The organism is Variovorax sp. GW823-FHT02B07 (assembly GCF_058797695.1).
This window is the reverse complement of the sequence record NZ_JBXAJX010000001.1, coordinates 835,937-951,279: the sequence shown is the minus strand read 5'-3', so window position 1 is coordinate 951,279 and position 115,343 is coordinate 835,937. Positions and strand designations below refer to the sequence as shown.

Genomic DNA, 115,343 nt, shown 5'->3' with positions numbered 1-115,343 from the left:
GGTCTTGCCGTCGCAGCGCTGGAGGATCTCGGCCGCCGGCCCGTTGAGCTTGATCATGCCCTCGGGGAACAGCAGCACGTGGCACTGCTGCGCCTCTTCCCACTGCATGCGGTAGATCGAGGTGAGCGCCGGCTGGGCATCGTCGGTCCATGCGGTCATGGTTGCTGGTCTTTCGGAAGGTCGTCGGGATAAGCCTTCTCGATCGCGTCGAGCATGGCCCAGAGGATGTCGAGCTTGAAGCCCAGGATGTGCAGCGCACGCAGCTGCCGCTCGCGCGTGGTGCACCACTGCATCGCCACTTCGAGGCCGTGCTCGACGTCGCGGTCGGCCAGCGGAATGCGGCTGCGAAAGTAGTCCAGGCCCGAGGTGTCGATCCACGGGTAGTGCGTGGGCCATCCCGCGAGCCGGTCCTTGTGGATGCGCGGCGCGAACATCTCGGTGAGCGACGAAATCACCGCCTCCTGCCACGGCGCCGTGCGCGCGAAGTTCACGTACGCATCGACCGCGAAGCGCACGCCGGGCACCACGAGCGCATGCGACTCGAGCACCTCGCGCGCCAGGCCGGTGGCGATGCCCAGGCGGGTCCAGATCTCGATGCCGCCCGCGTTGGCGCCTTCATGGTCGCCATGCCCGTCGTGGTCGAGCATGCGCACCACCCAGCGCCGGCGCGTGGCGCGGTCGTCGCAGTTGGACAGAACGGCGGCGTCCTTCACCGGGATGCGGCACTGGTAGTAGAAGCGGTTCGCCACCCAGCCGCGCACCTGGAAGGGCTGCAGCTCGCCCGCGTTGAGCCGGCGATTGAACGGGTGGTGGCTGTGGTAGCGCGACTCCATGGCGCGCAACCTCGCTTCGAACTCCTGCGGGGACCATGGGCCTTGTGTCTCTTGTGTCACGTGTTCAGATCTCCAGGGCCATGCCGTCGAACGCGACCTCGATGCCGCGACGCACGAGCTGTGCGCGCTGTGGCCCGTCTTCGTCCAGGATGGGGTTGCTGTTGTTGATGTGGATGAGCACCTTGCGTTTTGCAGCGCAGACGTCGAGTGCTTTCAGCATGCCGGGGCCGTGCGGCCCGTCGCACTGCGGCAGGTGGCCCATGTCGGCCGCGTGCTTCTTGCCGAGCCCGGCCGCGACCATTTCGTCCTCGGTCCAGAAGGTGCCGTCGACGAGCACGCAGTCGCAGGCATCGAGGCTGCGGCGCTCGGCCTCGCCGACCTGCGCCAGGCCCGGCGCGTAGAGCACGCGCTTGCCGGTGGTGGGGTCTTCGATGAGCACCGCGGCGTTCTCGCTGCGCGCCTCGGTCTGGCGGCGCGGCGAATACGGCGGCGCCTTGCCGGGCACCGGCACGGCCTGCAGCCGCAGCCCGGCGATGTCGTGCCAGGCACCGCCGCCGGGCTCGAGCGACAACGGGTGCCAGGTCACGCCGCAGTAGCTGTCGAGCGTGCGCAGCAGCGGCAGGCTGCCGGTGAGGTCGTCATGGGCCTCGGGCGTGCAGTACAGCTGCAGCCGCTGCCCTTCGCGCAGGCTCAGCAGGCCTGCGACGTGGTCGATTTGAGAGTCCATCAGCACCACCGCCTCGATCGGCGAATGGCGCAGTCCGTGGCGCGGCCACAGGGCCGGCGAGGCGCGCAGTTGCGCGCCGAGGTCGGGGGAGGCATTCAGCAGAATCCAGCGTTCGCCATCGGCCGACACGGCAATCGAACTCTGCGTGCGGGGCGCGGCCCGCACCTGCCCGCTTCGCTGGCCGGCGCACAGGCGGCAATTGCAATTCCATTGAGGGAAGCCACCGCCCGCTCCCGAACCCAGCACCAGAATCTTCATGGGGGCCCAACAAAAAAACACGGCACCGGCGCAAGGCCGGTGCCGTGGGTCTGCGCGCTCAGCGAGCGGAGATGTACATCGTGATTTCGAAACCGAAACGCATTTCTTCAAACTCAGGCTTGCACCATTTCATCGCATTGCTCCTTCAGTGGTTGGGGTTGAGGACATATCAATAGACGACGATCTTTCCCGTCGGGCGCGGGCTATGGCAGTCGTTGTAAAAGTATTCGCCCGGCGTGTCAAAGGTGTGGGTCTGCGACTGGCCCGGGTTCAGCCTGAAATTGAACCGCCCTTCGAAGAACTGCGTGGCGCAGTGGGTGTTGGCGTTGGCTGCGGGGTTGGTGAAGGTCACGGCGGTGTTGACGGGCACGCGCATGAAGGTCGGCGTCATGGCGTTGACGGCCGTCGATTCGGTCGCGCCCGGCTCGTTCGCCGCCGTCTGCACGCGCGCCAGGAACACGGTGTTCGGGGTCGGCAGTGCCGCGCCCTCCACCGCCGCGCCCGACACGGGCCGACGCACCACGGGCGGTGTCGGCGTAGCGGCCGCAGTCACCGCGCCGCCGACCTTGAAGGCCCACAGCCGGTCGCCGCGCGGGGCCGAGTCGCCGTACGGAATGCTGGTGCCGCCCGAGAACACCGCGATGTACTGCTCGCCGTCGATCTCGTAGGAGACCGGACTCGCGCTGATCGCCGCGCCGGTCTGGAAGCGCCACAGCTCGGTGCCGTCCTGCGCATCGAGCGCCAGCAGGTTGCCGTCGGGCTGCCCGATGAACAGCAGGTCGGAGGCCGTGCTCAGGATGCCGTTGCCGTGCGCCACCGAGTACGGCAGCGGCTTCTTCCACTTGACGAGGTTGGTGCTCGGGTCCACCGCCACGACCGCGCCGGTCATGTAGGTGCCCGGCGGACGCAGGCCGTTGCTCGACTCGCTGAGCGAGTGCGCCGCCGACACGTAGCCCATGCCCGTGTAGACCAGGCCCGTGCGCTGGCTGAAGGACTGGTGGTTCCAGTTGGCACCGCCGCCGTGGCCCGGGATGGAAAGAATCGGCACGTCCCAGTGCGCGTCGTACAGGCAGCCCTTCGTGTAGTTGGGCACCGCGCGATTCGGGTCGCCCGGAATGGCCGTGCCCAGCGGCTGGTCGACGATGCAGGTCTCGGTCCAGGCGCCCTGGCGCGGCAGCGGCTGCGTGGGCCAGCTGGCCTGGCGGGCGTCCTGCTTCACGGGCACTTCGTCGATGCCCAGCGGCGCGCTGCCGTCCTTGCGATCGAGGATGTAGTACATGCCCGTCTTGCTGCCGTAGATGACGACCTTGCGGTCCTTGCCGTCGATCTTCACATCGGCGAGCACGGGCGACATCACGTTGTCCATGTCCCAGATGTCGTGGTGCACCGACTGGAAGTGCCACTTGTATTCGCCGCTCTTCAGGTCGAGCGCGACGATGGAATTGGCGAACAGGTTCTGGCCCGGGCGCGAGGAGCCGTCTTGCGACGAGCCGCCGCGCACGTTGCCGAAGGTCCAGTACACCAGGCCCAGCTCGGGATCGACCGCGGGATGGATCCACGGCGTGGCGCCGGTGCGTGCCGTGTCGGGTGCGCCGCCCCAGGTGTCGTAGCCGAGTTCGCCCGCGCGGGGCACGCCCCAGAAGGTGGTCAGCACCTTGCCGGTGAGCGCGTCGGCCGAGAACGCGGCGCCGCGGTTGCCGTCGTTGGTGCCCAGGTACAGGCGCTTGTCGTGGTAGACCAGCGCGACCTTCTGCAGCGCGCCTTTGTAGTCGGGGTCGGTGCTGCTGGTCGGGTACTGCTTGATCCACTCGACGGCGCCGGTGTCGGTGCGCAGCGCCACGAGGCGGTTGCCGGTGGCCACGGTGAACACCAGGCCCAGGTCTTTGGCGACGGCCACGCCGCGGCGGGTGATGCTGCCGTAGGGCGTGGTCCACTTCCACTTCGTCACACCGGTCTTGCCGTCCACCGCGACCACGTTGCCCAGTGCGGACTCGATGTAGAGCACGCCGTCGACGACGACGGTGGTGCTCTGGTTGTTACCGGTGGTCATGCCGCCTTCGATCTGGTTGACCCAGGCGCCGCCCAGTTGCGTGACGAGGCCCTTGTTGATCTTGCGCAGGCTCGAATAGTTCTGGTTGCCCAGGTTGCCGCCGACCTTCGGAAAGTCCTTGTCGCCGGCGGTGCAGCAGTCCGACAGGTCGGCCGCGGGTGCGGCGGCGGCCGGTGGCGATGCGGGCGGCGGTGTGCCGGCAGACGGCGGCGGCGCGGGGGCCGGCACGACGGGCAGCACGGGCGCGCCGCCACCGCCGCTGGAGCCGCCGCAGGCGGTGATCAGCAACGGCGGTGCGAGCACGCCGCACGAGATCAGCAGCGTGACCAATGATTTTTTCTTCATGGATGTCTCTACTCGGTGAACGTTGGAACAGGGGTGTTCGAAACGACCGGTGGCGCGCACACGACGCCGCACCGGCCCCGGGAGGTCGTGGTTACTCAGTGGTGCAGAAAGGCGTCAGGCCCATCGCCGACTTCACGCCTTGCACGACGAGCTTCTGGAACTCGATGGCGCCCACGCCCGACAGGTCGGCGGTGAACGAGTGCGCGTTGTGCCCGAGGGTCGTGAGCCATGCGCGGCCGCCGTCGTAGTACTGGCACCAGGCGACCGGATGGAAGTCGGCGTGGCCGGGATGCGGCGCGGAGGTGAGCGGCTTCAGCGTCGAGGTGTCGACCTTGGCCAGGAACTTCACCTTCGTCGGGAAGGGCATCAGGTTGTACCACTCGTCCTGGAAGGAGAAGCGCTTGGGCACGTCCTTCGTCGAAGGGTCGTCCGAGACGATCTCGACATCGCCCGCCCGGTTCGGTCCGTGGTTGTAGAAGTTCGCGTTGCCCAGCAGGCCTTCGTAGTAGGGCCAGTTGTATTCGGCGCCGAAGGCGTTGTGCAGGCCGACGAAGCCGCCGCCGCGGCGCATGTAGTTGCGCAGTGCGGTGCGCGCGGCGTCCTGGCTGGTGCTCACCGTGCCGTTCCACAAGGTGTCGCGGTTCGAGCTCGCGAAGATGATCGCCTTGTAGTTGTTGATGCGGCTGCCCAGCACGGCCACGTCCTCGGTCCAGTCGACCGTGATGCCCTCGGCCGACAGCATGCGCACGAGGCCTGCCTGCATCACGTTGTCGGTGTTCATCGTCGGGTTCAGGCCGGCCGCCATCGGCGTGCCGAGCACGGCATGGCGCGGGCCGGCGGTGCGCGAGTAGATCAGCACGCGGTCGGGCGTGCTGGCGAACGCGCCCCAGTCGTTGTAGCACTTGGGGTTGGTGCCGCGGCAGACGTTGTAGTACGCGTCGAAGCTGTCGTCGACCTCGGCCACCGGCTCGGTGGGCGTGGCCGGCACCTCGTCCGTCGGTGCGGGCGGCGGCGCCGATGCAGCGGGCGCGGGCGCCACGGGCAGGAACGGCAAGGCCGTGCCACCTCCGCCGTCGCCTCCGCCGCAGGCAGTCAATGCCAGCGCAAGCGCGGCGGCCGATGCAAGTCCGAAGGGAAAGGATCTGGAATGTTTCAACGGAGTCTCCTCTTGGTGGTCAATGGCGGAATCGGACGGGCGCACGCGCCCAGCACGTGTCGCTGCGCCGCGGGTGGCGGCAGGCGCAGACGTGGGAGTGACGGAAATTGCCGGCGGGAACGAAGAAGGAATTCGTCGTCCGCCGTGGGGGCGCGCTACTTGCGGATGCGTGCGAGCTCGTCGTTGTAGAGCTTGACGATGGCGGGGTCGTACTGGGCGGCGAACTTGTCGACGACGGGCTTGGCGATGTCGCGCATGCGCTTTTGCTCGGCGGCGCTGAGCTCGTTGAACTGCGCGCCCTTGGCCTGCAGGTCGCCCACGGCCTTCTGTGCTGCAGCGCGGCTCACTTGCCGCTGATAGCCGCGCGCCTCGTTGGCCGCGTCGTTCATCATCTTCTGCTCGGCCGGCGTGAGCGAGTCCCAGAACTTCTTGCTCACCAGCACGATGTTGGCGGCGTACACATGGTTGGTGGCGCTGACGAACTTCTGCACTTCGTAGAACTTGTTCGACAGGATCACCGCATAGGGGTTCTCCTGGCCATCGACTGCCTTGGCCTCGAGGGCGCCGTACAGCTCGGCAAAGGGCATCGGCACCGGATTGGCCTTGAAGGCCTTGAAGGTTTCGAGGAACACGGGGTTGGGGATCACGCGGATCTTCAGACCTTCGAGGTCTTCAGGCTTGGCGATGGGGCGCTTGCTGTTGGTGACGTTGCGAAAGCCCAGGTCCCAGTAACCCAGGGCGACGAGGCCCTTCTCGGGGAGCTTGGCGATCAGGGCCTGGCCCAGAGGCCCGTCGAGCAGCGCATCGGCCTGTGCGAAGTTGTTCACCGAGAAGGGGAAGTCGACGAGGCCGAACTCCTTGACGATGCCTGCGAGGGACGTGGTGGCCGGCGCAGACATCTGTTGCACACCACCCTGCAAGGCCGACTGCTGCTGCATCTCGTTGCCCAGCTGGGAGGCGGGGAACTCCTGGACCTTCATCTTGCCGCCGCTCTTGGCCGACAGGAGTTCGGCAAAGCGCTTGACGCCGAAGCTCACGGGGTGGTCGGCGTTGTTCAGGTGGCCGAAGCGGATCACCCGCTCCTGCTGCGCCTGCGCAACAGCAGGAACGACCAGGGCGAGGGCAAGGCCGGCGGTGGCCAGCGAGCGGTAAAGCGTTCTCAAAGTTGTTCTCCAGCGTGCGATGTGAGCGGTCCATGCCGGGGCGCTTCACACGCGCTCCGACTCCTGGCGGCGCGATCTTATCGATTTAGTGGAAAATCTTTCTACTAGTGAAAACACTTGGCAAAATGCTAGAGTCGTCTCATGACAGCCATACTCGAACGCAGCTTCAAGGTGCTCGAACACCTCTCCGGCCACCCCGAGGGCCGTGCGCTTTCCGCGCTTTCTGCCGAGCTGGAAATGCCGTTGAGCGCCACCCACCGCCTGCTGAGCGAACTGGTGCGCTACGGCTATGTGCGGCAGGACCAGAGCCATGGCGACTACATGCTGACCATCAAGCTGGTGTCGCTGGGCCTGAGCTTCTTGAGCAACAGCGGCATCGTCGACGTGGCACAGCCGCTGCTCGACCGACTCGCGGTCGCGTCGGGCGAGCTGGTGCGGCTGGCGGTGGTCGACGGCGACGAGCTCACCTTCGTCGCGAAGGCGCAAGGCGCCACGCGCGGGTTGCGCTACGACCCGGACATGGGCCTGTCGGTGAACCTCTCATGCAGCTCCGCGGGCCACGCCTGGCTCTCGACCATGACGGACGAACAGGCGCTGCAACTCGTCGCGAAGCAGGGCTTCGGCCAGCCGGAAGACTTCGGCCCGAAAGCGCCGACCACCGTGAAGGCGCTGCTCGTGTTCCTGCGCGCCACGCGCAAGCGCGGCTTCTCGATGATCAACGAGGTGTTCGCCCCCGCGATGACCGCCATGGCCGCGCCGGTGCGCGGTGCGCACGGCGGCGTGATCGGCGTCATCACCATCGCGGGGCCGCTGGTGCGGCTCACGGAAGAACGCATGCTCGCGCTGGGCCCGCAGCTGCTGGCCGCGGCGGACGACGTGGCGCGCGCCAGCGGCGCGTCCGCCCTGTTCAAGCGCCGGGCCTGAAGGCCCTGCCAGGTCCTTAGTCGACCTTCACCTGGAACAGCACGAAGCCCGTGCCGCCCGGCTCGACCGTGCCCGTGAAGCGCCAGTCGATCGCGCCCGTGCCCCCTGCGGGTTGAACGGTGGTGCAGGCCACCGCGCCCGCAGGCGGCGCGTTCGCCGGCGTGGTCTTGACGCAGCCCGTGAGCGACGCCGGCGTGGTGCCCGTCGTCGCGCTCACGAAGGTGGTGTAGCCCGGCGTCATGTCGTTCACGACCATGCTGCGGATCGGCGCGTCGCCGTTGTTCGTGTAGGTGATGCGGTACTCGAGCGTCTCGCCCGACTTGGCCTGGTTGTTCACGCCGAAGGTGCCGCTTTGCGTGATGTTGCGCACTTCCTTCTTCAGCTCCAGCGCCACGCCCGACACGGTCGTGAGGTCGTCGAGCGTGAAGCTGCCGCTGAGCGACGGGCTGGCGTTGGTATAGGTGAAGTCGGCGCGGATCGTCGCCTTGTTGTTCGAGCCCAGCGGCGCCGTGGCGGGAATGAACTCCTGCACGATCACGCAGACCTTGCCCGCGAAGGTCACGGGCGTGGCCGCCGCGCTCGGCGGGTACAGCTGCGCGGCCCCGGCCTGCAGGCTGCCGGTGCAACCCACATCCGCGAAGACCTTCGTCGTCCAGCCGGAGATGGCCGGCGTGGCCGTCTCGCTCGCCACGCTGAAGCGCACCTGCCCTGCCGTGCCGGCCGTGAAGGTGTGGGCGTAGGTCACGGTGCTGCCCGGCAGGCCGGTCTTGGTGCCGTCGGTCGCGAAGGCGCTGTTGTCGACGTCGCCGAAGTTCAGGTTGGCGTGGCCCGTGCCGTTCCAGCTGAAGGCGATGCGGTCGGGCGTGCCGGTGCGCGTGTAGGTGTAGGTGCCACCGGCCGCGGCCACCGCCGAGCCCGAGGGCAGCGCGACGTTGCCCACCGAGGCGCCGGTCGACACGCGCGTGCCGGGGTTGGTTTCTTCCACGCACATCGCCGAGCCCGTGGCCGTGCCGGCCGGCACGCTCAGGCTGTAGGCACCCGATGCGTCCGTGAGCGCGCTCGCGTACACGGCGGCGCCGCAGTTGGTCAGCCGCACGCTCACGCCCGACAACGGGCCCTCGCCGCCGTTGACGAGGCCGTCGTTGGCCGTGCCGCCACCCACGCCGTTGTCCAGGAACACGCGGCCGCTCACGATGGCCGCGAGCGTGTTCGTGAAGGTACAGACCACCGCCGTGCCGTTCGTCAGCCCGGCCGCGGGCAACGTGACGGTGCCCGCCACCAGGTCGACGGCAGCCGTCGCCCCGCCCGCCAGACCCGTGCAGGTCGCGCCCGAGAACGCGAAGCCGCCGGGCATCGAGGCCGCGACTTCGGTCAGCACCGTCTGGGTGTTGGCCGTGGTGAGCGTCTTGATCGTGCCCACCACCGTCGAGCCCGCCACCGAGACGTTGATGCTGTCCGAGCCGAAGCCGTTGGTGCCGCTGAACGCGAAGGTGCCCGTGCCGCCCAGCGCCTGCTTGCGGATCTGCACCGTCGGCAAGCGGTTGTTGCTGTAGGTACAGACGATGGCCTTGCCGGCGTCGCCTGCGCCGATCACCAGCGTGTTGCTGGCCTGGCCGTTGGTGCCGCTCAGTGCGTTGGCCGTGGCGCCGCCGTCGGCGGTACACGACAGCACGGTCGTGTAGTTGGCCAGCGTGCCGGTGGGCATCGTTTCCGCCGGGAACGTGATCGTGTTGCCCACGGCCGCCACCACCGCCGCACCGCTGTTGCCGGCCGTGGGCGCGGTCGCGGTGAAAGCGGCCGTGTTGTTGGTCGCACCCGTGGTCGCGCCGATGCTGGCGACGTTGCCCGCTTCGCTGTTCGCGCCCCAGGCCTTGCGCACCTGCAGGGTGACGGTCTTCTTCGCGTTGGTGTAGGTACAGACGATGGCCTTGCCAGCGTCGGCCGCGGCAATCGCCAGCGTGTTGCTCGCCTGGCCGTTGGTGCCGCTCAGCGCGTTGGTGGTGGCGCCGCCGTCGGCGGTACAGGCGAGCACGGTGCTGTAGTTCGCGAGCGAGCCCGTGGTCATCGTCTCGGCCGGCAGCGTGAGCGTGCCGCCGACGACCATCGACACCGCCGTGCCGCTGTTGCCGGCGGTGGGTGCCGTCGCGGTGAATGCCGACGTGTTGCTGCTGCCTCCCGAGGTGGCGCCGATGCTGGCCACGTCGCCGTTCGTGCTGTCCGCGCTCCAGGCCTTGCGCAGCTGCACGGTCACGGTCTTGGGCGTGTTGGTGTAGGTACAGACGATGGCCTTGCCGGCGTCGCCTGCGCCGACCAGCAGCGTGTTGCTGTTCTGCCCGTTGGTGCCGCTGAGCGCGTTGGCCGTGGCGCCGCCGCCTGCCGTACAGGCCAGCACCGTGGTGTAGTTGGCGAGCGTGCCCGGCGCCATCGTCTCGGCCGGCAGCGTGATCGTGTTGCCGGCCTGCACGGTCACGGCCGTGCCGCTGTTGGCGCCCGTGGGCGCCGTCGCGGTGAAGGCCGTGGTGTTGCTCGATCCGCCCGCGCTCGCGCCGATGCTCGCCACGTTGCCGGCGATGCTGTTCGCGCCCCAGGCCTTGGCGATCTGCAGCGTCGCCGTCTTCGGCGTGTTGGTGTAGGTACAGACGATGGCCTTGCCCGCGTCGCCCGCGCCGACCACCAGCGTGTTGCTGGCCTGGCCGTTGGTGCCGCTCAGCGTGTTGGCCGTGGCGCCGGCATCGGCGGTACACGACAGCACGGTGGTGTAGTTCGCCAGCGTGCCCGGCGACATCGTCTCGGCCGGGAAGGTGAGCGTGTCGCCCGCGGCCACCGACACCGCGGTGCCGCTGGTGCCCGCCGTCGGCGCCGTCGCCGTGAACGCGGCGGTGTTGTTCGCGCCGCCCGTGGTCGCGCCGATGCTCGCCACGTTGCCCGCGGTGCTGCCGGCGCTCCAGGCCTTGGCCAGTTGCAGCGTCGCGGTCCTGCGCGTGTTGGTGTAGGCGCAGTTCACCGCGCTGTCCGACGGCATGGTGAAGGTGCGGCTCAGGCCGCTGCCGCTCACCGTCACCGTGCTGCCGTCCGACACCTTGGTACAGGCCAGCGTGGTGGTGTAGTTGGCGGCGTTGCCGGTGGTGAAGGCCTCGGCCAGCGTCACGGTGGCGCCGCTGGCCGCGGTGGCCGTGGCGTTGGTGGTGGTGGCCGGCGCGGTGGACGTGCCGGCGGTCGCGCCCGTCACCTCGGCGGCGCTGCCGCTGACCGTCAGGTTGACCTTGTCGCCGGCGATGGCGCCGCTCCAGCTCTTGGACAGCGTCACCGCCGCCGTCTTGCGCGTGTTGGCGTAGGTACAGACGATGGCCGTGTCGGCCGCGCCCACCGTCAGCGTGTTGCCCGACAGGCCGCTGGTGCCGGTGCAGCTCAGCGCGCTGGTGTAGTTGGCGGCGCTGCCGGTGGTGAAGCTCTCGGCCAGCGTGATGACGCTGCCCACGGGCACGGCCTGCGCGGTGCCGGTGTCGGTCTCGGCGGCCGTGTTGGCCACCGAGGCCAGCGTGGTCAGGCCCGTGCCGGTGACGCTCACGGCGTCGTTGACGATCGCGCCCGACCAGGTCTTGGCCAGCGTGACGGTCGCCGTCTTCGCGGTGTTGGTGATCTCGCAAACGATCGGCAGGCCCGCATCGGCGTTGCCCAGGGTCAGCAGGTTGCCGCTGAGCGAGCCGCCGCCGGTGCAGCTCCAGGCGCTGGCGGTGTACGAGCCGGCGTTGGTGCCGAACGGCGTCTCCGACAGGGTCACGGTGTCGCCCACCGCCACGCGCTGCGCGCCGCCGGTGTCGGTCTCGTTGGGCGTGTTGGCCGTGGCCTGCAGGTTGAAGGCGTAGCCGATGTTGTGGTTCGGGTGCACCGTGCCCGAGGCGGTCAGCGTGAAGGCGTCGTTGACCAGCGCGTTGACCCACTTCTTGCGCAGCTGCACCGTCGGCGCCTTGGCGTTGGTGACGGTACAGACGATGTTCGAGCCCGCCACCGTCGCCGCGGCGTTCAGCGTGAACTGGTTCGTGTTCTGCGCGGTCCCGCGCGTCACCGTGCCGCCGCTGCCCATGCCCGTGCAGCTGACGTCGGTGATCACGTAGTCGGGCACGCCCGTGGCCGGTGTGTAGGTTTCGGTGAAGGTGGTCGCCGTGCCCGTCGCGGTCAGCGTCTGCAGTGGCCCGTTGACGGCCGTGCCAGCCACGGTGGTGGTGATGGTGTGCGCGGCCACGCCGTTGGTACCCGTGAAGTCGAAGCCGGCCACGCCGCCGAGCGAACGCTTGGCGAGGGTCAGGGTCGCGGGTTTGCCGGTGTTGGTGTAGGTACAGACGATGGCCTTGCCGGCGTCGGTCGCACCGATCAGCAGCGTGTTGCTGTTCTGCCCGTTGGTGCCACTCAGCGCGTTGGCCGTGGCGCCGCCCCCTGCCGTACACGACAGCACCGTGTTGTAGCTCGCGAGCGAACCCGTGGGCATCGTCTCGGCGGGCAGCGTGATGGTGTTGCCCGCCACCACGTTCACCGTGCTGCTGTTGCCCGCCGTGGGCGCGGTCGCCGTGAACGCCGTGGTGTTGCTCGCGCCGCCCGTGCTCGCGCCGATGCTCGCGACGTTGCCGCTGATGGCGCCGGCGCCCCAGGACTTGGTGATCTGCAGCGTGGCCGTCTTCGGCGTGTTGGTGTAGGTACACAGGATCGCCTTGCCCGCATCGGCCGGGCCGATCAGCAAGGTGTTGGTGACCTGCCCGTTGGTGCCGCTCAGCACGTTGGCCGTGGCGCCGCCGCCGGCCGTACAGGCCAGCACGGTGTTGTAGTTCGCCAGCGTCCCCGTCGGCATCGTTTCCGCGGGGAAGGTGATGGTGTTGCCGGCGACCACGGTCACGGCCGCGCCGCTGTTCGCGCCCGTGGGCGCCGTCGCCGTGAACGCGGCGGTGTTGTTCGCGCCGCCCGTGCTCGCGCCCAGGCTCGCCACGTTGCCGGCGATGCTGTTCGCGCCCCAGGCCTTGGCGATCTGCAGCGTGGCCGTCTTCGGCGTGTTGGTGTAGGTACAGACGATGGCCTTGCCCGCGTCGCCCGCGCCGACCACCAGCGTGTTGCTGTTCTGTCCGTTGGTGCCACTGAGCGCATTGGCCGTGGCACCGCCACCGGCCGTACACGCCAGCACCGTGTTGTAGTTCGCCAGCGTGCCCGGCGACATCGTCTCGGCCGGCAGCGTGATCGTGTTGCCCGTGGCCACGGTCACGGCGGTGCCGCTGTTCGCACCCGTGGGGGCCGTCGCCGTGAACGCCGCAGTGTTGTTCGTGCCGCCCGACGTCACGCCGATGCTCGCCACGTTGCCCGCGAGGCTGTTGGCGCCCCACGACTTGACCAGCTGCAGCGTGGAGGTCTTCGGCGTGTTGGTGTAGGTACAGACGATGGCCTTGCCCGCGTCGCCCGCGCCGATCACCAGCGTGTTGGTCGCCTGGCCGTTGGTGCCGCTCAGGCTGTTGGCCGTCGCGCCGCCACCGGCGGTACACGACAGCACGGTCGTGTAGTTCGGCAGCACGCCGCCGTTCATGGTTTCCGCGGGGAAGGTGATCGTGTTGCCGGCCGCCACGGTCACGGTCGCGCTGGTGTTGGCCGTCGGCGCCGTCGACGAGAACGCCACGGTGTTGGCCGCGCCGCCCGTGGTGGCGCCGATGTTCGCCACGTTGCCCGTCACGCTGATGGGGTTCCACGACTTGGCCAGCTGCAGGGTCGCGGTCTTGCGCGTGTTGGTGTAGGTACAGACGATGTCCTTGCCGATGTCGCCGAGGGCGATCGTCAGCGTGTTCGATACCTGTCCGTTGGTGCCGCTCAACGTGCTGGCCATCGTGCCGCTGTTCACGGTGCATGACAGCACGGTGTTGTAGTTCGCGAGCGTGCCCGAGGTCAGTGTTTCGGCGGGCAGCGTGATGACGTTGCCGATGTTCACGCCCACGACGGAGCTGGAGGCGGCAGTGGACGCCGTCGAGGTGAAGGCCGAGGTGTTGCTGGCGCCGAAGAAGTTGGTCCCGCCCGTGGAGGCGGCAATGCTCGCCACGTCGCCGGTGTTGCTGCCGGCCGACCAAGCCTTCGCGAGCTGCAGCCTGACCACGTTGAACTGGATGACGACGAGGCCGTTGCCGCCGGTGGAGCCGGTCAGCGAAGCGCGCGCGCCGCCCACGCCGACGCCGCCCTGGTAGAGCGTGTTGCCCTGGTTGGCCGGGTTGGAAGCCGCCGAGTAGCTGCCGTCGGCCCCCGCGGTGATCACGCCGCCGGTCACGCCCGTGCCGATGAAGCCCGAGCCGCCGCCGCCCGGTCCGTTGTAGGAACAGCCGACCGAGACGGGATTGGGCGTGTTGCTGCACTGGGCCATGCCGCCGCCGCCGCCGAACCAGCCGCCGCCGCCGCCGCCACCGCCCTCGTACTGGAGGGGGGTGCCACCGACCGCCGAGCACCCGGTGCCGCCCTGCAAGGCGCTGCCGTCAGTGCCGGCCGGACAGGTGGCCGCGACGGTCCCCGCACTCGGGGTGCCGCGCGCACCGCCAGCGGCCTGGGTACCGCCCCGTCCGCCCGTGCCGGTGGACGAGCCGCCGTTGGTGCCACCGCCGCCGCCTGGCACCGGGCTGCCGACGTCGGTCCAGAAGGCGCTGCCGCCGCCACCGCCTGCGATCAGTCGTGCGGCGGCCGCCGAAAACTCCGTGCCGCCGTTCCACAGCGCACTCATGCCGCCGCCCGACGAACCGGCAACGCCCGCGTTCGCGCCATTGCCGCCGCCGCCCCCGCGGCCGTAGGTCGCGCCGGTGCCCCCGTTCTGCCCGCCCTGCCCCACCGTCACCGCCATGGCGGTGCCGGGCGTGACCGACACGGTGCCATCGGCGAAGCCGCCGGCGCCCCCGTTGGCCGAATTGCCACCGGCCGCCGTGGAGCCGCCGCCGCCGGCGCCCCACATCGTGACGCGCACCGACGACACGCCCGCAGGCACCGTGAAGGTCTGCGCCGAGCCCGAATGGGTGAAGGTCACGCAGCTGTTGTAGCCCGACTGCGGCGTGCACGCAGCGGTTGCAGCCTGCGCACCTGGCATGGCAAACATCCACAAGGCCGTCGCGGCAAGCACGCCCTTCAACACCCCGCCGAGCCGCGCCATCCCGCCCGCTTCGTTTCTCGTTCTGCTTTGCATCATGGTCTCGTTCAGCGGGTTTCTTGCGCGGCCGCGGCGATCACGACCCAGCGGCTCTTGGCGCTGCTGTCATCGCCCGCGACAGGCTGCGTGTCTTCTTTGGTATCGGTGCGCAGGCGCAGCACGTCGACGCCGCGCCCGATCAGGTAGCTGCGCACCGCGTTGGTCCGCTGCGCGACCAGCTGCATGCGGTCGTCAGCGCTGCCTTGCGCGTCCGAGTGGCTGATGTGGATCACCACCTGTGCCTCGGTCGCCTTGATCTGCGCGGCCAGCGTGTTCAGCGTGTCGTGCGCCTGCGGCTTGATGAAGGACTTGGCGGGCTCGAACAGCGCCTCGGCCTGCAGCACGGTGCGCATCGGCAGCGGGGCCACTTCCGGCGCATCCACAGCCACCTTCTCTGCCTTGGCAGCCTTGGCCACGTTCGTCTCCCCTGTCGAAGCGAAGCCCAGATGGGTCTCGTCGAACTTGAAGCGCAGCCGCACATAGGCGCCCTTGCTCGTGTACTCGTTGGCCGTCAGGTCGCGGTCGTTCAGGCCCACGAAGTTGTAGCCCGCCGACACCCACATGTTCTTCTGCACCTGGTAGCCCACCTCGACGCCGAAGGTCTTCTGCAGCGCGCCGCCCTTGCCGTACAGCAGGCCGGCCTGCACGCCGAAGTCCCAGTCCTGGTTGATGTCCTGCGTGTAGCGCGCCTGCACCAGGTGCGCCCAGTATTTGCTGGCCAGCGTGCCGTCGTCGGCGCGGCTGAGCTTGAAGGCGTAGCGCGCCATCACCGCCTTGCCCGGCTCGGGGTTGTAGTTGACGTGCGCCGAGACGATGTCCGCGCTGGTCTTGCCCGGCAGGCTGGCGCCGTTGTCGGCGCCGAAGACGCTGCTGCCCTGCAGCGCGCCGGCCGCATTGCCCGCGCCCACCACGCGCTCGGAGCGGCGCTCATAGCGCGCCAGCGCGTTCCAGGTGTCGTCGTCCACCGGCCGGTAAGCGATGCCGATCTGGTGGCGCTGCAGGTGGCGCTCGTTGCCCGCGTTGGCGCCCTGGCCTTCGCTGTCGCTCACGATGCTGCGCGCCAGCAGGCTCCAGGACGGATCGAGCTTGAAGCCGAAGCCGGCGCTGAACAGGCGCGTGTTCGCGTCGTCGCCGCGGCGCGCTTCATACACGCCGCTGGCCTTGATCCGGTCGGTGATGTATTCGATGCCGCTGGTGATCGCGGTCGATTCGCCCAGCCCACCGGCATAACCCGTGCCGGTGTTCTTGCTGTTGCTGTAGCCGCTCATGTCGCGCGTGTGCTCGATGCCCCCGGTCACGCGGATCTGCTCGTTGATCTTGAAGGTGTTGCGCACCCCGATGGCCGCCTGCACGCCGCGCCCTTCGGCGCCGTCGGCGATGCGGTACTCGTTGTACACGCGACCGCCTTCCATGTAGTTGCTCTCGATGCCGACGATGCCGGTGTTGTTGCGCTGCGTGCTGTCCAGCTCGTAGGGGCCGTTGAGCGTGGAGATCAGCTCGTAGCGGCCGTACACGCGCGTCTTGTCGGTGATGGCGTAGTTGCCGCCCACGGCCAGCACGTGGCGCTTGCCGTCTTTCAGGTCCTGCTCGCCTTCCACGAACACCTGCGCGCCGGCCACGCCGGGCACCTCGGTCGACAGGCGCCCGCGCACGGTCGTCTGGCTCTGCGTGTCCACGCCGGCTGCGGCGGCGGCCGCGCCCAGCGTGGTCACGCTGTTGGCGCCGATGCTGCTGCCCATCTGGCCGTTGTAGGTGGAGATCTGGCCGTAGTCGAAGCCCGAGCTGGAGCCCAGCGCGTTGTTGCTCTGGCCGTGGCGCAGGCCCACTTCGGCAACGGTCTTGTCGCTGAGCTTCTTCTGCACGCTCACCGTGGCGCCCTTGCGCTCGTCGACCTGGGTTGCGTCCTTGCTGTAGAGCACCTCGCCGCGCACGGCCAGGGTCGGGTCGACGCGGTACTCGGCGCGCGCGGAGGCTTCGGTGTGGCCGGCCGAGAAGCTCGCGCCGGGGTTGTCGAAGCCCTTGCTGGTCTTGGCCGCCAGGGCCACCACGGCCAGCTTCTCGTCCTGGTAGCGCGCTTCCACGCGCGCGCCGTGGCCGTTGCCCTTGTCGTCGGAGTCGGTCTTGACCAGCTCGGCCGCCACGCTGGTGTTCTGGCCGATGCGCGCCACGCCCGTGAGCGCCTGCAGGTTGCGCTTGTTCTGCGGGTTCTGGTCGGTGGAAGCCACCACGCCCAGCTGCAGGTTCTCGCTGACCTTGACCTGCACGTCGGTGCCGGCCACGGTGAACTTGGGGCCACCGCTGTCCACTTCGTAGGTCACGCGGATCGACTGCGGATTCAGGTTCGCGTCGATGGAGGCGATGGCGTGCGTGAACAGGATGCGGCGCGTGAGCGGCTCCACCGTGTAGTCCACGAAGCGCGCCACGGCCGTGCGCTGCAGCACGATGTTGGGCTGGTTGCGGTCGCGCACCACGATCTCGATCTGTTCGCTGTTGTCCACGAACTCGCCGTTGCTGGCGCTCAGGTAGTACGGGCCCGAGGTGCCCAGCGCGCGGAACTCCTCCACCTGCTGCGTCTGCGCGGTGCGCGAGACATAGCTGGTGGCGCGCACGTTCTCGTCCTCGTACACGTGCTTCAGGCCCGTGAGCGAACGGTTGCTCTGGCTCAGGTTGCGCACCTCGGTGCTGCTGGCGGTGGTGAAGTCGCCGTACAGCAGGTAGGAGCGGTTCTTGTCGATGCGCACGTAGAGCTTTTGCGTGCTCTGGGCGTCGAAGCCCTTGACCGCGGAGTCGCCGTAGATCGGATAGAACTCGTCGGGGCGGATGTCGCGGAACAGGCGGTCCTTGCGCGTCTTGTCGGAGTCGTAGGCGGCCGTGAGCAGGTACTCGCCCTTGACGGTGCCCTTGAAGAAGAAGGCGGCGCGTCCGCTGGCGCGGCTGTTGCTGCCTTCGTCCTTCAGGCCCGAGAGTTCGGCTTCGAAGGCGGCGCCGGCGGGCATGGCGCCCAGGGGCAGCTTGCCGCGCTTGGTGAAGTCGAGCACGCCTTCGACGATGCCCACGCCGATCATGGGGCGCATCTCGGGCAACAGCGCCAGGCGCACTTCCTTGACGAAGGTGCCGGCGCTCACGCGCAGGCGCGCATCGCCGGGCTCGCCCGGGGGCATCAGCTGGAACTCTGCGGCGCCGCCGTCCATGAAGACCTGGGTGCCCGGTTCGGTGGGGTTCAGGTCTTCGGTCAGCCAGCGGCCGCGGTCGCTCTCCAGCGTGAGTTGCGTGCGGGCGGTGACGGGCACGCCGGCCGCGTCGATCAGGCGCACCTTGACGACGACGGGCGTGCGCAGGTCGGCGCGCGCCACCTCGGGCAGGTCGACCTCGATGGCGCCGAGCTTGTCGGGGGCGACGACGGTGATCTCGTCGGCGCTGCCGCGCACGTTGCCGAAGCCGTCCACGGCCTCGAGCTTGAGGGTGTTGGTGCCGGGGCGCAGGGCCACGCCGATGTATTCCCAGGCGGCGATGTTCTTGGAGGCCAGCTGGGTCTTCTTGCCGACGCGGCGTTCTTCCAATGCACTGCCGTTGACGCTCAGGCGCAGGCTGGTGCCGGCGGTGCCCTTGACGCGCACGTTGATCGACTGGCCGGCGACGGTGTCGCGGTCCTTCAGGCCGATGAAGCCCAGGGTGTTGTTCTCCAGCTGGGGCAGCAGGGTCTCGAGTTCGATGGGACTCGGAACGGCCTGGGGCAGCAGCGGGTTGGCGCGCGGCTCGAGCATCGCGCCGCCGGTGCCGATGGGGCGCATGGCCTGCGCACCGACGCCGGTGGCCGAGCCGCTGGTGGTCGACGACGGCAGGCCCGAGGTGGGCACGCCGTTCAGCGGCGAGAACAGGCTGCCGGTGGGGATCGCAGGCTGCACGCCCAGCGTGCCGCCCATGCTGCCGCCACCGCCGCTGACGAAGCTGCTGGCGTTGGCCGGTGCCACGGGCAGCGCGATCAGCGGCGCCGAGGTGGGTTGCACGGCGCCCGTGCTGCCGCTGGCCAGCGCCTGGCCGGTGGCGGGCAGGCCGCGCACGTCGCCCACGGGCACGACCTTGCCTTCGGGGTCCAGGCGCAGGCGCACCTGCGCTTCGGCCTCGGTGTCGGGGCGCGCGGCAATGGCGGCGCGGCGTGCGGCCACGTCGGCGATGACGCTCTTCTCGTCGCAGTTGGTGATGATGAAGTTGGCCTTGTGGAACTCGCCCTTCTTCAGGTCGACGAAGCGGCTCTCGGGGGTGCCCGAGTTGCGGTTGTCGAGCACTTCGAGCTTGGCGCCCAGCGGCAGCGTGGTCTGGTCCAGGCGCAGCACGTGGGTCACGGGCTTGAGGCCGTACAGGCTCCACTTGCCTTCGATGTCGGTGACGACGTGGGTGCCGTCTTCCATGTACAGGCGCACGCCGGGCACGCCGATCTCGTCGGCGCCCTCTTGCCTGCCGTCGCGTTGGCCATCGCGCTTGCAATCGAGGTACACCTTGCCGAAGGCGAAGGCGTCGTCGGAGAACACGCCGCCCGTCACGCGCACGGTCCAGTTGGCCAGGTTCGACTGGATGGGGCCCGAGGTGGCGCGCGCGCGGTTGATGGCGTCGCCGTTGGTGGGCGCGCCCACGCCGATGCGCACGCGGTAGCGCACCATGGCCGACTGGTCGGGGGCCACCACCAGCGTGGGGTAGTGGAAGATCAGGCCCGGGCCGGCGCCGCCGGCGGGGTTGGGCACCACTTGCCCATTGAGGCGCACGCTGTTGGCCACGTACGCGAAGCCCGGGGGCAGCGTGTCGTTGAAGGTGACGCCGGTGACGGGGAAGCCGGTCTTGTTGGTGACGGTGAGCGCGTAGTCGATGAAGTCGCCGAACTCGACCTGGCGCTTGCTGCCGTCCTTGCGCAGCACCAGGCCCAGGATGTTGCCCGGGTCGAGCGGGATGTGGTTGTGCACGGCATCGCACGGCGTGCCGTCGGGCTTGGCGCCGGCCTGCACCTGGAAGTAGTAGCTGGTCGGGTCGGCATCCTTCGGGGGCACGGCACTGGGCACGACGGCGCCGCAGCTGGCGAACGAGCCACCGGTGACGGGGATCAGTTGCGAGGGGTAGACGTAGCCACTGCCGGCCGGGGGCGTGACCGAGAGTGCGTACGTGCACAGGCCCGTCACGGGCGGCGTCTGCAGGTAGAACTGGTAGGCGCCGTCGGCACCCGTGGTCATGGAGACGCTGCCGTTGGGGTTGAGCGTGTAGGTGCCCGAGTCGGCGCCGTAGATCTCGGCCGCGGTGATGGGGCCGGCCGTGCCGCTGCTGCACGACTGGCGCGTGTAGGTGACCAGCGCGCCGGCCACAGGTTGACGGGTCAGTGCGTTGTAGACCGTGCCTTGCGGATCGACCAGCAGCGCCTGCACCGAGGTGGCGGTGGCCGCCAGCAGCATGGTGGGCGTGACGTTGACGGTGTTCTGCTCGAAGGCGGCGGCCCAGGCCTTGTTGGTGAGCGACACGCGCCCGCCGATGGCCGATGCCTTCTCGGTGATGCGCACGCTCAGGCGGATCTGCTCGCTCTGGCCGGGAGCCAGGGCGCGGGCGCCGTCGGTCAGGCTCAGCGCCACTTCGGTGGGCAGCTGGAAGGGGTCGGCGCTGTCTTGCGTGCTGCGGTTGCAGGTGGCGCGGCCGGTGAAGCCGGTGGCGGCGTTGAGGTTGCCGTTGGCGGCCTTGGGCGGGCCCAGCAGTTCCCACGAGGCGACCTGACCGCTCGACTTGTCCATGTCGAAGGTGCAGTTCAGGTTGTCGATCACGCGCACGTTGGGTGCGGCGACGGCGCCGGTGTTGGTGACCTTGAAGGTGTAGTCCAGCTCGTAGACGCCGGGCGACACGCGACGCGCGATGGAGGCCTGCTTGGTCAGCGTGAGCGTGGGCAGCTGGGTCGACACCGGCGTGGGCGAGGTGTCGTTGTTGGGGTTGCCGTCGCCGTCGGCGTCGGGGTTGTCGCCGTTGACGGAGTCGTCCAGGGCCACCGCCGGGCCGCCGGCATTGAGGGCACCCGAGGCCTTGACGGTGTTCAGCAAGGTGCCGGTGCGGCCGGTGAAGTTGATGCGGGCATCGAACTGCACGGTCAGTTGTGCGCCCACGGGCAGCACGGCGCCGTCGGCCAGCAGGTTCGAGGCGGCGGCGGTTCCCTTGAAGGCGGGGTTGGGGGCGGCGACGGTGCCGCCGCTGGGTGCGGGCGCGATCACGATCGAGCCGGGCACGATGGTGTACTGGTTCGCGCCAGGCACGGCGGCTGCCGTGTAGCTGCCGAACTGCGTGGCGCCCGCGCCTTCCATCACGTCGGCGGCCTGCACGCCGTACAGCCATGACGTGCCGTAGTTGCGCACGTTGACGCTGAAGCGCACGGTGGCGGTGCCGTCGGTCTTGCCGTCGGCGCCGCGGTTCACGCGCGGAGTGGACGCGGCCTTGGCCACGCCGATGCGCGCCTGGCTGGAGCTGATGACGATGGTGTTCGAGGGCACGGTGGCCGGGCCGGTGCCGTCGTTGTAGGCACTGTGCGCGGTGTTGCGGATCTCGCCCACCTGGTCGGCGTTGACCTTGACGGCGAACTGCATCGCGATGGACACGTTGCGCGCCACGGGCGTGGAGATGCCGATGGCCACTTCGACGGCCGAGGCGTCTTCGGCGGTGCGGTAGCTGAACGCCGGATCGTTGGCCAGTCGGTACAGCTTGACGGCGTTGGCGGCGGTGGTGCGCAAGGTGCCGGGCACGTACTGGGTGCCGGCGGGCACGGGGTCGCGCACGAGGACCAAGGCGGAAGGGGCACCGTTGACGAGCAGCGGCGTGTTGGTCGGGGCGATGACGTTGGACGGCTGCGCGTCCTGCGCGCCGATGTTGGTGCCCGAGACCGAGAAGTCGATGCGCGTCTGGCCGGGGATCACGTTGCCGGGGTAGCTGGCCGACTTGACCAGCTGCAGCGCGGCGGCGTTGCCGACGGTGACGGTGTCGCGGTTGATCGCGGTGAGGCCTTGCAGCGCGGTGGTGGCCGTGAGGCCCACGCAGGCCACGCCCGTGGCTGCCGTGGGGATCGTGCCCTGCACCAGCAGCGCGGCGGTCTCGCCGGGCTTGAGCGCGATGGCGCCCGCGGCGTTGAGTTGCACCACCGGATCGGCCGGATCGACCACGCCGTTGTTGTTGCTGTCCCGCACCACGCGCAAGGCGGACAGATCGAGCGTGTCGGCCGCGCAGCCGCCGGCGTTGTTGGCCAGCGCCAGCGTGTAGGTGGAGGCGACGTTGCCGGTGTTGGTGAGCAGGTGGCTCAGCGTGACGATGCTCGCGGGCGGGCGCGACAGCGACTGGTCCTGCGTGAGCACCAGCGCCTCCACCGGCAGCACCGTGGCGATCACTTCGTTGGACGAGATGGTCTCGGTCTGCGCCAGGCCGTTGGGGACGTACGTGCCCGTGGCGATGCTACGGATCACGATGCCGGCCGGGGCCGGTGCGGCGTTCACCTGGGCGGCACCACCCAGCAGCAGCGCTGCGCCAGCGGCGAGCGCGGCAGCCCATCCGCGCCACGATGGCCGGTGTGTGCTCCTGGGATTGAAAGTGAACAGCATGCCGCGAACCCTTGATCGATCACCGCGTGGGGATCAGAAGAAACGAAAGAACTTTTTCGTTTGCGCCCTCGCCTTCGACAGAGGAAGAGAGGGAAGGCGCAAAGGAAAAACGCACAGGCTTTGGTGCGCCCTGTGCGAGGGAGCCGACGGGCTTGCGCTCGTCGGCTCCGCTTCACTCAGGTGAAGCTCAGTTGTTGACCTTCACGGAGAACAGCAGCGTGGCGGTGCCGCCAGGAGCCACGGTGTTGCTTGCGCTGCCGCAGGCCACGGTGGTGGCGGTGCTGCTGTAGGCCAGGGCCGTGCCGGTCACGCCGGTGGACGTGCACTGGTTGGCGGCCGGAGGCTGCGTCGCACCGGTGAAGGAGGTGTAGGCCGGCACCGCGTCGTTGATCGACATGTTGGTGACCGGTGCCGCGCCTTCGTTGGTGGCAACGACGCGGTACACGATGCACTCACCGGGCTTGGCGACCAGCGGAGCCGACGAGGACGGGACCTCGGTGCCATCGCAGTTCGTGTCCAGTGCCTGCGTCTTCACGAGGCGCATCTGGCCCGTGATGACCGTGGTCACGTCGGTGGCCGAGGGCGTGCCGCACGAGGTGGCGCCTGCCGGGAAGGTCACCGTGACGGTGGCCGTGTCCACGGCACCTGCCGAAGCGCCGCCCGGTGCGAACACCTTGACGAGCAGCTTCTGCGTGCCGTTGGCCGCCAGCGGGCCCGGGATCGTGCCGGTCACCAGCGTGTCGCCGCTGCCGATCTGGCCGTCGCCGTCCACGTCGATGTACAGCGCGGTGGTCCAGCCAGCCGTCACGTCTGCCGCCGGCAGCGTGGCCGACACCGTGTACGGGCCTGCGCAGCTTTGCGTGCCGGTGTTGGTCAGCGTGTGGGCGTACACGACCGAGCCGCCGGGGGCGATCTGGCCGTTGTTGTTCGGCGTCAGCGTCGCACCGTAGGTCACGGCCTGGGTCACGGTCACGGCATCGGTCTTCGTGTCGATCGCCACGGCGCCCGTCGAAGTCACGATGGTGGAACGCACCTGGAAGTACACCAGCTGGCCGGTGACGGGCGTCTGCGAAGCAGGCGGCGTCACGCAGGCATCGACCGGCGTCTGCGCGTTGGCTGCAACGTCCACCGTGGTGATCGCCGCACCCGTGCAGGTGCCACCCGCCGCCACGAACTTGACGGTCCAGCCCGCGGGCAGGCTGCCCGGGAAGCTGTTGGTCTGGCTCGCCGCCAGGCTGTAGGTGTTGGCCACCGTGTCGTTGTTCTTGACGAACAGCGTGAAGATCGCGCCGGTGCCGGCAGCGGTCGTCTTCGTGGTGGTCGGCTGCGGGCTCGGGCCCGTGCCCACGTCGCCGTTGCCGGTGTTGCCTGCAGTGCCGTTACCGGTGGCCGTGTTGGTCAGGTCGACCAGCACGCCGATCATGGCGTTCAGGGTGTCGCGGGTGGATTCCGTCTTCGTGCTGTCGCCCGTCGAGGTACCCGTCACGATCGCGCTGAACGGACCGGTGGGCAGCGTGCCGGGAGACGGCAGCGTGGCGGCGAGCACGAACTGCACGCTGCCGTTGGCCGCGACCGGACCGGTGTCGGGAATGCCGTCGCTGTTGTTGTCGATCAACGGCGTGACGCCGTCGGCGGCAAAGAACTTGAAGGTCGTTCCGGCCGGGAAGGTGCCCAGGGCGGCCGTGAGGTTCACGACGTCCGTGGCATTGCCCGTGTTGAACACCGTCTGCGTGAACTTCACCGTGGCGCCCATGGCCGCGCTGGCGACAGTCGTCGTGTCGGCTGCGGTCGTGTTGGGGTTGCCCACCGCCGTGTCCAGCGAGGTGGTCGGGCTGCCGGAAGCAGAACCGAGCACGATGCCGAAGGTGCCGATGACGTTGTAGCTCGCCGGGTTGGTCGGCGAGCCCGTCGTGCCCGGGTTGTCCGACGTGACCGTCGTCGGCACAGTCACGGGGTTGTACTTGGCCGTGTTGGTCGTGGTCGACGTGCCGATGGCCGCCGTGTTGTTGACCATCACGACGAAGCTCACCGTCTGCGTGACGTTCGGCGGCAGCGAGGCCACCACGAAGGCCAGCGTGTTGCCGGTCGCGGTGAAGTCGATGGCGTTACCAGCCACATCACCCTGCGGTGCGTCCGTGAGCGCCGTGCCCGGTGCATTGCTCCAGACGGCCGAACCCGGCACGTACGTGAAGCCCGCGGGCAACGTGTCGGTCATGACGAACCGGCCAGCCGCACCACCCGTGTTGTTGAACTTCAACGTGTAGGTGGTGTAGACGCAGCCTGCTGCGGGTGCGCCAGCTGCCGTGGTGGTAGCCGCGCAACCTGCGACCGAGCGCGGACCGCTCACCGATGCCGCGGGCCAGGTGCCGCCATTGGCCGACCAGGCGACCGACGGAACGCTCAGGCTCTTGGTGGCGTTGAAGGCCGCCTGATCCGTGAGGTTCACGTTGTCGACGTCGGCCGCTTGCGTGTTACCCGCCGCGTACAGCGCCGGCGTGCCTGCGGTGGCCGTGATGGTCGCGGCCACCGGCGAGGTGAACGTGCCGGACGAAGCGGTGCTCGGGATCGAGTACGCCACGACGAACGGGAACGTGCCGTTGCCACCCGCCACGGTCTGGGCCGGGACGTTACAGACCGCACCCGGAACGACCGAGCACAGCGCGGTCGTGCTGTCCGGCACGCCGTCGGCATTCGCGTCGGCGAACACTTCGACCTTGGTGAAGCCGTTCGGGCTGGCCGGTGCGGCCACGCTCAGCGTGAACGTGTCGGTGCCGTTACCCGTGTTGGTCAGCACGTGCGGTGCGTACACGGTCGTGCCCGCGGCGCCGGTCTTGGTGTTGACCACGTTGGTCGTCACGGTGGTGTAGGTGTCCAGGTTGAACGAGCCGACCTGCTGCACCGTCGTCTGCACGAGGTTGGAGGTGGCCAGTTGGCTGGCGCCGTTCGGGTCCAGGTAGGTGGCCGAAGCCTGGTTACCGATGATGGTGTTGGCGGGTGGAGCCGCAGCGAGTGCGCCGGAACTTCCAAAAAGGAAGCTCAGCGTCAGGGCTGCTGCGCCCGCCCAGAGCGCGCGCGGCGCGGGGCCGGTGCGACGGGCAGACAAGGTAGGGATCACTTGGGTTTCTCCTCGGGGGTTGGGGTCAAAAAAGGTCAAAAAAAGGACGAACTCACCCCGGCCGGGGATTTCCGCGAACGGAAACCGGCAATGGAAAAACCAGCGGGGTTTTGAAGAAAAGAGAGAACCGGCCGTCAGCGCGGCTCAGTGCCGCCGACGGTCGTCGTCAGCGCGGGAAGCTCAGGGCGTGCTGCGCGCAACCTTCTGCGCGTCGGCACCAGCGGCCACCGGCGCGGGCGGCACCACCGTCTCGACCTTGGCGCGCGCGGTCACCGCGGCCGAGCCGTTCGCGGGCAGCTGGCCCAGCGTCCAGCGCAGCGAGCGGTACTCGTTGTACGGAACCGGCTCCGACTTGCCGTTGACGACGCGCGCCAGCGGCTCGGCGGCAAAGGCGCCGTCCTTGGTCGCGGCCTTGACCAGCGTCGCGCCGGGCTTGGCGGTCTTGGGCAGGTACTCCAGGCCTTCGGGGATCGGCAGGTTGGCCACCAGGCCGGTGACGGCCTTGCCCGTGTGGTTGGTGTAGGTGGCCGTGTACTCGAGCACGTCGCCCGGCTTGACCGAATCGGCCGCCAGCAGCTGCTCCTTGCCTTGCGCGTCCTTGACCACCTTGGCCTGCGTCAGCACGACCGCGACGGTCTTCTTCTGCGCGGCCTCGGTGGGCGCGGGCGCGGCCTTCGTGCCCTGCGCGGCGGCCATGCCGCCCAGCCCCAGGGTCATGGCCACGCCGAGCCCCAGGCCGAGGCGAACGGTCAGCCGGACCACCGGCGACATGAATGAATTCACTTGAGACGAACTTCCGATAGACATAGACAACTCCTAAAAAACAACTTCAAAGCCAGACCGAGGCAACACGAAGATCAAACCGACTTGACCTGTGGCCTCGCGAATTGGCGTCGAAGCCATTTCCCAGCCACTTGCAGCACACCACTGACACACCGGCATCGGCGACGACCGCCTCCGATGCCCACTCTCGGCCTCACGCAAGCCTGCCCTTTTCGAGCCACTTCCATGAGCCATTTACCACGTTCATATTATTTTCTGAATGTTTACAAAAACAATCGAACGTCCGCGATCCGCCACTTGCAATGGCCGAGGGTTCCGTGAAAATGTCACGAGAGGCCCTCCAAAGTTAACAACTGTGAATACAGATGTAATCTGGACGTCTGCTCAGATTGTGAATAAACCTGCAATTGGAGTGTGATCAATTTCACAAGCGGATCGCCTCCAAGTTGTTGATGCATTTGAATAATTTCACTTCCACACCAACCCGCCGCCTCACGACCCCCCAATGTTTCAAGGGAGAAACGAGGCCCTTCGGGCGGCCTCTGTCCGGCCCTCTGAGGCCACTTCGAAACTAAATTTACAAATTCACAGACTGTGTAATCAGGCGCCGTGAATTTCAGGGACGGCATGCGCGCCCTGTCCCCCAATGGTTTCAATCACGGTCAGCGCGAAATACGGCCTGATGGATTTTTCAAAATCCAATTTCATTCAAACAGGCACGGCTGCGCCATTGGCATGAATTCAATTCAAGCCAATCCCGGCCGGCTCACTTCGCCGGAATTCATTCGTTGGTCTGTCGACGCCCGGCCTCAATTCGGAGGCGAATGGGCGAGCGTCTTTTTTCAAGGTGACCTTGCGTCACCCCTTCGGATGCCGCGGGCGCTGCCCGCGAAAACTCACTTGCCGTGCCGGTTGTGCGCGCGCTCCAGCGTGTAGCCCACGCCGTAGAGCGAGCGCACGCGGAATTCGCCCGCCACGATCGATGCCAGCTTCTTGCGCACGCGCGACACCAGCGCATCGAGCGACCGGCTGGCGCCCAGCTCGCCATTGCATCGGGGCCCCTGGGGCAGTTGCTGCCGCGACACGGGCGTGTCGAGGTGGCGCACCAGCACCCGGGCGATCTCGAATTCGCTCGGCGTCATGATGGCTTCGCGGCTCGCGTACTCGACCGCGAGGCGGCTGCGCACGAGCTGGAAACCGTAGAGGCCGTGCGGCTTCGCGTTTCGGCGCAGCGATTTCCTGCCGCACAGCGTCGACACGCGCGCCACGACCTCTTCCGCGTTCCAGGGGCTCACCAGGAAATCATCGACGTCGAACACCGACACGCGGGGCGTTTCCAGCACGCCGCGCGACCGGGTCAGCACGACCACCGGCGCCGTGGCCGCACGGCTGGCGCCGATGCCGAACAGGATTTCCGGCAGCGCGCCCTCCATCGCCTCGCCCATCAGCAGGAAGAGCCCGACGCCGGGCATCGACGCGGCCTCCAGCAGGTCTTCCTCGTTGACCACACACAAGGGGCTGAAGCCGGCGTCCTTCAACCGGCCTCGCAGCCAGTCGATCTCTTCGCCGGAGTCCGTCAGCACCACCACACGACCGTTTTTCTGTTCCACCCTGTCCACCATCGCTTCCCTTTTCATCGCTCCCCGCATGCCTCTCACAATGGAGTGGAATGTATTAACGTTTATGTACAGTCGATAGGGAAAAGTGCCGATATTGACCAACGGAAACAGGTAGCCCTGTTCTTTTGTCATCGTGTGCAAACAAACTCACACTAATGGGGCGTCACCCCCTCGACACGGGCGGATGGAATCCCGGATCAGCCTTCCATTCCGCGAAGGCCGATCGCTCATGAACCCCTCTGGGAAGTGGCCTCGGACGCAGGGGCCGCCTTGCGCGCGGACAGCCTTTCGAGCAGCCCGACGAGCCAGCACATCGGGCAGCCGCGCAGCAGCAGCAAGGCGCCGACGAGGGCGAACGGCGCGGTCCAGGGATGGGCGGACGACAGCAGCACAGCCAGCGCGATGAGAACAAGCGCTCCCGCGCCGCGAAGCAGATGCCAGGTGATGGAAACGGGACACATATGCAGGGCTCCTTGAAGAGGGACACCTGCAAGAGAGGCGGCGAAACGCCGAAACGGTTCGCGGCCTCCTCCTCACGTCCCAGTCGGCTCGAGCACGAACGCGAAGTCCAGCGTGTGGAACGGCCCGGCCTGCACGCTGCCGTCGGGTGCGCGGCCCGGGGCGTGCACCGCGAAGTCGCCGATGAGCGAGCTGCGCACGCCGAACACCGCATCGCTGTCGAGGTACGGATCGCCTTCGCGGAAGACGTGCGTGATCAGCGTCTCGTAGCCCGGCGCCTGCACCATGAAGTGCACATGCGCGGGCCGCCACGGATGGCGGCGGGTCGCGCGCAGCATGGCGCCCACCGGCCCGTCGGTGGGAATCGGATAGGCCACCGGCGCCACGCCGCGAAACCACAGCCGCCCCTGCGCGTCGGTGCGCAGCACCGCCCGCCCCTGCATGGGGTTGCCGGGCCGCTGCACGTCGTAAAAGCCTTCGGCATCGGCCTCCCACACGTCGACCACCGCACCGGCCACGGGCTCGCCGTCGCGCCCGCGCACGGTGGCCTGCACGAACAGCGGCTCGCCCACGGCGCCCGCCGCGATGTCGCTGCCCAGCGGGAGCTGCGGCGCGCCGGCCACGTGGAAGGGGCCGAACACGGTGGCCTCGGTGGCCTGCGGGCTCTTGGCGTGGTTCATGGCCACGGTGAGCATCGACAGGCCCAGCGTGTCCGACAGCAGGATGAACTCCTGGCGCTGCGCGTCGCACTTCTGGCCCGTGGCGGTGAGGAAGTCGATGCCCGCGGCCCACTCGGCCTCGGTGAGCCTCACTTCGCGCGCGAAGTCGTGCAGGTGGCGCACCAGCGCCGACATCACTTCCTTCAGCCGCGTGTCTTCGCAGCCGGCCATGCGCTCGAGCACGGCGGCGGTGATGGTGTGTTCATCGATGTTGCGCATGGGCGTCGGGCTCCAGGGGGGAAGAAGGCGCGTGCGCCGCCGCCAGGCGCCGCTGCGTCGGGAACAGGGACCAGGCCCAGCGCTGCTGCGCCCAGCCCCACAGCCCCTGCTTGAAGAAGATCGTGGCCACGATGGCCAGCAGCCCGAGGCCGAGCAGGTACCAGGTGCCGTAGTCGCTCAGGAACTTGTTCAGCGCCCAGAACACGAGCGCGCCCACCAGCGGCCCCTCGATGCGGCCGATGCCGCCGATCACGACCATGAAGATCGCGAAGGCGGTCCAGTTCGGCGCGAAGGCCGCGTCGGGACTGATGCGCAGGTTGCCCACGAAGTACAGCGCGCCCGCCAGCCCGGCGCCGAAGGCCGCCACCACGTACACCGCGAGCTTCATGCGCGCCACCGGGATGCCCTGCGATTCGGCGGCCATCTCGTTGTCGCGGATCGCCAGCAGCGCCAGCCCGAAGCGGCTGCGCAGGAACAGGTAGACCAGCGACACCGCCGCCACCACGCAGCCCAGCGCCATCCAGTAGGTGACGCTCTCGCGCGTGGCGCGCTCGATGCCGCGCAGCGCCGTGAGCGTGGTGCCCGAGCCGCCGCCCACCGCCGACACGTTGGCGAAGCTGAGCCGGAACACCTCGGCGATCACCCAGGTGCCGATGGCGAAGTAGCCGCCCGACAGCCGGAACGCCACGAAGGACACCGGCACCGCGATCAGCGCCGCGGCCAGTGCCCCCAGCGGAATCGCCACGAACGGATTCACGCCCGCGAAGTTGCCCAGCATCAGCATCACGTAGCCGCCGAAGCCGAAGAAGGCCTGCTGCCCGATGCTGACCATGCCGCCATAGCCGGCCAGCAGGTTCCACATCATCGCGAAGATGAAGTAGCAGGCGATCTCGACGAACTCGCGCATCCAGCTGGGCTCGCCCCAGAAAGGCAGCGTGGCGGCCACCGCCACCAGCGCGGCGGCGCTCCAGCCCGCGCGGCGGCTGCTGCCGGTGTCGATGGTGACGACGACGGGGGTCATCGCGCTCAGTCCAGCTGCAGTTGCACGCGCGCGGCCACCTGGCCCCAGCGCTGGTGTTCGGCGCGCAGGCGGCGTGCCGCTTCTTCGGGCGTGTTGGCCACCACCTCGAGGTCCATGGTGGCCAGCCGCTCGCGCAGCTCGGGCGCGGCCAGCGCCTTCGCCACCTCGGCCTGCAGCCGCGCCACCACGGCCGGCGGCGTGGCGCGCGGCATCGCCATCATCTCGGCGAAGCTGGCGTCGTAGCCCTTCACGCCCGCCTGCGCCACGGTCGGCACCGTGGGCTGGCTGCCCAGGCGCTTGCTGCCCGACACGGCGATGGCCACCAGCTTGCCGTCGCGGATGATCGGGCCGACCGTCGGCGAGGCCAGGAAGCCGCAGGGCACCATGCCGCCCATCACGTCCTGCATGGCCGGGCTCGGGCCGCGGTAGGGCACGTGCTGCATCTGCACGCCGGCGTCGGCCAGCAGCATCTCCATGGCCATGTGGCCGGGCACGCCGGGGCCGCCCGAGGCGTAGCTCATGGGCTTGGCTTTGGCCGCGGCCAGCAGCTCGGGCAGGGTCTTGATGCCGGCGCCGGGAAAGCACACCAGCTCCTGGCTGAACGCGGCCAGCTGGGTCACGGGCACCAGGTCTTCCATCGGGCGGATGGCGAGCTTGCGGTACAGGTGCGGGTTGATGGTCAGCATGGTGTCGGGCCCGACCAGCACGGTGTGGCCGTCGGTGGCGCGCGCCACCTCCTGCATGCCGATGTTGCCGCCCGCCCCCGGCTTGTTGTCGACCACCACGGGCTGGCCCAGCGCCTTCTGCAGGGCCGGCTGCATCAGCCGCGAGACGATGTCACCGGGCGCCCCGGCCGGGAAGGCCACCACCAGCCGCACGGGCTTGCTGGGCCAGGTGTCGGCGGCGTGGCTGGGCGCGAGGGTGGCGAGCACGGCGGCTGCTGTCAGGCAGGCCGCGAGAGGTCGGCGGAAAGCGTTCATGGGAAGTCTCCTTTTTTTGAAATGGGGTGCGCGGATCGGCCGGCGTGGCCTACCAGGCGCCGATGAGGATGCCGGCCGCCAGTTCGCGTTCGTTCCAGCGCGCGATGTCCTCGGGCGCCACCGTGGGAAAGCGCCGCCGCTGGCGCAGCCAGTCGAACAGCAGGCCCAGCATCTGCTCGCGCACCGCGGCAAAGGCCGGGTCGCGGCCCAGGTCGACCAGCTCGTCGGGGTCGGCCTGCATGTCGAACAACTGTGGCGGCAGGTCTTCGAAGTGCACGAACTTCCAGCGGCGCGTACGCAGCATCGTCATGTGGCAGCGCTCGACGGGCTGGGCCAGCGGCAGGCGCACCTCGTCACGGAAGGCGAAGCTGTTCTCGCACACCACCAGGTCCTTGCCGGCCGCGCCGGCGTGGCCGTGCAGCAGCGGGCGCAGCGACTGGCCTTCGAGCCATTCGGCCGGCTGCGGCAGGCCCAGCGCGTCGAGCATCGTCGGCACGAGGTCGATGCACTCGACCAGCGCGTCGCTCACCGTGCCGCGGCGCGCATCGGCCTCGGCGCGCGGATCGACCACGATCAGCGGCACCTTCACGATCGGGTCGTGGAACAGCTCCTTCTCGCCCAGCCAGTGGTCGCCCAGGTAGTCGCCGTGGTCGCTGGTGAAGACCACCAGCGTGTCGCGGTCCAGCCCCTGTTCGGCCATGAAGGCGAAGAGCCGGCCGAGCTCGTCGTCGACCTGCTTCACGAGCCCCATGTAGGTCGGCACCACGACGCGGCGCACCTCGTCGCGGCTGAAGTTGCGGCTCACGGTTTCGCGCCGGAAGCCGTCGACGACCGGGTGGGCGTCGATGCGCTCGGCCTCGCTGCGCACCACGGGCAGCATGTCGTCGGGCCCGTACATCGCGTGGTACGGCGCGGGCGCCACGTAGGGCCAGTGCGGCTTGATGTACGACAGGTGCAGCACCCAGGGCGCGTCGCCGGCCTCGCGCATGAAGTCGATGGCGCGCTCGGTCGTGTAGGGCGTCTCGCTGTGCGCGCCGGCGATGTGCGCGGGCCGGTCGGCCCAGCGCATCTGCCAGCCGCTCAGGATCTCGCCGTCGGGGCCGCGGCCCGAATTGGCGAAGTCGTGCCAGGGGTTGTCCGATTCGTAGCCCTGCGCGCGCAGCCAGTCGCAGTACGCATTGCCCGTGACCTTGAAGCCCGGCGGCCAGATGCCGTCGTCGCGCGCATAGGGCTCGAAGCCGCCTTCCATCGCGAGCCGGCCCGCGCCCTGCGTCGGGTCGATGCCCAGGCGGCGCGCGCCCTCGGTGTCGGCCTCGACGTGCGTCTTGCCGACCAGCGCGCAGCGCACGCCGTGCGGGCGCAGGTGGTCGCCCAGCGTCTTCTGCCCCACCGACAGCGGCACGAAGTTCCACATCGTGCCGTGGCTGCTGACATAGCGCCCGGTGTAGGTCGACATGCGCGAGGCGCCGCAGACCGCGCCCTGCGCATAGGCATGGCTGAAGCGCACGCCGCGCGCGGCCAGCGCGTCGATGTGCGGGGTCTGCAGACGCGGGTGGCCGTAGCACGAGAGGTGGTCGGCGCGCAGCTGGTCGCACATGATGAACAGCACGTGCCTGAGCGGCGCGGGGGAGGTCTTGTCGGTCATGTCAGGGGGGTCAGCGTGTCTTGGGGAACAGTCCCTGCGGCCGCAGCACCAGCACCGCGAGGAACACGAGATGGCCGAACCAGATGCCCCAGCCCGGATCGATGCGAAAGCCGATCTGCTGCGCGATGCCCAGGATCATGGCGCCGGCCAGCGTGCCCCAGAACGAGCCCATGCCGCCGATGATCACGGCCTCGAAGGCAAACAGCAGCAGCAGCGGACCGTCCGACGGCGACACCGTGGTGCGCATACCCTGCAGCGCGCCCGCGATGGCGATCAGCACGAAGGCGATGCCCGTGGCCAGCGCATACACCTGCTTGGCCTTGAGGCCCATCAGCTCGGCGATCTCGCGGTCATCGGACACCGCGCGGAAGGTGCGGCCCAGCGGCGTGCGCGTGAACATCCACTGCATCGCGCCCGTGGCCGCGACCGCGACCGCCAGGATCACCAGCGGCAGCGCCCCCAGCGCCAGCGTGTCGCCCAGCGGCACCGAGGCGGTGGCCAGCGCGCCGACCTCGATGGCGCGCGGGTCGGCCGAGAACAGCTCCAGCAGCAGGTTTTGGATCACGATCGACAGGCCGAAGGTCACGACCAGCGAGGGCAGCGGGTCCTTGCCCAGCGTGCCGTTGAGCACGTGGCGCTGCAGCAGGTAGCCGAAGCCGAAGGCCAGCGGCAGCACCGCGAGCACCACCAGCCATGGCACAGATGCGCCGGTCATCGAGACGCCGGCGATCACCGCGAAGGCGCCCAGGATGATGAAGTCGCCCTGCGCCGTGTTGGTCAGCCGCATGACGCCGAACATCAGCGACTGGCCGAGCGCGAACAGCGTGTAGAGGCCGCCGAGCAGCACGCCCTGGAGCAGGGTTTCAAGCATGGTGCTCCTCGATGCCGAAATAGGCTTGCGAGATCTGCTCCGGCGTGAGTTCGTCCGAGCGCCCCGTGAGCGACACGCGCCCGTCCTGGAAGCAGTACACGCGCTGCGACACCTGCCGCGCCATGCGCACGTCCTGCTCCACGATCACGACCGTCATGCCCTCCCCCGTGATGGCCGGCATGGCCGCATAGATCTCGCGGATGACGACCGGCGCCAGGCCGAGCGAGAGCTCGTCGCACAGCAGCAGCTCGGGGTTGCTCATGAGCGCGCGGCCCAGCGCCACCATCTGCTGCTGCCCGCCCGACAGCGAGGTGGCAGGCTGGCGCCGCTTCTCGGCCAGGATGGGGAACAGGCCGTACAGGCGCTGCAGGTTCCACGGCCCCGCGCGGCGCGGCGTGGCGCCCATCAGCAGGTTCTCTTCCACGCTGAGACTCGGGAACAGGCGCCGGCCTTCCGGCACCATCGCCAGGCCGCGCCGCACGATCTCGCCGGGCGGCAGGCCGCCGATGGGGTCGCCCTTGAAGCGGATCGCGTCGGACGGCGCGCGCAGCAGCCCCGTGAGGCTTTTCAGAAAGGTCGACTTGCCCGCGCCGTTGGCGCCGATGACCGCCACCAGCTCGCCCGCCGACAGCGTGAAGTCGATGCCGAACAGCGCCTGCGCATCGCCGTAGAAAGCCTGCAGGCCGTGGGTGTCGAGCAGCGCGTTCATGCCTCGATCCCCATGTACACGCGCCGCACCTCGGGGTCGTTCATCACCGCGCGCGGCGCGCCTTCCGCCAGCTGCTGCCCGAAGTTGATGACGAACAGCCGGTCGGCCAGCGACAGCAGCGCATGCACCACGTGCTCGATCCAGATCATGGTCACGCCGCGCGCCTTGATGCGTTTCAGTTCCGCCACCAGCACCGCCGCCTCGGGCTCGGTGAGCCCGCCCGCGATCTCGTCGAGCAGCAGCAGGCGCGGCTTGGTCGCGAGCGCGCGCGCCAGCTCCAGCCGCTTGCGGTCGAGCAGCGTGAGTCCGCCGGCCGGCTTGTTGGCGTGCGGCGCCAGGCCGGTCTGGGCCAGCACCTCGTGCGCCGTCTCCCAGGCTTCGCGCTCGGCCTGCTGGCCGCCGAAGCAAGCGGCGGTGACGAGGTTCTCGAACACGCTCATGTGGCCGAAAGGCTGCGGCACCTGGTAGCTGCGGCCGATGCCGGCGCGGCAGCGCTGGTGCGGGCGCAGCCGCGTCACGTCGCGGCCCGCGTACTCCACGCGGCCGGCGTCGACGCGCGCGTCGCCCGAGATCAGGTTGAACAGCGTGGTCTTGCCCGCGCCGTTGGGCCCGAGGATGCCCAGCGTCTCGCCCTCGGCCACCGCCAGCGTGATGCCGTCGGTGACCTTGAGCGCCCCGTAGGACTTGCTCACGCCGTGCAAGGCCAGCAGCGTCATGGCAGCCGTCACTCAGAGCAGACGCAGCGCGCCGCCGGTGGGAATCGCCTTCGCGGCCTCGTTGTTCACCAGCGTCAGCTCCACCTTGCGCTGCTTGCCCTTGCCCCACTGGCCGAGCACCAGCGGCGTCTTGCTGACGTTCTTGAACGGGCCCTGCCCGCCCCACTTCACGGGGCCGACCACGGAGTTGATCGAGGTCGCGGCCACGGCATCGCGCACGTCGCCGGCCTTGAGCGACTTCGATCGCGACAGCGCATTTGCCGCCACCTCGAACAGCGCATGCGCAAAGCCGATGGGCTGCGTCCACTGCTTCTTGGTGCCGGCCTCGTAGGCCTCGGCCAGCGCCTTGGCGCTTTGCTGCGTGAGGCTGGAGCTGAAGGGATGCGAGGGGCTCCACCACACCTCGGTCGACAGGCCCTCGCCGAGGTCGCCCAGCGCCTCGATGGCCCCCGGGAACAGCAGCGCCTTGCCGAGCGTGATCACCTTGGGCCTGAAACCCTGCTGGCGCGCCTGCGTGAGGAAGGTCTTGGCGTCGGGCGGGATCACCACGCCGGTGACGATCTCGACGTTGTCGCGCTTGAAGGCCGCGATCTGCGCGCTGAAATCCTGCGTGCCGTTCTGGAAGCGGCCGGGGTCGGTGAGCGTGAAGCCCATCTGCGCGAGCGGCTTGGGAAAGCCCAGTTCCTTGTCGCCCCAGGCGTTGCCGTCGCCGTCGTTGGGGAACAGGCCGCCGACCTTCTTGTTGGTGGCCACGGTCTTCCAGCCGTTGGTGAAGGTGGCGATGACGTCCTCCAAGCCCCAGAACAGGTGGTAGGTCCAGTTGAAGCCCTTGGCCGGATCGCCCTTGCGGCCGAAGAACCACGGCTGCCACGGCACCACGCTGGAGATGCAGGGCACCTCGTTGAGCTCGCAGGCGTCGCTCACCGGGTTGGCGGTCTCGGGCGTGCCGGCGGTGAGCACCAGCGCGACCTTGTCCTTCAGGATCAGGTCGTTGGCCACCTCGCCCGCGCGGTTGGGGTTCGACTGGCTGTCCTTGAGCACGATCTGCACGGCGTACTTCTTGCCGCCCACGCTGAGGCCGTCCTTGAAGGCGGCCTTCATCTGCTCGATCACCCACTTGTCGGCCTCGCCGAAGGGCGCGAGCGGCCCGGTCTGCGGCGACACGTAGCCGATCTTGAGCGTGTCGGCGGCGAACACCCACGGCGCGGCGCCCGTGGCGGCGAGCGCGGCGGCGGCCTGTGTGAACTGTCTGCGGTTGAATGTCATGGCTGTCTCCTTCGTTGTTCGTGTCTGTCTTCGATGCCCGCGCCGTGGCCTAGCCCGGCGGCTCGCCGTCGAAGGCGCGTTGCAGCAGCGCGCGGATCGCGTCGCGCTCGGCCGGGCCGAAGGGCCGCGGATTCCAGTACGGGTTGGCGACGGCGATGTCGGCCGCACGGTCGAGGTCGGCGGCGCGCATGCCGATGTCCTTCAGCGCCACCGGCGCGCCGTTGTCGCGCGCCAGCGCAAACACCGCCTCCGGCGCCGACACGCCGCCGAGCGCGCGCGCGATGCGCGCCATGGCACGCGGCGCGGCCTGCGCGTTGAACGCGAGCGCATGCGGCAGCACCACCGTGTGTACCTCGGCGTGCGGCAGGTTGAAGCTGCCGCCCAGCGTGTGGCACAGCTTGTGGTGCAGGGCCATGCCCACCGCGCCGAGCACGCCGCCGCAGAGCCAGGCGCCGTACAGCGCATCGGAGCGCGCGGCCAGGTCGTCGGGCTGCACGCGGATGGCCGGCAGCGCGCGTGCGAGCGCGGCGATGCCCTCCTCGGCCATCAGGTCCATCACCGGGTTGCTGTCCTGCGCGTACAGGCCTTCGGCCGCGTGCGCGATGGCGTTGATGCCGCTGGTCACGCTCAGGCCCACGGGCAGCGTGCGCGACAGCTCGGGGTCGTAGATCACGGTGCGCGGCAGCACGCGCGGGTCCTTGCCGGTCTTCTTCAGGCCGTTCTCGGTGAGGCCGTAGATCGGCGTCATCTCGCTGCCCGCGTAGGTGGTGGGAATGGCGACGATTGGCAGCCCGGACTCCAGCGCGATGGCCTTGCCCAGCCCCGTGGTGGAGCCGCCGCCCAGCGCCACGGCGCAGTCGGCACCGAGCCGGCGCGCCAGGTCGCGGGCCTCGCGCGCCGTTTCCACAGGCACGTGCATCACGGCGCGGTCGAACAGGCCGGCCGCCTGCGCACCGAGCGAGGCCGCCACGCGCTCGGCCTGCGGGCGCTGCTCGGGCGTGCACAGCACCAGCGCTTTTTTCGCGCCCAGCGCATCGATCTCGCGCGCCAGGTGGCGCAGCGAACCGGCGCCGAACACCACGCGCTGCGGATGGGTGGTGTGGATGAAGTCGTGCATGGCGCGCTCCTTTTCTTTCCGGCTATTCGAGGCTCAGGCGGCGCTCGCGCACCAGCCGGGCCCACTTGTCCTGCTCGGTGCGCAGCACGGCGGCGAACTGCTCGGGCGTGTTGGCGATGCCCGTCAGGCCCTGTTCGCGCAGCCGCTGCTGGAACGCGGGCTCGGTCACGATCTTGCGTACCTCGGCCTGCAGCCGGTCGACCACGGCGCGCGGCGTGCCGGCCGGAGCCAGCAGGCCGACCCAGGAGTTCACCTCGAAGCTGGGGTAGCCGCTCTCGGCCACAGTCGGCACGTCGGCATAGGCGGCCACGCGCTGCGCGCCGGTCTGGGCCAGGGCGCGCAGCCGGCCCGCGTTGACATGCGGCTGGGCCAGCACGGCCGAGAGGAACATCATCTCGACCTGCCCGCCCAGCAGGTCCTGCTGGGCCGGACCGCCGCCGCGGTAAGGGATGTGCGTGACGAAGGTGCCGCTCACGGCCTTGAAGTACTCGGCCGTGAGGTGGTTGCTCGAGCCCGGCCCGACGCTGGCGTAGTTCAGGCGCCCCGGCTGCGCCTTGAGCAGGCCGACGAAGCGCACGAAGTCCTTCGCCTCGACCTTCGGGTTGACCACCAGCACCAGCGGGTTGCTCGCCACCTGGGTCACGGGCTGCAGGTCTTTGGCGATGTCGAAGCTCAGCTTCGGATAGACCAGCGGGTAGGTCGCGTAGCTGTCGAACACCATCAGCAGCGTGTGGCCGTCCGGCGCCGCGCGGGCCACCTCGGCGCCCGCCAGCGTGCCGCCGGCGCCGCTGCGGTTGTCCACGATCACGGTCTGGCCGAGCGCGGCCTGCAGGCGCGGCTGCAACTGGCGCGCGACGGTGTCGACGATGCCGCCCGGCGGAAAGCCCACGACCAGCCGCACCGGCTTGGTCGGCCAGGCCGGTGCCTGGGCCTGCGCGGCCATGCCGCACAGCAGCGTGCAGGCGACCAGGGCCCGGGAAAGGATCGAGAAAGACATCGTGTGCGTCCGTCGGGTTGAAAAGAAAAAGGAAAACGTCAGCGCACGAAGTGCGGCGGAATCTGCGCGTCGACGTTGACCCACACGCTTTTCACCTGCGTGTACTCGCGCATCGCATCGAAGCCCATCTCGCGGCCGTAGCCGCTCTGGCCCACGCCGCCGAAGGGCGAGCCGGGGTTCACGCGCTTGTAGCTGTTGATCCAGACCATGCCGGCGTGCAGGTCGCGCGCCACCTTGTGGGCGCGCTGCAGGTCGCGGGTCCACAGGCCGCTGCCCAGGCCGTAGTCGGTGCCGTTGGCGATCTGCATCGCCTCTTCGTCGCTCTTGAAGGTGAGCACGGTGACGAAGGGGCCGAACACCTCTTCCTGCGCCACGCGGTCCTGGTACGAGCGGGCACGCACCACGGTCGGCTGCACATAGCAGCCCTGCGCCAGGTCGCCGCCGGGCGCGCCGCCGCCCGCCAGCACCTCGCCGCCCTGCGCCTGCGCCACCTCGACATAGCTCAGCACGCGGTCGCGGTGCTGGGCGCTGGTGAGCGGGCCCATCTCGGTGGCCTCGTCGAGCGGATTGCCCAGGCGGATGGATTGGGCCAACGGAATGAACTGCTCGAGGAAGGCGTCGGCGATCTTCTCGTGCAGCATCAGCCGCGAGCCTGCGATGCAGGCCTGGCCCTGGTTGTGGAAGATGGCCCAGGCGCTGCCGTTGACGGCGGCCTGCAGGTTGGCGTCCTCGAACACGATGTTGGGGCCCTTGCCGCCGAGCTCGAGCTGCACCTTCTTCAGGTTGCCCGCGCTGGCCTGCACGATGCGCCGGCCGGTGGCGGTGCTGCCGGTGAAGGCGATCTTGGCGATCTCGGGATGCTCGGCAATGTACTGGCCCGCCACGCTGCCCAGGCCGGGCAGCATGTTGACCACGCCGGGCGGCACGCCGGCCTCGGCCATCAGCTCGGCGATGCGCAGCGAGGTGAGCGGCGTGATCTCGGCCGGCTTCATCACGATGCAGTTGCCGGCCGCCAGCGCGGGCGCCATCTTCCAGCTCGTGAACATGAGCGGGAAGTTCCACGGCACCACCTGCCCGACGATGCCCACGGGCTCGCGCAGCGTGTAGTTGAGAAAGCCCTCTTCCACCGGAATGGTCTCGCCCTGGAACTTGTCGGCCATGCCGCCGAAGTAGCGAAAGCACGCGGCGGTGCGCGGCACGTCGAGCCGGCGCGAGTCGCGGATCGGGTGGCCGGTGTCCAGAGATTCGAGCCGCGCGAGTTCTTCGCCGTTGGCCTCGATGAGGTCGGCCAGCTTCAGCAGGATGCGCCCGCGGTCGGCGGCGGCCATGCGGCTCCACTTGGGGAACGCGCGCTTCGCGGCGGCCACGGCCTTGTCGACGTCGGCCTTGCCGGCCAGCGCGACCTGGGCGATGGGCGTGTTGTCGTGCGGGTTCAGCGTGGCGAGCGTCTCGCCGGATTCGGCGTCGACGAAACGGCCGTCGATGAAAAGCTGGTGGCGGATGGAAAGAGCAGGCATGGGTTCTCCTCGCCCTCCCCGCGCGGGGAGGACTGGATGGATGAATGGCGGGAAGAAGGAAGCGCCGGCGCGCCGGCCGGTCAGAACTCGACCGGGATCTCGGGCGACTCGCCCTTCTGGATCTCGTAGACCAGGCTGGGCGAGCCGTTCTCCCACACCAGCAGCATCGAGCGCTTGGGGCTGAAGCCCTGGTGGCGGCAGTAGGCGGGCATGGCGGCCATGTCGCCGGCCTTCATGATCACGCGGGCCATGGGCTTGCCGGTGTTCTTGTCGCCGCAGTCCCAGTGGATCTCGTCGGTCATCTGGAAGAACCACTCGACGCGGTCGTTGCCGTGGATGATCGGCAGGATGTGCTCCTCGGTCGTCGGGCACATGTAGCTGTGCTTCACGACCGAGGTGAAGCTCGGGTTCCACGTGACCTGCGAGCGGCTCAAAAAGCCGAAGAGGTTGAAGGCATGCACCTCGTTCTCGAAGCCGGGCTCGGGGTGCAGCTCGGGCTGGCCCTGCGGCACGTCGGCGAAGGCGCGGTTGACGGGCGCGCCGCGTGCGTCGCTGCGCAGGTCGAGGTCGCCCTTCAGGCCCACGCAGCGCTTGGCCAGCTCGCGCGCCCGGGTGATCTTGGCGGTGTTGTTGCCGCTCTTGCGGCCGTAGGGCGAGCCGGTTTCCTGCGGCGCGGCGAAGGGGTCGAAGGCCTCGTTGGTCCAGTCGTCGAGCATGGCCTCGAAGGTGGCGCGGATCTGCGCCGTGGGGAAGTTCTCGAGCAGGTCGATGCCCGCGTCCTTCATGGTGCCGTTGAAGCTGCCGGCGTACAGGTCGACCGAGTCGTAGTGGTTGATGGTGCCGAACACGTTGTCGAAATTGACCCAGCCGTAGAAGAAGCCCCAGGCCACGTCGCGCATCAGCGCACGCAGGTAGTTGCCGGCGTCCATGGTGTGGCTCATGGGACGCCCGTCGCGGGTCTTCCAGGTGATGTGGGCGAAGTACTCGTCCCGGCGGAAGCCGAAGCTGCCGAGCGAGAAATCCTTGTAGCCGAGCGTGGCATCGGGCTGCGATGCGATGACCTTGGCGAGTTCTGCGGGTGCGTTCATGGTGTGGCTCCTGGATGGCGGGTTCAGTGCGTCTGGCAGATGTCGGCCCACTTTTCGACCGAGAGGTCGCCCTTGCAGGTCTGCAGAACGATCACGCCCGGGTCGCCGGCGACCCTGAACTGATAGGCGGTGTTCTTCGGCAGCAGGCCCTGGTGGCCGCGCGAGAGCTTCATCCAGCCCATCTTCTTGCCCTGGGGTTCGCCCTTCACGCGCACGGCGCCATTCTTCTCGGTGTCGGCCACGGTCTGGGCCGCATCGAGCTGCACGAGGTGCACCTCGACGTCGCCATCCATCACCAGCGCGAACTCGTCGTGGGCGCAGGTGAACCAGGGCGAGGTGCCTTCGGCGCGCAGCGTTTCCAGCACGTAGATCTGGTTCTGGCCGAACACGACCTTCTCGTAGGGCTGGCTGATGCTGGCGATCTCGAAGCAGTTGGAGAACGCGTAGTGGCGCACGTCGTCGTCGATGGGCTCGACGTGGCCTTTCTCGAAGTGCTTGAGGGACCCGAAGCGGGTCTGGTATGCGACGGTCATGGGTGTCTCCTGAGGTGCCGGACGATGCAGCGTGGTGACTGCGATGTGTGCACTGTAGGAAACGGGGGGCGCGAGCGGTAGGCCCGAAACGCGGGCCGCATTGTTCGGCAAATCCGTTCAATGCACAGGGTTTACCCCGGAACCGACCGCGCTCGCGTCAGGCGTCCCAGATCAGGCCCGGCGGCAGCAGGCCGCGTTCGATCATGGCGGCGTCCCACGGCGGCACCTTCGAGAACGCCTGGGTCAGGTGTTCGATGAACAGGCGCAGCTTGAAGGCATTGCGCGAGGTGCCCGCGTACACCGCGCTGAGCGAGAACGACGACAGCTGGTGCGCCGGCAGCACCACCTCCAGGTCGCCGCGCAGGATCGCCTCGCCGGCCACCAGCGTCGGCAGGCAGACGATGCCAGCATGCTCCATGGCGTACTCGCGCAGCAGGTGGACGCTGTTGGTGAGCAGCGCCGCGCTCATGTACAGCGTGACCTGCTCGCCGGCGTGATGGAAGGTCCAGCGGTCGCGCGTGGGGTAGCCCGAGTACAGGCCGAGCGTGTGCTTGTGCAGCTCGCGCGGGCTCGCGGGCCGGCCGTGCGCGCGCAGGTACTCGGGTGTTGCGCAGAACACGCGGCGCACCGGGAACAGCGGACGCGACACCAGCTCGGTCGACGCCGCCGGAAAGATCTGCAGCGCGCAATCGACGCCCGCCTTCACCGGGTCGACCACCGCGTCGCTCACGATGAGCTCCAGGTGGATGTCCGGAAAGCTCACCTGGAAAGCGCGCAGCAGCGTCGCGAAATGCCCCAGCACGAAACCCGTGAGCGCATGCACGCGCAGCGTGCCGGTGGGCCCGTCCTTGGCGTCGCGCATCTGGTCCATGATGTCGTTGGCCCGCCCGACCAGCTCGACGCAGTCGCGCAGGAAGGCCTGCCCCACGTCGCTGAGCCGGACCACCCGCGTGCTGCGGTGGAACAGCGGCGCGCCGACGTGGTCCTCGAGCTGCTTCACGCGGCTGGTCACCACCGATTTCGATACCCGCAGCTGGCGCGCGGCCTCGGCGAAGCTCTGGGTCTGTGCGACCCGCACGAAGGTCTCTATGTTCTCGAGGCGGTCCATGGGGCATGCAATGTAGCGGTTGCGCGGCGGCGGCCGGTCGGCCGCACGGGTGTGAAGTACTGCGCAATCCCGCACGGAGATTGACCGCACCCTTCTCAATTCGCCCACAAATGTGAGCATTTCCCTGTGAGATTGTTAATACGGCAACTATTGTCCTGCTCCGAAGCACCCCGGGTGCACAAGAAATCGAAGCAGGGAGTTCCCATGACCAAATCCACGATCACCGTGATGCTCGCGCTGGCGGCATCCGTTCTCATGAGCGCGTGCGCGCACCACCAGGCGCCGCCGCCGCGCGCCGAGCCCGCGCCGGCCCACAAGGGCGGCAACTTCTGCCCGCCGGGCCAGGCCAAGAAGGGCAACTGCTGATCGCCCGCCATGCTGAACCCGTTCCTGCGTGACATGACGCCCGACGAACTGCCGACCGGCACCGCGCGGCCGGCCTACATCGCCCTGCTGCCCGTGCTGGCCTATGTGCTCGTCGCCATCGCCTTCCTGAGCATGTCGGTGGTCGTGCCGAGCCTGCTCGTGGCCTGCCTGTTCGCGACCGCGGCGGCCATGTCGCTCGGCGCGGGCGTGGTGCTCGGCATGAGCATCTGGATCTTTCCGCAGCTGTCGAGCTGAGGGCCGCACGCCATGACTACTTCCAACGCTTCCGTCTTCCGCGTCCAGAGCTGGCGCACGACCCTGCTTGCGGCCTCCGTGGTGCTGCTGATCGTGATGGCGCTGCTCATGAAGTGGCTGGTCGAGCTGCAGGTGGAAACCGCGCAGGAGCGCCAGCTGCGCGAAGCCGTCGCGCGCGAGGCCGACGCCCGCTGCTTCGTGCTGCCCACGCGCCAGGAGGTCGACACCTGCCGGGCCGTCAACGCGGCGGGCCTCACGCCCTGACCGGGGCGCCGCTCACCCGAAGGTGAACGCGTAGGCCTGCGCGCCGGCGTCGAGAAACTCGATCTCGAACAGCCGTTCCCTGCCGCTGCCCGCCGACTGCCGCACCAGCTGGTACAGCTTCTGCGCATCGACCACGCCGTGGCCCTGGGCATCGGTGTCGGCGCCGTGGTCCGCCAGCGGCGGCTGGCCGTCGACCCGCACCGTGAAACGCACCGGCTTGCCGTCGGCCATCGGCCCGAGCACCAGGTGCAGGTCGCGCGCCTTGAAGCGGTAGGCGATGCGGCCATTGGCCTGGTTCAGCACGGCCCGCTCGCCCTCCACCGTCCAGTCGCCGCCCAGCGACCACTGGTTGGTGCGCAATGAGGAAGCCATGGGTTCGTAGGCCTTCGCACGGTCGCGCGCGATGCCGCCGGGCGACGCGAAACCGTGCGCCCGCGCATGGCCCAGGTAGGTTTCGCCGGACTGCGCCGGCTCGGCGCCGGGCGCGGCCTGGGTGCCCTGCCCCAGCGGCGCCACCAGCCCGTCTGCGACCTGGGCCTGCCCGGCCTCGGCCAGCAGCTGCTGGATCACCTGCTCGGCCTTGTCGTAGCGGTTCTCGCCGAACTGGTGATGGCGGATGCGCCCCTGCGCATCGACGAAATAGAACGCCGGCCAGGCCTGGTTGTCGAAGCCGCGCCAGATCGAAAAGTCGTTGTCCAGCGCCACCGGGAACCCGATGCCCAGGTCTTTCACGGCCTTGCGCACGTTGGCCGGGTTCTTCTCGAACGCGAACTCCGGCGCGTGCACGCCGAGGACGACCAGGCCCGCGTCCCTGTACTTGTCGGCCCAGGCGCGAACATAGGGCAGCGTGCGCAGGCAGTTGATGCACGAGTAGGTCCAGAAGTCGACCAGCACCACCTTGCCGCGCAAGGCCTCGGGCGTGAGCGGTGCCGAGTTGATCCACTCGGTCGCGCCGGCCAGCGACGGCAGCCGGCCTTCGACACGGAGCTCGCGCGCGGGCACCGGGCGGGTGTCCGCGACGCGCACGAAGCCGGCGTCTGCGCGCTGCGCCTGCGGCGCGTCTTGGCGCAGCGTGTCCACCAGCGCCTGCTCCAGCGCCGACGTGGTGCCCAGCGACAGGCGAGCGAGCCAGCCGGTGTCCAGCCCCAGCGCGATGGCGCCCACGCCGGCCAGCACCGCGGCGCCGGCGAGGCGCCGCACGCCGTCGCCGGTCGGCAGCGTGCGCTTCAGCGCCGACAGCAACCGGCCGCCGGACAGCAGCGCCACCGCGAGCGAGGTGCACGCGCCGGCGGCGTAGGCGAGCAGCAGCAGCGAGGTGCCGACGCTCGCGCCGTTGAGCGCCGCGCCCGTCAGGATCAGCCCAAGGATCGGCCCCGCGCACGGCGCCCAGAGCAGGCCCGTGCCCACGCCGAGCCACAGCGGCGAGAACACCGAGGCCTGTGGCGCATCGGACAGGCGCAGGCCCAGCGCCACCAGCGGCCGGCTCAGGCGCTCGGCCACGCGCGGGAACAGCAGCGTCGCGCCGAACAGCGCGAGCAAGGCCATCGCGGCATAGCGCCCGTATTCGTTGAGCGTGACGATCCAGCCGCCGCCCACCGCCGCCAGCGTGGCGACCACGGCGAAGGCCAGCGCCATGCCCACGAGCATCGGCAGGCCGTGCGAGCGGAAGGGCCGGTCGGCGCGCGCGAACACGAAGGGCAGCACCGGCAGGATGCAGGGGCTCAGGATCGTGAGCACCCCGCCCAGGTAGGCGATGAAGAGGATGAGCATGGGGATGTGAAAGATGGGGGGTCGGGTTCAGCGAGCGGGCGCGGCGGCCAAGGCCAGCCGCGCTTCGAGCCCGCCTTCGGGGCGGTTGTGCAGCGTGAGTTCGGCGCCCATGGCCATGGCCAGCTGGTGCGCGATGGCCAGGCCCAGGCCAGTGCCGCCGGTGCTGCGGTTGCGCGAGCTTTCGACGCGGTAGAAGGGCTTGAGCACCGCGTCGAGTTCGTCGGGGGGAATGCCCGGGCCGTTGTCGAGCACGCTCACCACGAGGCGGCCGCCTTCGCCTTCAGCCTGCACGCGCAGCGTCACGTCGGAGCCGAACTTCAGCGCGTTGTCGATCAGGTTCATCAGGATGCGGCGCAGCGCGTTCGGGCGGCTCACGATCGGCGCACCGGCCCGGCCGTCGAGCCGCACCTGCTGGCCCACGTCTTCGTAGTCGGCCACCATGCTCTCGAACAGCGCGTCGGCGTCGATGCGCAGCGGCGGCTCGGTGGCGCCGTGCAGCGTGCGCGCATAGGTCACGCCTTCGCGCACCAGCGCGTTCATGGCGTCCAGGTCCTGGCGGAATTTCTCGCGGTCGTGCGTGTCGTCCATCAGGTCGGTGCGCAGGCGCATCCGCGTGATGGGCGTCTGCAGGTCGTGCGAGATGGCCGCCAGGATTTCGACGCGCTCCGCCATGTAGCCCGCGATGCGCTGCTGCATGGCGTTGAAGGCGCGCGCCGCGTGCGCCACTTCGGTCGGGCCCTCTTCCGCCAGCGTGCGGCCCTTCAGATCAGGCCCGAGCTGGTCGGCCGCCGCGGACAGCTGCGCGAGCGGCCGCGTCACCAGCCGCACCGCGACCCAGGCGCACACGGCCAGCACCAGCAGCTGGCCCGCCAGCAGCCACATCACCCAGCCCGACACCGGCATGCCCACGCGCATGGCGTGCACGACCACGGACGAGCCGTCGCCCAGCCGCACCTCGATCTGCAGGCCCTCGGGCGGCCAGGCCACCTCGCCGACCTTGACGACCGGGAACGGGCGCATCGCATCGACGATGGCCGCGGCAAACTGCCGCGAAGCCTCCGAAGCAGGCGCGCTGCCCTGCGCGCTGCCGCCCAGCACGAAGCGGTAGTTGCGCCGTTCCAGCCGGTCGAGCCAGCCGGCGCGCTCCGCCGCGGGGAGCCGGTCGAGGATGGCGACCGAGCTCGCGATGTCGCGCTCGATGCCGATCATCATCAGCTCGCGAAGCGCCATGTTCCGCTCGTAGCGGATCGCCGCGAAAGTGAGTAGCTGCGCGATCGCCAGGCCCACCACGATGATCAGCGTCACGCGGGAGAACAGCGAGCCGGGCAGCAGCCGGCGCCAGCGCGGCGCCGTACCGGTCGGAGTCGCAACGGGGTTCGCGGAAGTGGACATGAACAGCTTCTTCAGTCAGGCGGCGTGGCGACGCGTCATCAGCGCAGCGGGCTCACACCAGGTGGATGGCAACGTCGATGTTGCCTCGGGTCGCCTTGGAATAGGGGCAGGTCTGGTGCGCGGCCTCGGTGAGGGCCTGCGCCACCTCGTGGTCCAGGCCCGGCAGGCTCACGTTCAGGCGCGCCTGCAAAAAGTATTCGCCGCCGGCGGTGCCCAGGTCGACCTCGGCATCGACGGCCAGGTCGGGCGGCAGCGCGACCTTCATCTTGCCGGCCGCCTTGCCCATCGCGCCGATGAAGCAGGCCGACCAGCCGGCCGCGAACAGCTGCTCGGGGTTGGTGCCGGTGCCGGCGCTGCCGGGCGACGAGAGCTTGATGTCCAGGCGTCCATCGGAACTGCGCGCCTCGCCGTCGCGGCCTCCCGAGGAGGTGCGGGTCTTGCCGGTGTAGAGGACTTTGTCGATGCGGGTCATGAGGGTTCCTTGAATGCAGGGTGGTTGGAAAACGCACGGATTGTTGGGCCGCCCGCCGCCTGCCGGATCGCCTTCTGTATGCCTGTGTATCTGGCCCGTACATCCACACATTACGTTTCCACGGCCGTGGCCCACGGGCCGCCGGAACGCTACATTGCGGCTGCGGCGCCGTGCCGCCAATGCCTCCCCTGCCATGACGCCCAAGACCTCCGACCACATCCTCATCGTCGACGACGACCGGGACATCCGCGAACTGCTCACCACCTACCTGGTGAAGAACGGCTTGCGCGTGGTCGCGGTGCCCACGGGGCGCCACATGCGCGCCGCGCTCGAGGCGTCGGGGCCCTTCGACCTGATCATCCTGGACCTGATGCTGCCGGGCGAAGACGGGCTCACGCTGTGCCGCGACCTGCGCACCGGCAAGTACAAGGCCACGCCCATCCTCATGCTGACCGCGCGCAGCGAGGAAGCCGACCGCATCCTGGGCCTGGAGATGGGCGCCGACGACTACCTGGCCAAACCCTTTTCCGCGCGCGAGCTGCTGGCGCGCATCCGCGCCGTGATGCGGCGCACGCGCATGCTGCCGCCCAACATGGGCACCGTCGAGCCTTCGCAGAAGCTGGGATTCGGCGAGTGGCAGGTCGACACGGTGGCGCGCCACCTGATCGACGACGCCGGCGTGATGGTGGCGCTCAGCGGCGCCGAGTACCGGCTGCTGCGCGTGTTCCTGGACCACCCGCAGAAGGTGCTCAGCCGCGACCAGCTGCTCAGCCTGACGCAGGGGCGCGAAGCCGAGCTCTTCGAGCGCTCCATCGACCTGCTCGTGAGCCGGCTGCGCCAGCGCCTGCGCGACGACGCGCGCGAGCCGCGCTACATCAAGACCGTACGCAGCGAAGGCTACGTGCTCGCTTCGGCGGTCGAAGCGAGAGACTGACCGACGCCACGCTCTGGCACTGGGTCGGGTGGCGCAGCTCGTGCGCCAGCCCGCCCGCGAAGAACAGCAGCGCGAACCAGAGCTTCTTGAATCCGCGAGGGCACGTCATGGGGATTTCCTTCGGGCGATGAGTGGATGACGGGCGGATTGTTGGCCGCCCGCTCGCCGCGCAACGGGCATTGCGTATGCCTGTGTATCCCGGCCCGACATCGACACACCACGTTTCGTTGAAGCGGTCTTGCGCGCCTGCGTTTGAAATTTAGTGTGGCCGGAACCGGCGCGGATACAGAGGCATACACAAGCCGATCAGCAGGTGGGTTTCCCCCCGAACAATCGCGCCGTCCCCCCTTCGCATCCCAGGAGATTTCCATGACCGCCTCCCCCTCGCTGCCACGCCGTGCGTTCCTCGGCAAGGCCGCACTCGGCCTCGCCGCCACGCAGCTGACATCGATCGTTCCCGCTTTCGCCCAGTCCGCCAGCGCAGGCGGCGCCCGTCGCCTCGAACCCCTCAGGAGCATCGACGCCGGCAGCCTGCGCATCGGGTATTACGAAGCCGGCCCGGCCGACGGCGCGCCGGTGATTCTTCTGCACGGCTGGCCCTACGACATCCACATGTTCGTCGACGTCGCGCCGCAGCTGGCCGCCGCGGGCTTTCGCGTGATCGTGCCGTACCTGCGCGGCTACGGCACCACCCGCTTCCTGTCGGCCGACACGCCGCGCAACGGGCAGCAGTCGGCGGTGGCCGTCGACATCATTGCGCTGATGGATGCGCTGAAGATCCCCGTCGCCACCGTGGCCGGCTGCGACTGGGGCGCGCGCACCGCGTGCATCATGGCCGCGCTGTGGCCCGAGCGCGTGAAGGCGCTGGTGTCGGTCAGCGGCTACCTCATCGGCAGCCAGGAGGCCGGCAAGGCGCCGCTGCCGCCGCAGGCCGAACTGCAGTGGTGGTACCAGTACTACTTCGCGACCGAACGCGGCCGCGCGGGCTACGAGAAGAACCGCCACGACTTCGCCAAACTCATCTGGCAGCTCGCCTCGCCGAAGTGGAACTTCGACGCCGCCACCTTCGAACGCAGCGCCGTCGCCTTCGAGAACCCCGACCACGTGGCGATCACGGTGCACAACTACCGCTGGCGCCTCGGCCTGGCCGAGGGCGAGGCGAAGTACCAGGCGCTGGAGAACCGGCTCGCCCAGGCGCCGGTGATCGGCGTGCCGACCATCACGCTCGAAGGCGACGCCAACGGCGCGCCGCACCCGGAGCCCAGCGCGTATGCGAAGAAATTCTCGGGGCGCTACGAGCACCGGCTGGTCAGCGGCGGCATCGGCCACAACCTGCCGCAGGAGGCGCCCGAGGCGTTCGCGAAGGCGGTGATCGACGTCACGCGCGGGTAAGGCTCGGGTAGCCGCGCAGCCCCTCAGTCGGCGACGAGCGCCTGCGCCAGCGGCTCGGCGTCGAAGCGCTCGAACCCGCAGTAGCACAGGAAGTGGCGGTTGGCCGCGCGGCCGAACAGCGTCATGCCGAGCTTCGTGGCCAGCTCGTGCCCCATCGCGGTGACGCCGTTGCGCGAGACGACGATCGGCACGCCCATGTGGGCCGACTTCATCACCATCTCGCTCGTCAGGCGGCCCGTGGTGTAGAAGACCTTGTCGCCGCCGTCGATGCCATGCACCGCCATCCAGCCGGCGATGGTGTCGATGGCGTTGTGCCGTCCGACGTCTTCCGCGAACACCAGCATCTCGGTGCCACGGAACAGCGCGCACCCGTGCACCGACCCGGCATGCCGGTGCACGCTGTTGCGCGATTTCATCTGTTCGAGGATGCGCGCCAGCGTGCCCTGCGCGATGCGTGCCGACTGCGCGGCCGGCAGCCGCACGGCGCCGATCTGCGCCATGGCGTCGCCGAAGACGGTGCCTTGTCCGCAGCCCGTGGTCACGACCCGGTGCGCGGTTTTTTCGGCGAGGTTCGCGATGCCGCGGTGGGTCTTCACGGCGGCCGCCTCCACGCTCCAGTCGACGTCGATGCTCTCGACCTCGTCGGCGCGCCGCACCAGGTCCTGGTTGAGCAGGTAGCCCAGCACCAGCAGTTCGGGCGCGGCGCCCAGGGTCATCAGCGTCACGAGTTCGCGCTTGTCGACGAAGACGGTCAACGGCCGCTCCGCCGGGATGTCGATGTCGCGGCGCTCGCCGTGCTGGTCGACGATCTCGATGCGGCGCAGCAGCGGGCCGCGCGCCGGGTTCAGGCGCGGCGCGCCGGCGCGCCGGGGCAGCGGGACCGCATCGAAAGCCAGCGGTGTCTCGTCTTCTGCGTCGTCTTCACGTGGGGCCATGCGGAATCCTACGCCACCGCTGCGAGCGGAGCGCGAAGGGGTACTGCTCGCAGACGGGCGCGCCATCGGCTATGGTTCGTTCATGCCTTCTTCGGACACTCCCGCGACCGCGCCCACCGGCCGCCCGACGCTCGACGTCGCGGTGGTCATGCGCCGCGAACGCCTGCACGGCCCCTCGAGCCACTGGCAGCCCTGGCGCTGGACGCTCGACAGCGTGCTGCCCGACGAGCCTGGCTTCGGCACCGAGCCGCGCCTCCTGCGCGACGACGACGGCGAGCAGCACTGGCTGCACCCCGGCTTCCAGGTCGAGCTGTACCGCGACGAGGCCGAGGGCTACCACCTCAACGCGATCACGCCGACTCCGTGCTGGTTCGTGCTGTGGCGCATGGACGAAGAGCCCACGCTCGCGCCGCTGCCCATTCCGCGCCCGGTGGTGGTCACGCTCAGCTACTACGAGGCCGGCCGCTGGCTCGATGCGCAGGAAACCGTGGAACAGGTGCCGGCGCCCGCGGAGGTGGTCGACTGGGTGCGCGCCTTCGTCGACGAACACTACGTGGTCGAGCCCAAGCGCCGCCGCCGGCCCGAGAGCTTCCGCTCGCTGGTCGACCGCTTCGGCAACGCCGCGAGCGTGACGACCGAGAAGAAACGCGGACGGGGCGCGGGCGATGTCTGAAGGTTTCCTGGGACGCTGGTCGCGCCGCAAGCAGGAGGTGCGCGCGGCCGAGGCCGCCGTGGAAGAAAAGACCCTGCCGGCCGTGGAGCCCGTTGCGGCGCCGGTGCCGGTGCCAGCACCCGCCGCGCTCGCCGAGCCCCCCGCCGCCGAAGGCGAGCAGGAAGCCGCGCCGCCGCTGACGCTCGCGGACGTGGATGCACTGGACATCGGGTCCGACTTCAAGCCCTTCCTCACGAAGGAGGTCGCGCCCGAGGTCAAGAACGCGGCCTTCCGCAAGCTCTTTGCCGATCCGCATTTCAATGTGATGGACGGCCTGGACACCTACGTCGACGACTACTCCCAGTCCACCCCCGTGCCCGAGAGCGTGCTGCGCCAGATGGCCAGCGCCAAGTTCCTCAAGCTCTTCGACGAAGACCCCGAAGACATTCCCCCGGAAACCCCCGACGACGCCGAAACGTCGGACGTGGCACAGTCCCAGGGTTCCGAAACGCTTCCCAGCCCGCCGGTTGCCGCGATGCAACCCGCCAGCCAAGAAACCGATGACCACCACGCTGATTTGCGACTGCAACCAGACGATGCCGCTCGAGCCGAAGACGCTCGGCGCGGCACTGGCTGAAACCCTCCCGCTGCATTCGTCGCTGTGCCGCCGCGAGGCGACCTCCTTCCAGCGCGCCATCCAGTCCGGCGACGACGTCGTGGTCGCCTGCACCCAGGAAAAACGGCTGTTCGGCGAACTCGCCACGCAGACGCCCAACGCCACCTCGCCGATCCGCTTCATCAACATCCGCGAGACGGGCGGCTGGAGCCGCGACGCGAAAAGCGCGATGCCGAAGATCGCCGCGCTGCTGGCCGCCGCCAGCCTGCCCGAGCCCGACCCCGTCTCGACCGTGAGCTACACCAGCCAGGGCCGGCTGCTGATCATCGGCGCGCTCGACGCGGCCGAACGCGCCGCGGCGCTGGTCGGCGACACGCTCGACGTCACCCTGCTCGCGCAGGGCCCCGGTGCAGACGGTGGCGCCCAGGCGCGCCGCTGGCCGGTGATCGCCGGGCGCATCGATTCCCTCACCGGCTGGCTCGGCGCCTTCACGCTGCGCTGGACGCGCGACAACGCGATCGACCTCGACCTGTGCACCCGCTGCAACGCCTGCGTGGTCGCCTGCCCCGAGCAGGCCATCGGGCTGGACTACCAGATCGACAGCGCGCGCTGCACCTCGCACCGCGACTGCGAGCGCGCCTGCAGCGTGGCCGGCGCCATCAATTTCAGCCGCGCGCCGCAGGCGCTCGACGCGGCCTTCGACCTCGTGCTCGACCTCGGCACCGCGCCACAGATCGACTGGCACGCGCCGCCGCAGGGCTACTTCCACCTGCCCGGCGGCGTCGCGCAGGCCGAGGGCCTGCAGACGCTGCTGCGCCTGCGCGAGCTGGTGGGCGAATTCGAGAAGCCCAAGTTCTTCGACTACAAGCAGAAGCTGTGCGCGCACAGCCGCAACGAGGTGGTCGGCTGCAACGCCTGCGTCGAGGTGTGCTCGGCCCATGCCGTGAGCAGCGACCCGCAACGCCAGCGCATCGTGGTCAACCCGAACCTGTGCGTCGGCTGCGGCGCCTGCACCACGGTGTGCCCGACGGGCGCGCTGGGCTACACCTACCCGCGCGCGCCCGACCAGGGGCTGAAGCTGCGCAAGCTGCTCAGCACCTATGCCGCAGCGGGCGGGCGCGATGCGGCGCTGCTGCTGCACAGCCAGGAAGGCGGCCAGGCGCTGCTCGAACAGCTCGGGCGGCAGGCGCAGCTGGGCAAGGCGCAGGGCGTGCCGGCGCGCGTGATGCCGCTCGACCTCTTTCATGCGGCGAGCACCGGCATCGACCTGTGGCTGAGCGCCGTCGCCTTCGGCGCCTCGCAGGTCGCGGTGCTGTGCACCGGCGAAGAGGCGCCGCAGTACCTCGCGGCGCTCAAGCAACAGAGGGACGTCGCGCAGGCGCTGCTGCTCGGCCTGGGCTACACCGGCACGCACTTCCACGTGATCGAGGCCGATTCGCCCGCTGTTCTGGACGCCGCGCTGGCCGGCCTGCGCACGACCACGCAGCGCGTGCCGGCCACGGCCGCCCGCTTCGCCGTCGGCGCCGACAAACGCGACCGGCTCGAGATGGCGCTGGACCACCTGATGGGCGCGGCCCCGGCCCTGCAGGCACCCGCCGAGGCCCCGCTGGCGTTCGCGCTGCCGGCCGGATCGCCGCTGGGCGCCGTCGCGGTCGACAAGGACAAGTGCACGCTGTGCCTGGCCTGCGTCAGCGCCTGCCCGTCGGGCGCGCTGCTGGACAGCCAGAGCGCGCCGCAGCTGCGCTTCATCGAGAAGAACTGCGTGCAGTGCGGCCTGTGCGAAACCACCTGCCCCGAGGACGCCGTCTCGCTCGTGCCGCGCCTGCTGGCCGCGCCCGAGCGCAAGCAGCAGGTGCTGCTGAACGAGGCCAAGCCCTGGGCCTGCATCCGCTGCAGCAAGCCCTTCGGCACGCAAAAAGCCATCGAGGCCATGCTCGGCAAGCTGGCCGGGCATGCCATGTTCCAGGGCGAAGCGCTGGAGCGCCTCAAGATGTGCAGCGACTGCCGCGTCATCGACCTGTACAGCGCCACCAACGAAGTGAAGATCGCCCCGCTATGAGCCAGACCTTTCCCGCCACGTCCGCGCTCGACGAGGAGGTGGCCCGGGCCGAGCTCTATGGCCTGCTCGCGCGACTCTGGTACGCCGCCCCCGACGCCGAGCTGCTGGCAGCCTTCCAGGTCGCGCCCACCGAGGCGCCGGCCGCGGGCGCCTTCCTGGAAGAGCCGTGGCGCCAGCTGGTCGGTATCGCGCGCGACACCGACGCGGCCGCCGCGCACGAGGAATACGACGCGCTCTTCGGCGGCATCGGCAAGCCCGAGGTCTTCCTGTTCGGCTCGCACTACCTGAGCGGCTTTCTCAACGACAAGCCGCTCGTGCAGCTGCGCCACGACCTCGACAAGCTGGGCCTGGCGCGCACCGAGACCACCTACGAAACCGAGGACCACATCGCCTGCCTGTTCGAGGTCATGCGCTACCTGATCGCCGGCGAGGACGTGGCCGTGGCCAACCTCACGCAGCAGCAGGCGATGTTCTCCAGACACGTCCAGCCGTGGCTACCCGCCTTGTGCGATGCTGTGTTGCAGCATCCGAAGGCGCGGTTCTATGCGGCGCTCGCCGCCTTCACCCGCGCATTCGGCGACGTCGAGGCGCAGGCCTTCGACATGCTGGACTGAGAAGGTGTGAACGAATGCGAGGGGTATTCAGGTTGCTCACACCTTGTTGCTGGTCTAGTATCCACAAGGCCGACCGGGTTTCCCCTCTCTCGTCGCGCCCAGCCACTCCTGGAGTCAATATGCAGGACAGCCAAAACACCGGCATCAAGCCGGCCTCCCGCCGCGGATTCTTCATCGGTGCCGCCACCGCCGGCGCCGCCGCGGTGGCCGTCACGTCGCTGCCAAACATGGCCGAGACACCCGTCGCCGCCGTCGCCCCCTCTTTGCCGCCCCCGCCCGAAAACGGCGGCGGCTATTCCCTGAGCGAACACGTCAAGCGTTACTACGCCACCACGTCAGCCTGAGGAGACCCCGTGCTTCTGACCAGAAAATCCCCAGGCACCGCGAGCCCGCGGGCCTCCGACGCATCGCCCTTCGTTCACAGTCTGCGGCGCGGCCTCGCGAACGCCCTGCCGACCATGGACCGGCGCGCCTTCCTACGGCGCTCCGGCCTCGGCGTCGGCGTGGGCCTGGCGGCCAGCCAGCTCACGCTGATCCAGAAGGCCAAGGCCGCCGACGGCCGGCCCACGGCCATCGGCGCCGGCAAGATCGAGGTGAAGCGCACCGTGTGCTCGCACTGCTCGGTCGGCTGCGCGTCCGACGCGGTGGTCGAGAACGGCGTGTGGGTGCGCCAGGAACCGGTGTTCGACTCGCCCATCAACCTGGGCGCGCACTGCGCCAAGGGCGCGGCGCTGCGCGAGCACGGCCACGGCGAGTACCGCCTGCGCTATCCGATGAAGCTCGTGAACGGCAAGTACGAGCGCATCAGCTGGGACACCGCGCTCGACGAGATCACCGCCAAGCTGAAGGAACTCACCAAGGCCAGCGGCCCCGACGCCATCTACTGGATCGGCTCGAGCAAGCACAGCAACGAGCAGGCCTACCTGCTGCGCAAGTTCGTGAGCTTCTTCGGCAGCAACAACTGCGACCACCAGGCGCGCATCTGCCACTCGACCACGGTCGCGGGCGTGGCGAACACATGGGGCTACGGCGCCATGACCAATTCGTACAACGACATGCGCAACGCGAAGATCGCGATGTACATCGGCTCGAACGCGGCCGAGGCGCACCCCGTGAGCATGCTGCACATGCTGCATGCCAAGGAAAACGGCTGCAAGATGATCGTCGTCGACCCGCGCTTCACGCGCACGGCGGCCAAGGCCCACGAGTACGTGCGCATCCGCTCGGGCTCGGACATCGCGTTCCTGTTCGGCATCCTGCACCACATCTTCAAGAACGGCTGGGAAGACAAGCGCTACCTCAACGACCGCGTCTACGGCATGGAAGAAGTGCGCGCGGAAGTCATGAGCAAGTGGACGCCCGACAAGGTCGAGGAGGCCTGCGGCGTGAACGAGGCGCAGGTGCTGAAGGTCGCGACCATGCTGCACGAGCACCGCCCCGGCACCGTGGTGTGGTGCATGGGCCAGACGCAGCACAGCATCGGCAACGCCATCGTGCGGGCCTCGTGCATCCTGCAGCTGGCGCTGGGCAACGTGGGCACCTCGGGCGGCGGCACCAACATCTTCCGCGGCCACGACAACGTGCAGGGCGCGACCGACGTCGGCCCCAACCCCGATTCGCTGCCGGGCTACTACGGCCTGGTCGAAGGCTCGTGGAAGCACTTCGCCGCCACCTGGGGCGTGGACTTCGAATGGATCAAGGGCCGCTTCGCCTCGCCCGCGATGATGAGCAAGCCCGGCATCACGGTGTCGCGCTGGATCGACGGCGTGCTCGAGAAGAACGAGCTCATCGACCAGGACTCGAACCTGCGCGGCGTCTTCTACTGGGGCCACGCGCCCAACTCGCAGACGCGCGGCCTCGAGATGAAGCGGGCCATGGACAAGCTCGACCTGCTGGTCGTGGTCGACCCGTACCCCTCGGCCACGGCCGCCATGGCCGCGATGCCGGGCCGGCCCGAGGACGCCAACGCGAACCGCGCGGTGTACCTGCTGCCCGCGTGCACGCAGTTCGAGACCAGCGGCTCGGTGACGGCGTCGAACCGCTCGATCCAGTGGCGCGAGAAGGTCATCGAGCCGCTGTGGGAAAGCCGCACCGACCACATGATCATGCAGCAGTTCGCCGACCGCCTGGGCTTCGGCAAGGAGCTGAGCAAGAACTACAAGATGCAGAAGGTCAAGGGCATGGACGAGCCCGTGCCCGACGACATCCTGCGCGAGATCAACAAGTGCTGCTGGGCCGTCGGCTACTCGGGCCAGAGTCCCGAGCGGCTGCAGGCGCACATGCGCAACATGGCCGCCTTCGACGTGCGCACGCTGCGGGCCAAGGGGGCGGTCAAGGACAAGGTCAACGGCTACGACATCTCGGGCGACTACTTCGGCCTGCCCTGGCCCTGCTACGGCACGCCCGAGCTCAAGCACCCCGGCTCGCCGAACCTGTACGACCCGTCCAAGCACGTGATGGACGGCGGCGGCAACTTCCGCGCGAACTTCGGCGTGGAGCGCAACGGCAAGAACCTGCTGGCCGAGGACGGCTCCCACTCGCTGGGCGCCGACATCACCACCGGTTACCCCGAGCTCGACCACCTGCTGCTCAAGAAGCTGGGCTGGTGGGACGAACTCACGGAGGCCGAGAAGCCCAAGGCCGAGGGCAAGAACTGGAAGACCGACAGCTCGGGCGGCATGATCCGCGTGTTCATGAAGAACCACGGCTGCCACCCCTTCGGCAACGCCAAGGCGCGCGCGGTGGTGTGGAACTTCCCCGACGCGATCCCGCAGCACCGCGAGCCGATCTACGGCACGCGCCCCGACCTCGTCGCCAAGTACCCGACGCACGACGACAAGATGGCCTTCTGGCGCATGCCCACGCTCTACAAGACGGTGCAGCAGAAGAACATCGCCGACAAGATCGCCGAGAAGTTCCCCTACATCATGACCTCGGGACGGCTCGTGGAGTACGAGGGCGGCGGCGAGGAAACCCGCTCCAACCCCTGGCTGGCCGAGCTGCAGCAGGAGATGTTCATCGAGATCAACCCGAAGGTGGCGGCCGAGAAGAACATCCGCAACGGCGAGCGCGCCTGGGTGCACACGCCCACGGGCGCCAAGCTCAACGTGCAGGCCCTGGTGACCGAGCGCGTGGGGCCCGACACGGTGTTCATGCCCTTCCACTTCTCGGGCCGCTGGCAGGGCGAAGACCTGCTGGCCTACTACCCGAAGGGCGCGGCGCCCATCGTGCGCGGCGAGGCCATCAACACCGCCACCACCTACGGCTACGACAGCGTCACCATGATGCAAGAGACCAAGACCACGGTCTGCAACATCGAGAAAGCATAAGGAATCACCATGGCAAGAATGAAGTTCGTCTGCGATTCCGAGCGCTGCATCGAGTGCAACGGCTGCGTCACGGCCTGCAAGAACGAGAACGAGGTGCCCTGGGGCGTGAACCGCCGCCGCGTGGTCACGCTCAATGACGGCCTGCCGGGCGAGAAGTCGATCTCGGTGGCCTGCATGCACTGCTCCGACGCGCCCTGCATGGCGGTGTGCCCCGTGCAATGCTTCTACCGCACCGACGAAGGCGTGGTGCTGCACGACAAGGACGTGTGCATCGGCTGCGGCTACTGCTCGTACGCCTGCCCCTTCGGCGCGCCGCAGTTCCCCTCGCAGGGCACCTTCGGTGCGCGCGGCAAGATGGACAAGTGCACCTTCTGCGCCGGTGGCCCCGAAGCCAACGGCTCCGAAGCCGAGTTCGAGAAGTACGGCCGCAACCGCCTGGCCGAAGGCAAGCTGCCGGCCTGCGCCGAGATGTGCTCGACCAAGGCCCTGCTGGCCGGCGACGGCGACGTGGTGGCCGACATCTTCCGCACCCGCGTCGTGCACCGCGGCACGGGCGCCGAGGTCTGGGGCTGGGGTACGGCCTACGGCTCGCAGCAGGCCGGCACGCCGCCCACCGGAGGTACCAAGTGAAGCGCGCGGTCGTGATGCTCGTCGCGCTCGCCTCGGGCGCGATGCTGCTGGCGGCCTGCAGCGAGAAGCCGCAGACGAATGCCGAGGGCGTCAAGCACGACGCGGTGCCCTGGAGCGGCACGGGCACGCAGGCCAACACCGGCACTGCCTTCACCGCGCCCGGCTGGAAGGTGGGCGACAAGACGGCGTGGGAGCAGCAGATCAAGACGCGCTCCAACGGCCAGAACGAGTACACCCGAGAAAACTGAACCGGAGGCCGCATGAGCGTCACCATTCGCACCAGGCACGCGCTCCACGCGCTGCTGGCGACCGCGCTCCTGGGCTGGGCGGCGGTGGCGCCGGCCCAGGAGGCCAAACCGGCCGCGAGCGGCGCCGTGACCGCATCGCCCGCCCCTGCTTCGCCTGCCGCAGCCGCGGCTGCGGCACCGAAGGCCGAGGGCGGCATCCGCAGCCAGAACATCTTCGACGTCAAGCCCGAGGCCAGCGCCGACCCCAACTACCTCAACCAGACCAACGGCGAGCGCAACAAGGTGCAGCCCGGCAACAACGCGCCGATGTGGCGCCAGGTGAGCGGCGGCGTCACCGGCTACAGCAGCCTGCCGGTGAGCCAGGCGCCCGAGGCCGGCAACCTGATCCAGCGCTTCGTGCAGTACCCGGGTTCGCGCTTCACCAACGCGGGTGAGGCCTGGCGGCAGGTGCGCAACGACTGGATCATTCCGTACGGCGCGGCGCTGCTCTTCGTGACGCTGCTGGCGCTGGCCATCTTCTATTTCACGCGCGGGCCGATCCGCCTGCACGGCACCGAAACCGGCCGCAAGATCGAGCGCTTCACGCCCTTCGAGCGCGCCACGCACTGGTCGAACGCGCTGGCCTTCGTCACGCTCGCGATCTCGGGCATCGTGATGGCCTTCGGCAAGTTCTTCCTGCTGCCGGTGCTGGGCAGCACGCTGTTCGGCTGGCTCGCCTACGTGCTCAAGACGGTGCACAACTTCGTGGGGCCGCTGTTCGTGGTGACCACGCTGTTCATGATCTTCACCTTCATCCGCAGCAACTGGCCGAGCAAGGACGACTTCACCTGGCTGCGGCACGGCGGCGGCCTGTTCGGCGGCAAGGAGCCCGCGTCGCACCGCTTCAACGCCGGCGAGAAGGCGGTGTTCTGGGGCGGCGTGCTGTTCCTGGGCAGCATCGTCATCGCCTCGGGCCTGTTCCTGGACAAGTTGCTGCCCGGCTTCGTCTACACGCGCGGCGAGATGCAGATCGCGCACATGGTGCACGCGGTGGCCACGCTGCTCATGATGGCGATGATCATGGGCCACATCTACATCGGCACGCTGGGCATGGACGGCGCCTACAAGGCGATGCGCGAAGGCTATGTCGACGAGGCTTGGGCGCGCGAGCACCACAAGCTCTGGTACGACGACATCCAGGCCGGCAAGATCCCCGCGCAGCGCTCGCAACCCGCCGGCGTACCCGAGCCCGCACGGCCGGTGACGGCGCAGCAAGGAACCTCCGCATGAAGCACACGCTGACCCTTCTTCTGTGCGCACTCGCTGCGACCTCCGCTGTCGCCAAACTCCCCCCGCCCACGCCGGAAGCGCAGGCCAAGGCCGCTGAGACCGCGGCCCGCACCGCGTGGAGCGCCAAGACCGACGGCTACCTGCTGTGCAAGTCACAGGACCAGGTCGCCGCCAAGTACCGCGCCAGCGCACAGGCCGCCGGCAAGCCGGCACCGGCCGCGGTGGCCACGCCGCCCTGCGTGGACCCGGGGCCTTACGCCGCCGCCCCCAAGGTTGAAACCAAGCCCATCGAGGCATCGGGCGCCCACTCCCCGGCCCCCACGGCCGCGTCGCCGCCGAGTTCGAACCAGACCTCGGCGCAGACGAATCCTGCACCCAAGAAGTAAGCCGGCGACGCACCGCGCGTGCGCGGACGCGGCTGAAGAAAAAGCGACCGCAAATGGCCAGCCGGCAAGGTCCGGCACGCCCGCTCTTGTGCATGGCTGTCGGGTGCCATGCCCGACCACGCCGGCGACCTCCAACTTCTATACTGGCCCCGATGCCCACACCCGAACGAACTGCCTCGACCGATGTGCGTATGCGCGGCTTCACGCAGCGCGCCGAGGTGCCCACCGCCCTCGCCTGGATCGACGCCCACACGCCCTTGCTGCCCGGTGAATCCGTGGCCGTCGACGAGGCCACGGGGCGGGTGCTGCTGCAGGAGGTGATCGCGCCCATCGCGGTGCCCGAGTTCGACCGCGCGGCCATGGACGGCTATGCGCTGCGCGGCGGCGAGACCACGGGGGCCGGCGAATACAACCCGCTCGAATTTCCGATCGCGGGCCACGCCTGGCCCGGCCGCCCCTTCGAAGGCGAGGTGCCCGCGGGCACCGCCATCCGCATCATGACCGGCGCCCCGGTGCCGCGCGGGCTCGATGCCGTGGTGCCCGCCGAGTACGCGAGCGAGCAGGACGGACGCCTGGCCATCACGCGCGCCGTCGCGCCGGGCCAGCATGTGGGCCACGTCGGCGAAGACATCGCGCGCGGCAGCACCGCGCTGGCCGCCGGCCGCCGCCTGCGCCCGCAGGACGCGGGACTGGCGGCTTCACTGGGCCTGGCGCAGTTGCAGGTGGTGCGCCGGCCGCGCGTGCGGCTGCTCGTCACCGGCAACGAGGTGCGCGCACCCGGCACGCCCAAGGGCCCGAGCGAAATCTACGACGCCAACTCCGTGACCTTGCGCGGCCTCGTGGCGCGCGACGGCGGCCTGCTCGAGTCGCACCAGCGCCTGGGCGACGACCCGCAAATCATCGCGCAGGCCCTGGCCGCTCCCGGCGCCGATGTGGTGCTCATCTCCGGCGGCTCCAGCGTGGGCGCCGAGGACCACGCGCCGCGCCTGCTGGCCGAGCTCGGCGAGCTGGCGATCCACGGCATCGCGATGCGGCCCTCCAGCCCGGCGGGCATGGGGCGCATCGGCGACACGCTGGTGTTCCTGCTGCCGGGCAACCCGGTCTCCTGCCTGTGCGCCTACGACTTCTTTGCCGGGCGCGCGATCCGTCTGCTCGGCGGCCGGCCCGCCGACTGGCCCTACCCGCGCACGCGCGCCACCGTGGCGCGCAAGATCGTCTCGCAGGTGGGGCGCGTCGACTACGTGCGCGTGAAGATCGGCGCCGACGGCGTGGAGCCGCTCGCGCTCTCGGGCGCCTCGGTGCTGAGCTCGACCACGCGCGCCGACGGCTTCGTGATCGCCCCCGCCGAAAGCGAAGGCTTCGGGCCCGGGACCGACGTCACTGTTCATCTGTACGAGTGCCTGTGAAAGCCCAATCGCAATTTCTCGATGTCGTCACGCGGGACGAGGCCGAGCGCCGCTTCCGCGAACACCTGCGCCTCGCGCCGCTGGGCCGCGAGACCGTTCCCCTGCACGCGGCGCTGGGCCGGGTGCTTGCCGACGACGCGGTCGCCGCCATCGACGTGCCCGGCTTCGACCGCTCCAACGTCGACGGCTTTGCCGTGCAGACCGCCGACACCTGGGGCGCGATGGAAGAACAGGTCCGCGCGCTGGCCCTCGTGGGCGAGACGCTCGCACCGGGCATCGTGCCGCAGCGCGAAGTGACGCCCGGGTGCGCCACGGCGATCGCCACCGGCGGCATGCTGCCGCGCGGCGCCGACGCGGTGGTGATGGTGGAACACACCGACCTCGACGGCGGCAACGTGCAGGTGCGCCGCGCCGCCACGGCCGGCGAGAACGTCAGCTACGCCGGCACCGACATCGCGCGCGGCGAAACCGTGCTGCGCGCCGGCCAGGTGCTGAGCTCGCGCGAGATCGGCGTGCTCGCGGCACTGGGCCTGGCCGAGGTCGCCGTGTGGCGCAAGCCGCGCGTCGCCATCTTCTCCACCGGCAACGAGATCGTCGCGCCCGGCGCGCCGCTGCCCACGGGCGCGGTGTACGACTCCAACGCCGCCATCATCGGCGCCGCGGTCGAGGAACTGGGCGGCGAGCCGGTGCGCCTGGGCGTGATCCCCGACGACGAGGCGCTGCTGTCGGCCGCGCTCGCGCGGGGCCTCGCATGCGATGCGGTGGTCTTCTCGGGCGGCACGTCCAAGGGCGAAGGCGACCTGTCGTACCGCGTGGTGGCCGCCCTCGGCGACCCGGGCGTGGTGGCGCACGGCGTGGCGCTCAAGCCCGGCAAGCCGGTGTGCCTGGCGGTCACGGGCGGCAAGCCGGTCGTGATCCTGCCGGGCTTTCCGACCTCGGCGGTCTTCACCTTCCACGAGTTCCTGGCGCCCGTGATCCGCGCCTTCGCGGGCCGGCCGCCGCAGCGGCACGCGCACGTGGCAGCCACACTACCGATGCGCGTGAACTCCGAGCGCGGCCGCACCGAGTACCTGCTGGTGGGCCTGGTGCCCACCGACGACGGCGTGGCCGCCTACCCGATGGGCAAGGGCTCGGGCTCGGTCACCACCTTCAGCAGCGCCGACGGCTTCATCACCATCGGCCAGCACACCGAGATCGTCGATGCCGGCGCCCCCGTGCAGGTGCAGTTGCTGGGCCAGGGGCTGGACGCCGCCGACCTGATCTTCATCGGCAGCCATTGCGTGGGCCTGGACTGGCTGGCCGGCGAGCTGATGCGCCAGGGCATCCGCATCAAGGCCATGAACGTGGGCAGCACGGGCGGGCTGATGGCCGCCAAGCGCGGCGAATGCGACGTGGCCGGCATCCACCTGATGGACCCGGCGACGGGCGTCTACAACCGGCCGCTGCTCACGCCGGGCCTCGAACTGGTGACGGGCTACGGCCGCATGCAGGGCGTGGTCCATCGCCCCGGCGACACGCGCTTCGAGGGCCTGGACGCCGCCGCGGCCATTGCCGCCGCGACCGCGCAGCCCGGCTGCACCATGGTCAACCGCAACGCCGGCAGCGGCACGCGCATCCTCATCGACCGCCTGCTCGGCGGCGCGCAACCGCCCGGCTACGGCGTGCAGACCAAGTCGCACAACGCGGTGGCGGTGGCCGTGGCGCAGCAGCGCGCCGACTGGGGCCTGGCCATCGACACGGTCGCGCGGCAGTACGGGCTGGGCTTCATTCCCGTGCAGGAGGAACGCTACGACTTCGTGGTGCCCCAGGCACGGCTTGGGCGCGCGCCAGTGCAGGCCTTCATTGCGTTGCTGCAATCGGCCGCGGCGCGCGAAGCGCTGGGCCGGCTCGGCTTTCGCGTCGACGCCGCAGCCTGATGGCCGAACCGCTTCTTTCTTTCACTCTCGAGGACTGACACGATGACGATGGCTTCGCGCAGACGCTTCACCCTTCTCGCCCTCGCCGGCGCACTTGCTGGTGCGCTGCTCGCGCCGATGGCGCACGCCCAGGACAAGTTCATCGTGCTGGCCTCGACCACCTCGACGGAACAGTCGGGCCTGTTCAAGCACCTGCTGCCGCAGTTCACCAAGGCATCGGGCACCGAGGTGCGCGTGGTGGCGGTGGGCACGGGCCAGGCGCTGGACATGGCGCGCCGCGGCGATGCCGACGCGCTGTTCGTGCACGACCAGCCCGCCGAAGAGAAGTTCGTTGCCGAAGGCTTCGGCCTGCCGCGCCGCCCGGTCATGTACAACGACTTCGTGCTGATCGGGCCCAAGTCCGACCCGGCCGGCGTGCGCGGCAACGACATCGCGGCGGCGCTCAAGCGGCTGGGCACCACGGGCGGCGCCTTCGTCTCGCGCGGCGACAAGAGCGGCACGCATGCGGCCGAGCTGCGCCAGTGGAAGCTGGCCGGCATCGACCTCGCCGCCGCCAAGCCGGCCGGCTACAAGGAATGCGGCTGCGGCATGGGCCAGGCGCTCAACATCGCGGCGTCGACCAACGCCTACGTGCTGTCCGACCGCGGCACCTGGCTCAACTTCAAGAACCGCGCCGACCTGGGCATCGTGGTCGAGGGCGACAAGCAGCTGTTCAACCAGTACGGCGTGATCGTCGTGAACCCGGCCAGGCACCCGCACGTGAAGAAGGACCTGGCGCAAGGCTTCTCCGACTGGGTCGTGTCGCGCGACGGGCAGGCCGCCATTGCCGCGTACAAGATCGGCGGCGAGCAGCTCTTCTTCCCGAACGCGGGCCAGTGAACGGCGCGCCGGTCGATGACGGTGCCAGGCTGTGCAATGCGCACGGCCTCGCGTCGGCGATGAAAGCCGTCTCTCGATGAACACCGTGACCGAAGGCTGGGCGCTGGCCTGGCACCTCATCACCAGCGCCGACCCCGAACTCGTGCGCATCACGGCGCTCTCGCTGCAGGTGAGCGCCACGGCCTGCCTGGTCGGCGCGCTGTTCGGCCTGCTGCTGGGCGCCTGGCTCGCGGTGGCGCGGTTCCCGGGGCATGTGCTGGCCGTGTGGCTGGTGAACACGCTGCTGGCCCTGCCCGCCGTGGTCGTGGGCCTGCTGGTGTACCTGCTGCTCTCGCGCTCGGGGCCGCTGGGCGAACTGGGCATTCTTTTCACGCCGTCGGCGATGGTGGTGGCGCAGAGCGTGCTCGTCACGCCGCTGATCGCCGCGCTGTCGCGCCGGCTCGTGATGGCGGCGCTGGCCGACGGCGGCGACCAGCTGCGCTCGCTGGGCGGCGGGCCGCTCGCCACCGCCCTGCTGATGCTGGTGCACGACCGGATGGGCGTGGCCACCGTGCTGCTCACGGCCTTCGCGCGGGCCATCGCCGAGGTGGGGGCCGTGATGATCGTCGGCGGCAACATCGCCGGCGTCACGCGCGTGATGACCACCACCATCGCGCTGGAGACCAGCAAGGGCGACCTCGCGCTGGCCCTGGCGCTGGGCATCGTGCTGCTGGCGGTGGTCGGCGCGGTCAACGGCGCCATCGGGCTGCTGCAATGGCTGGCCACGCGCCCGCTGAACGCTGCCCCGCCGGCGAAGCCGCGCGCGATGCGCCGCGCGCTCGCCCCGCACACGCCGGCCGTGGCCGGCACGGTGCCGCTGATCCGGCTCGAGCGCGCCACGGTGCGCTTCGGTGCGCTGGTCGCGCTGGACGAGGCCTCGCTGACCCTGCACCGGGGCGACCGGCTCGTGCTCGTGGGCGCCAACGGCTCGGGCAAGACCACGCTGCTGCGGCTGCTGCACGGCCTGCTGCCCTGCGAAGGGCGCTGCGAGCGCCTGCCGCTGCGGCCCGAAGGCCGCCTGCCGCGCGCGGCCATGCTGTTCCAGCGCCCCTTTTTGCTGAGCCTCTCGGTGTGGCGCAACGTGTGGGTGGGCCTGTGGCTGGCGGGCGTGCCGGCCGCCGAGCGCAGCGAGCGTTGCGGCCTGGCGCTGGCGCGCGTGGGCCTGCTCGAACATGCCGAGCGCTCGGCGCGTTCGCTGTCGGGCGGCCAGCAACAGCGCCTGGGCCTGGCGCGCGCCTGGGCGCTGCAGCCGGACATCCTGTTCCTGGACGAGCCCACGGCCAGCCTGGACCCTGGCGCCAAGAACGAGATCGAGGCCCTCATCGAAGAGGTCGCCCACAGCGGCGTGACGATCGTGATGAGCACGCACAACCTCGGGCAGGCCAAGCGCCTGGCCACGCGCGTGGCGTATCTTCAAGCGGGGCACATCGTGGTCGAGCGGCCCGTGGCGAGCTTCTTCGATTCGGACGATCTGCCGCCCGAGGCGGCCCAGTTCCTGCAGGGCGAGCTGGGCTGGTACCTTCAGCCCTAGCGCCGGCGGGCGGGTCGGCGGTTCCGCGCCCCTCGCCTTCGCTTACACGGCATCCCGATCCAGCGAGGCAAAATACCGCGATGGAAATCACTGTCGCGGTCTCGCTGCCGACACGCCTTCCTTCCGGGTCTGGGCGCGGCCATTTCTTTCGCCTGCACAGAGACCTCACCGACCGGCTGCGAACGCACGACCGCCCCCCGATAACCGAATACGCAGAGCCCTCATGAAAATAGCCACCTGGAACGTCAACTCCCTCACCGCGCGCCTGCAGCATGTGCTCGACTGGCTCATCGCCAACCCGGTCGATGTGCTGTGCCTGCAGGAGCTCAAGATGACCGACGACAAGTTTCCGCTCGAGGTGCTGAAGTCGGCCGGCTACGAGGCGGCGGTGTTCGGGCAGAAGACCTACAACGGCGTCGCCATCCTCAGCCTGGCGCCGATGCGCGACGTGGTGAAGAACATCGAGAACTTCGCCGACGAGCAGTCGCGCGTGATCGCCGCCACCATCGAGACGCCCTCGGGCCCGCTGCGCGTGGTGAACGGCTACTTCGTGAACGGCCAGGAACCGGGCAGCGAGAAATTCGCCTACAAGATGAAGTGGCTCGACGCGCTGCACGACTACATCGCGCGTGAACTCGCGGCGCACCCGAACCTCGTGCTGCTGGGCGACTTCAACGTCACGCCCGAAGACCGCGACAGCTTCGACCCCGTGGGCCTGAAGGAAACGATCCACCACACGACCGAAGAGCGCGACCACTTCAAGGCGCTGCTCGGCCTGGGCCTGACCGACAGCTTCCGCATGTTCGAGCAGCCCGAAAAAAGCTTCTCGTGGTGGGACTACCGCATGCTGGGCTACCAGAAGAACCGCGGCCTGCGCATCGACCACATCCTCGTGAGCGAGCCGCTGCGGCCGCTGGTGAAAGGCTGCGTCATCGACCGCGTGCCGCGCAAGTGGGAAAAGCCGAGCGACCACGCCCCGGTGGTGCTCGAACTCGGCGCGGGCGCCTGACGGCCATGACGACGCCGATCGCCGCACGCGTTGCCCGTTCTGCCGCGATCGCCGCCGCGGCGCTCGCGCTGGCCGCCTGCTCGGTGCTCAAGCCGGGCGGCGGATCGGAAAGCGGCACGGGCAGCACATCGCCCGGCGGTGCAACCACCACCGAAGGCAGCCGCGACGTGCCGACCGTGCGGCTGATCACCGCGCAGACGCCCGCGATCCGCACCTACCGCAAGACCGGCGCGCGCCACATCTACAAGGCGTATGCCAGCCGCATCTACAAGGGCAAGATCCCGCCGCTGGTGTACGCCGTGGTGGTGGTCGAGACGGAGATCGATGCGAACGGCAAGGTCACCAACGTCACCTTCAGCCGCGTGCCCAGCCATGCGCCCGAAGTGCCGCCGATGATCGCGGAGCTGGTCAAGGCGACCTCGCCCTTGCCGAGCCCCGGCAAGCTGGGCGGTCACACGTACGTCGACACCTGGCTCTGGGACAAGAGCGGCAATTTCCAGCTCGACTCGCTCACCTTGGGCCAACGCAGCCGATAATAAAAAAGGCCCTGGGAGGGCCTTTTCATTCGATACCGAGTTCCTGGATTTTCCGGGTGATGGTGTTGCGCCCGATGCCCAGCTTCTGGGCCGCCTCGATGCGCCGGCCGCGCGTGTTGGCCAACGCGGTGAGGATCAGCCGCGATTCGAAGCGGCGCGTGAGCACGTCCCACACGTCGGTGCGGCCTGCGGCCAGCAGCGCCTGAGCCTCGGCTTCGAGGCCACTCTCCCAGGCGCTGGGGCCGGCGGGAGCGCCTGACACCGCCTCGGGGGCCGCGACCACCGGTGCGGACGCGTCGCGCTCGACGGCCAACGGCACTGCAGCCTGCACGGGCGCCGCCACCTCGGCCACCGCCACATGCACGTCCGCCCCGCTGCCCGCCATCACTTCGGGCGGCAGGTCTTTCGACTCGATCAGCTGCGCGGGCGCCATCACGGTGAGCCAGTGGCAGATGTTCTCGAGCTGACGCACGTTGCCCGGGAAATTGAAGGCCGCGAGCCTGGCGAGTGCCGCATCGGAGATGCGCTTGGGCTCGACGCCCAGCTGGCGCGCGCTCTGCTGCAGGAAGTGGCGCGTGAGCGCGGGCACGTCCTCGCCGCGTTCGCGCAGCGCGGGCAGGCGCAGGCGGATCACGTTGAGGCGGTGGAACAGGTCTTCGCGGAAACCGCCGAGCTTCACGCGCTGCTCGAGGTCCTGGTGGGTGGCCGCGATGACGCGCACGTTGGCCTTGACCGAGTTGTGGCCGCCCACGCGGTAGAAGTGGCCGTCGCTGAGCACGCGCAAGAGGCGCGTCTGCAGGTCGAAGGGCATGTCGCCGATTTCGTCGAGGAACAGCGTGCCGCCTTCGGCCTGCTCGAAGCGGCCGCGGCGCATGGTCTGCGCGCCGGTGAAGGCGCCGCGCTCGTGGCCGAAGAGTTCGCTCTCGAGCAGGTCCTTGGGAATGGCGGCGGTATTGATCGCCACGAAGGGGCCGTTGGCGCGCGGCGAGTGCTTGTGCAGCGCGCGCGCCACCAGCTCCTTGCCCGAGCCCGATTCGCCGGTGATGAGCACCGTGACGTTGCTCTGCGACAGCCGGCCGATGGCGCGGAACACGTCCTGCATCGCGGGCGCCTGGCCGAGCATCTCGGGCGCGGCGACCATGCGCTCTTCGGACACTTCTTCGCGCTGGCTTTCGTCGACGGCGCGGCGGATGAGTTCGACGGCGCGCGGCAGGTCGAAGGGCTTGGGCAGGTACTCGAAGGCGCCGCCCTGGAAGGCCGAGACCGCGCTGTCGAGGTCGGAGAAGGCGGTCATGATGATGACCGGCAGGCCGGGGTGCTTGGCCTTGATCTTGTCGAGCAGGTCGAGCCCCGAGCCGCCCGGCATGCGGATGTCGCTCACCAGGACCTGCGGGCCCTGCTGCTCGTCGCCTTCGGCCTGTTCGAGCGCGGCCAGCACTTCGCGTGTGTTCGTGAAGCTGCGCGTGGGCAGGTCTTCGCGCAGCAGTGCCTTCTCGAGCACGAAGCGTATCGATTGGTCGTCATCAACTATCCAGATCGGCTTCATGCATCTCCTCTGTTGCCGGGGCTGCGCTAGGGCAGCGGAATCAATATCTTGAAATCGGTTCGGCCCGGGACGCTGTCGCACTCGATCACGCCGTGATGCTGTTGCACAAAAGTTTGCGCAAGCGTCAGTCCCAGCCCGGTCCCGCCTTCCCTGCCTGAAACGAGCGGATAGAAGATGCGGTCCTTGATCGTGTCCGGCACACCCGGTCCATTGTCGATGACATGCAATTCCAGTGCCAATCGATACCACTGCTTGTTGAAGATCACCTGTCGGGCCACGCGGGTCTTGAAAGTGATCTGCGCATCGCCCGCCGCGCGGCGCTCGGCCAGGGCCTGCGCCGCGTTGTGCGCGATGTTGAGCGTGGCCTGAATGAGCTGCTCGCGGTCGCCGCGGAACTCGGGAATGGAGACGTCGAAGTCGCGCTCGATGTGCAGGTCGCGCGGAAACTCGGCCAGGATCACCGAGCGCACGCGCTCGCACACCTCGTGGATGTTCACGTCGCCCACCACGTGCGGGCGCCGGTGCGGCGCCAGCAGCCGGTCGACCAGCGTCTGCAGCCGGTCGGCCTCGTGAATGATGACCTGGGTGTACTCGATGAGGTCGCGCGACTCGACCTCCATCTGCAGCAGTTGCGCCGCGCCGCGGATGCCGCCCAGCGGGTTCTTGATCTCGTGCGCGAGGTTGCGGATGAGTTCCTTGTTGGCCTGCGCCTGGTCGATGAGGCGCTCCTCGCGGTCCTGGCGCACCTGCTGCTCCAGCGGCGACATCTCGATGATGAGTTCGCCCTTCTTGTCGCCGTGCGCGAGCGTGACCTGCACGGGCATCAGCTCGTGATTCACGCGCCGCAAAAAGGCCTCGTAGCGCAGCGTGGCGAAGTCGTTGCTGCTGGCGCCGTCGAGCGCGGTGCGCAGCACCTGCGGCTCATGGAAACAGGCGCCGAACTGCGAGCCCTCGAGCGTGCGCCGCGAGGTACCCAGCGCGTCTTCGAGGCCTGCATTGGCGAACAGCACCGAGCCGTCGCTGTTGACCACCGCGATCAGCGTGGACAAGAGGTCGAAGGCGCGAAAGCGCGGATTGGCGCCAGTCGCCTTCTTGCCGAACACCATGGACTGCGCGCCGCTTACTGCGCTTGCGGCTTGCCGGGCAGGCGGCCGATTTCGCGGCGGATGCCGGCGATGTCGCTCTCGTTGCGCGCGAGTTCGGCCTTCATTTCAGCCACGCGGTCGAGGTACTTCTGGTAGTTGCGGCCTTCGCTGCCCTGCTTCTCGGGCTCGCCGTTGTTGTATTCCTTCTTGAGCTCGGTCTGGCGGGCCTCGGCCTTGCGCAGCTCGGCCTCGAGCACCGAGCGTGCCTCGCCGTCGCGGGCGCGCTGGTCGACGCCTTCGACACGCGGGCTGCCCGCCGGGGCGCGCGCGGCGGATGAACCGCCCGACGACGACGCGCTGCCACCACCGCCGCCCGAAGGCTTCGTGCCCTGCACGACGGTGACGTTGCCGCCTTCCATGATCTTGCAGCCCTTTTGCTGGGCCACGGTCGCGTTGTTGGTGTACTCGTTGCCGCAGCGCCAGACGCGCTCTTGCGCGAGCGCCGCCGTGGCGGTGGCGAACGAGGCGGCGGCCAGGAAAATCAGGGAAGCAGTCTTCATTTGGATCCGGAGAGGGCGCGACAAACGCGCATTTTGATGCAATTCGGGCCCGCTCACGACAGGGTGTTCCGCACCAAGGAAAAAGGACGGCCGGGGCCGTCCTTTTGTCTTACTCATCAGGCTCGCGCCCTTCGCGAAACACCGCGGAACCGGCTTTGCCGGGCCGCAGGTGTTGCCCCCGGTAGGGGGTTGGCGAAGCGACACGAAGTGCGCGCAGCCTGGGGGCGAGCCGCTTACAGCGAGTAGTACATGTCGAATTCGACCGGGTGCGTCGCCATGCGGAAGCGCGTGACTTCCTGCATCTTGAGGTCGATGTACGCGTCGATGTACGAGTCGGTGAACACGCCACCCTTGGTCAGGAACGCACGGTCCTTGTCCAGGTGCTCCAGGGCCTGGTCCAGGCTGTGGCAGACGGTCGGGATCAGCGCGTCTTCTTCCGGCGGCAGGTGGTACAGGTCCTTGCTGGCGGCTTCGCCCGGATGGATCTTGTTTTCCACGCCGTCCAGGCCGGCCATCAGCAGCGCGGCAAAGCCCAGGTACGGGTTCATCAGCGGATCGGGGAAGCGCGCTTCGACGCGGCGGCCCTTCGGGTTGGCCACGAACGGGATGCGGATCGAGGCCGAGCGGTTCTTGGCCGAGTAGGCCAGCTTCACCGGGGCTTCGAAGCCGGGCACCAGGCGCTTGTAGCTGTTGGTGCCGGGGTTCGTGATGGCGTTCAGGGCACGGGCGTGCTTGATGATGCCGCCGATGTAGTGCAGCGCGAAGTCCGACAGGCCTGCGTAGCCGTCGCCGGCGAACAGGTTCTTGCCGTCCTTCCAGACCGACTGGTGCACGTGCATGCCGGAGCCGTTGTCGCCGACGATGGGCTTGGGCATGAAGGTGGCGGTCTTGCCGTAGGCGTGGGCCACGTTGTGGATCACGTACTTCTGCAGCTGGACCCAGTCCGCGCGCTGCACCAGCGTGCTGAAGCGGGTGCCGATTTCGAGCTGGCCGGCGTTGGCCACTTCATGGTGATGCACTTCGACCGGGATGCCCAGCGATTCGAGCACCAGGCTCATTTCCGAGCGCATGTCCTGGAAGCTGTCGACCGGAGGCACCGGGAAGTAGCCGCCCTTGACTGCGGGACGGTGGCCGCTGTTGCCGTGCTCGAACTCCTTGTCGGTGTTCCACGAGGCTTCTTCGGACTCGATCTTCACGAAGCAGCCCGACATGTCGTTCTTCCAGCGCACGCCGTCGAACACGAAGAATTCGGGTTCCGGTCCGAAGTAGGCGGTGTCGCCCAGGCCGGAAGCCTTCATGTACGCCTCGGCGCGCTTGGCGAGCGAACGCGGGTCGCGCTCGTAGGCCTTGCCGTCGGCCGGGTCGATCACGTCGCAGGTCAGGATCAGCGTCGTTTCTTCGAAGAACGGGTCGATGTTGGCGGTGTTCGGGTCGGGCATGAGCTGCATGTCCGAGGCTTCGATGCCCTTCCAACCGGCGATGGACGAACCGTCGAACGCGTGGCCCGAGGTGAATTTGTCTTCATCGAAGTGCGACACGGGCACGGTCACGTGCTGCTCTTTGCCGCGGGTGTCGGTGAAGCGCAAGTCGACGAACTTGACCTCGTTTTCCTTGACGAGCTTGAGTACATCGGCGACGGTCTTTGCCATCAGTTTCTCCTGAGTTGGATGGTGGTTAGGAATACAGGGACGGGAGGATGCAGTTTCTGTGCCATTGTCACCCCGCCGGATGAGGCCCGGGTGACGGCCCAGGGGCTGCCGGAAAAGGAAAATATCCCCAAATTGGTGCAATGCAGATTAACGCACCAATTCGGGTCCAAGCTTCGCATCGAAAGTGTGCAGACCTTCGACGAGCTGGCCATAGGCGGCATCGAGCTTCGCGGGGTCGCCCTTGACGCCCAGCTCGATGTGGCGCCCGTACTGCGGGTGATCCACGCTGGGGAGGCTGAACACCTTGATGCCGGCGTGGGCCTGCTCGATGGCCTGCATCAGCGGCGTGAGGGTGGCTTCCATCGCACCGAAAACGATCACGGACTTCTCGGCGATGGCGTTGCGGGTGAACAGATCGGCATAGCGGCTGTCGAGCACCGACTCGATCATGGGCCAGGCCATGACCGGGAAGCCCGGCACGAAATGCACGTGCTCGACGCTGAAACCCGGGATCTTGTTGTACGGGTTGCGGATGATCGACGCGCCCTGCGGAAACACGCCCATGTTCAGGCGGTGGATGTTGTCGGGCCGGTCGGGCTCGTAGGGCACGCCCTGCTCCAGGGCCGTGTCCTGCATGCGCTCGCGGATCAGCGCCTCGGCCTCGGGGTGCAGCGCCAGCGGCACGCGCAGGGCCTGGGCGGCGCACTGGCGGGTGTGGTCGTCGGGCGTGGCGCCGATGCCGCCGGTCGAGAACACGATGTCGCCCGAGGCGAAGGCGCGCATCAGGGCCGCGGTGATCCGAGTGGGCTCGTCGCCCACGTACTCGGCCCAGCCCAGCTGCAGGCCGCGCGCGGCCAGCAGCTCGATGACCTTGGCCATGTGCTTGTCGGCCCGCTTGCCGGAAAGGATCTCGTCGCCGACGACGATGAGACCGAATGCGCGTGTCATGGAGAACTCCATTGAGAAAGAGCGGCCTTGTTGGCCTCGGTGGCTTCGGCCGCCTCGATCGCCTGCTGCTGCGCGTCGCCGCTGCCGGCCGCGGGCTGCTGCGCCGCGCGCTGGGCGCGCAGCTGGGTCAGGGCGTCGAGGCAGTAGTGCGCGAACCAGAGCGCGGAGAAAGCGAAGACCAGCGTGTAGATCCAGATGGCGATCGGCACCAGCACGAAGAAGGCGGCGGCGAACAAGAGGCCCGAGGCCCAGACGATGCTCGGCGCGGCGCCCAGGTAGCCGCACAGCACGCCGATGCACAGCAGCGGCAACCGGTGGGCGCGCAGCAACGCGGCGCGTTCCTCGGGGCTGGCGTGCTCGGCCAGCGCGTCGAAGCTCATCACCCGGTAGGTCAGCCAGCCCCAGATCAGCGGCGGCAGGATCAGCACCAGCGGCGGAATGAGCCACAGCGGCATCGACACCACCAGCGCGATCAGCGCCAGCACGGTGGCGCCGAGCGAGCGGAGCACGCTGCCGAAGAAGGAGGCGCCCTTCTTCTGTTCGAGCGTGGGAAAGCGCCGTTCGGCCACGAGCTTGGTGAGCGCCGGCGCCATGAAGCCGGCCACGATGAGCAGCGACAGCACGACGATCAGCGGCGTGACGCCGAACACCACCACCAGCGGCGCCAGCGCGGCCGTGACGTCGCTCGAGAACAGGCGCCCGATCCAGGCCCAGAAGCTGGACAGCAGCGGCCAGGCGTCGAGGGCCTCGCGCGTCCAGGCGACGGCCGCGTCCCAGTAGAAGTAGCCGAGCCCCGCGGCCAGCAGCACCATGAGCGCCAATGGCAGGAGCGACAGCACGATCACGCGCGGGAGCATGCAATAGGCCACCGCGCGCCAGAAGGAGTCGAGGAGCAGGCGCATGAGGTTCGAGGATAGCGCAAGGCCCCGGCCCGCCCGCCGCCGGGCCTGCGGGTGAATCAGGCGCGGCCGAACAGCCGCTTCAGCCCCAGCCACTGCTGCGACCAGAAGCCCTGGCCGTAGTCGCGCGGGCGGCCGTCGGCGCCGGGCTCGACCTGGTCGCGGATGCCGGTCGGGTCGTAGCGGTTCTCGAAGTTGGCGGTGCGAAAGAGCATGTCCCACCAGGGCAGCAGCACGCCGAAGTTGTGGCCACCCAGCGTGCTCCGGCCGTGCGATTCGTGGCCCAGCCCGATGCTGTGGTGCAGCCGGTGAAAGCGCGGGCTGACCCACAGCCGCTCGCCGATGGCGCCGAAGCTCAGCCGCAGGTTGGCGTGCTGCAGGCTTTCGCTGAGCTGGGTGAAGGCCACGACGGCGATGAACTGGCCCGGCGCCACGCCGATCAGCTGCGCCACGATGACGATGAGCGTGTCGTGGATGACGTCGTCCAGCAGGTGGTTGCGGTCGTCGCTCCACATCGTCATCTGGCGCTGCGAGTGGTGCAGCGAATGCAGGCTCCACCACCAGTTGAACTGGTGCTGGCCGCGGTGAATCCAGTAGCCGACGAAGTCGAGCACCACGAGGTAGATGGCAAAAGCCACCCACGGCACGTCGGTCACGCCGGGCCATGCCTCGTCCAGGTGGAAGGTGCCCCACCCGGCCATGCGCAGGCTGCCGAGCAGGTCGTCGAACAGCGGCTGCAGCGTGAAGAACAGCGCCAGCCGGAACAGGCCCAGCCGGTGGATCAGTGTGTAGAGCACGTCGATGCGGATGGCGCGGCGGTCGGTCACGGGCTCGACCGCGCGCCAGCGCTGCAGCGGGCCGATCACGGCCAGCAGCACGAGGATCTGGACCACGCCGACCAGCAGCCAGCCGGTGGCGTCGAAGGCGTCCTCGGCCCAGCCGCCCAGGCCGATGGCGTACACCAGCGGCTGCACGGCGGCCTCGAAGAGCCAGCCCTGCATGGCGGAAAAAACGTCGGTCAACCAGTCGATCACGGCGAAAACTCAGGATTCAAGGGTGGGAGGCGATCCAGGCGCGGTAGTCCGGGTGCTGGCGCAGGGTGCGGAAGCAGAAGCCCTTGGCCTTCAGGCCGACGATGAGCGGCTCCAGGTTGGCGGGCGCCCACGGGTCCTTGCGCGACCAGATGCCCAGGTGCGCCAGCAGGATGTCGCCGGGACGGATGCCCGCGAGCGCCTGGGCCAGCAGCTTCTGGTTGCTGAACGCCTCGCTGGGCAGCTCGTCGCCCAGGAAGCCGGCGGGCGACCAGCCCACGTGCGCGTAGCCGCAGTCCCTGGCGGCCGCCAACAAAGCGGGCGAGGTCTTGCCGCCCGGCGCGCGGTACAGCGGCAGCGGCTTCTTGCCGGTGATGGCGGCCAGCCGGTCGGACGACTTGCGGATGTCGGCGCAGTAGTCGGCCGCGCTCCAGACCGACTCCTTGCCGGTCTGCGGGCCGGCCGACGGCTTGATGCGAAAGCTGGGCGGCGTGCCCTTGACGTCGCCGCGCCAGTAGGCGTGGTCGTAGGTGTGCGAGCCGAACTCGTGGCCCTCGGCCGCCCTCGCCTTCCACCACGGGGCCCACTGGTCGTCCAGGCTGTCGCCGTCGGTCTGGGTGCGCTCGGCGGCGGCGAAGAAGGTGACGCGCACGTCCTGGCGCTTGAGCACGTCGGCCACCAACGGGGCGATGCCCATGTGGCCGGTGTCCAGCGTCAGGTAGACCGGCTTGTCGCAGGCGGCGGCGTCCTGGGCTCCGGCCGCCGGCACGGTGGCGCAGGCCAGCGCCGCGACGGCGAAGGCCACGCCGGCGGTGCGCACACCGCGCACGCGCTCAGATGCGCTTGGCATGGTCGAGGGTCCAGACGCCGTGCGGCGAGCGGCCGACGTTGATCTGCCGCACGACCTTCTGGCTCGCGAGATCGACCACCGTGAGCTTCTTGGCCCAGCGCGAGGTCACGTACAGCGTCTTGCCATCGGCCGACACGTCCATGCAGTCGGGGCCGCCGGGCACGTTGTAGTTGGCGACGACCTTCAGCGTGGTCAGGTCGATGCGGCTGATGGTGTTGGCGACCCGGTTGCTCACGAACACGGTCTTGCCGTCACCGGCCGAGCGGAAGGCATGGGCGCCCTTGCCGGTGGGGATCTTGCCGACCAGCTTGGGCTGGGCGCCGGCCACGTCGAACACCTGCACGCCGTCGCTGCCGGTGAGGCCCACGAGCAGCGTCTTGTCGTTGTGGGCGCCGAAGATGTCGGCCGGCATGGCGCCGGTGGCCATGCGCCAGCGGATGGTCTGCGTCGGCAGGTCGACCGCGATCAGCTCGTCGCTGTCCTGCATGGTGACGTAGGCCACGGTGCTGGTGTTGTCGATCCAGATGTGGCTGGGCGTCTTGCCGGTGGCGATGCGCTTGACCAGCTTCAGGTCCTTGCCGTCCCAGCGGTACACGTCGACGTGGTTCAGGCGGTTGGCCGCCGTGACGAACCACTTCATGTCGCGCGAGAACTGCAGCTGGTACGGATCGATGATGCCGTACACCACGCGCTGCACCTCGGCCGTGCGCGGGTCCAGGAAGGTGAGCGAATCGCCCGCCGAATTGGCCACGATGACCGACTTCTCGTCGGGTGTCATGTAGATGTGGTGCGGCTCCTTGCCGGTGGGAATGCGCTGCTTCTCGGTCCAGTCGACCGGGTTGATCACGCTCACGCTGGCGTCCAGCGAATTGAGCACAAAAACCGGTGGAGGGGCCGGCGGCGCCGCCGCGGCGGGGAGGGTCACCAGGGCTGTCAGGCACAGGCAGGACAGCAGGAAGGCCGCGATGCGGCCGTTCGGGCGGGCAGGGAGTCGCAAGGGAAGGTTCCGGGAGAGGGTTAACAATCTTAACGGTCGAACCCGACAAACAGCTGACCGCCGGCGCCCCCTCACCCGCTGTTGCGCGCGGCGCCTTGACCTATGTCAAGCGGCCCGGGGCACCGGCGCCCGCAGCTGGGCCACCTGTTCGGCCGTGAGCCAGCGCCATTGCCCCGGCGCGAGGTCGTCCGGCAGCGCCAGGCCGCCGATGCGCGAGCGGTGCAGCCCTTCGACCCGGTTGCCGACCGCGGCCAGCATGCGCTTGACCTGGTGGTACTTGCCCTCGGTGAGCGTGAGCCGCAGGTGCAGCGGGCTGTCGGACTCGCAGGCGGCCGCGCGCACGGGCTTCGGATCGTCGTCGAGCACCACGCCGGCCAGCAGCTTGGCGATCTGCGCCTCGTCGATCGGGTGCTTGGCCGTCACCTCGTAGACCTTGGGCACGTGGTGCTTGGGCGAGCCCATCTTGTGGATGAACTGGCCGTCGTCGGTCAGGAGCAGCAGGCCGGTCGTGTCCTGGTCGAGCCGGCCGATGGCCTGCACGCCCTGCACCGCGCCCTTGTTGGGCCGCAGCCGCAGCGGCGACGGCAGCAGCGTGTAGATGCTCGGGTAGGTCGAGGGCTTCTGAGAGCACTCGGTGCCGGCCGGCTTGTGCAGCATCAGGTAGGCCTTCTCGTGGCAGGCCCACTCGGTGCCCTGCACGGTGAACAGCAGGCCTTCGGGGTCGAGGTCGGCGAAGGGGTCGGTCACGGCCGCGCCGGCAATGCTCACGTGGCCTTGCTGGACCAGGCCCGCGCACACGCGGCGGGTGCCGAAGCCCTGGGTATAGAGGATGTCTTGCAGGTGCATGAAAAATGAAAAAAGCGGTCGTGCCGACAGGGGCACGACCGCCTTCAAGTGTGCCGCAGGTTCAGTAGCCTGCCGCCAGGCCCGTGTTGCGGCGCGGGTCGTTGGCGCCGTAGAAGCGGTTCGCGCCCACCGGCTTGCCGCCCAGCGAGGGCGCGCCGACGATGATCGCCGCCAGGTGGTTGGCCGGCTGCGGCACACCCAGGTTGTGGCCCATGTCGGTCAGGATCTTGCGGGTGTCGGGGCTGATCGCGAAGGTCTCGACGTTGGTCACGTCGGGCAGCCATTGCTGGTGGAAGCGCGGCGCATCGACAGCTTCCTGCACGTTCATGCCGTAGTCGACCACGTTCAGGATGGTGTGCAGCACGGCCGTGATGATGCGGCTGCCGCCGGGCGTGCCGACCACGAACACCGGCTTGCCGTCCTTGGAGACGATGGTCGGGCTCATCGAGCTCAGCGGGCGCTTGCCCGGGGCGATGGCGTTGGCCTCGCCCTGCACCAGGCCGTACATGTTGGGCACGCCGATCTTGGAGGTGAAGTCGTCCATCTCGTTGTTCAGCAGCACGCCGGTCTTGTCGGCCGTGACCTTGGCGCCGAACCAGTCGTTCAGCGTGTAGGTGACCGACACCGCATTGCCCCACTTGTCGGTGATCGAGTAGTGGGTGGTGTTGCTGCCTTCATGCGGCGCCACGCCGGGCTTGATGTCCTTGGACACGCCGGCCTTCTTGGGGTCGATGGCGGCGCGGATCTTGGCGGCGTAGCCCTTGTCGAGCAGGCGATCGAGCGGGTTCTTCACGAAGTCGGGGTCGCCCAGGTAGCTGTTGCGGTCCACGTAGGCGTGGCGCATGGCTTCGATCTGGTAGTGCACCGACTCCGCCGAACGGAAGCCCAGGTCCTTGAGCGGATAGCCCTCGAGGATGTTGAGCATCTCGCAGATGATCACGCCGCCCGAGCTCGGCGGCGGTGCCGACACCACGCGGTAGCCGCGGTAGTCGCACTCGACCGGCGCGAGTTCGCGCGTCTTGTACTGGTCGAGGTCGGCCTGCGTGATGATGCCCTTGCCGGCCTGGCTCGATGCCACGATGGCCTTGCCGACCCAGCCCTTGTAGAAGCCGTCGGTGCCCTTGGCGCTGATTTCCTTCAGCGTCTTGGCGAGGTCTTTCTGCACCAGCTTCTGGCCGACCGCGAAGGGCTCGCCCTTGTTCAGGAAGATGGCGCCGGAGACCGGGTCCTTCTTGAAGTCGTTGGTGGCGGTGAGCAGCATGTCGATGTCGCCCTGCTCCAGCGCGAAGCCCTTGTCGGCCAGTTGGACCGACGGGGCGATGAGGTCGGCGCGCTTCATCGTGCCGTACTTTTCGCGCGCGTATTCCATGCCCGACACCGAGCCCGGCACGCCGACGGCGAGGTGGCCGTGGGTGCTCAGACCCTTGACGACGTTGCCATCTTTGTCGAGGTACATGTTGGCCGTGGCGGCCAGCGGGGCCTTCTCGCGGAAGTCGAGGAAGGTCTTGCGGCCGTCGGCCAGCTGCACGGTCATGAAGCCGCCGCCGCCCAGGTTGCCCGCGGCCGGGTACACCACCGCCAGCGCATAGCCCACGGCCACGGCCGCATCGACCGCGTTGCCGCCGCGCTTGAGCACATCGACGCCGACCTTGCTGGCCAGGTGCTGCGCGCTCACGACCATGCCGTGTTCGGCCGCCACCGGCGCCTGCGACGCGGCCTGCGAGCCGCCGGCCGCCGCCAAAGTGAGCGCGGCCGCGACGGCGGCGCGCAGGGTGGGGGTCCACTTGAAGTGCTGCATGGAAAAGTCTCCTCTGTGCGTTGGATGAAGAATGAGGGAGGGGTGAATGGATAGTGGCCCGTCAGGCCGTGAGCAGCGCCTTGCGCCGCAGGCTTTGCAGCGCCTGCGCAACCTGCTCCTGCGCGAAGGCGTGCAGCGCCGACGGGTCGGTCAGCGGCTGGTCGTCCTTGAGGAAGCGCAGGCGTTCGGCGCGCACCTCGTCGAGCAGGAAGGCGGCCAGCGCCTCGTGCGTGTGCGCCCCGTCGAGCAGCGGCAGCAGGCTGCGTTCGAGCACCGTGAGCGACACCGGCTCGTGCCACTGGTTGCAGAGCACGGCCGTCGCCTGCGACGCGGGCACACCGGCCAGCGCGCGGCGCACCGGCGCCAGCACCTGCGGCAGCGCGGACACCGAAGCAGCCGCCGACACGGGCGTGCGCCGGATGCGCAGCGCGCCGAGGATCAGCAGTTCCTCGAGCATGGCGAGCACGATGGGTTCGACGGCCGCGCGCGGCTCGCCGGTGAGCGTCACCACCGCGGCCAGCAGCGCCTCGGTCGACATCGAGCACGGATAGCTCGCATCGAGCGCCTGCGCCACCGCCTTGTGCGCCGGCAGCCGCAACGTGACCTTCAGGTCGCGCAGCGCGGTGCAGGGCTGCTCACGAGCGTCGATGGTCAGCGCCTCACCACCGTCGACGCGAAAGATGCCTGCGAATTCGAGCGCGCGCAGACGGGGCACTTCGAGGCGGTAGCGGATGTTCGCGGCGTTGCCCTGCTTCACCAGAAGCGTCTGGCGGAAGGTGCGGTTGACGAGGAAGTCGAGGTACTGCTCCATCATCACCTGGCTGCCGCCGCACTCGCGCAGCAGCGGGTCGCGCACCTTCTCGCCGTAGTTCTGCACGAACATGGTCGAGGGCTCGGCGTCGCACAGGTAAGCCAGCCCGCGCGCCTCGGCACGCGCGACGAACTCCTTGAAGTAGCAGGGCTCGTTGCAGGGCTCGAGGAACTCGTGCAGCAGGTAGTAATTGCCGGAGTTGCGCACGATCGGCATCGTCTCTTCGAGCGTCTTGCGCAGCACGCTGTCGGGCCGGGCCGACTGCTCGAGGAACTCGAGCATGCCGCGCGCGTACGAGAGCTTTTCTTCGGGCGTGTCGCGCGGGCCGCCGCGCAAAATCATCGCGTCGCGCACGATCTCGCGCGCCTTCCAGCCCGGGTACACGTTGTAGCTCACGTACACCACGCCATTGGGCGCCAGGTTCTCGGCGCACACGCGCAGGATGGCGTCCTGCACCGGCCCCGGCACCCAGCTGTAGACGCCGTGGCAGACGATGTAGTCGAACAGGCCGAACGAGGCGTCGATGTCGGCGATGTTGAAGGCCTTGAGCTCGATGTTCGACAGCCCCGCCTGATCGAGCGCCGCGGCGCCCTGGGCCACCTGCACGCGCGACAGGTCGACCCCGACCGCTTGGGCTTGCGGGTGACGCGCCGCGAAGGGAATCAGGTTGCCGCCGGCGGCGCAGCCCAGCTCGAGCACGCGCGCCTTGTGCGGCGGCGGCGCCTCAAGCCCGAACAGGAAGGCCAGGGCTTCCAGGTGCTCCACGGCGGACTGGGGAAACGGGTGCGAGTCGTAGGGCACCGCATCGTAGTAACTGGTGAGCGTGGAAGTCAGAGAGTCCGGCACGAACGTCCTTTGGGGATCGGAAGGGGCTGCAGCAGTGCTCGCAGACTATAGCCCCGTGCCCTCGCAAAAAGAAGCCGGCGCGGGCCGACCCGCCCCGCCCTGGCCGCAGGCTCATGCGCTTGCACGACCTCTTTAGAATGGCCCGATGAACTGGCGCATCACACTGTTTCCCCTGGCTTTGGTCATTGCCGGCTGCTCGACGCCGCCCAACCAGATCGTTCCCTTCCGCGACGGTGTGCTGCGTGCCATGACCTACACCCAGGCCTCGGACTACTGCAGCGCCAAGGGGCAGGACCCGAAATGGCTCGGCAAGGCGCCCGCCGAATCCGGCGTGCTGTTCCAGTGCCAGTGAGTCACTGCACCACCCACCTCATCACGCAGGGCTGACGCCCGGCCGCACCGCTCAGGCGTCGATGTCGATGAGCGCGTCCCGCTCTCGCGGTCGCAGGTCTTGCGCAGGTAGCCCGGCGACTCGACCATTTCATGGCGAGGCGTGTTCTTCCGTTCAAGGCGTCATCGTGGGGAGTTCTGCCTGCAGTCCTCAGCGGTGCCCCGGCAGTCGTCCTGGCGCGAGGGCGCGCCGGGGTCGTCCACGCGGGGCTTGTCCTCGCCAGCCGGCTTCGCGTCCGCCGGTGGCTTTTTCACCATGCCGGGGTCGCGGTCGGGCGGCGCGGGCTTCACCAGCCGCGGATGGCCATGGGGCGGCGGCTTCACGAGGAGTTCGGGATCGGGCCCGGGTTGCGCTTGCGGCTTGACCGGCGGTGGCTTGTCGGCCGGCTGCGCGGCAGCCGGCCCGGCGAGGAGCGCCGCGACGCTGATGACCCCGACAGCGAGGCTTCCGGCAAACATCGATTTCGTTGGATTGCGCATGGCGTTCACCCATGGCCCGAAGGTTTCACCGGGGCACTCCCGGTGGTGTAGGCCTCTTTCGCCAATGGCCGCAAGTCGGCGTCGCGGTGCCTGCGACGCTGGCGCAGCCGCCGGGCGATGGCCGCAGGGATGGGGCGCGCTCAGCCCGCCAGGCTGACGCGCACCACGCACGCCGGCGGCACCAGAATCTCGTCGCAGTTCGGCCCGGCCCCGCCGCGGTCGATCACCACGAAGCTGGCCGGCTGCTGCGTGACCACCAGCGGGTGGTGCCAGACGCCGCGCGCATAGTTCACGCCCTGCCGCCCGTCGGTGACGAAGGCGCGGATGTCTTCCACGCGCACCGTGTCGCCCGCCGGCGCCACCACCACGAGAAAGCGGCTGCCGTCCATCGGCACGAAGGCCTGGCTGCCCAGCGGGTGGCGCTCCAGCATGCCCACCTGCAGCGGCATCGCGTAGGGCTGCGTTTCGAAGATGTTCACCAGCACGCGGCTGTCGCCGGGGCCCGGGTCCACGCGCGCCAGGTCGTGAAAGCGCGTGGTCATGCCCGCATTGATCGACATCGACCGGGCGTGCGCGCTCTCGATGACGTCGCCGAACGCGGCGAACGCCTCGCGCGTCAGCGGCTGCGCAACGAGCGCGAGCGCCGCGGGCGTGCCCGGCGCCGGGGGCAGGAAGGTGGGGCTGGCAATCGTCAACAGAAACTCCTCGGCTTTTGGTCCAACTGGTATTACCAGTATCCTTGCGATACATCCACTCAGTCAATCTCCCGGCGTCAGGGAAATCGCTAGTGCCCAATGGCGCATGAGGCCTTAAGGTCTCGGTCGCGTTAAATCATACCGGTAATACCAGTTAATCCACCCCATCGACGCCTTCGAGGACCGCCATGTCAACCACCACCCTTCATGCGCCGCTGCAGCCGGCCACCACCTCTGCTGCAGCGGAGAACGCGCTCTACAAGAAAGTGGCATGGCGACTCATGCCGTTCCTGATGCTCTGCTACGTGGCCGCCTACCTGGACCGCGTCAACGTCGGCTTCGCCAAGCTGAACATGCTCAGCGACCTGCAGTTCAGCGAAGCGATGTACGGGCTGGGCGCGGGCCTGTTCTTCATCGGCTACTTCTTCTTCGAGGTGCCGAGCAACCTGCTGATGCACCGCATCGGCGCCAAGGCCACCATCTCGCGCATCATGATCACGTGGAGCCTGATCTCGGCCGCGATGATGTTCGTGACCACGCCCACGCAGTTCTACGTGCTGCGCTTCCTGCTGGGGGCGGCCGAGGCCGGCTTCTACCCGGGGATGATCCTGTACCTCACCTACTGGTTTCCCTCGCACCGCCGCGCCAAGATGGTGGCGGTGTTCATGTGCGCCATTCCGGTGTCGGGCGTGCTGGGCGGACCGCTGTCGGGCCTGATCATGGACGCCATGCACGGCATGGGCGGGCTGCGCGGCTGGCAGTGGCTGTTCCTCATCGAGGCGCTGCCCTCACTGGTGATCGGCCTGCTCGTCATCGTGTACCTGGACAACAGCATCCAGGGCGCACGCTGGCTCACCGCCGAAGAAAAGGCCGTGCTCGCACGCAACATCGCCGCCGAGAACGCCACCAAGGGCGGCACCAGCCACATGACGCTGCGCGCGCTGTTCGCCGACCGCCGCATCGTGAAGATGGCGCTGATCTGCTTTTGCACGGTGATGGGCCAGTACGGCCTGACCTTCTGGCTGCCCACGCTGGTGCGCCAGTCGGGCGTGTCGGGCGCGTTCAACATCGGGCTGCTCACGGCGATTCCGTTTGCCGTGGCCATCGTCTCGATGCTGCTGGTGAGCCGCAGCTCCGACCGCATGCGCGAACGTCGCTGGCACCTGATCGTGCCCTTCTGCTGCGGCGCGCTGGGCCTGACGCTGAGCGCCATCTTCAGCAACAACGTGTACCTCTCGCTGGCCGCATTGGCCCTGGCCGCGGGCGGTAGCCTGGCGACGTCGCCGCTGTTCTGGAGCCTGCCGACGGCCATCCTGTCGAGCGCGGGCGCAGCAGCCGGCATTGCGCTCATCAACTCCTTCGCCAACCTGGCGGGCTTCGTGAGCCCCTACATGATCGGTCTGATCAAGGACGCCACGAAGAGCACCGACATCGCCCTGTTCGTGCTGGCCGGCGTGCTGCTGTTCGGCGCCTTCCTCACCTGGACGGTGCCGGCCAAGCTGGTCAACAAGTAGGGAAGGCCCGGGGTGCGGCCACAGTAAGATTTCCAGCTCCCGCCACTGCCGCACTTCGCACCGAAAACCGCCCATGCTCGCCTCCCCCGCCGTCGCCGCCACCGCCGCCCGCCTGATCCAGCAGCGGATCGCGGACGGCACCTATGCGGCCGGCGGGCTGCTGCCTTCGCAGCGCGACCTGGCTGAGCAGCTCGGCATCAGCCGCACCTCGCTGCGCGAGGCGCTGTCGACGCTGCAGGGCACGGGCCTGGTCATTCCGCGCCCCGGCAAGGGCATGTACGTGGCCGAGGACGGCGGACAACAGGCGCCGACCGCCTCCCCGGCCTGGAAGTTCGCCACCTCGCATTCGCTGCAGGACGTGTATCAACTGCGCTTCGCGGTCGAGAATTTCACCGCGCGGCTGGCCTGCCTGGTCATCGAAGCGGACGACCTGGCGGCGCTGCGCGCCAATGCGCAAGCCATGCGCGCATGCATCGACGCCGGCGACTTCACGCAGGCCACGCAGCTCGACTTCGATTTCCACATGCAGATCATCGGCATCGCCGGCAACCAGGCCATCGCCGAGATCCTGCGCAACAGCGCCGAGGTGATGCAGGAGAGCCAGCGCCTGCCCTTCTACAAGCGCGGCGCGCGCCATGCCACCTACGACGAGCACATGGCGATCATCGAAGCGCTCGCGCAAGGCAACCCGGCGCTGGCGCAGCAGGCGATGACGCAGCACATCGTGCAGGCCGCGCAGCGCGCGGGCGTGCACTTTCCGACGGGGCTCGAGGCAGGTTCGGCGGCCTGACGCTTCAGGTCCACGTGTCGACGACGATGCGCAGCACCTCGACGCGCTCGGGCAGCTCGATCAGGAACTCCGCATCGCGCGGCAGGTGATGCACCCCATTCGGGTCGCCGCCGGTGAACGCGCTCATCGCGGCCACGTCGGGCCAGTAGGAGGTCGTGACGAACTCGGTCTCGGTGGCGCGGTCTTCCCGGAACAACTGCACCGCGACCGCCGTCTTGCGCAACGGCGGAATGCCTTCAGCCAGCAGGTAGCGTTCGTAGGCATCGGCGCGATCGGGCGTGACGCGGCCGCGCCAGATGCGCGCGATGGTGGCGACGCTCATACCGGCACGCCTTCGATCGTCCGGGTGGATGCAGACGCCGGCACCGGCAGGTGCCGCCCCAGGAAATCGCGCAGCGGCGGCAGCACCTCGGCCAGGTGCGTCTCGAGCAGCCAGTGGCCCCCGTCGTCGAACGCGTGGAACTGGGCGTCGGGCAGGTCCCGCAGGTAGGCACGGCCGGCCTCGATCGGCATGTAGCCGTCCTGCGGCCCCCACAGGATCAGCGTGGGCGGGCGGTACGTGCGCAGGTAGTCCTGGTAGCGCGGGAACCACCGCAGGTTCTCCTTCAGCCCCTTCATGAGACCGAGCGCAATGCCACGCCGCGCGGGCGTGTCCATCAGCGGCCAGTGAAGGCGCCAGAGATCGGGTGCGAGCCGCGGGGCCACGCGCGACGACACCTCGCCGATGAACTCGTCGCGAAAGCCTTCTTCGCTCACGGCGCGCTCCAGCACCGCGAGATGGGCCTCGCTCGGGTCGTTCCAGTACGCCCGGATCGCCGCGTACTTCGGCCCCAGCGTGTCTTCGTAGATGTCGCCGTTCTGGATGATCAGCGCCGTCACCCGCCCGGCCCGCCGCATCGCATGGCGCAGGCCGATCTGCGAACCGTAGTCGTGCAGGTACAGCGCGTAGCGGCGCAGCGCGAGCGCGGCGGTGAAGCGGTCGAGGAAGTGCGCGTAGCCATCGAAATCGAACACGAAGTTCTCCTCGGGCGTGCCGCTGTAGCCGAAGCCCGGGAAATCGGGCGCCACCACGCGCCAGCGGTCCGCCAGCGCCGGCATCAGCGCGCGGTACTGGAACGAAGAACACGGATAGCCGTGCAGCAACAACAGCACCGGGGCACCCACCGGACCGGCCGCGCGATAGAAGACCTCGACGCCATCGATCTGCACCGTGCGGTGCGTGACGGCGGTCGTGCCGGCCGCGTCGTTCTTTCGGGGGTTCGCATTGGCCATCTCGGCTCCTTGAGACATGCAAAGAAACAGAGGTGTCTTTGTCGCCTCCGGCGCGGGGCCCGCATGTGGGAAAGGGCCGACCCTGGGTGTCGTCCAGGCCGCGCGCGCCCTGCGGCGGGCACGCTGCAGGGCGACATAGGCAACCTGGCCATCCCGTCGGCCGATCGGCCTTGGCAGCACCGGCCGGACGGTCGCCCCCGCGCCTGAACATGAAACTTTGGCTCACTGGCCGTCAAACCGCAGTCCAAAGCTTTCACTGCAGCGCGGTGCGCAGGACAATGGGGCGTTGATGGTGGTCGGGGCGCCGCCTCCGATCCTGTCGGCATCGCACTTTCAGGACTACACACGTCGCGTCATGGAACAACGGCTGGAATGGGCCCTCGCGGCCTGCTCACGCATCCTTCGACCCGTGGTGAAGCTCGCCCTCGCGATGGGGGTCAAGCACCCCCACCTGGAGGAGTTGCTGCGCGACCTGCTGATCGAGGAGGCGCAGCACTCCTGGCGCAGCCAGGGCGTTCCCAAGCCCAACCTGAGCCAGCTGTCCGTCACCACCGGCCTGAACCGCAAGGCCGTGACCGCCAAGGTCCGCTCCACCGTCGACCCCCTGCCCCACACCGAACTGTCGGCCGCGGCCAAGACCTTCACGCTGTGGCTGCAGATGCTGACCGAAGACGCTTCGTTCCGGCGCCTGCCCGTCACATCGGGCCACACGGCGCCCTCGTTCGAGGCGGTCGCCCGCCTGAGCAGCCGCGGTAACGTCCATCACCGCACCATCCTCGACGAGCTGATCCGGTTGAACATGGTGACCGAGAACGAAGGCATGGCCGAACTCACCGCCGACGGTTTCGTGCCCGTGCAGGACCTTCAATCGATGCTGGCCTTCCTGGGCGACAACGGCCGGGATCACCTGCTGGCGGCCGTCGCCAACACGCTCGGCGAGCAGCCCCGCATGCTCGAGCGCGCGGTGTACGCGCGCGGGCTGTCGCTGAACGATTGCGAACAGATCCACCGCCTGGTGCGCGACCGCTGGTCCACCCTGCACCACGAGCTCGCGCAGGAAATGGCACAGGCGGTCAGCCGCGCGCCGGCCCGCGCCAATGGACGAATCCGTGTCGGCATCTACACGTACTACGAGGACGAGGGCACGCCGCCCCCGCCCGCGTCCTCTGAAAGCGAGCGCCCCTCATGAGCACGATCCAAACACCCCGCCGCCTCCTGCTGGGCCTGTTCTGCGCCGGCCTCATGGCCCTGTTGATGTCCTGCGGAGGCGGCGGTGGTGCCTCGACCGGGAACCTGGGCCTGGGCACCGGCACCGCGATCGGCGGTGACAGCCCCGGCGGCGCGGGCACGGGCACAGGCGGGGATGGGACCGGGTCCGGCTCGGGCAACGCCGGCACGGGCGGCTCCGGCGACACCGCCAGCAACGGCAACACCGACGGCTCCGGTGTCGGCTCGGGCGGCACCGGCGTGACCGCGGACGCCGCCGGCATCGGCGCCGCGGACGGCCTGGGCAGCATCATCCTGAACGGCCTGCGCTACACCACGGACACGGCCACCATCACCGTCGAGGACGCCACCGAACTCCAGATCGGCATGAGCGCGCGGGTCGCCGGCAAGGTCGACCCCGACTTCACCCGCGGCATCGCGACGCAGGTCGTGTCGGCGGCCGAACTGCGCGGCGCCGTCTCGCGCATCGACGTGGGCGCCGGCAGCTTCGTCGTCATGGGCATCAACGTGACCATCGATGCGGCCACGGTCTGGGCCGACGCGAACGGGCTTGCCAACGTGGCCGACGGCAGCCTCGTCCAGGTGTGGGGCCTGCCCGGTGCGCCGGGCACGCTGCGCGCCACCCGCGTGCAGACGGCGCCCACGCTGACCGCCCCGCTGGTGACGGGCGCCATCCAGGGCCTCAACACGGCGAACCAGACCTTCATGCTCGGCCAGCTGACGGTCAGCTATGGCGGCGCCGCCTTCTCGGGCATCGACGCCTCGTCGCTGGCCAACGGGGTCATCGTGCGCGCCCGCGGCACGGCCGCGCCGGTCGGCAACGCGTTCACGGCGACCCAGGTGCAGGGGTGGTACGCGATACCGACGAGCAACGGCATCGCACTGCAACTGGCGGGGGACATCACCGATTTCGTCTCGCGCGGTGCCTTCAAGGTGCTGGGCACGCCGGTGGACGCCACCAACGCGCAGATCACGGGTGGCCCCGTCGGTTCGCTCGGCAACGGCGTGAAGGTCGAGGTCGACGGCTTCATGTCCGGCGGGGTGCTGGTCGTCAAGAAGCTGCGCATCCGCCATGTGCCCGGCACAGGCGGGCCGGCCTCGTTCACCCTCATCGGCGCCATCGGCGGCTACCAGTCTTCGGCCTATTTCCGGGTGCAGGGCCAGCCGGTGGACGCCAGCGGACCGGGTACCACCTTCGAGAACGGTACCGCCGCGAACCTGGCCAACGGCCAGCGCGTGACCGTCGTGGGAGACCGGGTGGTCGACGGCGTTCTCATCGCCCAGCGGGTGACATTCAACCCCTGACCTGAAGCGGCGGCGCAGCGCCCCGTCGTCCGGTTGCATCGCCCGCCCTTCTGGCGGCAGGCGAAGCCGGGCTTTCGCACACATCCAGCTCGATATCGCCGCATCGCGGCGGGCCTGCGCGCACGCGGGCCGGATAGCACCTTCGGCCATCTATCTCCAAACCCGTGGCGAAAGTACGAAAAAGGGACTAAAGTGAAAAAATCACATTTCTTACATTGGTGGCTTCCGTGTCTGTTCCCGCGAGTTCAGTGCGACCGTTGCTCCCCGTTGGCATCGCAGGCCCGCGCCTGACGGATGCCTCCCTGTGCGGGGCTGCGCATCGGGTGCCTGTTCGTCGCCGGACCAGCCGGCACCGCTGACATTGCGAGGAGTACCGCATGCCGCTCGTCCTTCTTCTTCGGCTCATGAACAAGCGTTTTCCGGTCATGCTCACGGCGGACGCGGACATCCGGCATGCCTCGGTGCTGGTCGCCACCGGACTCATCGAAGCCGAGTTCCATGTCGACAACTTCGGCTACCAGCGGTACGAAAGCGCCCAGGTCTTTGCCATCACGGACGAGGGGCACGCGGAGATCGCCACGCTCTGCGGCAACGGCGCCTCGGTGCATGAAGAACGCCCCCAATGGAGCGTGATGCCGCTCGATTACCTGCGCAGGATCGGCAACTCGACCTTTCCCCTGCACACCGAGGACCCGTCGGAGATCAACTCCGTGGCGGTTCTTGAAGCCGCCGGCATGGTGGAGGCCACCCTCCCCCCGATCTGCCGCGCACGGCAGAAGTTGCGCCAGGCCACCGTCCTGCGGGTCACGCCCCTGGGACGGACGGCGCTGGTGCCACGGCGGGGCTGAATCCGGGTTCGGGTCGAACGCCCGGCGTGCCAGCCCTGGCGCGCCGGGATGGGTGCGTCCGGCGCGCACGAACACCGCCCCTCGCGTTCCCTTTGCCCCACACCTCCATGAATCGGGTACCCGTTTGCCATGCGGCAGCCCCCGGCCCAGCGAAAGCGCCTCGTACAGCGATGAAAAAAGCCTGCCCACGACACAATTGAAACCAAGCGCAACAGACGTCACAGATCGCCCACAAGGTTCCTTTCGAGTACCAAAGAAGTAATGTGAAACCTTCACATACACCGCGTTATTGGCACTAAGAAATGAACGCCAGGCTGTTACCACCGAACGTCGGCCCCTGCCGTGCATGAAACAGTTCATGCGAAGGATGTCTTGCCATGCGCGCCCCCGTCTCCGCCCCGAGCCTCGACAGCAGCCTGTCGACGGATGCGCTCATGGCCGCCCGCATGCGGCTGGTGCTGTCGATCTCGGCGGTGCTGGCCATGGCGGTCGATGCGGGGCCCACGCGGCAACCGGTGGCCAGCGCGGTCTGGCTGGCCTTTTGCGGATACCTCCTGCACAGCGTGCTGGTGCACGCCTGCACGCAGGGGGGCTGGCGCCATGTCCAGGGCAAGGCGGTCCACTGGTCCGACGTGATGTGGTTCACGCTGATCGTCTTCGTGACGGGCGGCGTGCACAGCCTCTTCTTCCTGTTCTATTTCTTCGCCATCCTGACCTCCTCGTTCCGCTGGGGCTTCGAGGAAGGCGCCCGCGTGACGATCGTCTCGGTCGCGTCGTTCGCCGCCTGCGGGCTCGGCACGAGCACGGGCGACGACGCGCCGCAGCTGCTGATGCGCACGACCTTCCTGCTGGCGCTGGGGCACATGATCGTGCACTGGGGCGGCTCCAAGCTCATCCTGCAGCGGCGCCTGGCCCTGCTGGGTGACATCAGCCAGCTGTCGAACCCGCGCTTCGGCGCGGGCCGCACCATCGCCCGCACGATGGAAAAGACGCTGGCCTTCTTCAAGGCCAGCCATTGCATCCTCATGACGCGGGACACCGCCACCGGCAACTGGACGCTGCGCACGCTGCGCAAGGACGACACCTGCGAGCACGTCGGCGTCGAGACGCTCGGCGGCATCGCCGAGTCGCCGCTGATGGCGCTGGAGCATCCGCACACCGTGCTGAGCAACCGCCTGCCCTGGCCCCTGAACCACTTCTTTGCGCGCAGCCACATGCACGGCCCCGGCGCGATCGGCTGGCGCCCCGAGGGCCGCGACGGCGCCAAGCGCAGTGCCGCCGTGGCCGCCATGCTCGAGGCCCGCGCGTTCATCAGCGCCGCGCTGCCGCTGCGCCTGGGCGAGGGGCGCGTGTTCATCTCGTCGCGCAACGGCCACTTCAGCAAGTCCGACGCGCTGTTCCTCGCGCACCTCATGGAACAGATCTTCCCGGTCATCGAGACCATCGAAGTGCTCGACCGCATGGCCTCGGAAGCGGCCGCGACCGAGCGCCTGAAGATCTCGCTGGACCTGCACGACACCGCCGTGCAGCCCTACATCGGGCTGCGCATGGGCCTGTGTGCCCTGCGCAAGAAGGCCGCCGCGGACAACCCGCTGCTCGAGGACCTGGACAAGCTCGCCGAGGTAGCGAGCGGCGTGATCGCCGACCTGCGGCGCTTCGCGGGCGCGGTCAAGGCCGGCCCGGAAAGTTCGTGCGGCCTCGTGCTGCACCAGCTGTACAGCCAGGCCGCCCGCATCCAGGGGCTCTACGGCATCGAGATTTCGGTGAACGTCGAAGGCCACGTGCGTCTTGACGACCGCATGACCGCGGAGGTCCTGCAGATGGTGGGCGAAGGCCTGAACAACATCTGCAAGCACACGCAGGCCCGCCGCGGCAGCGTGCGCATCGGCTGCCGCAATGGCTGCCTGCACCTGCGCATCGAGAACGAAGGCGGCGAAGAGAACTTCGCGCCCTTCCGGCCACGCTCCCTCAGCGACCGCGCAGCGGCGCTCGGAGGCCGCGCGCAGGTCAGCCGGTGCCGGGGCGGCGGCACCGAGGTGCTGATCGAAATCCCCATCTGAGCCCCCAAAAGCACGACAACAGTCCGAGGAGCCCCTCATGCAAACCGAAGCCCATCCCATCGGCGTCCTGCTGGTGGACGATCACCAGACCATGCTGTGGGGCCTGTCCCGGCTGATCGACGGCGAACAGCCGCGCATGAAGGTCGTCGCCACCGCCAGCTGCTGCGAAGAAGCCGTGGCGCACACGCAGAGCCTGGCCCCCGACGTCATCGTGCTCGACCTCGACCTGGACGGCCATTGCGCCCTGGACATCCTGCCGCAGCTGCTGTCGAACGAGGTCTCGCGCGTCGTTGTGCTGACCGGCGAACGCGAGCAGCGCACGCTGGACCTCGCGGTGCTGCGCGGCGCGCGCGGCGTGATGCGCAAGGACGCCTCGGCCGAGCAGGTGCTCGATGCCATCGAACGCGTGCACCACGGCGAGCTCTGCGTCGACGCCCCGACCATGGGCCGCGTGCTCTCGGAACTCACCTCGGTGAAGAAGCCGCCGAAAGCCGACCCCGAGTCCGTCAGGCAGGCCAGCCTGACCCAGAAGGAGCGCGACATCGTCCGCACCGTGGTGCACGGCAGCGGCGCCTCCAACAAGACGCTGGCCGGGCAGGCCTTCGTCACCGAACACACGCTGCGCAACCACCTCACGTCGATCTACCAGAAGCTCGGCGTAACGAACCGGCTCGAGCTGTACATCTACGCCGTCAAGCACCACCTCGACGCCATGGCGCACTGACAGCGCCCTGCCCGCCCCCGTCCTTCGGGACGCCCACTGCGGGCCGCTCAGCGTCGGCATGCCCCTCCGGGACCCGCCATTTCCCCGCTTTTCCGATCCCCGCCTGCTGCGATCAGCTGGCGTGCGGGAGCGCACCGCACTGGCAGAGGAGGAAAAGATCCGGCACCGTATTTCGTGCCACCTCAAAGAAACTGAATTTCAATTGAATTGAAAAATCATGATCAAGCGAGAGAATAAATTCCAAAAATAAAAATCGAATAGCAGACAGCTTGGTTAATAGAAGATTTCATTCAATTCAAATATCATCGGAATTTCAATAATCAAATTATTTCCTCGGTTTCAATTGGTTTTTTGACTATTTTATTTCACCAAGCACCAAATACCCAATCAGAAATGAATTTCATATTTGATTAATTTCATTATTTTCAAAATTTCCTCGCATAAATAAACCAATTTCACTTCTCAACCAGCATTGCTCACTTGGCAAACAATGCGTCGTTTTTCACGATCCGCCTGAAAAACATAGAAATTAGGTATATCGAACGTCATGGTTCAGGTAGTTCCATTTTGAAACACTCATGTCTTTCCACAAACAGGAGCAAAAGACCCGCGCAACCGTCCCGTCAAGTTCATAGGATTGCGCAAGCCTCGGGCCGAATTGAATTTCAATTAAAACTCACAGAAAACATTCAATTCGGCACTTGCCTTTCATTTTTCTCTTGAAAATGTATGAAACCCCAAACTGCTTTGCCGCCGATGGGGAAAGTGGCCCCGGAGCGCTCGACGGACGACCTTTGCGTCTCCCCGCCCACGCTCGCAACGACCGGCCTGCGTCGCTCACGCCAACCGGGGCAGGCACATGCTTGATCACAGGCTCATCAGCTCTGGCGAGAAGGCCTCCGTCGGCGTCTGCGCGCCCGCCGCGAGGCTGTGGCCGGACTTCCTGATCGGCCAGGAAAAATCGCCGGTGCGCGTGCTGCTCGTCGACGACGACGAGTACATGCGCCGGGTGATCGCCCAGGAGTTGCTGTCGGACCTGCGCATCCAGCTCGAAGGCCAGGCCGACAGCGTTCGCGAGGGACGCCGGCTGCTGACCACGCACACCTTCGACGTGCTGATGCTCGAGCTGCAGCTGGGCGACGAGATGGGTTTCGAGCTGATCACCGAGGCACGCCGCCTGCACCGCAGCAGCGAGGTCATCGTGATCTCTTCGCTCGAGGACGACGCCCACGTGCTGCGCGCCTTCGAACTGGGTGCCATGGGGTACCTCCTGAAGAACGCCTGGTTGCAGAGCTTTGCCGATGCCGTGCTGCACGTGGTGAACGGCGGGGCCGCGATCACGCCCCGACTCACGCGGCGCCTGCTGCACCGCCTGGACTACCACCCCCGCGAGCCCGTCGCCGACAAGGCGCCATCGCCGCCGAGGCCGCCGTCGCGCGACATGACACTGACGCCGCGAGAGAGCGAGGTCCTGCGTTGCGTGGCCTCGGGTTACGTCTCCGCGGAGATCGGCGCCAAGCTCGGCATCACGGGCCAGACCGTCAATGTGCACATCAAGAGCATCTACAAGAAGCTGCATGTGCATTCGCGCGCCCAGGCGGTGAACTTCGCCGTTCACACGGGCCTGATCTGAAGGGCAGCGACCCCATGACTTCGATCGATTGCCCCTTCGCCGCCGGATCGTGCCCTCGCCGCGCGCTCAACAAGCGGCCCTTCGTCCAGGCCATGCTTGTCGCGACCTGGGCCACGCAGGTCATGTGCGCCGACCTGGCGATCGCGACCGAAGCGACGTCGGCCGCCGTTGCTGCGCACGAGAACCCGGATGGCGGCGTTGCGGACGGCGAAGTCGCAAACGAAGCGGCCGTGGCGACGGCCTCTCCCGACGATCCGGCGGCCACCACAGGAAGCGGCGACCCGGAGCGTCCCGGCTCCGCCGTCTACAGCCCCTTCGCGAGCCCGCCACACGGCAATGAACGCCCTCCCGCTTTCGCTGCGGCGTCCCAAAAAAGCAATGGCGGCCATGCGGAAATGGCGCTGATCGCCCTGATTTCGGCCGGTGTCGCCGCGGTCGCTGTTTTTTTTTGGCTCTGGCGCGCGTAGTCAGGTTCTCGTCAGTTAATTTGTATGTGAGAAAGTTGCATTCCTGAAGATGGCCTCTCATAATTAGCACCTTCGTTTTCGAAGACAACCAATCGACCACCGGTTGCCGTCCGCTTACAAGCGGCAACGACTTTCGGCGCGCCGACCTAGATTCTTTTTGACAGGATCCATGGTGGGGGTATCGCATGAACAAGTGTCGAATCAAGGTCCGCATGAAATGCGGGCTTCATCTCCATGCCGGCATCGCGCCTGACCGGCATCGCGCAATGGATATTTGCTGCACCGCCCCGCTGCGGTGCCTGAGCGGCCGACGACGACCCTAGCCGCTCCCCAGGCGTGACCGCCACCGGGTCACGCGCTGCATCACTTCCTCGAAAAACCCGCGGCTGGCAATTCCAGGCGCGCGGTCACTCCTGAGCCACGCTACATGAGCCTTTTCGCCATGTAGGCGGGACCGGGGCTGCATTGAAAGTCGTTCGTCTTGAGGAGAATAGAAATGGCCACGCTGATCAGGTCCGATCTCGAATTCATTCTTCAACAAATTCTCATTGCGGAAGCACAAGCAGCGGGAGCAGACCCCGCCAGCCTGGTCCCGAACGCCTTTGCGCCCTTCGGCCTCCGGACGGTCGACGGGTCCTACAACAACCTGATGCCGGGCCAGAGCGACTACGGCTCCGCAGACAACCCGTTCCCGCAGCTGGTGCCGCAGACCTACAGCAACGAGCAGGACGACGCCTTCGCAGGGATCACCAACACGGACTACGGCAGCGCCGGGAACGTGGTCGATGCCGACCCGCGGCTGATCAGCAACCTGGTCGCCGACATGACCAGCAACAACCCCGCGGCGGTGAGCGCCTTCGTGGCCGCGGGCCTCGGAACGCTCGACGCAGCCGGCGTCCTGTACGACCTCCAGGGCGTCGTCATTCCCCCCGGCACGCTGCTGGAGATTCCGAACACCAGCCCCGACGAAGGCCTCTCGGCGCCCTTCAATTCATGGTTCACCTTCTTCGGCCAGTTCTTCGACCACGGACTCGACCTGGTCAACAAGAGCAGCACCGAGATGATCTTCATGCCGCTGCAGCCGGACGATCCGCTGTTCAGTACGGCCCCCGGCGCCCCGAATTTCATGATCCTTTCGCGCGCCACACGCGACGCGAACGGCGACCAGACCAACCAGACGACGCCCTTCGTCGACCAGAACCAGACCTACACCTCGCATCCCTCGCACCAGGTGTTCCTGCGCGAGTACGTGCTCGACGCCAACGGCCGTCCGGTGGCCACGGGCAGCCTGCTCGATGGCGCCGACGGCGGCCTTGCCAACTGGGCCCAGGTCAAGGCGCAGGCGCTGATGCTCGGCATCCAGCTCGACGACGCCGACGTGCTGGACCTGCCCCTCCTGGCGACGGACCAGTTCGGCAAGTTCATCCCCGATCCCGTGACCGGCTTCGCGCAGATCGTGCTGCGAGCCGCCGACGTCGGCGGGCCGCTGGACCCGGACGGCAACGGGCTCGCCTCGGGCACGCCCGGCGCGCCCCTCGACGCCAGCGTGGGCGTTCGCACCGGCCATGCCTTCCTGAACGACATCGCGCATGCCGCGGCGCCCGTGTTCGTGGGCGGCGTGCTGGCGCCCGACAGCGACTCGGCCGTCGGCCTCTCGGAACCCGGCACCTATGACAACGAGCTGCTGGACCGTCACTTCATCACCGGCGACGGCCGCGGCAACGAGAACATCGCCCTGACCTCCGTCCACCACGTCTTCCACTCCGAGCACAACCGGCAGGCCGAAGAGATCAAGGCCACCGTCCTGGCCACGGGCGACGCTGCGTTCATCGCCTCATGGCAGCTGCCCGACGGCTCATGGAACGGCGAGCGCATCTTCCAGGCCGCGCGCTTCGCGACGGAGATGCAGTACCAGCACCTGGTGTTCGAAGAGTTCGCGCGCAAGATGCAGCCGGCCGTCGACGAGTTCCTGGCCGAAACCAACTACCAGACGACGATCAACCCGGCGATCGTCGCCGAGTTCGCACACGCGGTCTTCCGCGTCGGGCACACGATGCTGACCGAGACCGTGGACCGGCTGGACCCCAATTTCCTGTCGAGCGATCTCGCGCTGGTCGATGCCTTCCTCAACCCGATCGGGTTCAACAACGACGGCGCACTGACACCGGAGCAGGCGGCCGGCGCCATCGTGCGCGGCATGACCCGGCAGGTGGGCAACGAGATCGACGAGTTCGTCACCGACGCGGTGCGCAACCAGCTCCTGGGCCTGCCGCTGGACCTCGCCGCCATCAACATCGCGCGCGGCCGGGACACCGGCATTCCCACGCTCAACGAAGCGCGCCGGGAGTTCTACACCTCGACCGCGGACCCGCAGCTCAAGCCCTATACGAGCTGGGTCGACCTCACGCAGCACCTCAAGCACGAGGCCTCCGTCATCAACTTCATTGCGGCGTACGGCACGCATGGTGCGCTGACCGCCGCGGACGTCGACACGATGGCCGAGAAGCGGGCCGTGGCGGCCGCACTCGTCTTCGGCGGCACCGTGGTTCTCAACGCCGGCACGGCCGCGGAGCGCAGCTTCGTTGCAGACGACGCAGACAGGCTCGCCTTCCTGAACAGCACGGGCATCTACGCGATGGTCGGCGGTGTCACCACCACGGGCGTGGACGACATCGACCTGTGGATCGGCGGCCTGGCCGAAGAGCAGATGCCCTTCGGCGGCCTGCTGGGCTCGACCTTCAACTTCGTCTTCGAGTCGCAGATGGAGGCGCTGCAGAACGGCGACCGCTTCTACTACCTCTCCCGCCTGGCCGGCCTCAACTTCCTCACCGAGCTGGAGAACAACACCTTCGCCAAGCTGGTGATGCTCAACACCGACGCCACGCACCTGCCGGCCGACATCTTCTCGACCCCGGGCCTGATCCTCGAAGTCGACCCGCTGCGCCAGTTCACCGGCATCGGCGTGGACGGCCACGGCGACCCGACCGAGGGCGGCACCGAACTCACCCCGCTGGTGATCCGTGACGATCCCACGACCGCGGCCGTGGAGACCACCTACCTGCGCTACACGGGCGACGAACACGTGGTGCTCGGCGGCACCGCCGGCAACGACACCCTGATCGCCAGCATCGGCGACGACACCATCTACGGCGACGGCGGCAACGACCGCATCGAGTCCGGCGACGGCAACGACCAGGTCGAGGGCGGCGCGGGCGACGACATCATCACGGACCGCGGCGGCGACGACGTTCTCAAGGGCAACGAGGGCAACGACGTCATCCACGGCGGCAACGGCGCGAACCTCATCATCGGCGGGGACGGCAGCGACTTCATCATCACCGGCGAGGACGTTTCCGAAGTCTTTGCCGGCCAGGGCAACGACTTCGTCCTGGGCAGCAAGGGCAACCTGCCGACATTCGGCAACGAGGGCCACGACTGGATCGAGCTGGGAACCCAGGACGGCACCACGGGCGACAGCTTCGACCCGCTCGTGCAAGACAGCGTCATCGGCAACGACGTCCTGATCTCCGGCGGCGGTTTCGACGAGCTGATCGGTGAAGGCGGTGACGACATCTTCACCGGCTCCGACGGCGAAGACCACTTCGACGGCGGCTCCGGTTTCGACTGGGCCAGCTACAAGTTCGACAAGTACGGCGTGACCGCCGACATGATCGTCAACGACTTCGTGGTGCCCCCGGTGGTCAACTCGAACGCCGCGATGATGGACCGCTTCGCCTTCACCGAAGGCCTGTCGGGATCGGCTTTCGCCGACTTCCTGCGCGGCGACGACGCCGACGCCGTCGAGATCCTGCAGGCCGGCTGGACCGGCAGCGTGCTCACCAACATCGCGCTGATCGACGGCCTGCAAGGCCTGCTGCCCGCGGGCATGACCTCGTTCGGCGAAGGCAACATCATCCTGGGCGGCGACGGCAGCGACCTCATCGAGGGCCGCGGCGGCAACGACATCATCGACGGCGACGCCTGGCTCAACGTGCGCATCGCCGTCTCGGGCGTGCCCGGCCTCACCAGCGTCGACAGCCTGAAGGAACTGGTGCCGCGCATGCTCTCGGGCGAGATCAACCCGGGCCAGCTCAGCATCGTGCGCGAGATCCTGATGTCCGACAGCGCCGACTACGACACTGCGATGTTCTCCGGGCTGCGCGCCAACTACACCGTCACCACCGGCGCCGATGGCCGCACCACCGTCACCGACAACGTCGGCACGGACGGCACCGACATCCTGCGCAACATCGAGCGGCTGCAGTTCTCCGACACCGTCCAGCTGCTGTCCGGCAGCAACAACGCACCGGGCGGCTCGGTCACGATCAGCGACGACACGCCGCAGATCAACCAGCTCCTGAGCGTGTCGGCCGCCCTCACCGATGCAGACAATCCTGGCGGCACGGTCACCGGGCCGATCAGCTACACGTGGCAGTACGAGGCAGACCCGGTGCGCGCGCCGGGCGTGTTCCGCGACATCATCGACCTGGGCGGCGGCCAGCCCGCCACGGTGAACGGCACGACCTTCCGGGTCACCGCGCCCTTCGACGGCCTGGCCATCCGGGTGCGGGCCGTCTACCGCGATGCCGACGGCGTGCTGGAAACCGTGTACTCCACGCCCACCGCGGCGGTCACCGGCGTGGCGGCCGTCGTGCCGCCGGCGCCGGCGCCCTCCTCCGCGCTGGTCGACAGCGCGGGCGTGCGCTTCCTGCAGTCCGACCTGCAGTTCATCCTGGAGCAGATCAAGATCTCGGAGCGGCATGCGAGCGGCGAGGCGCTGACCGACATCCTGGACAACGCGCGCGCACCGCTGGGCCTGCGCACGGTGGACGGCTCCTACAACAACCTGGTGCAGGGCCAGTCCGGCTTTGGCGCCGCGGACCAGGTGTTCCCGCGTCTGGTCGATCCGGTGTTCCGCAACGACCAGGACGGTGACAGCATCAACCTCGGCCCGGGGGGCACGCTCACCAACACGGACTACGGCCCCAGCGGCAATGTGGTGGACGCCGACCCGCGCATCATCAGCAACCTGATCGTCGACATGACGAGCAACAACCCGGCGGCGGTGAGCGCATTCGTCGACGCGGGCCTGGGCACGCTGGTGGACGGTGTCCTGTACGACCTGGACGGCGTGGCGATTCCCGTCGGCACCCTGCTGGTCATTCCGAACACCGCGCCAGACGAGGGCCTGTCGGCGCCGTTCAACGCCTTCATGACCTTCTTCGGCCAGTTCTTCGACCACGGCCTGGACCTCGTGGCCAAGGGCGGCAACGGCACCATCTTCGTCCCGCTGCAGCCCGACGATCCGCTCTATGTGTCGGGCAGCAACAGCAACTTCCTGGTGCTGACGCGCGCCACCCAGGTTGCAGGACCCGGCGCCGACGGCGTCATGGGCACCGCGGACGACACCACGCACGAGGCCACGAACCTCACGACGCCGTTCATCGACCAGAACCAGACCTACACGTCGCACCCCTCGCACCAAGTCTTCCTGCGCGCCTATGAGCTCAACGCCGACGGCAAGCCGGTCGCCACCGGGCGGCTGATCACCAACCGCGACCTCGGTGCCGACGGCATCTTCGGCACCGGCGACGACATCGAACTCGGCGGCATGGCCACCTGGGCGGTGGTCAAGGCGCAGGCGCGCGACCTGCTGGGCATCGCGCTGGACAATGCCGACGCGCTCAACCTGCCGCTGCTGGCGGCCGACGAGTACGGCAACTTCATTCCCGACCCGGTGACCGGCTTCGCGCAGATCGTGCTGCAGGCCGGCGGCACGCTGGCCTCGGGCTCGCCGGGCGCACCGATCGATGCAAGCCTGGCCGTGCGCACGGGCCACGTGTTCCTGGCCGACATCGCCCACACCGCCAACCCGGTGAACAGCCAGGGCGTCGCGTTGACGGCCGATGCCGACGACCAGATCGGCGGCACGCCGGCCGCGGGCTTCTACGACGACGAACTGCTCGATGCGCACTACATCGCCGGCGACGGCCGGGTCAACGAGAACATCGCGCTGACCAGCATTCACCATGTGTTCCACGCCGAGCACAACCGGCTGGTCGAACACACCAAGGCGGTGATCATGGCGTCGGGCGACGCGGCCTTCATTGCCGAATGGCACCTGCCCGATGGCTCGTGGGACGGCGAGCGCCTGTTCCAGGCGGCCCGCTTCGGCACCGAGATGCAGTACCAGCACCTGGTGTTCGAGGAGTTCGCGCGCAAGGTGCAGCCGCAGATCGACATCTTCTTTGCCGCCACCCAGGTCTACGACACCGAGATCGATCCATCGATCGTCGCCGAGTTCGCCCACACCGTGTACCGCTTCGGCCACTCTATGCTGACGGAGACGGTGGACCGCTTCGACGCCGACTTCAACGTGATCGGCGGCACGGCCGACCCCACGCAGCAGCTCGGGCTGATCGAGGCCTTCCTCAATCCGCTCGCGTTCGCAGCCAGCGGCATCACGGCGGATGAAGCGGCCGGCGCGCTCGCGCGCGGCCTCACGCGGCAACAGGGCAACGAGATCGACGAGTTCGTGACCGAGGCCCTGCGCAACAACCTGCTCGGCCTGCCGCTCGACCTGGCGACGATCAACATCGTGCGCGGGCGCGACACCGGCGTGCCGACACTCAACGCCGCGCGGCGCGACTTCTACAGCGTGACCGGTGACAGCCAGCTCAAGCCCTACGCGAACTGGGTCGACTTCATGCAGCACATCAAGCATGAGGCCTCGGTGGTCAACTTCATTGCGGCCTACGGCGTGCACGCCAGCCTGGCCGCCGCCGACACCCTGATCGAGAAGCGCGCGGCGGCGGTGGCGCTGGTCTACGGCGGCATCGGTGCGCCGGAGGACCGGCTCGACTTCCTGTACGGACGCAATGCCTACGCGGACGAGGCCGGCATCACGACCACCGGCGTCGACGACATCGACCTGTGGATCGGCGGCCTGGCCGAAAAGCAGATGCCGTTCGGCGGCCTGCTGGGCTCGACCTTCAATTTCGTCTTCGAGGAGCAGATGGAGAAGCTGCAGGACGGCGACCGCTTCTACTACCTGGAGCGCACGCAGGGCCTGAACTTCCTCACCGAGCTGGAGAACAACTCCTTCGCCCGGCTGGTGATGGCCAACACCGATGTCGAGCACCTGCCTGGCGACATCTTCACGACGCCGGGGTTCACGCTGGAGGTGGACCCGTCCCGGCAGTTCACGGGCCTGGGGCTCGACGGGCGCGACGATCCGACGGCCGAAGGCAGCCTGACGCCACTGGTGCTGCGCAACAACCCCGGCACCGAAGCGGCCGATCCGAACTACCTGCAGTACAGCGGTGAGGACCACGTCGTTCTGGGCGGTACCGCAGGCAACGACACCATCATTTCCAGCATCGGCGACGACACGCTCTGGGGCGACGCCGGCAATGACCGGCTCGAAGGCGGGGACGGCAACGACTTCGTCTTCGGCGGGGCCGGCGACGACATCATGACGGACCTGGGTGGCGACGACAACATGCAGGGCGGCGACGGCAACGACGCCATCCACGGCGGCAACGGCATCAACCTGATCCTGGGCGGCCACGGCAACGACTTCATCGTCACCGGCGAAGACCCGTCCGAGGCGTTCGGCGGTACGGGCAACGACTTCATCCTCGGCGCCCGCGGCAACGAGTTCGTGTTCGGCAACGAAGGCGACGACTGGATCGAGAAAGGCATGGCCGACGGCAGCGCCGGCGAGAACTTCGACGCCTTCGCCCGCGACCAGGTGGTGGGCCACGACGTCTTCATCGGCAACTCGATCTCCGACCGGATGGACGGCGAAGGCGGCGACGACATCATGTTCGGCAACGGCGGCCAGGTGGACCGCTACGAAGGCGGCTCCGGCTTCGACTGGGCCGGGTTCAAGGACGATGCCTTCGGCGTCACGGCCGACCTGTTCCTTCGTGCCTTCGACGAAACGCCCGTGCCGATCTCGAACGCGACCGTGCTGGCGCGGTTCACTTCGGTCGAGGGCATGTCGGGCTCGGCGCACGCCGACGTCCTGCGCGGCGACGACAACGATGCGGCCGCGATGGCGCTGTCGGGCACCACGGGCAGCGTGCTGACCCACATCGAACTCATCGACGGCCTGCAGGGGCTCCTGGACCAGGTGCTCGGTGTCGGCATGGAGATGGACGGACCGGTGACTTCGTTCGCCGGCAACATCATCCTGGGCGGCGGCGGCAGCGACCTGCTGGAGGGCCGCGGCGGCAACGACATCATCGACGGCGATGCCTGGCTGAACGTGCGCATCAGCGTGCGGGAGAACGCCGACGGAACGGGCGCCGAGATCGCGAGCTATGACACCATGACCGACCTCGAGCTGCAGGGGCGCGTCTTCGACGGCACCTACAACCCGGGTCAACTCACCATTGCCCGCGAGATCCTGATGTCGGATGCGCCGGACTTCGACACGGCCGTCTTCTCGGACGTCTTCGGCAACTACGAGATCACCTTCCTCGAAAACGATGTCTGGCGCATCAGCCATGTCGTGGACGGCGTGGCTGGCGCCGACGGCATCGACGTGGTGCGCAACATCGAGCGCCTGCAGTTCTCCGATGGCGCGGCGTTCATTGCGGAAGAAGGCTTCAACCTCGATCCCGAAGGCCAGCTGACCCTCAGCGACACCACGCCCACCCTGGGCGCGACCCTCACCGTGTCGGCCCTGGGCGTGACCGATCCGGACAACGTCAGCGCGACCAACCCCGACGGTGCGATCACCGGCCCCATCGCCTACTTCTGGCAGGCCGAGGTCCGCCCCGGCATCTTCGAAGACATCCTGATCGAGAACGCCGGCGGCGAAGTGGCGCGGGCCACGGGCACGAGCTTCACGCCGCGGACCTTCGAGCTCGGCCTGGCGCTGCGCGTGCGGGCGGTCTACAAGGATGCCAACGACGTGCTGGAGAACGTGTACTCCGCCACGACCGCGCCGCTGGCCCTCAACGCCGCGGCCACCGGGCAGCCGACGATCAGCGACACCACGCCGACCGAAGGCCAGCTGCTGACGGCATCGACCCTCGGCATCAGCGACGTGGACGGGCTGACGGGCGCCGTCTTCAGCTACCAGTGGGAACAGGCCGTCAACACGGGCGTCGGCGGCGGCGGCGCCGGGTTCACGCCCATCGCGGGCGCCACCCTGGCGACCTTCACGCCGGGCGCCGACCAGGTCAACCGCGAACTGCGCCTGACGGTGAGCTTCACGGACGATGCGGGCGCGCTCGAGACAGTGCGCTCCGCGGCCACCGTGGTCACGGGCGACTTCATCGCGGCCAACAACGCCGCCCAGGTCCTCACGGGCACTGAAGGCCAGGACGTGATCTTCGGCGGCGGCGGCGCGGACGCCATCAACGGCCTCGGCCAGGACGACCTCATCGACGGCGGCGCGGGCAGCGACAGCATCGCCGGCGGCGCCGGCAACGACACCATCAACTACACGATGGGCGAAGGCACGGACACCGTCGACGGCGGCGCGGGGCTGGACACCCTGAACGTCATCGGAACGGCGGCGGCCGACGCGCTCGCGGTGAGCTACAACGGCACCGCGCTCACGGTGGTGGCCGGCGGCACGGTGAGCAATGTCGAATCGGTCACGGCCGACCTGCTGGCCGGCGTGGACACGCTGACCTACACCAGCGCCGCGGCCATCTCGGTGAACCTCACGGCCGGAACGGCCTCGGGCTTCACCTCGATCGCCGGCATCGAGAACGTGACGACAGGCGATGGCGCCGACGTGCTCGTGGGCAATGCGCTGGCCAACGTGCTCAACGGCGGCGGCGGCAACGACCGCTTCGTCGCGACGGTGAACGACGGCAACGACAGCTACACCGGCGGCGGCGGCACCGATACGCTGGACCTGTCCGCGGTTTCCGCGGGCGTGACGATCACCCCGACGACCGCCACGGGCGCGCAGACGGGCACCGATGCGCTCTCTGCCATCGAGAACTTCATCGGCAGCCAGGGCGCTGACAGCATCGTCGTCAATGGCGGCGCGAACGTGATCGACGGCCAGGGCGGCAACGACGTCATCGACGCCGGCGGCGGCAACGACACCGTGACGGGTGGCGAGGGCAACGACACGCTCACCGGCGGCGCCGGCAACGACACGGTCGACGGCGGCGCGGGAGACGACCTCTTCCACTACCTCGTCGGCGACGGCGCCGACACGATCAACGGCGGCGCGGGTGCCAACGACCGGCTGAACATCGCCGGCACGGCGCTGGGCCAGACGCTCGCGGTGGTGCTGACGGGAACGGCGATCGCGTCCCTGGCGGGCGGCACCGTCACCGGCATCGAGGCGGTCACGGCCGACCTCCAGGGCGGCGTCGACACCCTGAGCTACGGTGCCACGACCACGGCCGTCACGGTGAACCTGGCCACCGGCACGGCCACGGGCTTCGAATCGGTGGCGAACATCGAGAACGTGACCGGTGGCGCCGGCAACGACACGCTGACCGGCAACACCGGTACCAACGCACTGAACGGCGGCGGCGGCGACGACCGCTTCGTCGCGACGATCGGCGACGGCAACGACAGCTATGTCGGCGGGGCCGGCGTGGACACCTACGACCTGTCGGCCACCACGGCCGGCGCGACGGTGACGGTCAACCTCGCGACCAGCGCGCAGATCGGCACCGACACGCTCAACACGATGGAGAACATCATCGGCAGCCAGGGCAACGACATCATCGTCGTCAATGGCGGCGCGAACTTCATCGACGGCCAGGGCGGCAACGACACCATCAGTGCCGGTGCCGGCGACGACATCGTGCTGGGTGGCTCGGGCAACGACACCATCAACGGCCAGGCGGGCGACGACAGGCTCACCGGCGGGCTGGACAGCGACACGGTGGACGGCGATGCGGGCGCAGACACCTTCATCGCCACGGTGGGCGACGGCAACGACAGCTACGCCGGCGGCATCGGCAACGACACCTACGACCTGTCCGCCACCTCGGCCGGTGCCACGGTCACGCCGACCTCCGCCACCAGCGCCGAGATCGGCACCGACACGCTGAGCTCGGTGGAGAACGTGATCGGCAGCCAGGGCAACGACAACATCAGCTTCGCGCCCGTGGCTCTCCTGAATGCCGCGAACGTGGTGGATGGCGGTGGCGGCAACGACACCCTCAGCACCGGGGCGGGCGCGGACCGGCTGACCGGCGGCACGGGCAACGACACCATGGACGGTGGAACGGGAGACGACGTCTTCGTGTTCGCGCCGGGGTTCGGCAACGACACGATCCTCGGCTTCGATGCCAGCGGGAACCTGCTCAACGGGCAGGACCGGCTGAACATCTCCGCGATGGGGATCAACGCCGGCAACTTTGCCGCCAACGTGTCCATCACCGACCTGGGCGCCGACACGCTGGTCGAGTTCGACGGCCTGGAAAGCATCCTGCTGATGGGCGTGAACGGGGTGGGAACGAACACCATCACGCAGGCCGATTTCGTGCTGTCGACATGAGCACCGCCAACGTTTCAACGACCTTGACCACGGAGAAAGACATGGACGAGAAAAACAACGCAAGCCCGCAGCAGGCCCCTCGTTCCATCTCCGACCCGCGCGAGGTGGCGACGTTGATCATGTCGCGCATCGGCATGGTCAACGCGAAGAAGGACGAGCTGAGCGTCGCCATCCAGGGCCTGTGCGACGCGACCCAACAGCTGTCGCGCGCCTACTCGGCGCAGATGGTGACCATCGACCGGCTGGTGCGGCGGGTGAAGTCGCTGGAAGCCGCGGCGCAGGCCGCGGCCCAAGACCAGCAGGTCAACTGAGCAACGCCCCACAGAACCACAGGAGACGCACATGAAAACCCTGTGGATGGAACTGCGACCGCTGCTGCTGTACATCGCGGCGTTCTCCTTCTTCATCAACCTGCTGTTCCTGGTGCCCGCGTTCTTCACCCTGCAGGTGTTCGACCGGGTCATCTCGACCAGCAGCCATGAAACGCTGCTGGTGCTGCTCGCCGGGACCGGCGTGGCGCTGTTCATCCTGCTGCTGCTGGACTACCTGCGAACCCGGCTGCAGAACGTGGTGGGCATCATGGTGGACGAGCGACTCTCCCCACCGGTGGTGAACGCCATCGTGGAGCGCGCCGCACGCGCCCCGAGCGGCGTGAGGACAGAAGGAATCCGCGACGTGGCCGCGCTTCGCGCCGTGTTTTCCGCCAATGGCCTGATCGCGGTGTTCGATGCGCCCTGGGTGTTCGTGTACGTGTTCGTGATCTGGATGTTCCACCCCGCGCTCGGCGTGGGCGCTGCGTTCTCCGCGCTCCTCATGCTCGGCCTGGCCTGGCTCAACGACCGCATCAGCCGCCGGTCGCTCGAAACCCTGCAGAACGAAGGGCGACGCGCCGCGCAATACGTCGAGAGTTCCTTGCGCAACGCCGAAGTGCTGCAGGCCCTGGGAATGACACAGCGCCTGCTGGTGCGCTGGCGGGCGCTGCAGGACCAGATCGCGACCATGCAGACCAGCGCCAGCCGCAGCACCGTGGCGTTCACCGCCGGGACCAAGGCCGCGCGCCAGGCCATCCAGATTCTCATGCTGGCCCTGGGCGCATACCTGGTGCTGAGCCAGCAGGCCTCCGCCGGCGTGATGATCGCCACCAGCATCCTGCTGGGCCGCGCGGTGCAGCCGGTGGAGCAGCTCGTGGGCAGCTGGCGCACGCTGATCGAGGCGCGGGCGGCCTACGGGCGCCTGCAGGAACTGTCGAAGGACTTCGAGCGCACCGAGCCGCATGTCGCCATGCCGCGCCCCGAAGGACGCCTGAGCGCGGAGAACATCTCGTACCGCGCGGCCGGCTCGGAGACCCTGGTGCTCTCGAACATCGTCTTCGCGCTGGCGCCGGGCGAGGCCCTGGCCATCGTCGGCCCGAGCGCGGCCGGCAAGTCGACCCTCGCGCGCGTGCTCACGGGCGTGTGGCGCCCCAGCAGCGGCAAGGTCCGCCTCGACGGTGCCGACGTGTCGTACTGGCCGCGCGAAGAGCTGGGCCCCTACATCGGCTACGTGCCCCAGGACGTCGAGCTCTTCGACGGCAGCGTGGCGGACAACATCGCGCGCCTGGACAAGGTGGACTCCGAAGCGGTGGTTGCCGCCGCCGTGCGCGCCAATGCGCACGACATGATCCTGACCCTCCCGAAAGGCTACGACACGCCGGTGGGCGAACACGGCTCGCGGTTGTCTCCGGGCCAGCGCCAGCGCATCGCGCTCGCCCGTGCGCTGTACGGCAACCCGCAGCTGGTGATCCTGGACGAGCCGAACTCCAACCTCGACGGCGCAGGAGAAGTCGCACTCGCCCAGGCGATGAGCGGCCTGCGCCAAGCGGGCGTGACCTCGGTCGTCGTCACCCACCGCCCGTCGCTGATCGCCCACGTCGACAAGATCCTGGTGCTCGCCGCAGGCCGCATCCAGCAGTTCGGCCCGGCGAGCGAGGTGATGCGCGACATGCAGCGCCAGGCCCAGGCGATCGTGGACCAGAAGGCCGCCTGAGCGCCGCGCCGCCGTTGCGAACAAGGACCCCGCACCATGAGCACCGCCACACTCCCGATGCCTCCCGTTGCCGCCCCACGCAGCAGCCGGGAGCACGCACGACGCCTCGCGCGAAGCGGATGCTGGGTCATCCTCGGCGCGATCCTGCCCCTGGGCCTGTGGATGGGCCTCGCCCCGCTCTCGATGGCGGTGGTGGCCCCCGCGTTCGTCAAGGTGGACCTCAACCGCCGTCCGGTGCAGCACCTGGAAGGCGGCACCGTGCGCGAAGTCATGGTGCGCGACGGCCAGCATGTGAACGCCGGCGATCCGATCCTGGTCCTGGGCGACGTGCGCGTGGACGCCGACCGCAACCGCCTGAGCTACCGCGTCCATCTGGAGCGCGCCATGCTGGTGCGCCTGGAGGCCGAGCAGGCCGTCGCCAAGACGCTCGCCTTCCCCGAAGACCTGCTGCGCGCGGCCCGGCAGGACGATCGCATCGGCCAGGCCCTGCTCAAGGAGACGGCGCTGTTCCAGGCCCAGCGCCATTCGCTGGACAGCGCGGCCTCGCTCATGAGAACGCAGCGCGATCGCGTGCAGCAGGAAATCGTCGCCGTGCACGCGCAGATCGCGCAGGCGCAGAACTCGCTCGTCCTGCAGCGGCAGGACCTGGAGGCCAACCGCGGCCTGATCCAGGAAGGCTTCATTTCGTCGAGCCGGATTTCCCAGCTCGAGTCGGTGGTGATGGAGTACGCGGCCAAGCTCGAAGAGCGGCGCACGGAACTGGCGCGCGCCGCCCAGCGCCTGGTGGAGATCGACCTGAAGATCCAGTCGATCCGCAACGACTACGTGAAGGCCGCGAGCGACCAGCTCAAGGCCACCACCCAGCGCCTGGGCGAGATCGAGCAGGAGCAGCGCAAGTCGAACGACGCGGCGCAGCGGCAGGTCGTCGTGGCCCCGGCCAGCGGCGAAGTGATCGACCTGAAGTTCACCTCGCCCGGCGCGGTGGTCGGGCCCGGAGAAGCGATCGCGGACATCGTGCCCAGCGACGCCCAGCTGATGATCGAGGCGCGCATCCGTCCGGAAGACATCAGCAACGTGCACCTCAACCAGCGCGCGCGGGTGAAGTTCACCGCCTTCAAGTACCGCAACACCTCGATGGTCACGGGCAAGGTGACCTATGTCGCCGGCGACCGGTTGATCGAGCGCCAGACCAACCTGCCCTACTACAGCGTGATGATCCTGGCCGACGCCGAGTCGCTCAGGGCCATCGGCGACTTCAAGCTCCAGGCGGGCATGCCCGCCGAGGTCTACATCGCGGGCGTCTCGCAGACCGCGCTGCAGTACGTCATCGAGCCCATCACCTCCACCATCCGCCGATCGGGACGGCAGATGTAGCGGGGCTGTTCTCTGTCAACGAGGGGAATACATCATGCGCAAGGATTCCAACCACCACGACCCCGTGACGCCTGTCGCCCACAGCAAGAGACGCACGTTCCTGAAGGCCTCGCTGGCAGCCACGGCCGCCCCCCTGGTCCTGACACCGGGCAAGACCCGCGCACAACCCACGCCCCTGCCGCCCAGCCCGCCGACGACGCCGTGGGTCGAGGACCTGCCCAACCAGGTCACGCCGCTCACACCGCTGGCCACGCTGACCCCGGCCCCGACCCTCAACGCGAACATCGCAGGCGGCGAGTGCGGGCGTGCACCGCACCAGCGCTACGCGGAACTGACCGTGCCCGGCAAGGCCGGCACGCCGCTGCTGTACCAGCTGACGGCCAAGGAGAACCCGGCCTGGCTGTTCAACGGCAACAACCCCTACTACCCCCCGCAGCCCATCTGGGGCTACGAAGGCAACACGCCGGGGGTGACCACGCCGGGCCCCACGATCCACGCGCGCTACGGGCAGTCGGTCATCTGCCGCATCCGCAACCAGCTGCCGCAGAACCACACGGGATTCGGCTCGCCCGAGATCAGCACGCACCTGCACAACATGCACACGCCGTCGGAGAGCGACGGCTTCGCGAGCGACTTCTACAGCGCCGTCCAGGGCGGCGTGACGCTGACCGCGCCGGGGACCTTCAACGACCACTTCTACCCCAACCTCTACGCCGGCTTCGACGAGTTCGGCGGCCTCGGCGATTCGCGCGAAGCCCTGGGCTCGCTCTTCTATCACGACCACACGGAAGGCGTGACGGCGCCGAACGTGCTCAAGGGCATGTTCGGGCGCTACATGGTCTTCGACACGCTCGACACCGGCGACGAGACCACGGGGCTGCGGCTGCCCAGCGGCGCGTACGACTACCCCCTGAGCTTCTCGGACAAGCGGTTCGACTCGGGCGGCCGGCTGACCTTCGACGAGCTCAACCCCGAGGGCGTGCTGGGCGACAAGATCGTGGTCAACGGCAAGATCGAGCCGGTGCTGCGCGTCGCACGCCGCAAGTACCGGCTGCGGCTGCTGAACGTCGGCCCGTCGCGCTTCTACGAGTTCGTGCTGCAGAACACGGGCGGCACCATCGTGTACCCGTACACCCAGATCGCCAGCGACGGCAACCTGCTGCCGGCACCGATCGTGAACCAGCTGAGGGTGCGGATCGCACCGGCCGAGCGCGCGGACATCGTGGTGGACTTCTCGCGATTCCCGCTGAACACCACGCTGTACCTCGTCAACCAGCTCACGCAGGTCGACACCCGCAAACCCGGCGTGGTGCAGTCGCCGGGCACGCGCGTGCTCAAGTTCATCGTCGATCGCCAGCCCCCGACGCCCGACCTGAGCGTGGTGCCGAGCGTGCTGCGCCCGCTGCGCGACCTGCCCAGTGCCAGTGAACTCGCGGCCCTGCCGGTTCGCACCTGGGTGTTCGCGCGCAACAGCGGCATGTGGAACGTCAACGGGCTGTTCTTCGATTCGCTCACGGCCAGAGCCAGGATCACCCGGGGCACCGCCGAGATCTGGGAGTTCATCAATCCCGACAACGGCTGGCAGCACCCGATCCACGTGCACTTCGAAGAAGGACGGATTCTCAGCAAGAGCGTCAACGGCGTGAGCCTGACCATTCCCGTGAACGAGCGCGGACGCAAGGACGTCTTCGTCGTCGGCGAACTCATGACCGTGAGGGTGCTCGTGCGCTTCCGCGATTTCTCGGGCAAGTACCTGATGCACTGCCACAACCTCACCCACGAGGACCACGCAATGATGGTTCGCTTCGACATCGTGTGAAGAACGCCGATGACTTTCAGGAGATTCTCATGAACCACCGCAGACACTTGATCGCCGGACTGGGCGTCGCGTCCTTGTACGCGTTCGGCCTGCCCGCCTCCGCCGAGGCGCCGGCAACGGCTGCACGCCCGGGGCGTCGCATGCCGAACGTCGAACTGAAGACCCACACCGGGGCGAAGGTGAACTTCTACGACGACCTGGTCCGTGGAAAGATCGTCGCCATCAACATGATGTATGCGGACTGCGAAGGCATCTGTCCGCTCATGACCAACAACCTCCTGCGCGTGCAGGAGCGTCTGGCCTCTCGGGTGGGCCGGGACATCTTCATGTACTCGATCACCATCCGCCCGGAGATCGACACCGTGGAGCACCTGGCCGACTACGCCGAGATGCACAGCGTGAACCCGGGCTGGCTTTTCCTGACCGGGAGCCGGAGCAACATCGACCTCGTGCGCTTTGCCCTGGGCTTCTACGACCCGGACCCGAAGGTCGACAAGGAGATCAATCGCCACACCGGCATGGTGCGCATCGGCAACGACGTCTATGACCGCTGGTCGATGGCGCCGGCGCTGGCGGCGCCCGAGCAGATCGTGGCCGCCATCCTGCATGTCGATCGCAGCCCGGCCGCGGTTCGCCGCGCGGGCGGCGCCATCTTGCAGGCCGACCCTCGGAGCACGGTCTGAACCAGCGCCTGCGCCGACCCCCACCCGGTGGACAGGGCTCACGGGCCCCCGCCACCGGGAAGCGTCTCGTCCCGGCATGGGGCGCTGTGCTCGCAGCGAGCTTCGCGTGGCCCGTCCATGGCCAGAGCCTGGTCGAGATCTACACATCGGCGCGCGGCTACGACGCCACCTACCAGGGCGCGCGGGCCCAGTACGAGGCCACGCTGGCGCGGGCGGCGCAGTCCAGGGCCGGCATCCTGCCCACCGTCGGCCTGTCGGCCGGCGCCTCGCACACCCGGCAGGACCTCTCGACGGAAGGCAGCGCGACGACGCGCGGGTTCAACACCCAGAGTGTCGGCATCAACGCCACGCAGCCGCTGTACCGCCCCGCCAACTGGGCCGCCTACGAGCAGGGCCAGCGCCAGGCCGAGGTGGCGCAGATGGTGCTCACCATCGCCGAGCAGGACCTCATCGTGCGCGTGAGCCAGGCCTACTTCGACGTGCTCGCCAGCCAGGACAGCCTGGCCCTGGTGCGCGCGCAGAAGGTGGCCGTGGCCGAGCAGCTGGCCTCGGCCAAGCGCAACTTCGAAGTCGGCACCACCACCATCACCGACGCGCGCGAAGCGCAGGCCCGCTACGACCTGGTGATCGCCCAGGAGATCGCCGCCGAGAACGACCTGCAGGTGAAGAAGATCGTGCTCGACCAGCTCGTCGGCAGCACCGGCAGCGTGCCCGTGCCGCTGGCGGCGCCCGTGGTGCTGCCTCCGCTCGCGCCCGCCGACATCGAGGTCTGGACCTCGCACGCGGATGCCGGGCACCCTGCGATCCAGCAGGCCCGGCTGGGCCTGGACGTGGCCGGGCTCGAGGTGCAGAAGGCGCAGGCCGGCCACCTGCCCACGCTCGATGCGACCCTGGGCTACAACGTCACGAACAACCCCCAGGGCACCAACACCACGCCGGGCCGCTCGCGGGTCAAGGCCCTCACCGTGGGCGTCTCCCTCAATCTGCCCTTGTTTGCCGGCTACGCGATCGAGAACCGCGTCAGGGAAACGCTGGCGCTCGAAGACCAGTCGCGCTCGCTGCTCGAGGCCACGCGCCGCGGCGTCGCGCAGGCCACCCGCGCCACCTACCTGGGGCTGGTGTCGGCCGCCGGCCAGGTGAAGGCGCTCGAAGCCGCCGAGGTCTCCAGCCAGATCGCGCTGGAGGCCAATCGCATGGGCTACCAGGTGGGCGTGCGCATCAACATCGACGTGCTCAACGCGCAGAGCCAGCTGTTCCAGACCAAGCGCGACCTGGCGGTGGCGCGCTATTCGGTACTGCTCGGCAATCTCAAGCTGCGGCAGGCCAACGGCACGCTGGTGCCCGAGGACCTGAACGCCATCGATGCCGCGCTTGCAACCCACGGCCGCACCCCGGTCGACAGCGCGGCGCCCGTCTCCGTGTCCAGGAGAACGCCGGCTCGCCAATGACGAGGCATGCCATGGCACGTACCGACAGCACCAGCGACTGCTCGCGGCCATGACGGCGCTGAACATGCAGGTGACGCCATGCGACTGCTTCTGCTTCAGGATCGCGCGCGGGTCGACGACGGCCTGTTCACGCACTTGCGCAAGAACGGGTTCCTGATCGACAGCGTCGAGCGGCTCGGCGACATCGACGTGCTGGAGAACGAGTCCTACGACGTGCTGCTCGTCAGCTCGCAGTTGCCCGACGGATCGGGGCTCGACTGGGTCCGGTTGTTGCGGGTGCAGCACATCACCACGCCGGTCCTGATGCTGATGGTGGGAGCGCCCGGCCCGATCGCGCAGGCCGAGGTCCTCGACGCAGGCGCGGACGACTTCGTGGTGATGCCGTGCCGCCCCGAGCTGGTGGCCGAGCGGGTGCGGGCACTGCGTTGCCGGGCCGCGGGCCTGGCAACGCCGCGCGTGCGGTGCGGCGACGTCGAGTTCGACCTGGGCAGCCGGACGACGGTCCGCTGCGGCATGCCTGTCGCGCTGACCGAGCGGGAATGGAACCTGGTGGAAGCGCTCGCGCTGCGCTTCGATCACACGGTCCCCAAGGCCCAGGTGGAACTGCTGGTGCAGGGGATTCACGGCGCCCCCACGAGCAACGCCCTGGAAGTGCATCTGTCCAACGTGCGGCGCAAGCTCGGGCGGCAGATCATCCGCACGATTCGCGGGGTCGGCTACCGCCTGAATACCTGAGCCCGTCGTCTTCAGACTCGTAAGCGTGCCGCACACAAGATAGCAACCTTAAGACGTGCGACTGGCCAGAATCGCACCACTCGCAGAGCCCCATCACTCACCGATGGCGCCACCACTGTCGCAGCGTCCCCCCGGGGCATGAATGGCGACACCTTCTCACGCAGGTACCACCGAACCATGTTCAAGCCCTCTCCCGCTCTCGTTTTCGCCAATTTCATGCAGCTGCCGACCATCGTGCCGAAGGCGGTGTGGCGCGCGCTGCGCGTGGTGAGCATCGCCTCGGCCCTGGCCCTGGCCGTCATGCTGGCGCTGCGGCCCGCCACCGCGATGCCGCTGTTCTGGGGGCTGATCGTGCCGTCGCTCCCGCTCGTGTTCATGCTGGCACCCGGGCTGTGGCGCAACGTCTGCCCGCTGGCCGCCATCAACCAGATCCCCCGCAGGCTCGGCATCACGCGCGCCCTCACGAGCCGCCGCCTGTCGCAGGGTGCGGCATTTCCGATCGGCATCGGCCTGCTGATCTGCGCGGTCGTCGCGCGCAAGCTGCTGTTCAACGGCAACGGCATGGCCACCGCCGGCCTGCTGGCGGCAGCCATGGGGGCGGCGCTCATCGGCGGCCTGCTGTTCAAGGGCAAGAGCGGCTGGTGCAGCAGCATCTGCCCCCTGCTGCCGGTGCAGCGGCTGTACGGCCAGACGCCGTTCATCCGCATCGCCAACACGCACTGCGAACCGTGCGTGGGCTGCGCCAAGAACTGCTACGACCTCAACCCCGGCGCGGCCTACCTGGCCGACCAGTACGACCCGAACCCGGCCTACCGCAACTTCCGCAGCTTCTTCGCGGGGGTCTTTCCGGGCCTGATCCTCGGCTAC

General features: G+C 68.7%; 88 protein-coding genes (2 of these 88 running past the window's edge). 41 read left to right on the top strand and 47 right to left on the bottom strand.

The annotated features are described in order from the left end of the window. The 7 genes from pqqD to AC1RGU_RS04370 all read right to left on the bottom strand — a co-directional run. Window positions 1-159: the 5' portion of a pyrroloquinoline quinone biosynthesis peptide chaperone PqqD gene (pqqD, locus tag AC1RGU_RS04400; protein ID WP_070059765.1), read on the bottom strand. The gene continues 111 nt to the left of window position 1, outside the view; 159 of the gene's 270 nt are visible here — the first part of the coding sequence; the start codon lies at window positions 157-159; the stop codon falls past the left edge of the window. Further along, the gene (gene pqqC, locus AC1RGU_RS04395; protein WP_492695001.1) at window positions 156-893 is read right to left on the bottom strand and encodes a pyrroloquinoline-quinone synthase PqqC; all 738 of its coding nucleotides are present in this window, start codon (window positions 891-893) and stop codon (window positions 156-158) included. The genes pqqD and pqqC overlap by 4 nt, the downstream gene beginning before the upstream one ends. 4 nt (window positions 894-897) lie before the next feature. Beyond that, window positions 898-1,818 carry a pyrroloquinoline quinone biosynthesis protein PqqB gene (gene pqqB / locus AC1RGU_RS04390; protein WP_492694999.1) on the bottom strand — a complete coding sequence of 307 codons (921 nt, stop codon included), beginning with the start codon at window positions 1,816-1,818 and terminating at the stop codon, window positions 898-900. Window positions 1,819-1,876: 58 nt separating this feature from the next. Further along, on the bottom strand, window positions 1,877-1,951 hold the full coding sequence (gene pqqA, locus AC1RGU_RS04385) for a pyrroloquinoline quinone precursor peptide PqqA (protein ID WP_013539171.1): 75 nt from the start codon (window positions 1,949-1,951) through the stop codon (window positions 1,877-1,879). A gap of 36 nt (window positions 1,952-1,987) precedes the next feature. Continuing rightward, window positions 1,988-4,213, bottom strand: a complete 2,226-nt coding sequence (locus AC1RGU_RS04380; RefSeq protein ID WP_492694997.1) for an outer membrane protein assembly factor BamB family protein — start codon at window positions 4,211-4,213, stop codon at window positions 1,988-1,990. Between the two features lie 91 nt (window positions 4,214-4,304). Beyond that, a complete protein-coding gene (locus tag AC1RGU_RS04375; RefSeq protein WP_492694995.1) occupies window positions 4,305-5,369 on the bottom strand; it encodes a ThuA domain-containing protein in 1,065 nt (354 codons plus the stop codon). A 155-nt stretch (window positions 5,370-5,524) separates the two neighbouring features. Beyond that, window positions 5,525-6,532 carry a TRAP transporter substrate-binding protein gene (locus AC1RGU_RS04370; RefSeq protein WP_492694993.1) on the bottom strand — a complete coding sequence of 336 codons (1,008 nt, stop codon included), beginning with the start codon at window positions 6,530-6,532 and terminating at the stop codon, window positions 5,525-5,527. Between the two features lie 141 nt (window positions 6,533-6,673). On the opposite strand from AC1RGU_RS04370, the gene AC1RGU_RS04365 reads away from it, so the two are divergent. Then, a complete protein-coding gene (locus AC1RGU_RS04365) occupies window positions 6,674-7,456 on the top strand; it encodes an IclR family transcriptional regulator (RefSeq protein WP_062481672.1) in 783 nt (260 codons plus the stop codon). Window positions 7,457-7,472: 16 nt separating this feature from the next. On the opposite strand, the gene AC1RGU_RS04360 is transcribed toward AC1RGU_RS04365, so the two are convergent. From AC1RGU_RS04360 to AC1RGU_RS04265, 20 genes are all read right to left on the bottom strand, one after another. Further along, entirely contained in the window at window positions 7,473-14,555 is a 7,083-nt protein-coding gene (locus tag AC1RGU_RS04360; RefSeq protein ID WP_492740791.1) for a prealbumin-like fold domain-containing protein, read from the bottom strand. A gap of 98 nt (window positions 14,556-14,653) precedes the next feature. Continuing rightward, a complete protein-coding gene (locus AC1RGU_RS04355) occupies window positions 14,654-22,249 on the bottom strand; it encodes an OmpA family protein (protein WP_492694989.1) in 7,596 nt (2,531 codons plus the stop codon). Between the two features lie 187 nt (window positions 22,250-22,436). Beyond that, window positions 22,437-25,364: a beta strand repeat-containing protein gene (locus AC1RGU_RS04350; RefSeq protein WP_492694987.1), complete on the bottom strand. Its 2,928-nt coding sequence runs from the start codon at window positions 25,362-25,364 to the stop codon at window positions 22,437-22,439. Between the two features lie 180 nt (window positions 25,365-25,544). Next, window positions 25,545-26,147: a hypothetical protein gene (locus AC1RGU_RS04345; protein WP_492694985.1), complete on the bottom strand. Its 603-nt coding sequence runs from the start codon at window positions 26,145-26,147 to the stop codon at window positions 25,545-25,547. 896 nt (window positions 26,148-27,043) lie between these two features. Then, window positions 27,044-27,757 (bottom strand): response regulator transcription factor, encoded by a 714-nt coding sequence (locus AC1RGU_RS04340; RefSeq protein WP_157754996.1) that lies wholly within the window; start codon window positions 27,755-27,757, stop codon window positions 27,044-27,046. A 236-nt stretch (window positions 27,758-27,993) separates the two neighbouring features. Beyond that, the gene (locus tag AC1RGU_RS04335) at window positions 27,994-28,227 is read right to left on the bottom strand and encodes a hypothetical protein (protein WP_492694983.1); all 234 of its coding nucleotides are present in this window, start codon (window positions 28,225-28,227) and stop codon (window positions 27,994-27,996) included. Window positions 28,228-28,299: 72 nt separating this feature from the next. After that, window positions 28,300-29,163, bottom strand: coding sequence for an intradiol ring-cleavage dioxygenase (locus AC1RGU_RS04330; RefSeq protein WP_492694981.1), 864 nt, complete (start codon window positions 29,161-29,163; stop codon window positions 28,300-28,302). Further along, window positions 29,147-30,184 (bottom strand): branched-chain amino acid ABC transporter permease, encoded by a 1,038-nt coding sequence (locus AC1RGU_RS04325; protein WP_492694979.1) that lies wholly within the window; start codon window positions 30,182-30,184, stop codon window positions 29,147-29,149. The genes AC1RGU_RS04330 and AC1RGU_RS04325 overlap by 17 nt, the downstream gene beginning before the upstream one ends. 5 nt (window positions 30,185-30,189) lie before the next feature. Beyond that, entirely contained in the window at window positions 30,190-31,164 is a 975-nt protein-coding gene (locus tag AC1RGU_RS04320) for a Bug family tripartite tricarboxylate transporter substrate binding protein (protein ID WP_492694977.1), read from the bottom strand. A 49-nt stretch (window positions 31,165-31,213) separates the two neighbouring features. After that, complete coding sequence (locus AC1RGU_RS04315; RefSeq protein WP_492694975.1) at window positions 31,214-32,809, bottom strand: sulfatase-like hydrolase/transferase; 1,596 nt, start codon at window positions 32,807-32,809, stop codon at window positions 31,214-31,216. A gap of 10 nt (window positions 32,810-32,819) precedes the next feature. Beyond that, window positions 32,820-33,680 (bottom strand): branched-chain amino acid ABC transporter permease, encoded by an 861-nt coding sequence (locus AC1RGU_RS04310; RefSeq protein ID WP_070059778.1) that lies wholly within the window; start codon window positions 33,678-33,680, stop codon window positions 32,820-32,822. After that, complete coding sequence (locus tag AC1RGU_RS04305; protein WP_492694973.1) at window positions 33,673-34,389, bottom strand: ABC transporter ATP-binding protein; 717 nt, start codon at window positions 34,387-34,389, stop codon at window positions 33,673-33,675. Before AC1RGU_RS04305 ends, AC1RGU_RS04310 begins: the two co-directional genes overlap by 8 nt. After that, the gene (locus AC1RGU_RS04300; protein ID WP_062479592.1) at window positions 34,386-35,105 is read right to left on the bottom strand and encodes an ABC transporter ATP-binding protein; all 720 of its coding nucleotides are present in this window, start codon (window positions 35,103-35,105) and stop codon (window positions 34,386-34,388) included. Before AC1RGU_RS04300 ends, AC1RGU_RS04305 begins: the two co-directional genes overlap by 4 nt. A 12-nt stretch (window positions 35,106-35,117) precedes the next feature. Next, entirely contained in the window at window positions 35,118-36,371 is a 1,254-nt protein-coding gene (locus AC1RGU_RS04295; protein WP_492694971.1) for an ABC transporter substrate-binding protein, read from the bottom strand. Between the two features lie 49 nt (window positions 36,372-36,420). Beyond that, window positions 36,421-37,488: a maleylacetate reductase gene (locus AC1RGU_RS04290; protein ID WP_492694969.1), complete on the bottom strand. Its 1,068-nt coding sequence runs from the start codon at window positions 37,486-37,488 to the stop codon at window positions 36,421-36,423. Between the two features lie 22 nt (window positions 37,489-37,510). Continuing rightward, entirely contained in the window at window positions 37,511-38,485 is a 975-nt protein-coding gene (locus AC1RGU_RS04285; RefSeq protein ID WP_492694967.1) for a tripartite tricarboxylate transporter substrate binding protein, read from the bottom strand. A gap of 38 nt (window positions 38,486-38,523) precedes the next feature. Beyond that, window positions 38,524-39,987, bottom strand: a complete 1,464-nt coding sequence (locus AC1RGU_RS04280) for an aldehyde dehydrogenase family protein (RefSeq protein ID WP_062479615.1) — start codon at window positions 39,985-39,987, stop codon at window positions 38,524-38,526. 95 nt (window positions 39,988-40,082) lie between these two features. Beyond that, complete coding sequence (locus AC1RGU_RS04275) at window positions 40,083-41,090, bottom strand: hydroxyquinol 1,2-dioxygenase (protein WP_070059783.1); 1,008 nt, start codon at window positions 41,088-41,090, stop codon at window positions 40,083-40,085. A gap of 23 nt (window positions 41,091-41,113) precedes the next feature. Further along, window positions 41,114-41,623: a cupin domain-containing protein gene (locus AC1RGU_RS04270; protein ID WP_492694965.1), complete on the bottom strand. Its 510-nt coding sequence runs from the start codon at window positions 41,621-41,623 to the stop codon at window positions 41,114-41,116. A gap of 157 nt (window positions 41,624-41,780) precedes the next feature. Beyond that, entirely contained in the window at window positions 41,781-42,731 is a 951-nt protein-coding gene (locus tag AC1RGU_RS04265) for a LysR family transcriptional regulator (RefSeq protein ID WP_062479604.1), read from the bottom strand. A gap of 204 nt (window positions 42,732-42,935) precedes the next feature. Here AC1RGU_RS04265 and AC1RGU_RS04260 point away from each other — a divergent pair, with 204 nt between their 5' ends. From AC1RGU_RS04260 to AC1RGU_RS04250, 3 genes are read left to right on the top strand one after another with little or no spacing between them, the layout of a single operon-like run. Then, entirely contained in the window at window positions 42,936-43,097 is a 162-nt protein-coding gene (locus tag AC1RGU_RS04260; RefSeq protein ID WP_492694963.1) for a hypothetical protein, read from the top strand. Between the two features lie 9 nt (window positions 43,098-43,106). Then, window positions 43,107-43,352, top strand: a complete 246-nt coding sequence (locus tag AC1RGU_RS04255; RefSeq protein WP_062479607.1) for a hypothetical protein — start codon at window positions 43,107-43,109, stop codon at window positions 43,350-43,352. A gap of 12 nt (window positions 43,353-43,364) precedes the next feature. After that, a complete protein-coding gene (locus tag AC1RGU_RS04250) occupies window positions 43,365-43,616 on the top strand; it encodes a general secretion pathway protein GspL (RefSeq protein WP_095949983.1) in 252 nt (83 codons plus the stop codon). 12 nt (window positions 43,617-43,628) lie between these two features. Here AC1RGU_RS04250 and AC1RGU_RS04245 read toward each other — a convergent pair whose 3' ends face one another. The 3 genes from AC1RGU_RS04245 to AC1RGU_RS04235 are packed head-to-tail and all read right to left on the bottom strand — an operon-like array spanning window position 43,629 to window position 47,250. After that, the gene (locus AC1RGU_RS04245; protein ID WP_492694960.1) at window positions 43,629-45,386 is read right to left on the bottom strand and encodes a cytochrome c biogenesis protein DipZ; all 1,758 of its coding nucleotides are present in this window, start codon (window positions 45,384-45,386) and stop codon (window positions 43,629-43,631) included. Between the two features lie 27 nt (window positions 45,387-45,413). Further along, entirely contained in the window at window positions 45,414-46,778 is a 1,365-nt protein-coding gene (locus tag AC1RGU_RS04240) for an ATP-binding protein (protein ID WP_492694958.1), read from the bottom strand. Window positions 46,779-46,830: 52 nt separating this feature from the next. After that, window positions 46,831-47,250 carry an organic hydroperoxide resistance protein gene (locus AC1RGU_RS04235; RefSeq protein ID WP_492694956.1) on the bottom strand — a complete coding sequence of 140 codons (420 nt, stop codon included), beginning with the start codon at window positions 47,248-47,250 and terminating at the stop codon, window positions 46,831-46,833. A 193-nt stretch (window positions 47,251-47,443) separates the two neighbouring features. Here AC1RGU_RS04235 and AC1RGU_RS04230 point away from each other — a divergent pair, with 193 nt between their 5' ends. Together AC1RGU_RS04230 and AC1RGU_RS04225 are read left to right on the top strand one after the other, a co-directional pair. Next, on the top strand, window positions 47,444-48,184 hold the full coding sequence (locus AC1RGU_RS04230; protein ID WP_062470956.1) for a response regulator: 741 nt from the start codon (window positions 47,444-47,446) through the stop codon (window positions 48,182-48,184). 369 nt (window positions 48,185-48,553) lie between these two features. Continuing rightward, a complete protein-coding gene (locus AC1RGU_RS04225; RefSeq protein ID WP_492694954.1) occupies window positions 48,554-49,576 on the top strand; it encodes an alpha/beta fold hydrolase in 1,023 nt (340 codons plus the stop codon). Between the two features lie 23 nt (window positions 49,577-49,599). Here the strand turns inward: AC1RGU_RS04225 and AC1RGU_RS04220 are convergent, their stop codons facing one another. Next, window positions 49,600-50,511, bottom strand: coding sequence for a formate dehydrogenase accessory sulfurtransferase FdhD (locus tag AC1RGU_RS04220; RefSeq protein WP_492694952.1), 912 nt, complete (start codon window positions 50,509-50,511; stop codon window positions 49,600-49,602). Window positions 50,512-50,593: 82 nt separating this feature from the next. Between AC1RGU_RS04220 and AC1RGU_RS04215 the strand changes: the two genes are divergently transcribed. The 16 genes from AC1RGU_RS04215 (at window position 50,594) to AC1RGU_RS04140 (ending at window position 67,630) form a co-directional block, all read left to right on the top strand. Continuing rightward, entirely contained in the window at window positions 50,594-51,184 is a 591-nt protein-coding gene (locus tag AC1RGU_RS04215; RefSeq protein WP_095744485.1) for a DUF3305 domain-containing protein, read from the top strand. Further along, window positions 51,177-51,800 carry a DUF3306 domain-containing protein gene (locus AC1RGU_RS04210; protein WP_492694949.1) on the top strand — a complete coding sequence of 208 codons (624 nt, stop codon included), beginning with the start codon at window positions 51,177-51,179 and terminating at the stop codon, window positions 51,798-51,800. The genes AC1RGU_RS04215 and AC1RGU_RS04210 overlap by 8 nt, the downstream gene beginning before the upstream one ends. Next, on the top strand, window positions 51,760-53,838 hold the full coding sequence (locus tag AC1RGU_RS04205) for a 4Fe-4S dicluster domain-containing protein (RefSeq protein WP_492696441.1): 2,079 nt from the start codon (window positions 51,760-51,762) through the stop codon (window positions 53,836-53,838). Before AC1RGU_RS04210 ends, AC1RGU_RS04205 begins: the two co-directional genes overlap by 41 nt. Continuing rightward, window positions 53,835-54,452 (top strand): TorD/DmsD family molecular chaperone, encoded by a 618-nt coding sequence (locus AC1RGU_RS04200; RefSeq protein WP_070059791.1) that lies wholly within the window; start codon window positions 53,835-53,837, stop codon window positions 54,450-54,452. The genes AC1RGU_RS04205 and AC1RGU_RS04200 overlap by 4 nt, the downstream gene beginning before the upstream one ends. 119 nt (window positions 54,453-54,571) lie before the next feature. Further along, window positions 54,572-54,796, top strand: coding sequence for a formate dehydrogenase (locus tag AC1RGU_RS04195; protein WP_070059792.1), 225 nt, complete (start codon window positions 54,572-54,574; stop codon window positions 54,794-54,796). A 9-nt stretch (window positions 54,797-54,805) separates the two neighbouring features. Beyond that, on the top strand, window positions 54,806-57,781 hold the full coding sequence (locus AC1RGU_RS04190; RefSeq protein ID WP_095949992.1) for a formate dehydrogenase subunit alpha: 2,976 nt from the start codon (window positions 54,806-54,808) through the stop codon (window positions 57,779-57,781). A gap of 9 nt (window positions 57,782-57,790) precedes the next feature. Beyond that, complete coding sequence (gene fdh3B, locus AC1RGU_RS04185; protein ID WP_062470938.1) at window positions 57,791-58,411, top strand: formate dehydrogenase FDH3 subunit beta; 621 nt, start codon at window positions 57,791-57,793, stop codon at window positions 58,409-58,411. A 14-nt stretch (window positions 58,412-58,425) separates the two neighbouring features. After that, window positions 58,426-58,659 (top strand): hypothetical protein, encoded by a 234-nt coding sequence (locus AC1RGU_RS04180; RefSeq protein ID WP_062470980.1) that lies wholly within the window; start codon window positions 58,426-58,428, stop codon window positions 58,657-58,659. A 12-nt stretch (window positions 58,660-58,671) separates the two neighbouring features. Then, complete coding sequence (locus AC1RGU_RS04175) at window positions 58,672-59,928, top strand: formate dehydrogenase subunit gamma (protein ID WP_492694946.1); 1,257 nt, start codon at window positions 58,672-58,674, stop codon at window positions 59,926-59,928. Beyond that, complete coding sequence (locus tag AC1RGU_RS04170) at window positions 59,925-60,314, top strand: hypothetical protein (RefSeq protein WP_487850021.1); 390 nt, start codon at window positions 59,925-59,927, stop codon at window positions 60,312-60,314. Before AC1RGU_RS04175 ends, AC1RGU_RS04170 begins: the two co-directional genes overlap by 4 nt. Before the next feature lie 152 nt (window positions 60,315-60,466). Further along, on the top strand, window positions 60,467-61,720 hold the full coding sequence (locus AC1RGU_RS04165; protein WP_492694943.1) for a molybdopterin molybdotransferase MoeA: 1,254 nt from the start codon (window positions 60,467-60,469) through the stop codon (window positions 61,718-61,720). Then, window positions 61,717-63,636 (top strand): molybdopterin biosynthesis protein, encoded by a 1,920-nt coding sequence (locus AC1RGU_RS04160; protein ID WP_492694941.1) that lies wholly within the window; start codon window positions 61,717-61,719, stop codon window positions 63,634-63,636. Before AC1RGU_RS04165 ends, AC1RGU_RS04160 begins: the two co-directional genes overlap by 4 nt. Window positions 63,637-63,684: 48 nt before the next feature. Further along, window positions 63,685-64,515 (top strand): ABC transporter substrate-binding protein, encoded by an 831-nt coding sequence (locus AC1RGU_RS04155; protein ID WP_492696440.1) that lies wholly within the window; start codon window positions 63,685-63,687, stop codon window positions 64,513-64,515. Window positions 64,516-64,591: 76 nt separating this feature from the next. After that, on the top strand, window positions 64,592-66,085 hold the full coding sequence (locus tag AC1RGU_RS04150) for an ABC transporter permease (RefSeq protein WP_492694939.1): 1,494 nt from the start codon (window positions 64,592-64,594) through the stop codon (window positions 66,083-66,085). Window positions 66,086-66,308: 223 nt separating this feature from the next. After that, window positions 66,309-67,094 carry an exodeoxyribonuclease III gene (gene xth / locus AC1RGU_RS04145; protein ID WP_492694937.1) on the top strand — a complete coding sequence of 262 codons (786 nt, stop codon included), beginning with the start codon at window positions 66,309-66,311 and terminating at the stop codon, window positions 67,092-67,094. A 5-nt stretch (window positions 67,095-67,099) separates the two neighbouring features. Then, the gene (locus AC1RGU_RS04140; protein WP_492694935.1) at window positions 67,100-67,630 is read left to right on the top strand and encodes a hypothetical protein; all 531 of its coding nucleotides are present in this window, start codon (window positions 67,100-67,102) and stop codon (window positions 67,628-67,630) included. A 25-nt stretch (window positions 67,631-67,655) separates the two neighbouring features. Here the strand turns inward: AC1RGU_RS04140 and ntrC are convergent, their stop codons facing one another. The 12 genes from ntrC to AC1RGU_RS04080 all read right to left on the bottom strand — a co-directional run bounded on the left by ntrC (window position 67,656) and on the right by AC1RGU_RS04080 (window position 81,496). After that, a complete protein-coding gene (gene ntrC / locus AC1RGU_RS04135; protein WP_492694933.1) occupies window positions 67,656-69,176 on the bottom strand; it encodes a nitrogen regulation protein NR(I) in 1,521 nt (506 codons plus the stop codon). 26 nt (window positions 69,177-69,202) lie between these two features. After that, window positions 69,203-70,282 (bottom strand): nitrogen regulation protein NR(II), encoded by a 1,080-nt coding sequence (glnL, locus tag AC1RGU_RS04130; protein ID WP_062470910.1) that lies wholly within the window; start codon window positions 70,280-70,282, stop codon window positions 69,203-69,205. A gap of 14 nt (window positions 70,283-70,296) precedes the next feature. Beyond that, window positions 70,297-70,821 carry a hypothetical protein gene (locus AC1RGU_RS04125; protein WP_095744472.1) on the bottom strand — a complete coding sequence of 175 codons (525 nt, stop codon included), beginning with the start codon at window positions 70,819-70,821 and terminating at the stop codon, window positions 70,297-70,299. Window positions 70,822-71,054: 233 nt separating this feature from the next. Further along, window positions 71,055-72,470 carry a type I glutamate--ammonia ligase gene (glnA, locus tag AC1RGU_RS04120; RefSeq protein ID WP_062470904.1) on the bottom strand — a complete coding sequence of 472 codons (1,416 nt, stop codon included), beginning with the start codon at window positions 72,468-72,470 and terminating at the stop codon, window positions 71,055-71,057. Between the two features lie 147 nt (window positions 72,471-72,617). Further along, entirely contained in the window at window positions 72,618-73,418 is an 801-nt protein-coding gene (locus AC1RGU_RS04115; RefSeq protein ID WP_492694931.1) for a competence/damage-inducible protein A, read from the bottom strand. Continuing rightward, window positions 73,415-74,320 carry an EI24 domain-containing protein gene (locus tag AC1RGU_RS04110; RefSeq protein WP_159277724.1) on the bottom strand — a complete coding sequence of 302 codons (906 nt, stop codon included), beginning with the start codon at window positions 74,318-74,320 and terminating at the stop codon, window positions 73,415-73,417. Before AC1RGU_RS04110 ends, AC1RGU_RS04115 begins: the two co-directional genes overlap by 4 nt. Window positions 74,321-74,376: 56 nt before the next feature. After that, window positions 74,377-75,351, bottom strand: a complete 975-nt coding sequence (locus AC1RGU_RS04105; protein ID WP_492694928.1) for a sterol desaturase family protein — start codon at window positions 75,349-75,351, stop codon at window positions 74,377-74,379. A gap of 16 nt (window positions 75,352-75,367) precedes the next feature. After that, the gene (locus AC1RGU_RS04100) at window positions 75,368-76,198 is read right to left on the bottom strand and encodes a polysaccharide deacetylase family protein (protein WP_492694926.1); all 831 of its coding nucleotides are present in this window, start codon (window positions 76,196-76,198) and stop codon (window positions 75,368-75,370) included. Continuing rightward, the gene (locus AC1RGU_RS04095; protein ID WP_159277730.1) at window positions 76,182-77,195 is read right to left on the bottom strand and encodes a YncE family protein; all 1,014 of its coding nucleotides are present in this window, start codon (window positions 77,193-77,195) and stop codon (window positions 76,182-76,184) included. Before AC1RGU_RS04095 ends, AC1RGU_RS04100 begins: the two co-directional genes overlap by 17 nt. Window positions 77,196-77,300: 105 nt before the next feature. Further along, window positions 77,301-78,041: a pseudouridine synthase gene (locus AC1RGU_RS04090; protein ID WP_307694364.1), complete on the bottom strand. Its 741-nt coding sequence runs from the start codon at window positions 78,039-78,041 to the stop codon at window positions 77,301-77,303. 61 nt (window positions 78,042-78,102) lie between these two features. Then, on the bottom strand, window positions 78,103-79,839 hold the full coding sequence (gene ggt, locus AC1RGU_RS04085) for a gamma-glutamyltransferase (RefSeq protein ID WP_095950003.1): 1,737 nt from the start codon (window positions 79,837-79,839) through the stop codon (window positions 78,103-78,105). 61 nt (window positions 79,840-79,900) lie between these two features. After that, complete coding sequence (locus AC1RGU_RS04080) at window positions 79,901-81,496, bottom strand: class I SAM-dependent methyltransferase (RefSeq protein ID WP_492694923.1); 1,596 nt, start codon at window positions 81,494-81,496, stop codon at window positions 79,901-79,903. Between the two features lie 145 nt (window positions 81,497-81,641). Here AC1RGU_RS04080 and AC1RGU_RS04075 point away from each other — a divergent pair, with 145 nt between their 5' ends. Further along, window positions 81,642-81,848, top strand: coding sequence for a hypothetical protein (locus tag AC1RGU_RS04075; RefSeq protein WP_159277736.1), 207 nt, complete (start codon window positions 81,642-81,644; stop codon window positions 81,846-81,848). Between the two features lie 161 nt (window positions 81,849-82,009). On the opposite strand, the gene AC1RGU_RS04070 is transcribed toward AC1RGU_RS04075, so the two are convergent. Next, window positions 82,010-82,375 (bottom strand): hypothetical protein, encoded by a 366-nt coding sequence (locus AC1RGU_RS04070; protein ID WP_492740790.1) that lies wholly within the window; start codon window positions 82,373-82,375, stop codon window positions 82,010-82,012. 131 nt (window positions 82,376-82,506) lie between these two features. Beyond that, window positions 82,507-83,064, bottom strand: a complete 558-nt coding sequence (locus AC1RGU_RS04065) for an ureidoglycolate lyase (protein ID WP_492696439.1) — start codon at window positions 83,062-83,064, stop codon at window positions 82,507-82,509. Between the two features lie 185 nt (window positions 83,065-83,249). Between AC1RGU_RS04065 and AC1RGU_RS04060 the strand changes: the two genes are divergently transcribed. Beyond that, window positions 83,250-84,575, top strand: coding sequence for an MFS transporter (locus AC1RGU_RS04060; RefSeq protein WP_095744463.1), 1,326 nt, complete (start codon window positions 83,250-83,252; stop codon window positions 84,573-84,575). Window positions 84,576-84,648: 73 nt separating this feature from the next. Then, window positions 84,649-85,365 (top strand): FadR/GntR family transcriptional regulator, encoded by a 717-nt coding sequence (locus tag AC1RGU_RS04055; protein ID WP_492694918.1) that lies wholly within the window; start codon window positions 84,649-84,651, stop codon window positions 85,363-85,365. Window positions 85,366-85,369: 4 nt separating this feature from the next. Here the strand turns inward: AC1RGU_RS04055 and AC1RGU_RS04050 are convergent, their stop codons facing one another. After that, window positions 85,370-85,687 carry an antibiotic biosynthesis monooxygenase family protein gene (locus AC1RGU_RS04050; RefSeq protein WP_492694916.1) on the bottom strand — a complete coding sequence of 106 codons (318 nt, stop codon included), beginning with the start codon at window positions 85,685-85,687 and terminating at the stop codon, window positions 85,370-85,372. Then, the gene (locus AC1RGU_RS04045; protein WP_492694914.1) at window positions 85,684-86,637 is read right to left on the bottom strand and encodes an alpha/beta fold hydrolase; all 954 of its coding nucleotides are present in this window, start codon (window positions 86,635-86,637) and stop codon (window positions 85,684-85,686) included. Before AC1RGU_RS04045 ends, AC1RGU_RS04050 begins: the two co-directional genes overlap by 4 nt. A gap of 355 nt (window positions 86,638-86,992) precedes the next feature. Between AC1RGU_RS04045 and AC1RGU_RS04040 the strand changes: the two genes are divergently transcribed. The 16 genes from AC1RGU_RS04040 to AC1RGU_RS03965 form a co-directional block, all read left to right on the top strand. Further along, window positions 86,993-87,826 carry a DUF6502 family protein gene (locus tag AC1RGU_RS04040; protein ID WP_492694912.1) on the top strand — a complete coding sequence of 278 codons (834 nt, stop codon included), beginning with the start codon at window positions 86,993-86,995 and terminating at the stop codon, window positions 87,824-87,826. After that, a complete protein-coding gene (locus AC1RGU_RS04035; RefSeq protein ID WP_492694910.1) occupies window positions 87,823-89,169 on the top strand; it encodes a DUF5666 domain-containing protein in 1,347 nt (448 codons plus the stop codon). The genes AC1RGU_RS04040 and AC1RGU_RS04035 overlap by 4 nt, the downstream gene beginning before the upstream one ends. A 377-nt stretch (window positions 89,170-89,546) precedes the next feature. Beyond that, window positions 89,547-90,017 (top strand): hypothetical protein, encoded by a 471-nt coding sequence (locus tag AC1RGU_RS04030; RefSeq protein ID WP_062470870.1) that lies wholly within the window; start codon window positions 89,547-89,549, stop codon window positions 90,015-90,017. A 377-nt stretch (window positions 90,018-90,394) separates the two neighbouring features. Next, a complete protein-coding gene (locus tag AC1RGU_RS04025) occupies window positions 90,395-92,077 on the top strand; it encodes a sensor histidine kinase (protein WP_492694907.1) in 1,683 nt (560 codons plus the stop codon). Between the two features lie 37 nt (window positions 92,078-92,114). After that, window positions 92,115-92,801, top strand: a complete 687-nt coding sequence (locus AC1RGU_RS04020) for a response regulator (protein WP_095950012.1) — start codon at window positions 92,115-92,117, stop codon at window positions 92,799-92,801. 859 nt (window positions 92,802-93,660) lie between these two features. Then, window positions 93,661-94,434 (top strand): LuxR C-terminal-related transcriptional regulator, encoded by a 774-nt coding sequence (locus AC1RGU_RS04015; RefSeq protein WP_095744458.1) that lies wholly within the window; start codon window positions 93,661-93,663, stop codon window positions 94,432-94,434. 14 nt (window positions 94,435-94,448) lie between these two features. Continuing rightward, window positions 94,449-94,901: a hypothetical protein gene (locus AC1RGU_RS04010; protein ID WP_492694905.1), complete on the top strand. Its 453-nt coding sequence runs from the start codon at window positions 94,449-94,451 to the stop codon at window positions 94,899-94,901. Between the two features lie 496 nt (window positions 94,902-95,397). Further along, complete coding sequence (locus AC1RGU_RS04005; protein ID WP_492694903.1) at window positions 95,398-106,392, top strand: peroxidase family protein; 10,995 nt, start codon at window positions 95,398-95,400, stop codon at window positions 106,390-106,392. Between the two features lie 41 nt (window positions 106,393-106,433). Then, complete coding sequence (locus AC1RGU_RS04000; RefSeq protein ID WP_157627276.1) at window positions 106,434-106,703, top strand: hypothetical protein; 270 nt, start codon at window positions 106,434-106,436, stop codon at window positions 106,701-106,703. Between the two features lie 31 nt (window positions 106,704-106,734). Further along, a complete protein-coding gene (locus AC1RGU_RS03995) occupies window positions 106,735-108,417 on the top strand; it encodes a type I secretion system permease/ATPase (RefSeq protein WP_095950015.1) in 1,683 nt (560 codons plus the stop codon). A 36-nt stretch (window positions 108,418-108,453) separates the two neighbouring features. After that, entirely contained in the window at window positions 108,454-109,791 is a 1,338-nt protein-coding gene (locus tag AC1RGU_RS03990) for an HlyD family type I secretion periplasmic adaptor subunit (protein ID WP_095744454.1), read from the top strand. A 34-nt stretch (window positions 109,792-109,825) separates the two neighbouring features. Further along, the gene (locus AC1RGU_RS03985) at window positions 109,826-111,610 is read left to right on the top strand and encodes a multicopper oxidase family protein (protein WP_492694900.1); all 1,785 of its coding nucleotides are present in this window, start codon (window positions 109,826-109,828) and stop codon (window positions 111,608-111,610) included. Continuing rightward, the gene (locus AC1RGU_RS03980; RefSeq protein WP_354347816.1) at window positions 111,607-112,293 is read left to right on the top strand and encodes an SCO family protein; all 687 of its coding nucleotides are present in this window, start codon (window positions 111,607-111,609) and stop codon (window positions 112,291-112,293) included. Before AC1RGU_RS03985 ends, AC1RGU_RS03980 begins: the two co-directional genes overlap by 4 nt. Before the next feature lie 86 nt (window positions 112,294-112,379). Then, the gene (locus tag AC1RGU_RS03975) at window positions 112,380-113,741 is read left to right on the top strand and encodes a TolC family outer membrane protein (RefSeq protein WP_095950017.1); all 1,362 of its coding nucleotides are present in this window, start codon (window positions 112,380-112,382) and stop codon (window positions 113,739-113,741) included. A gap of 78 nt (window positions 113,742-113,819) precedes the next feature. Then, entirely contained in the window at window positions 113,820-114,476 is a 657-nt protein-coding gene (locus AC1RGU_RS03970) for a winged helix-turn-helix domain-containing protein (RefSeq protein WP_492694898.1), read from the top strand. A 177-nt stretch (window positions 114,477-114,653) separates the two neighbouring features. Next, a protein-coding gene (locus tag AC1RGU_RS03965) for an FAD-dependent oxidoreductase (RefSeq protein ID WP_492739376.1) crosses the window boundary here: on the top strand, window positions 114,654-115,343 show its beginning. 2,061 nt of this gene lie beyond the right edge of the window; only the first 690 of its 2,751 coding nucleotides appear in the window; it begins with the start codon at window positions 114,654-114,656; its stop codon lies beyond the right edge, outside the window.

Coding starts and splice junctions, on each gene's coding strand:
- pqqB (WP_492694999.1), bottom strand. CDS start 1,818: ATGAAGATTCTGGTGCTGGGTTCGGGAGCGGGCGGTGGCTTCCCTCAA.
- AC1RGU_RS04380 (WP_492694997.1), bottom strand. CDS start 4,213: ATGAAGAAAAAATCATTGGTCACGCTGCTGATCTCGTGCGGCGTGCTC.
- AC1RGU_RS04365 (WP_062481672.1), top strand. CDS start 6,674: ATGACAGCCATACTCGAACGCAGCTTCAAGGTGCTCGAACACCTCTCC.
- AC1RGU_RS04360 (WP_492740791.1), bottom strand. CDS start 14,555: ATGTTTGCCATGCCAGGTGCGCAGGCTGCAACCGCTGCGTGCACGCCG.
- AC1RGU_RS04355 (WP_492694989.1), bottom strand. CDS start 22,249: ATGCTGTTCACTTTCAATCCCAGGAGCACACACCGGCCATCGTGGCGC.
- AC1RGU_RS04335 (WP_492694983.1), bottom strand. CDS start 28,227: ATGTGTCCCGTTTCCATCACCTGGCATCTGCTTCGCGGCGCGGGAGCG.
- AC1RGU_RS04330 (WP_492694981.1), bottom strand. CDS start 29,163: ATGCGCAACATCGATGAACACACCATCACCGCCGCCGTGCTCGAGCGC.
- AC1RGU_RS04325 (WP_492694979.1), bottom strand. CDS start 30,184: ATGACCCCCGTCGTCGTCACCATCGACACCGGCAGCAGCCGCCGCGCG.
- AC1RGU_RS04320 (WP_492694977.1), bottom strand. CDS start 31,164: ATGAACGCTTTCCGCCGACCTCTCGCGGCCTGCCTGACAGCAGCCGCC.
- AC1RGU_RS04315 (WP_492694975.1), bottom strand. CDS start 32,809: ATGACCGACAAGACCTCCCCCGCGCCGCTCAGGCACGTGCTGTTCATC.
- AC1RGU_RS04310 (WP_070059778.1), bottom strand. CDS start 33,680: ATGCTTGAAACCCTGCTCCAGGGCGTGCTGCTCGGCGGCCTCTACACG.
- AC1RGU_RS04305 (WP_492694973.1), bottom strand. CDS start 34,389: ATGAACGCGCTGCTCGACACCCACGGCCTGCAGGCTTTCTACGGCGAT.
- AC1RGU_RS04300 (WP_062479592.1), bottom strand. CDS start 35,105: ATGACGCTGCTGGCCTTGCACGGCGTGAGCAAGTCCTACGGGGCGCTC.
- AC1RGU_RS04295 (WP_492694971.1), bottom strand. CDS start 36,371: ATGACATTCAACCGCAGACAGTTCACACAGGCCGCCGCCGCGCTCGCC.
- AC1RGU_RS04290 (WP_492694969.1), bottom strand. CDS start 37,488: ATGCACGACTTCATCCACACCACCCATCCGCAGCGCGTGGTGTTCGGC.
- AC1RGU_RS04285 (WP_492694967.1), bottom strand. CDS start 38,485: ATGTCTTTCTCGATCCTTTCCCGGGCCCTGGTCGCCTGCACGCTGCTG.
- AC1RGU_RS04275 (WP_070059783.1), bottom strand. CDS start 41,090: ATGAACGCACCCGCAGAACTCGCCAAGGTCATCGCATCGCAGCCCGAT.
- AC1RGU_RS04270 (WP_492694965.1), bottom strand. CDS start 41,623: ATGACCGTCGCATACCAGACCCGCTTCGGGTCCCTCAAGCACTTCGAG.
- AC1RGU_RS04265 (WP_062479604.1), bottom strand. CDS start 42,731: ATGGACCGCCTCGAGAACATAGAGACCTTCGTGCGGGTCGCACAGACC.
- AC1RGU_RS04260 (WP_492694963.1), top strand. CDS start 42,936: ATGACCAAATCCACGATCACCGTGATGCTCGCGCTGGCGGCATCCGTT.
- AC1RGU_RS04255 (WP_062479607.1), top strand. CDS start 43,107: ATGCTGAACCCGTTCCTGCGTGACATGACGCCCGACGAACTGCCGACC.
- AC1RGU_RS04250 (WP_095949983.1), top strand. CDS start 43,365: ATGACTACTTCCAACGCTTCCGTCTTCCGCGTCCAGAGCTGGCGCACG.
- AC1RGU_RS04245 (WP_492694960.1), bottom strand. CDS start 45,386: ATGCTCATCCTCTTCATCGCCTACCTGGGCGGGGTGCTCACGATCCTG.
- AC1RGU_RS04240 (WP_492694958.1), bottom strand. CDS start 46,778: ATGTCCACTTCCGCGAACCCCGTTGCGACTCCGACCGGTACGGCGCCG.
- AC1RGU_RS04235 (WP_492694956.1), bottom strand. CDS start 47,250: ATGACCCGCATCGACAAAGTCCTCTACACCGGCAAGACCCGCACCTCC.
- AC1RGU_RS04230 (WP_062470956.1), top strand. CDS start 47,444: ATGACGCCCAAGACCTCCGACCACATCCTCATCGTCGACGACGACCGG.
- AC1RGU_RS04225 (WP_492694954.1), top strand. CDS start 48,554: ATGACCGCCTCCCCCTCGCTGCCACGCCGTGCGTTCCTCGGCAAGGCC.
- AC1RGU_RS04220 (WP_492694952.1), bottom strand. CDS start 50,511: ATGGCCCCACGTGAAGACGACGCAGAAGACGAGACACCGCTGGCTTTC.
- AC1RGU_RS04215 (WP_095744485.1), top strand. CDS start 50,594: ATGCCTTCTTCGGACACTCCCGCGACCGCGCCCACCGGCCGCCCGACG.
- AC1RGU_RS04210 (WP_492694949.1), top strand. CDS start 51,177: ATGTCTGAAGGTTTCCTGGGACGCTGGTCGCGCCGCAAGCAGGAGGTG.
- AC1RGU_RS04205 (WP_492696441.1), top strand. CDS start 51,760: ATGCCGCTCGAGCCGAAGACGCTCGGCGCGGCACTGGCTGAAACCCTC.
- AC1RGU_RS04200 (WP_070059791.1), top strand. CDS start 53,835: ATGAGCCAGACCTTTCCCGCCACGTCCGCGCTCGACGAGGAGGTGGCC.
- AC1RGU_RS04195 (WP_070059792.1), top strand. CDS start 54,572: ATGCAGGACAGCCAAAACACCGGCATCAAGCCGGCCTCCCGCCGCGGA.
- fdh3B (WP_062470938.1), top strand. CDS start 57,791: ATGGCAAGAATGAAGTTCGTCTGCGATTCCGAGCGCTGCATCGAGTGC.
- AC1RGU_RS04180 (WP_062470980.1), top strand. CDS start 58,426: ATGCTCGTCGCGCTCGCCTCGGGCGCGATGCTGCTGGCGGCCTGCAGC.
- AC1RGU_RS04175 (WP_492694946.1), top strand. CDS start 58,672: ATGAGCGTCACCATTCGCACCAGGCACGCGCTCCACGCGCTGCTGGCG.
- AC1RGU_RS04170 (WP_487850021.1), top strand. CDS start 59,925: ATGAAGCACACGCTGACCCTTCTTCTGTGCGCACTCGCTGCGACCTCC.
- AC1RGU_RS04165 (WP_492694943.1), top strand. CDS start 60,467: ATGCCCACACCCGAACGAACTGCCTCGACCGATGTGCGTATGCGCGGC.
- AC1RGU_RS04155 (WP_492696440.1), top strand. CDS start 63,685: ATGGCTTCGCGCAGACGCTTCACCCTTCTCGCCCTCGCCGGCGCACTT.
- AC1RGU_RS04150 (WP_492694939.1), top strand. CDS start 64,592: ATGAACACCGTGACCGAAGGCTGGGCGCTGGCCTGGCACCTCATCACC.
- xth (WP_492694937.1), top strand. CDS start 66,309: ATGAAAATAGCCACCTGGAACGTCAACTCCCTCACCGCGCGCCTGCAG.
- AC1RGU_RS04140 (WP_492694935.1), top strand. CDS start 67,100: ATGACGACGCCGATCGCCGCACGCGTTGCCCGTTCTGCCGCGATCGCC.
- ntrC (WP_492694933.1), bottom strand. CDS start 69,176: ATGAAGCCGATCTGGATAGTTGATGACGACCAATCGATACGCTTCGTG.
- glnL (WP_062470910.1), bottom strand. CDS start 70,282: ATGGTGTTCGGCAAGAAGGCGACTGGCGCCAATCCGCGCTTTCGCGCC.
- AC1RGU_RS04125 (WP_095744472.1), bottom strand. CDS start 70,821: ATGAAGACTGCTTCCCTGATTTTCCTGGCCGCCGCCTCGTTCGCCACC.
- glnA (WP_062470904.1), bottom strand. CDS start 72,470: ATGGCAAAGACCGTCGCCGATGTACTCAAGCTCGTCAAGGAAAACGAG.
- AC1RGU_RS04115 (WP_492694931.1), bottom strand. CDS start 73,418: ATGACACGCGCATTCGGTCTCATCGTCGTCGGCGACGAGATCCTTTCC.
- AC1RGU_RS04110 (WP_159277724.1), bottom strand. CDS start 74,320: ATGCGCCTGCTCCTCGACTCCTTCTGGCGCGCGGTGGCCTATTGCATG.
- AC1RGU_RS04100 (WP_492694926.1), bottom strand. CDS start 76,198: ATGCCAAGCGCATCTGAGCGCGTGCGCGGTGTGCGCACCGCCGGCGTG.
- AC1RGU_RS04090 (WP_307694364.1), bottom strand. CDS start 78,041: ATGCACCTGCAAGACATCCTCTATACCCAGGGCTTCGGCACCCGCCGC.
- ggt (WP_095950003.1), bottom strand. CDS start 79,839: ATGCAGCACTTCAAGTGGACCCCCACCCTGCGCGCCGCCGTCGCGGCC.
- AC1RGU_RS04075 (WP_159277736.1), top strand. CDS start 81,642: ATGAACTGGCGCATCACACTGTTTCCCCTGGCTTTGGTCATTGCCGGC.
- AC1RGU_RS04060 (WP_095744463.1), top strand. CDS start 83,250: ATGTCAACCACCACCCTTCATGCGCCGCTGCAGCCGGCCACCACCTCT.
- AC1RGU_RS04055 (WP_492694918.1), top strand. CDS start 84,649: ATGCTCGCCTCCCCCGCCGTCGCCGCCACCGCCGCCCGCCTGATCCAG.
- AC1RGU_RS04050 (WP_492694916.1), bottom strand. CDS start 85,687: ATGAGCGTCGCCACCATCGCGCGCATCTGGCGCGGCCGCGTCACGCCC.
- AC1RGU_RS04045 (WP_492694914.1), bottom strand. CDS start 86,637: ATGGCCAATGCGAACCCCCGAAAGAACGACGCGGCCGGCACGACCGCC.
- AC1RGU_RS04040 (WP_492694912.1), top strand. CDS start 86,993: ATGGAACAACGGCTGGAATGGGCCCTCGCGGCCTGCTCACGCATCCTT.
- AC1RGU_RS04035 (WP_492694910.1), top strand. CDS start 87,823: ATGAGCACGATCCAAACACCCCGCCGCCTCCTGCTGGGCCTGTTCTGC.
- AC1RGU_RS04030 (WP_062470870.1), top strand. CDS start 89,547: ATGCCGCTCGTCCTTCTTCTTCGGCTCATGAACAAGCGTTTTCCGGTC.
- AC1RGU_RS04025 (WP_492694907.1), top strand. CDS start 90,395: ATGCGCGCCCCCGTCTCCGCCCCGAGCCTCGACAGCAGCCTGTCGACG.
- AC1RGU_RS04020 (WP_095950012.1), top strand. CDS start 92,115: ATGCAAACCGAAGCCCATCCCATCGGCGTCCTGCTGGTGGACGATCAC.
- AC1RGU_RS04015 (WP_095744458.1), top strand. CDS start 93,661: ATGCTTGATCACAGGCTCATCAGCTCTGGCGAGAAGGCCTCCGTCGGC.
- AC1RGU_RS04010 (WP_492694905.1), top strand. CDS start 94,449: ATGACTTCGATCGATTGCCCCTTCGCCGCCGGATCGTGCCCTCGCCGC.
- AC1RGU_RS04005 (WP_492694903.1), top strand. CDS start 95,398: ATGGCCACGCTGATCAGGTCCGATCTCGAATTCATTCTTCAACAAATT.
- AC1RGU_RS04000 (WP_157627276.1), top strand. CDS start 106,434: ATGGACGAGAAAAACAACGCAAGCCCGCAGCAGGCCCCTCGTTCCATC.
- AC1RGU_RS03995 (WP_095950015.1), top strand. CDS start 106,735: ATGAAAACCCTGTGGATGGAACTGCGACCGCTGCTGCTGTACATCGCG.
- AC1RGU_RS03990 (WP_095744454.1), top strand. CDS start 108,454: ATGAGCACCGCCACACTCCCGATGCCTCCCGTTGCCGCCCCACGCAGC.
- AC1RGU_RS03985 (WP_492694900.1), top strand. CDS start 109,826: ATGCGCAAGGATTCCAACCACCACGACCCCGTGACGCCTGTCGCCCAC.
- AC1RGU_RS03970 (WP_492694898.1), top strand. CDS start 113,820: ATGCGACTGCTTCTGCTTCAGGATCGCGCGCGGGTCGACGACGGCCTG.